The sequence below is a fragment of the Paraburkholderia sp. CNPSo 3076 genome, from assembly GCF_026343935.1.
In the GTDB taxonomy this organism is placed as follows: domain Bacteria; phylum Pseudomonadota; class Gammaproteobacteria; order Burkholderiales; family Burkholderiaceae; genus Paraburkholderia; species Paraburkholderia nodosa.
The window spans coordinates 112,931-223,780 of sequence record NZ_JAPMAL010000003.1 but is presented as its reverse complement, the minus strand read 5'-3'; the positions used below and the strand labels follow the sequence as shown (position 1 = coordinate 223,780).

At 65.4% G+C, this 110,850-nt stretch carries 108 protein-coding genes and 5 pseudogenes (2 of these 113 only partly in view); 57 read left to right on the top strand and 56 right to left on the bottom strand.

Annotation, left to right across the window (positions count from 1 at the left end):
• The 4 genes from gndA to M3A49_RS04825 all read left to right on the top strand — a co-directional run.
• On the top strand, positions 1–178 hold the 3' end of the coding sequence (gene gndA / locus M3A49_RS04840) for an NADP-dependent phosphogluconate dehydrogenase (protein ID WP_266227667.1). It extends 1,232 nt beyond the left edge of the window; the window shows 178 of its 1,410 coding nt (coding positions 1,233–1,410); the start codon falls outside the window, past its left edge; it ends in the stop codon at positions 176–178.
• Positions 179–385: 207 nt separating this feature from the next.
• The gene (locus tag M3A49_RS04835) at positions 386–712 is read left to right on the top strand and encodes a DUF4148 domain-containing protein (RefSeq protein ID WP_266227666.1); all 327 of its coding nucleotides are present in this window, start codon (positions 386–388) and stop codon (positions 710–712) included.
• 430 nt (positions 713–1,142) lie between these two features.
• A complete protein-coding gene (locus tag M3A49_RS04830) occupies positions 1,143–2,870 on the top strand; it encodes an IlvD/Edd family dehydratase (RefSeq protein ID WP_266227665.1) in 1,728 nt (575 codons plus the stop codon).
• 17 nt (positions 2,871–2,887) lie between these two features.
• A complete protein-coding gene (locus M3A49_RS04825; protein ID WP_266227664.1) occupies positions 2,888–3,811 on the top strand; it encodes a dihydrodipicolinate synthase family protein in 924 nt (307 codons plus the stop codon).
• Here M3A49_RS04825 and M3A49_RS04820 read toward each other — a convergent pair whose 3' ends face one another.
• A complete protein-coding gene (locus M3A49_RS04820; RefSeq protein ID WP_266227663.1) occupies positions 3,812–4,624 on the bottom strand; it encodes a DUF2968 domain-containing protein in 813 nt (270 codons plus the stop codon).
• A gap of 130 nt (positions 4,625–4,754) precedes the next feature.
• Complete coding sequence (locus M3A49_RS04815) at positions 4,755–5,075, bottom strand: hypothetical protein (RefSeq protein WP_254353643.1); 321 nt, start codon at positions 5,073–5,075, stop codon at positions 4,755–4,757.
• A 277-nt stretch (positions 5,076–5,352) separates the two neighbouring features.
• On the opposite strand from M3A49_RS04815, the gene M3A49_RS04810 reads away from it, so the two are divergent.
• Entirely contained in the window at positions 5,353–6,075 is a 723-nt protein-coding gene (locus M3A49_RS04810) for a peptidoglycan DD-metalloendopeptidase family protein (RefSeq protein WP_266227662.1), read from the top strand.
• A 153-nt stretch (positions 6,076–6,228) separates the two neighbouring features.
• A complete protein-coding gene (gene ltaE, locus M3A49_RS04805; protein WP_266227661.1) occupies positions 6,229–7,233 on the top strand; it encodes a low-specificity L-threonine aldolase in 1,005 nt (334 codons plus the stop codon).
• A 77-nt stretch (positions 7,234–7,310) separates the two neighbouring features.
• Here ltaE and M3A49_RS04800 read toward each other — a convergent pair whose 3' ends face one another.
• Positions 7,311–8,663 (bottom strand): MFS transporter, encoded by a 1,353-nt coding sequence (locus M3A49_RS04800; protein ID WP_266227835.1) that lies wholly within the window; start codon positions 8,661–8,663, stop codon positions 7,311–7,313.
• A gap of 655 nt (positions 8,664–9,318) precedes the next feature.
• On the opposite strand from M3A49_RS04800, the gene M3A49_RS04795 reads away from it, so the two are divergent.
• Complete coding sequence (locus tag M3A49_RS04795; RefSeq protein ID WP_254353646.1) at positions 9,319–11,772, top strand: glycogen/starch/alpha-glucan phosphorylase; 2,454 nt, start codon at positions 9,319–9,321, stop codon at positions 11,770–11,772.
• A 43-nt stretch (positions 11,773–11,815) separates the two neighbouring features.
• Here the strand turns inward: M3A49_RS04795 and M3A49_RS04790 are convergent, their stop codons facing one another.
• Positions 11,816–12,232, bottom strand: coding sequence for a DUF6232 family protein (locus M3A49_RS04790; RefSeq protein ID WP_266227660.1), 417 nt, complete (start codon positions 12,230–12,232; stop codon positions 11,816–11,818).
• A 167-nt stretch (positions 12,233–12,399) separates the two neighbouring features.
• On the opposite strand from M3A49_RS04790, the gene M3A49_RS04785 reads away from it, so the two are divergent.
• Positions 12,400–12,741 carry a zinc ribbon domain-containing protein YjdM gene (locus M3A49_RS04785; RefSeq protein WP_254337115.1) on the top strand — a complete coding sequence of 114 codons (342 nt, stop codon included), beginning with the start codon at positions 12,400–12,402 and terminating at the stop codon, positions 12,739–12,741.
• A gap of 160 nt (positions 12,742–12,901) precedes the next feature.
• On the opposite strand, the gene M3A49_RS04780 is transcribed toward M3A49_RS04785, so the two are convergent.
• From M3A49_RS04780 to phnG, 10 genes are all read right to left on the bottom strand, one after another.
• Positions 12,902–14,065, bottom strand: coding sequence for a porin (locus M3A49_RS04780; RefSeq protein ID WP_266227659.1), 1,164 nt, complete (start codon positions 14,063–14,065; stop codon positions 12,902–12,904).
• Between the two features lie 502 nt (positions 14,066–14,567).
• On the bottom strand, positions 14,568–15,683 hold the full coding sequence (locus M3A49_RS04775; RefSeq protein WP_254353649.1) for a succinylglutamate desuccinylase/aspartoacylase family protein: 1,116 nt from the start codon (positions 15,681–15,683) through the stop codon (positions 14,568–14,570).
• 244 nt (positions 15,684–15,927) lie between these two features.
• Positions 15,928–16,695, bottom strand: a complete 768-nt coding sequence (locus M3A49_RS04770; protein ID WP_254337121.1) for an ABC transporter substrate-binding protein — start codon at positions 16,693–16,695, stop codon at positions 15,928–15,930.
• Between the two features lie 479 nt (positions 16,696–17,174).
• A complete protein-coding gene (locus M3A49_RS04765) occupies positions 17,175–18,308 on the bottom strand; it encodes an alpha-D-ribose 1-methylphosphonate 5-triphosphate diphosphatase (RefSeq protein ID WP_266227658.1) in 1,134 nt (377 codons plus the stop codon).
• Positions 18,309–18,354: 46 nt separating this feature from the next.
• On the bottom strand, positions 18,355–19,125 hold the full coding sequence (gene phnL / locus M3A49_RS04760) for a phosphonate C-P lyase system protein PhnL (protein WP_266227657.1): 771 nt from the start codon (positions 19,123–19,125) through the stop codon (positions 18,355–18,357).
• Positions 19,126–19,135: 10 nt separating this feature from the next.
• Positions 19,136–19,906, bottom strand: a complete 771-nt coding sequence (gene phnK, locus M3A49_RS04755) for a phosphonate C-P lyase system protein PhnK (protein ID WP_266227656.1) — start codon at positions 19,904–19,906, stop codon at positions 19,136–19,138.
• Complete coding sequence (locus M3A49_RS04750) at positions 19,903–20,832, bottom strand: alpha-D-ribose 1-methylphosphonate 5-phosphate C-P-lyase PhnJ (protein ID WP_323183104.1); 930 nt, start codon at positions 20,830–20,832, stop codon at positions 19,903–19,905. Before M3A49_RS04750 ends, phnK begins: the two co-directional genes overlap by 4 nt.
• Positions 20,829–21,953 carry a carbon-phosphorus lyase complex subunit PhnI gene (locus M3A49_RS04745; protein WP_266227655.1) on the bottom strand — a complete coding sequence of 375 codons (1,125 nt, stop codon included), beginning with the start codon at positions 21,951–21,953 and terminating at the stop codon, positions 20,829–20,831. Before M3A49_RS04745 ends, M3A49_RS04750 begins: the two co-directional genes overlap by 4 nt.
• Positions 21,953–22,594 carry a phosphonate C-P lyase system protein PhnH gene (gene phnH, locus M3A49_RS04740; RefSeq protein ID WP_266227654.1) on the bottom strand — a complete coding sequence of 214 codons (642 nt, stop codon included), beginning with the start codon at positions 22,592–22,594 and terminating at the stop codon, positions 21,953–21,955. Before phnH ends, M3A49_RS04745 begins: the two co-directional genes overlap by 1 nt.
• The gene (gene phnG / locus M3A49_RS04735) at positions 22,591–23,100 is read right to left on the bottom strand and encodes a phosphonate C-P lyase system protein PhnG (RefSeq protein ID WP_254353655.1); all 510 of its coding nucleotides are present in this window, start codon (positions 23,098–23,100) and stop codon (positions 22,591–22,593) included. Before phnG ends, phnH begins: the two co-directional genes overlap by 4 nt.
• Before the next feature lie 220 nt (positions 23,101–23,320).
• On the opposite strand from phnG, the gene phnF reads away from it, so the two are divergent.
• From phnF to M3A49_RS04715, 4 genes are all read left to right on the top strand, one after another.
• Complete coding sequence (gene phnF / locus M3A49_RS04730; protein WP_028202677.1) at positions 23,321–24,076, top strand: phosphonate metabolism transcriptional regulator PhnF; 756 nt, start codon at positions 23,321–23,323, stop codon at positions 24,074–24,076.
• Entirely contained in the window at positions 24,073–24,801 is a 729-nt protein-coding gene (locus M3A49_RS04725) for a DUF1045 domain-containing protein (protein WP_266227653.1), read from the top strand. The genes phnF and M3A49_RS04725 overlap by 4 nt, the downstream gene beginning before the upstream one ends.
• Positions 24,798–25,349, top strand: a complete 552-nt coding sequence (gene phnN, locus M3A49_RS04720; protein WP_266227652.1) for a phosphonate metabolism protein/1,5-bisphosphokinase (PRPP-forming) PhnN — start codon at positions 24,798–24,800, stop codon at positions 25,347–25,349. The genes M3A49_RS04725 and phnN overlap by 4 nt, the downstream gene beginning before the upstream one ends.
• Positions 25,350–25,474: 125 nt before the next feature.
• Positions 25,475–26,395 (top strand): LysR family transcriptional regulator, encoded by a 921-nt coding sequence (locus M3A49_RS04715; protein WP_266227651.1) that lies wholly within the window; start codon positions 25,475–25,477, stop codon positions 26,393–26,395.
• 57 nt (positions 26,396–26,452) lie between these two features.
• On the opposite strand, the gene M3A49_RS04710 is transcribed toward M3A49_RS04715, so the two are convergent.
• Positions 26,453–27,277 (bottom strand): IclR family transcriptional regulator, encoded by an 825-nt coding sequence (locus tag M3A49_RS04710; RefSeq protein ID WP_254353659.1) that lies wholly within the window; start codon positions 27,275–27,277, stop codon positions 26,453–26,455.
• Here M3A49_RS04710 and M3A49_RS04705 point away from each other — a divergent pair.
• The 7 genes from M3A49_RS04705 to M3A49_RS04675 all read left to right on the top strand — a co-directional run bounded on the left by M3A49_RS04705 (position 27,276) and on the right by M3A49_RS04675 (position 34,265).
• The gene (locus tag M3A49_RS04705) at positions 27,276–27,488 is read left to right on the top strand and encodes a hypothetical protein (protein ID WP_266227650.1); all 213 of its coding nucleotides are present in this window, start codon (positions 27,276–27,278) and stop codon (positions 27,486–27,488) included. The genes M3A49_RS04710 and M3A49_RS04705 overlap by 2 nt on opposite strands.
• 434 nt (positions 27,489–27,922) lie before the next feature.
• Complete coding sequence (cyoA, locus tag M3A49_RS04700) at positions 27,923–28,816, top strand: ubiquinol oxidase subunit II (protein WP_266227649.1); 894 nt, start codon at positions 27,923–27,925, stop codon at positions 28,814–28,816.
• Positions 28,817–28,821: 5 nt separating this feature from the next.
• A complete protein-coding gene (gene cyoB, locus M3A49_RS04695) occupies positions 28,822–30,831 on the top strand; it encodes a cytochrome o ubiquinol oxidase subunit I (RefSeq protein WP_266227648.1) in 2,010 nt (669 codons plus the stop codon).
• A complete protein-coding gene (gene cyoC / locus M3A49_RS04690; protein ID WP_266227647.1) occupies positions 30,831–31,442 on the top strand; it encodes a cytochrome o ubiquinol oxidase subunit III in 612 nt (203 codons plus the stop codon). Before cyoB ends, cyoC begins: the two co-directional genes overlap by 1 nt.
• Positions 31,443–31,763: a cytochrome o ubiquinol oxidase subunit IV gene (gene cyoD / locus M3A49_RS04685; protein ID WP_254353663.1), complete on the top strand. Its 321-nt coding sequence runs from the start codon at positions 31,443–31,445 to the stop codon at positions 31,761–31,763.
• 294 nt (positions 31,764–32,057) lie between these two features.
• Positions 32,058–33,260 carry a 3-oxoadipyl-CoA thiolase gene (gene pcaF, locus M3A49_RS04680; RefSeq protein WP_266227646.1) on the top strand — a complete coding sequence of 401 codons (1,203 nt, stop codon included), beginning with the start codon at positions 32,058–32,060 and terminating at the stop codon, positions 33,258–33,260.
• A 387-nt stretch (positions 33,261–33,647) separates the two neighbouring features.
• Complete coding sequence (locus tag M3A49_RS04675) at positions 33,648–34,265, top strand: hypothetical protein (RefSeq protein ID WP_266227645.1); 618 nt, start codon at positions 33,648–33,650, stop codon at positions 34,263–34,265.
• Positions 34,266–34,354: 89 nt separating this feature from the next.
• Here the strand turns inward: M3A49_RS04675 and gabD are convergent, their stop codons facing one another.
• Both gabD and gabT read right to left on the bottom strand, forming a co-directional pair.
• Complete coding sequence (gene gabD, locus M3A49_RS04670) at positions 34,355–35,806, bottom strand: NADP-dependent succinate-semialdehyde dehydrogenase (protein ID WP_266227644.1); 1,452 nt, start codon at positions 35,804–35,806, stop codon at positions 34,355–34,357.
• Positions 35,807–35,921: 115 nt separating this feature from the next.
• Positions 35,922–37,214 carry a 4-aminobutyrate--2-oxoglutarate transaminase gene (gabT, locus tag M3A49_RS04665; RefSeq protein WP_266227643.1) on the bottom strand — a complete coding sequence of 431 codons (1,293 nt, stop codon included), beginning with the start codon at positions 37,212–37,214 and terminating at the stop codon, positions 35,922–35,924.
• A gap of 127 nt (positions 37,215–37,341) precedes the next feature.
• Here gabT and M3A49_RS04660 point away from each other — a divergent pair, with 127 nt between their 5' ends.
• From M3A49_RS04660 to M3A49_RS04640, 5 genes are all read left to right on the top strand, one after another.
• The gene (locus M3A49_RS04660) at positions 37,342–38,979 is read left to right on the top strand and encodes a PLP-dependent aminotransferase family protein (RefSeq protein WP_266227642.1); all 1,638 of its coding nucleotides are present in this window, start codon (positions 37,342–37,344) and stop codon (positions 38,977–38,979) included.
• Positions 38,980–39,744: 765 nt separating this feature from the next.
• The gene (locus M3A49_RS04655; RefSeq protein ID WP_266227641.1) at positions 39,745–40,260 is read left to right on the top strand and encodes a PAAR domain-containing protein; all 516 of its coding nucleotides are present in this window, start codon (positions 39,745–39,747) and stop codon (positions 40,258–40,260) included.
• A gap of 2 nt (positions 40,261–40,262) precedes the next feature.
• Positions 40,263–40,811 carry a hypothetical protein gene (locus tag M3A49_RS04650; RefSeq protein WP_266227640.1) on the top strand — a complete coding sequence of 183 codons (549 nt, stop codon included), beginning with the start codon at positions 40,263–40,265 and terminating at the stop codon, positions 40,809–40,811.
• Between the two features lie 95 nt (positions 40,812–40,906).
• Positions 40,907–41,203 carry a 3D domain-containing protein gene (locus tag M3A49_RS04645; RefSeq protein ID WP_266227639.1) on the top strand — a complete coding sequence of 99 codons (297 nt, stop codon included), beginning with the start codon at positions 40,907–40,909 and terminating at the stop codon, positions 41,201–41,203.
• A gap of 3 nt (positions 41,204–41,206) precedes the next feature.
• Positions 41,207–41,623, top strand: a complete 417-nt coding sequence (locus tag M3A49_RS04640) for a hypothetical protein (RefSeq protein ID WP_266227638.1) — start codon at positions 41,207–41,209, stop codon at positions 41,621–41,623.
• A gap of 232 nt (positions 41,624–41,855) precedes the next feature.
• On the opposite strand, the gene M3A49_RS04635 is transcribed toward M3A49_RS04640, so the two are convergent.
• From M3A49_RS04635 to phnC, 4 genes are all read right to left on the bottom strand, one after another.
• The gene (locus M3A49_RS04635; RefSeq protein WP_266227833.1) at positions 41,856–42,692 is read right to left on the bottom strand and encodes an EamA family transporter; all 837 of its coding nucleotides are present in this window, start codon (positions 42,690–42,692) and stop codon (positions 41,856–41,858) included.
• 134 nt (positions 42,693–42,826) lie between these two features.
• Positions 42,827–43,708: a phosphonate ABC transporter, permease protein PhnE gene (gene phnE, locus M3A49_RS04630; protein WP_416338919.1), complete on the bottom strand. Its 882-nt coding sequence runs from the start codon at positions 43,706–43,708 to the stop codon at positions 42,827–42,829.
• 8 nt (positions 43,709–43,716) lie between these two features.
• Positions 43,717–44,703, bottom strand: a complete 987-nt coding sequence (gene phnD, locus M3A49_RS04625; RefSeq protein ID WP_266227637.1) for a phosphonate ABC transporter substrate-binding protein — start codon at positions 44,701–44,703, stop codon at positions 43,717–43,719.
• A gap of 58 nt (positions 44,704–44,761) precedes the next feature.
• A complete protein-coding gene (gene phnC, locus M3A49_RS04620; RefSeq protein WP_266227636.1) occupies positions 44,762–45,589 on the bottom strand; it encodes a phosphonate ABC transporter ATP-binding protein in 828 nt (275 codons plus the stop codon).
• 375 nt (positions 45,590–45,964) lie between these two features.
• Between phnC and M3A49_RS04615 the strand changes: the two genes are divergently transcribed.
• The 4 genes from M3A49_RS04615 to M3A49_RS04600 all read left to right on the top strand — a co-directional run bounded on the left by M3A49_RS04615 (position 45,965) and on the right by M3A49_RS04600 (position 49,856).
• Positions 45,965–46,999 (top strand): M14 family zinc carboxypeptidase, encoded by a 1,035-nt coding sequence (locus tag M3A49_RS04615; RefSeq protein ID WP_266227635.1) that lies wholly within the window; start codon positions 45,965–45,967, stop codon positions 46,997–46,999.
• Positions 46,996–47,778 (top strand): alpha/beta fold hydrolase, encoded by a 783-nt coding sequence (locus M3A49_RS04610; RefSeq protein WP_266227634.1) that lies wholly within the window; start codon positions 46,996–46,998, stop codon positions 47,776–47,778. Before M3A49_RS04615 ends, M3A49_RS04610 begins: the two co-directional genes overlap by 4 nt.
• 97 nt (positions 47,779–47,875) lie before the next feature.
• The gene (gene selD / locus M3A49_RS04605; RefSeq protein ID WP_028202648.1) at positions 47,876–48,943 is read left to right on the top strand and encodes a selenide, water dikinase SelD; all 1,068 of its coding nucleotides are present in this window, start codon (positions 47,876–47,878) and stop codon (positions 48,941–48,943) included.
• Positions 48,944–48,950: 7 nt separating this feature from the next.
• Positions 48,951–49,856 (top strand): cation diffusion facilitator family transporter, encoded by a 906-nt coding sequence (locus M3A49_RS04600; protein ID WP_266227633.1) that lies wholly within the window; start codon positions 48,951–48,953, stop codon positions 49,854–49,856.
• A gap of 202 nt (positions 49,857–50,058) precedes the next feature.
• Here M3A49_RS04600 and M3A49_RS04595 read toward each other — a convergent pair whose 3' ends face one another.
• Both M3A49_RS04595 and M3A49_RS04590 read right to left on the bottom strand, forming a co-directional pair.
• A complete protein-coding gene (locus M3A49_RS04595) occupies positions 50,059–50,331 on the bottom strand; it encodes a DUF4148 domain-containing protein (RefSeq protein ID WP_266227632.1) in 273 nt (90 codons plus the stop codon).
• A 197-nt stretch (positions 50,332–50,528) separates the two neighbouring features.
• Positions 50,529–51,533, bottom strand: coding sequence for a LysR family transcriptional regulator (locus M3A49_RS04590; RefSeq protein ID WP_028202645.1), 1,005 nt, complete (start codon positions 51,531–51,533; stop codon positions 50,529–50,531).
• Between the two features lie 188 nt (positions 51,534–51,721).
• On the opposite strand from M3A49_RS04590, the gene M3A49_RS04585 reads away from it, so the two are divergent.
• The 9 genes from M3A49_RS04585 to M3A49_RS04545 all read left to right on the top strand — a co-directional run bounded on the left by M3A49_RS04585 (position 51,722) and on the right by M3A49_RS04545 (position 64,273).
• On the top strand, positions 51,722–52,615 hold the full coding sequence (locus tag M3A49_RS04585; RefSeq protein ID WP_266227631.1) for an alpha/beta hydrolase: 894 nt from the start codon (positions 51,722–51,724) through the stop codon (positions 52,613–52,615).
• Positions 52,616–52,684: 69 nt separating this feature from the next.
• Positions 52,685–53,902, top strand: a complete 1,218-nt coding sequence (locus M3A49_RS04580) for an efflux RND transporter periplasmic adaptor subunit (RefSeq protein WP_266227630.1) — start codon at positions 52,685–52,687, stop codon at positions 53,900–53,902.
• A gap of 103 nt (positions 53,903–54,005) precedes the next feature.
• Positions 54,006–57,191 (top strand): efflux RND transporter permease subunit, encoded by a 3,186-nt coding sequence (locus M3A49_RS04575; RefSeq protein ID WP_266227629.1) that lies wholly within the window; start codon positions 54,006–54,008, stop codon positions 57,189–57,191.
• Between the two features lie 23 nt (positions 57,192–57,214).
• Positions 57,215–58,774, top strand: a complete 1,560-nt coding sequence (locus M3A49_RS04570; protein WP_266227628.1) for an efflux transporter outer membrane subunit — start codon at positions 57,215–57,217, stop codon at positions 58,772–58,774.
• 215 nt (positions 58,775–58,989) lie between these two features.
• Complete coding sequence (locus M3A49_RS04565) at positions 58,990–59,826, top strand: MetQ/NlpA family ABC transporter substrate-binding protein (RefSeq protein WP_266227627.1); 837 nt, start codon at positions 58,990–58,992, stop codon at positions 59,824–59,826.
• 29 nt (positions 59,827–59,855) lie between these two features.
• Positions 59,856–60,971, top strand: a complete 1,116-nt coding sequence (locus M3A49_RS04560) for a methionine ABC transporter ATP-binding protein (RefSeq protein ID WP_266227626.1) — start codon at positions 59,856–59,858, stop codon at positions 60,969–60,971.
• Positions 60,964–61,620, top strand: coding sequence for a methionine ABC transporter permease (locus M3A49_RS04555; RefSeq protein ID WP_266227625.1), 657 nt, complete (start codon positions 60,964–60,966; stop codon positions 61,618–61,620). Before M3A49_RS04560 ends, M3A49_RS04555 begins: the two co-directional genes overlap by 8 nt.
• Before the next feature lie 84 nt (positions 61,621–61,704).
• Positions 61,705–62,895, top strand: coding sequence for an acyl-CoA dehydrogenase family protein (locus tag M3A49_RS04550; RefSeq protein WP_266227624.1), 1,191 nt, complete (start codon positions 61,705–61,707; stop codon positions 62,893–62,895).
• A gap of 52 nt (positions 62,896–62,947) precedes the next feature.
• Positions 62,948–64,273 (top strand): Nramp family divalent metal transporter, encoded by a 1,326-nt coding sequence (locus M3A49_RS04545; protein ID WP_266227623.1) that lies wholly within the window; start codon positions 62,948–62,950, stop codon positions 64,271–64,273.
• 162 nt (positions 64,274–64,435) lie between these two features.
• On the opposite strand, the gene flhC is transcribed toward M3A49_RS04545, so the two are convergent.
• Entirely contained in the window at positions 64,436–65,038 is a 603-nt protein-coding gene (gene flhC / locus M3A49_RS04540) for a flagellar transcriptional regulator FlhC (RefSeq protein WP_069261691.1), read from the bottom strand.
• An 11-nt stretch (positions 65,039–65,049) separates the two neighbouring features.
• A complete protein-coding gene (flhD, locus tag M3A49_RS04535) occupies positions 65,050–65,370 on the bottom strand; it encodes a flagellar transcriptional regulator FlhD (protein ID WP_028202636.1) in 321 nt (106 codons plus the stop codon).
• Positions 65,371–66,272: 902 nt separating this feature from the next.
• Between flhD and M3A49_RS04530 the strand changes: the two genes are divergently transcribed.
• Positions 66,273–66,734, top strand: a complete 462-nt coding sequence (locus tag M3A49_RS04530) for a universal stress protein (protein WP_035512381.1) — start codon at positions 66,273–66,275, stop codon at positions 66,732–66,734.
• Between the two features lie 30 nt (positions 66,735–66,764).
• Here M3A49_RS04530 and M3A49_RS04525 read toward each other — a convergent pair.
• The 6 genes and pseudogenes from M3A49_RS04525 to M3A49_RS04500 all read right to left on the bottom strand — a co-directional run bounded on the left by M3A49_RS04525 (position 66,765) and on the right by M3A49_RS04500 (position 71,413).
• Positions 66,765–67,855, bottom strand: a pseudogene (locus M3A49_RS04525) (MFS transporter).
• A gap of 33 nt (positions 67,856–67,888) precedes the next feature.
• A pseudogene (locus tag M3A49_RS04520) lies at positions 67,889–68,601 on the bottom strand (peptidylprolyl isomerase).
• 104 nt (positions 68,602–68,705) lie between these two features.
• Positions 68,706–68,792, bottom strand: a pseudogene (locus M3A49_RS04515) (respiratory nitrate reductase subunit gamma); the annotation flags it as partial.
• A gap of 35 nt (positions 68,793–68,827) precedes the next feature.
• Positions 68,828–69,541, bottom strand: coding sequence for a nitrate reductase molybdenum cofactor assembly chaperone (narJ, locus tag M3A49_RS04510; protein WP_266227621.1), 714 nt, complete (start codon positions 69,539–69,541; stop codon positions 68,828–68,830).
• Between the two features lie 2 nt (positions 69,542–69,543).
• Positions 69,544–70,578: pseudogene (gene narH / locus M3A49_RS04505) on the bottom strand (nitrate reductase subunit beta); the annotation flags it as partial.
• A 4-nt stretch (positions 70,579–70,582) separates the two neighbouring features.
• Positions 70,583–71,413 carry a helix-turn-helix domain-containing protein gene (locus tag M3A49_RS04500; RefSeq protein WP_266227620.1) on the bottom strand — a complete coding sequence of 277 codons (831 nt, stop codon included), beginning with the start codon at positions 71,411–71,413 and terminating at the stop codon, positions 70,583–70,585.
• Positions 71,414–71,601: 188 nt separating this feature from the next.
• Between M3A49_RS04500 and M3A49_RS04495 the strand changes: the two genes are divergently transcribed.
• The 3 genes from M3A49_RS04495 to M3A49_RS04485 all read left to right on the top strand — a co-directional run bounded on the left by M3A49_RS04495 (position 71,602) and on the right by M3A49_RS04485 (position 72,772).
• On the top strand, positions 71,602–71,763 hold the full coding sequence (locus M3A49_RS04495) for a hypothetical protein (protein WP_169739094.1): 162 nt from the start codon (positions 71,602–71,604) through the stop codon (positions 71,761–71,763).
• Between the two features lie 234 nt (positions 71,764–71,997).
• A complete protein-coding gene (locus tag M3A49_RS04490; RefSeq protein ID WP_028202628.1) occupies positions 71,998–72,432 on the top strand; it encodes a DoxX family protein in 435 nt (144 codons plus the stop codon).
• A 70-nt stretch (positions 72,433–72,502) separates the two neighbouring features.
• The gene (locus tag M3A49_RS04485) at positions 72,503–72,772 is read left to right on the top strand and encodes a hypothetical protein (RefSeq protein WP_254353692.1); all 270 of its coding nucleotides are present in this window, start codon (positions 72,503–72,505) and stop codon (positions 72,770–72,772) included.
• A gap of 25 nt (positions 72,773–72,797) precedes the next feature.
• On the opposite strand, the gene M3A49_RS04480 is transcribed toward M3A49_RS04485, so the two are convergent.
• Together M3A49_RS04480 and M3A49_RS04475 are read right to left on the bottom strand one after the other, a co-directional pair.
• Entirely contained in the window at positions 72,798–74,276 is a 1,479-nt protein-coding gene (locus M3A49_RS04480) for an MFS transporter (RefSeq protein WP_266227619.1), read from the bottom strand.
• Positions 74,277–74,403: 127 nt separating this feature from the next.
• Entirely contained in the window at positions 74,404–75,705 is a 1,302-nt protein-coding gene (locus tag M3A49_RS04475) for an MFS transporter (protein WP_266227618.1), read from the bottom strand.
• A 372-nt stretch (positions 75,706–76,077) separates the two neighbouring features.
• Between M3A49_RS04475 and M3A49_RS04470 the strand changes: the two genes are divergently transcribed.
• Positions 76,078–76,812 carry a response regulator transcription factor gene (locus M3A49_RS04470; RefSeq protein WP_266227617.1) on the top strand — a complete coding sequence of 245 codons (735 nt, stop codon included), beginning with the start codon at positions 76,078–76,080 and terminating at the stop codon, positions 76,810–76,812.
• Between the two features lie 107 nt (positions 76,813–76,919).
• Here M3A49_RS04470 and M3A49_RS04465 read toward each other — a convergent pair whose 3' ends face one another.
• On the bottom strand, positions 76,920–77,189 hold the full coding sequence (locus M3A49_RS04465) for a hypothetical protein (protein WP_266227831.1): 270 nt from the start codon (positions 77,187–77,189) through the stop codon (positions 76,920–76,922).
• 208 nt (positions 77,190–77,397) lie between these two features.
• Positions 77,398–77,730, bottom strand: a complete 333-nt coding sequence (locus M3A49_RS04460; RefSeq protein ID WP_254357470.1) for a hypothetical protein — start codon at positions 77,728–77,730, stop codon at positions 77,398–77,400.
• Between the two features lie 225 nt (positions 77,731–77,955).
• Here M3A49_RS04460 and M3A49_RS04455 point away from each other — a divergent pair, with 225 nt between their 5' ends.
• Entirely contained in the window at positions 77,956–81,126 is a 3,171-nt protein-coding gene (locus M3A49_RS04455) for a transglycosylase domain-containing protein (protein ID WP_266227616.1), read from the top strand.
• 94 nt (positions 81,127–81,220) lie between these two features.
• Here the strand turns inward: M3A49_RS04455 and M3A49_RS04450 are convergent, their stop codons facing one another.
• The 3 genes from M3A49_RS04450 to M3A49_RS04440 form a co-directional block, all read right to left on the bottom strand.
• Positions 81,221–81,769: a glycine zipper family protein gene (locus tag M3A49_RS04450; RefSeq protein ID WP_254357472.1), complete on the bottom strand. Its 549-nt coding sequence runs from the start codon at positions 81,767–81,769 to the stop codon at positions 81,221–81,223.
• Positions 81,770–81,794: 25 nt separating this feature from the next.
• Positions 81,795–82,190: a hypothetical protein gene (locus tag M3A49_RS04445; protein ID WP_254357473.1), complete on the bottom strand. Its 396-nt coding sequence runs from the start codon at positions 82,188–82,190 to the stop codon at positions 81,795–81,797.
• Between the two features lie 716 nt (positions 82,191–82,906).
• On the bottom strand, positions 82,907–83,632 hold the full coding sequence (locus M3A49_RS04440; protein ID WP_028202619.1) for a TetR/AcrR family transcriptional regulator: 726 nt from the start codon (positions 83,630–83,632) through the stop codon (positions 82,907–82,909).
• Between the two features lie 194 nt (positions 83,633–83,826).
• Between M3A49_RS04440 and M3A49_RS04435 the strand changes: the two genes are divergently transcribed.
• From M3A49_RS04435 to M3A49_RS04420, 4 genes are read left to right on the top strand one after another with little or no spacing between them, the layout of a single operon-like run.
• Positions 83,827–85,008 carry an isovaleryl-CoA dehydrogenase gene (locus M3A49_RS04435; protein WP_254316715.1) on the top strand — a complete coding sequence of 394 codons (1,182 nt, stop codon included), beginning with the start codon at positions 83,827–83,829 and terminating at the stop codon, positions 85,006–85,008.
• Between the two features lie 35 nt (positions 85,009–85,043).
• Positions 85,044–86,651, top strand: a complete 1,608-nt coding sequence (locus M3A49_RS04430) for a carboxyl transferase domain-containing protein (RefSeq protein ID WP_266227615.1) — start codon at positions 85,044–85,046, stop codon at positions 86,649–86,651.
• An 18-nt stretch (positions 86,652–86,669) separates the two neighbouring features.
• Positions 86,670–87,458 carry an enoyl-CoA hydratase/isomerase family protein gene (locus M3A49_RS04425; RefSeq protein WP_266227614.1) on the top strand — a complete coding sequence of 263 codons (789 nt, stop codon included), beginning with the start codon at positions 86,670–86,672 and terminating at the stop codon, positions 87,456–87,458.
• 33 nt (positions 87,459–87,491) lie between these two features.
• Complete coding sequence (locus tag M3A49_RS04420) at positions 87,492–89,501, top strand: acetyl/propionyl/methylcrotonyl-CoA carboxylase subunit alpha (RefSeq protein WP_266227613.1); 2,010 nt, start codon at positions 87,492–87,494, stop codon at positions 89,499–89,501.
• 139 nt (positions 89,502–89,640) lie between these two features.
• Here M3A49_RS04420 and M3A49_RS04415 read toward each other — a convergent pair whose 3' ends face one another.
• On the bottom strand, positions 89,641–90,486 hold the full coding sequence (locus M3A49_RS04415; RefSeq protein WP_266227612.1) for a helix-turn-helix domain-containing protein: 846 nt from the start codon (positions 90,484–90,486) through the stop codon (positions 89,641–89,643).
• A gap of 323 nt (positions 90,487–90,809) precedes the next feature.
• Here M3A49_RS04415 and galU point away from each other — a divergent pair, with 323 nt between their 5' ends.
• The 3 genes from galU to M3A49_RS04400 all read left to right on the top strand — a co-directional run bounded on the left by galU (position 90,810) and on the right by M3A49_RS04400 (position 93,996).
• A complete protein-coding gene (gene galU / locus M3A49_RS04410; protein WP_266227611.1) occupies positions 90,810–91,754 on the top strand; it encodes a UTP--glucose-1-phosphate uridylyltransferase GalU in 945 nt (314 codons plus the stop codon).
• A 179-nt stretch (positions 91,755–91,933) separates the two neighbouring features.
• Positions 91,934–92,671 (top strand): response regulator, encoded by a 738-nt coding sequence (locus tag M3A49_RS04405; protein WP_028202613.1) that lies wholly within the window; start codon positions 91,934–91,936, stop codon positions 92,669–92,671.
• A complete protein-coding gene (locus M3A49_RS04400; RefSeq protein WP_266227610.1) occupies positions 92,668–93,996 on the top strand; it encodes an ATP-binding protein in 1,329 nt (442 codons plus the stop codon). The genes M3A49_RS04405 and M3A49_RS04400 overlap by 4 nt, the downstream gene beginning before the upstream one ends.
• A 98-nt stretch (positions 93,997–94,094) precedes the next feature.
• Here M3A49_RS04400 and M3A49_RS04395 read toward each other — a convergent pair whose 3' ends face one another.
• Both M3A49_RS04395 and M3A49_RS04390 read right to left on the bottom strand, forming a co-directional pair.
• On the bottom strand, positions 94,095–94,688 hold the full coding sequence (locus tag M3A49_RS04395) for a hypothetical protein (RefSeq protein WP_266227609.1): 594 nt from the start codon (positions 94,686–94,688) through the stop codon (positions 94,095–94,097).
• Between the two features lie 100 nt (positions 94,689–94,788).
• A complete protein-coding gene (locus tag M3A49_RS04390) occupies positions 94,789–95,265 on the bottom strand; it encodes a carboxymuconolactone decarboxylase family protein (RefSeq protein WP_266227608.1) in 477 nt (158 codons plus the stop codon).
• 66 nt (positions 95,266–95,331) lie between these two features.
• Here M3A49_RS04390 and M3A49_RS04385 point away from each other — a divergent pair, with 66 nt between their 5' ends.
• Positions 95,332–95,838 carry a MarR family winged helix-turn-helix transcriptional regulator gene (locus tag M3A49_RS04385; protein ID WP_266227607.1) on the top strand — a complete coding sequence of 169 codons (507 nt, stop codon included), beginning with the start codon at positions 95,332–95,334 and terminating at the stop codon, positions 95,836–95,838.
• A 23-nt stretch (positions 95,839–95,861) separates the two neighbouring features.
• Here the strand turns inward: M3A49_RS04385 and M3A49_RS04380 are convergent, their stop codons facing one another.
• The 10 genes and pseudogenes from M3A49_RS04380 to M3A49_RS04335 all read right to left on the bottom strand — a co-directional run bounded on the left by M3A49_RS04380 (position 95,862) and on the right by M3A49_RS04335 (position 105,159).
• A complete protein-coding gene (locus M3A49_RS04380; RefSeq protein ID WP_266227606.1) occupies positions 95,862–96,629 on the bottom strand; it encodes a CDP-diacylglycerol diphosphatase in 768 nt (255 codons plus the stop codon).
• A gap of 153 nt (positions 96,630–96,782) precedes the next feature.
• Complete coding sequence (locus M3A49_RS04375; RefSeq protein WP_266227605.1) at positions 96,783–97,085, bottom strand: DUF6587 family protein; 303 nt, start codon at positions 97,083–97,085, stop codon at positions 96,783–96,785.
• Positions 97,082–98,944, bottom strand: a complete 1,863-nt coding sequence (feoB, locus tag M3A49_RS04370; RefSeq protein ID WP_266227604.1) for a ferrous iron transporter B — start codon at positions 98,942–98,944, stop codon at positions 97,082–97,084. The genes M3A49_RS04375 and feoB overlap by 4 nt, the downstream gene beginning before the upstream one ends.
• Positions 98,941–99,192 (bottom strand): FeoA family protein, encoded by a 252-nt coding sequence (locus M3A49_RS04365; protein ID WP_028202605.1) that lies wholly within the window; start codon positions 99,190–99,192, stop codon positions 98,941–98,943. Before M3A49_RS04365 ends, feoB begins: the two co-directional genes overlap by 4 nt.
• A 268-nt stretch (positions 99,193–99,460) precedes the next feature.
• Positions 99,461–100,915: an indoleacetamide hydrolase gene (gene iaaH / locus M3A49_RS04360; protein WP_266227603.1), complete on the bottom strand. Its 1,455-nt coding sequence runs from the start codon at positions 100,913–100,915 to the stop codon at positions 99,461–99,463.
• A gap of 87 nt (positions 100,916–101,002) precedes the next feature.
• Positions 101,003–101,553 (bottom strand): annotated as a pseudogene (locus tag M3A49_RS04355) (hypothetical protein).
• 63 nt (positions 101,554–101,616) lie between these two features.
• On the bottom strand, positions 101,617–101,832 hold the full coding sequence (locus M3A49_RS04350; RefSeq protein ID WP_028202602.1) for a hypothetical protein: 216 nt from the start codon (positions 101,830–101,832) through the stop codon (positions 101,617–101,619).
• Between the two features lie 355 nt (positions 101,833–102,187).
• On the bottom strand, positions 102,188–102,880 hold the full coding sequence (locus tag M3A49_RS04345; RefSeq protein ID WP_266227602.1) for an NADPH-dependent FMN reductase: 693 nt from the start codon (positions 102,878–102,880) through the stop codon (positions 102,188–102,190).
• 395 nt (positions 102,881–103,275) lie between these two features.
• Positions 103,276–103,608: a hypothetical protein gene (locus M3A49_RS04340; RefSeq protein WP_254357486.1), complete on the bottom strand. Its 333-nt coding sequence runs from the start codon at positions 103,606–103,608 to the stop codon at positions 103,276–103,278.
• A gap of 246 nt (positions 103,609–103,854) precedes the next feature.
• Positions 103,855–105,159, bottom strand: coding sequence for a cyanate transporter (locus M3A49_RS04335; protein WP_416338918.1), 1,305 nt, complete (start codon positions 105,157–105,159; stop codon positions 103,855–103,857).
• Positions 105,160–105,342: 183 nt separating this feature from the next.
• Between M3A49_RS04335 and M3A49_RS04330 the strand changes: the two genes are divergently transcribed.
• A complete protein-coding gene (locus tag M3A49_RS04330) occupies positions 105,343–106,068 on the top strand; it encodes a GntR family transcriptional regulator (RefSeq protein WP_028202601.1) in 726 nt (241 codons plus the stop codon).
• Positions 106,069–106,084: 16 nt separating this feature from the next.
• Here the strand turns inward: M3A49_RS04330 and M3A49_RS04325 are convergent, their stop codons facing one another.
• Together M3A49_RS04325 and M3A49_RS04320 are read right to left on the bottom strand one after the other, a co-directional pair.
• The gene (locus tag M3A49_RS04325; protein WP_028202600.1) at positions 106,085–106,297 is read right to left on the bottom strand and encodes a hypothetical protein; all 213 of its coding nucleotides are present in this window, start codon (positions 106,295–106,297) and stop codon (positions 106,085–106,087) included.
• 90 nt (positions 106,298–106,387) lie between these two features.
• Positions 106,388–107,011 carry a glutathione binding-like protein gene (locus M3A49_RS04320; RefSeq protein WP_266227601.1) on the bottom strand — a complete coding sequence of 208 codons (624 nt, stop codon included), beginning with the start codon at positions 107,009–107,011 and terminating at the stop codon, positions 106,388–106,390.
• Positions 107,012–107,089: 78 nt separating this feature from the next.
• On the opposite strand from M3A49_RS04320, the gene M3A49_RS04315 reads away from it, so the two are divergent.
• The 4 genes from M3A49_RS04315 (at position 107,090) to M3A49_RS04300 (ending at position 108,819) form a co-directional block, all read left to right on the top strand.
• Positions 107,090–107,758 carry a TetR/AcrR family transcriptional regulator gene (locus M3A49_RS04315; RefSeq protein ID WP_266227600.1) on the top strand — a complete coding sequence of 223 codons (669 nt, stop codon included), beginning with the start codon at positions 107,090–107,092 and terminating at the stop codon, positions 107,756–107,758.
• Positions 107,759–107,873: 115 nt separating this feature from the next.
• Positions 107,874–108,068, top strand: a complete 195-nt coding sequence (locus M3A49_RS04310; RefSeq protein ID WP_028202597.1) for a DUF1653 domain-containing protein — start codon at positions 107,874–107,876, stop codon at positions 108,066–108,068.
• A gap of 45 nt (positions 108,069–108,113) precedes the next feature.
• Positions 108,114–108,308, top strand: coding sequence for a YqaE/Pmp3 family membrane protein (locus M3A49_RS04305; protein WP_028202596.1), 195 nt, complete (start codon positions 108,114–108,116; stop codon positions 108,306–108,308).
• 127 nt (positions 108,309–108,435) lie between these two features.
• The gene (locus tag M3A49_RS04300; protein ID WP_266227599.1) at positions 108,436–108,819 is read left to right on the top strand and encodes a hypothetical protein; all 384 of its coding nucleotides are present in this window, start codon (positions 108,436–108,438) and stop codon (positions 108,817–108,819) included.
• A 159-nt stretch (positions 108,820–108,978) separates the two neighbouring features.
• On the opposite strand, the gene M3A49_RS04295 is transcribed toward M3A49_RS04300, so the two are convergent.
• Positions 108,979–109,242 carry a DUF4148 domain-containing protein gene (locus M3A49_RS04295; RefSeq protein WP_254357489.1) on the bottom strand — a complete coding sequence of 88 codons (264 nt, stop codon included), beginning with the start codon at positions 109,240–109,242 and terminating at the stop codon, positions 108,979–108,981.
• A 388-nt stretch (positions 109,243–109,630) separates the two neighbouring features.
• Between M3A49_RS04295 and M3A49_RS04290 the strand changes: the two genes are divergently transcribed.
• Positions 109,631–109,921 carry a DUF4148 domain-containing protein gene (locus tag M3A49_RS04290; protein WP_266227598.1) on the top strand — a complete coding sequence of 97 codons (291 nt, stop codon included), beginning with the start codon at positions 109,631–109,633 and terminating at the stop codon, positions 109,919–109,921.
• An 84-nt stretch (positions 109,922–110,005) separates the two neighbouring features.
• Here M3A49_RS04290 and M3A49_RS04285 read toward each other — a convergent pair whose 3' ends face one another.
• Positions 110,006–110,332: a 2Fe-2S iron-sulfur cluster-binding protein gene (locus M3A49_RS04285; protein ID WP_266227597.1), complete on the bottom strand. Its 327-nt coding sequence runs from the start codon at positions 110,330–110,332 to the stop codon at positions 110,006–110,008.
• On the bottom strand, positions 110,329–110,850 hold the 3' portion of the coding sequence (locus M3A49_RS04280) for a VIT1/CCC1 transporter family protein (protein ID WP_266227596.1). 615 nt of this gene lie beyond the right edge of the window; 522 of the gene's 1,137 nt are visible here — the last part of the coding sequence; the start codon falls outside the window, past its right edge — the gene reads right to left on this strand; it ends in the stop codon at positions 110,329–110,331. Before M3A49_RS04280 ends, M3A49_RS04285 begins: the two co-directional genes overlap by 4 nt.

Below are 110,850 nucleotides of genomic sequence, written 5' to 3'. Positions count from 1 at the left end.
CCAGGCGGTGAGCGCGGGCGTGCCGGTGCCGGCGTTCTCGTCGGCCGTCGCGTACTTCGACGGCTACCGCTCGGAGCGCGTGCCCGCCAACCTCGTGCAGGCGCAGCGCGACTTCTTCGGCGCGCACACGTTCGAGCGCATCGACAAGCCGGGCAGCTTCCACGCCGACTGGTCGTAAGGTCCCAAGACAAAAGGCCGCATTGTCGTTGCGGTCTTTGTTGGAATCGTAAGGTGAGTCCGAGGGCTCACCTTTTTTATTGCCGAAATTGCAATGGTGTTTTGATGAATTAGGGTTTTCCCTAGCGAGATGGGACGCCTACACTGTAATCAATCGCTGACGAACACGGTGTTCCGAAGCGGAAATAAAACAGATGGAGGTCCGATCATGAACAAGCTTATCCCCGCAGTTGTCGTTGCCGCCGCTCTTGCCGTCCCGGCTATCTCGTTCGCCCAGTCGAGCGAGCAAGGCCTGACCCGCGCCCAGGTGCGTGCGGAACTGGTTCAACTCGAGCACGCTGGCTACAACCCGTCGGCTGACCATGTGAACTATCCGGAAAACCTGCAGGCCGCCCAGGCGCGCGTGACCGAGGAAAAGCTCGCCGCCGGCGACACCAGCGGTTACGGCGCACCGGCAGTCGGCACGTCGCAGTCGGGTGCAGCGGTGCAACCTGCGCAAGTCGCGCCGAACCAGCGCATTTACTTCGGCCACTAAGCCCTGACCGAACGGAACCGCTTCAGGCGGTTCCGGCAAGCTACCCCCTGTAGTGAGTTGTCGCTGTACGTAGTCAGTAGTCGCAGCAGAAGTGAGCAGTGAGTTGCAGTAGAAGTTGCAGTTGCAATACGCAGTACGCAGTAGGTGAGTTGTTGCAGTCAGGAAGTTGCAGTACGCAGAGAGCAGAAGGTAGTTGAAGTTGGCTGGCGCAGTGAGAGGTGCAGCCGTGCAGTAGCAGTACGCAGTAGGTAGTACGTTGTTGCAACAGGCAGTCCAGCACGGGCCGGTTCTCCACCGGCCCGTACTTTTTTGTGGCGCGTTTTGTCCATATCTAAGGACGCCATATCAAATATTGACGGGTCCGAACGTCACTCCTATGATCGGGCGGCAGTTTCCCTGACAGTTGCCTCGCGACAGGAGACGCCCCGCCATGACCCGCTCCACCCGTAAGCCCTTGCGCAGCCAGGCCTGGTTCGGCAAAGCCGACAAGGACGGCTTCATTCACCGCTCGTGGATGAAGAATCAGGGCATCCCTCACGACGCGTTCGACGGCCGCCCCGTCATCGGCATCTGCAATACGTGGTCGGAACTCACGCCGTGCAACGCGCATTTTCGCGAACTCGCGGAGTATGTGAAAAAAGGCGTGTACGAAGCCGGCGGCCTGCCGCTCGAATTTCCCGTCATGTCGCTAGGCGAATCGAACCTGCGGCCCACCGCAATGCTGTTTCGCAACCTTGCCTCCATGGACGTGGAGGAGTCGATTCGCGGCAATCCGATCGACGGCACGATTCTGCTCGTCGGTTGCGACAAGACCACGCCTGCCTTGCTGATGGGCGCGGCGTCGTGCAACTTGCCCGCGCTCGCTGTCTCGGGCGGCCCGATGCTCAACGGGCGCTTCCGGGGCCATGAAATCGGCTCGGGCACAGGCGTGTGGCAAATGTCGGAGGAAGTGCGCGCGGGGACGATGTCGCAGGCCGAATTCGTCGAGGCGGAGTCGTGCATGAACCGCTCTCGCGGCCACTGCATGACCATGGGCACGGCTTCCACGATGGCCTCGATGGTCGAATCGCTGGGCATGGGGCTGCCGCACAACGCGGCCATTCCCGCGGTCGATGCGCGCCGCCAGGTGCTCGCGCAACTCGCCGGGCGGCGCATCGTCGAGATGGTGCGCGAGGACCTCACGATGTCGAAGATCCTTACGCGTGCCGCGTTCGAAAACGCGATCCGCACCAACGCGGCCATCGGCGGGTCGACCAACGCCGTCGTGCATCTGATCGCGCTCGCGCGGCGCATTGGCGTGCCGCTTTCGCTCGACGACTGGGAACTCGGCTCCGATGTCCCTTGCCTCGTGAATCTGCAGCCGTCCGGCCATTATCTGATGGAGGATTTTTACTACGCGGGCGGCCTGCCAGCGGTGCTGCGGCAACTGGGCGAGCAAGGGCTGCTGCATCGGGACGCGTTGACGGTCAACGGTAAAACCCTCTGGGAAAACGTGGCCGACGCGCCGAACTACAACGCCGAAGTCATTACCTCGTTTGCGCAGCCGTTCAAGCCCAAAGCCGGCATCGCCGTGCTCAAGGGCAACCTCGCGCCCGACGGCGCGGTCATCAAGCCTTCGGCCGCCACGCCGGCGCTGTTGCGTCATCGCGGCCGCGCGGTGGTGTTCGAGAACGTCGAGGAACTGCACGCGAAGGTCGATGACGCCTCGCTCGATATCGACGAGCATTGCATCATGGTCCTCAAAGGCGCGGGGCCCAGGGGCTATCCGGGCTTCGCCGAGGTCGGCAACATGCCGCTGCCGAAGAAAGTGCTGCAAAAGGGCATTACCGACATGGTGCGCATTTCGGACGGCCGCATGAGCGGCACGGCGTATGGTGCAGTCGTGCTGCACGTGTCGCCCGAAGCGGCGGCGGGCGGTCCGCTTGCGCTCGTGCGCACGGGCGACATGATCGAGCTGGACGTCGCGGCGCGGCGCCTGCATCTGGAAGTCTCCGACGCAGAACTCGCGCGCCGCAAGACGGAGTGGCAGGCGCCTGCGCTGCCCGAGCGCGGCTATTACCGGCTTTACGTCGAACACGTGCTGCAGGCCGACAAGGGCGCCGACCTGGACTTTCTTGTCGGCGCGAGCGGTGCGGACGTGCCGCGCGACTCCCACTGAGCGTGCCGGAGCACGCGATGAGCGCGCCAACCAGCGCCGCCGGTGCAATCGCGGGCATCTACCCGATCCTCTATGCGTTCTTCGATCGCGATAACCACCTCGACCGCGCGGCCATGCGGCGCCAGGTCGAAGCGGCCGTGCGTGGCGGCGCGCCGGGTATCGCCGTGCTCGGGCTCGCGACCGAGGTCAACAAGCTTTCGCGCGCCGAACGCGAGCAGGTGATCGACTGGGCGCAGGAGGACAGCGGCGGCGCACTGCCGCTCGCCGTCACGGTGAGCGGTCCCACGGTGCAGGCGCAGCGCGAATTCGCGCAACACGCCATCGAGCGCGGCGTGGCATGGCTGATCCTCCAGCCTCCCACGCGCGCTCAAGGCGAGCCTGCGCAACCCGAATCGTTCTATTTCGACTTCTTCGCGGGCGTGATGGCGGGGCTCGACGTGACGGTCGGCGTTCAGAACGCGCCCGAATATCTGGGCGTTGGGCTCACGCCGGGCAGTTTGCGCGCGCTTGCCGCGCAATGCCCGAACTTCCGTGTGCTCAAGGGCGAGGGCCCGGCGGTCACGATCGCCGAAACGATCGCGCAGATCGGCGACCCGATGCCCGTGCTCAACGGCCGCGGCGGGCTGGAATTGCTCGACAACCTGCGCGCCGGCTGCGCGGGCATGATCGTCGCGCCCGATTGCTTCGACTGGCAGCAGCAGGTTTACGCCGCGTTTTGCTCGGGCGATATCGAGCGCGCGCAAGCCCTGTACCAGCAGCTGCTGCCCGCCATCGTCTTCGTCATGCAGTCGCTCGATACGCTGATTTGCTACGGCAAGCGCATTGCGGCGTGGCGCATGGGCGTCGACGTCGACCATGAGCGCGACGTGAAGCTGGCGCCGAGCCGCTTCGGCCTCGAAGCCGCCCGGCGATTCGCGCGGCAACTGGGCCCGCTCGCGTGATCACCGCGCATGCAGATGGGGCACGCCCTCGCTCGTCGCGACCTTGAGCTGATGCAGCGCCCGGTGCGCCTTGTTCAACTGCGCCTGCGCGGCAATGCGCTGCGCCTCCAGCTGAGCGACGTCCTTGCGTATCTGGTGCTGGCGGCCCGTCACCGTCTGTTCCTGTTCCGCATGGCGCTGCAGGTCCACGCGCAGGCGTTCGGCCTGGGCTTCCGACTCCTCGATCTGCCGCGTGAGCTCCGCGTTTTGGGCGACGAGTTGCACGCGGCGCGTTTCGCCGTCGGCGAGGCGCGTGGCTTGCTCCTGCATCAGGTGAAACGCCGAGCCGGCCGCGTCGAGGTCGTTGGCTTTCAGCGCGCGCCACAGTACGCTTTCCTGATGCAGCGCGACGAAGTAGCCGAGTGTGGGCGGATGGAAAAAGAGGCTGACCGTATAGGCGAAGCAGCGAAAGACGCGGAAGGTCATCAACTCGTCGGCGGCGTGGAGCGCTTCGAACGCGGCGCCGTCGGCGATCTGCACCGGGCGGCCGTTCAGGTGCGCGGGCATGACCGGCACCGGATGGAGCGTGGAGACCGGTCGAGGCCCGCCGGCACTTTCGGGCAGCGCGGCCGCGCCCGCCGCCGGTTCCGCGCGAGACTCGATCTCGACGGGGGTCTCAGACGGCGTAATGGTGGGCTCGACCGCGGATTGCGGGACGCGGCTGGCGGCTTCGCTTGCGGCGGCGCGTTGCGTGGCGGCATCATGGGCCACGGCAAGGATTCGTGATGGCGCGCCAGAGAGCGCGGCGTTACGGCGGTTCAGAATGGATTTCACGGCGGTTCCCCCAGTTTGGCGCGCCGAAACCATGGCGCTCCGCGCGCGGCAGCGTGGCACACAGGCGCCGGCGCGCGGGCAAATGGGGCGGGCGATGCGGGTAGGGCGCCGTCCGCTCCGGATTCGCGTACTAGTGAAGCAGGCGAGGCCGGCGTGCAATATCGTCGAAGAGCGCACGGCCGGGTTCGAGCGCGAAAAGCCAGGTTTCGTCATAGCCGCTCAGCGTGTCGAGCGCATCGCGCAAGCGCTCGATGACCACGGCGGGAATTTCCACGGACGCCTGGGTGGCGCCGGAAAGCCGTGCGACGCTGGCGTGCTGGACCAGTTCGTCGGCGGCTTCGGCCACGTCGGCCGCAAAGATGAGATGGTTGTTCAACAATTCGACGAGGCCCGGCGACGACGTGACATCTTCGACGTTGAGCTGCAGCGAAAGAAAGGTGGCTTTGTTCATTCTCGGATCCCTCAGGGCCATGGGACTGCAGCGAGAGGCCTTTCATCTGATTATCGGGTGACGCGTGAATCAGTATAGGCGTTGACCCGCGCAAACGCAGGCCGGGCGAGCATGCCGGCGAAAAAAGGCGGCTGGAGCTTGAACGATATAATGGGGGACGTTCGCCATTTCCGGCTTCATTCGCGGAATGTGGCGCGCAAGCGAACGCCTGCGGCCCGCCGCGCATCCCATATGCGTATTTTTCGTCATACGCGAGGACCAAGCGAGGAACAGCAAGATGAATCGACAACGGCGAAATCCGGGCGCCTATGCGGCGCTGGCCGCCCTCACGCTCGTCTGCAGCGCCTGTAGCAGCACCTTCGCGCCCTGGGAGTCCCCAAGCGCGCCCCCCATGTCCACGAGCGGCGTGCCCGCGGGCTACTACCGCGTCAATCCGGGCGACACGCTCTCGCGCGTCGCCGGCGCGTTCGGCCAGCGTCCCCAGGACATCGCGAGCTGGAACCAGCTGCCTTCCGCCAACGCGCAGCTCCTGCCAGGCCAGGTGCTGCGCGTCGCTCCGCCGCCCAACTACGCAACGGCTGCGCCGCAGGCGCAGATGCCTGGCGGTGCACCCGCTGCCGCCGGCGTAGCCATGCCCGCGCCCGTGGCGCCCAGCATCGCGCTCGCGTGGCCGGCGCGCGGGCCGATCCTGCAGCGCTTCGTGCCGGGCAAGTCCACCGGCATCGTGATCGGCGGCACGCCCGGCGAGGAGGTCAAGGCCGCCGCCGCTGGCCGTGTGGTCTATGCGGGCACGGGTATCGAGGCCTACGGGCCACTCGTGATCATCAAGCACAACGACCAGGTCGTGACGGCTTATGGCCGCAACGGCAAGCTGCTCGTGAAGGAAGACGACGCCGTCTCGCAAGGCCAGCCGATCGCGGAAATGGGCAGCGGCGGTGTTCAGTTCGAAGTCCGTAGCGACGGCAAGCCCGTCGATCCGCTGCCGCTGCTCGCGCACTAGCCGGGGCGAAAGCGCGCCTTGCGCCCGGACCGGCATTGCGCTGGGCGGCCGTTTGAAAATACACTCGATGGTTCTCACGCCCTGCGGCGCGCGCCCGACAAGGCACGCGCCAGTGCGTCCCGCGCGTGCTTCAACCACGAGGATTTCATCGCAATGATCGACCTGCGCAGCGACACCGTCACCCGACCGAGCGAAGCCATGCTCGCCGCCATGACCCGCGCCGAAACCGGCGACGACGTTTGGGGCGACGACCCGACCGTGCTGCGCCTGCAGGCGCGCGTGGCACAGGAGGCGGGCAAGGAGGCGGGACTCTTCTTCCCGAGCGGCACGCAGAGCAACCTCGCCGCGCTGATGGCGCATTGCGCGCGCGGCGACGAGTACATTGTCGGCCAGGCGGCCCACACGTATAAGTACGAGGGCGGCGGTGCGGCCGTGCTGGGCAGCATTCAGCCGCAGCCGCTCGACAACGCCGAAGACGGCTCGATCCCGCTCGAGCGTATCGCCGCGGCGATCAAGCCGCTCGACGACCACTTCGCACGCACGCGTCTGCTCGCGCTCGAAAATACCATTGGCGGCAAGGTGCTGCCGGCGGATTACGTCGCGAAGGCCACGCAGCTCGCGCATGAGCGCGGGCTCGCCACGCACCTCGACGGTGCACGCGTGTACAACGCGGCGGTCGCCTCGGGCCAGCCGCTCGAGGCGCTCACGGCGGGCTTCGACTCGGTGTCGATCTGCTTTTCGAAAGGATTGGGCACGCCGGTGGGGTCGGTCCTGGTGGGCAGCCGCGCGCTCATCGACGCCGCGCATCGCTGGCGCAAGGTGCTGGGCGGCGGCATGCGCCAGTCGGGCGTGCTCGCGGCCGCGTGCCTTTACGCGCTCGATCACAACGTCGCGCGTCTCGCCGACGACCATGCGAACGCCGCGCGTCTCGCCGCCGGTCTTGCGCAGATCGATCAGGTGAAGGTGATGTCGCAGGCCACGAACATGGTGTTCGTGCAGTTCCGGCAGGAACACTGCGCGCCGCTGGAGGCGTATCTCAAGGAGCGCGGCATCCTCACGCAGATGCTGTACGCGTCGCGCTTCGTCACGCACCTCGACGTGACGGCCGCCGATATCGACACGTTCGTGGCGGCGGTGAAGGGCTACTTCGCGCGATAAGCCGGTAGCCGGGCTGGCCAAGGCGCGCTTTTCCCGCGCGCCTTGGCCTCAGACCTCATCCACTCGCACTGCCGGCATCAGCCGCGCTGCACCGCCCGGTGCGACGGCGCGAACAGCCGCAGCCCGCTTGCAATGGCCGCCGCGCCGGCAAATGCGCAGCCGAGGCCCAGGGCGAGCGTCGGGCCGTGCCGGCCCACGATCCCGAAGCACAGCGCCACCAGCGCCGCGCCCGTGGTCTGCCCGAGCAGACGCGAGACCGCGATGGTGCCACTCGCGCCGCCGCTGCGCTCGGGCGGCGCGCTCGCCATGATCGCCCGCAGGTTGGGCGACTGGAAAAAGCCGAAGCCCGCGCCGCAGATCGCCATGCGCACGACGATGTCCGTCACCGTGGGGTGCGCGGGCAGCAGCGCCAGCGACGCCATGCCCGCCGAGAGAATGGCGAGCCCGATTGCACCGAGCAGGCCCGGCGGATAGCGGTCGGAGAGGCGCCCCGCAATGGGCGCCGCGGCGGCCACGACCACGGGCCAGGGCGTCATCAGGAAGCCGGTCTCCACCTGGCTGCGCATCAGCACGGTTTCGAAATAGAACGGCAGTGAGACAAACGCGAGGCCCTGCGCCGCGAACGAGCAGATCGCGGTGACCGACGAAAGCGCGAAAACCGGCCGGCGAAACAGATCCACGGGCAGCATGGGTGCGGGATGCCCGGCCTCGCGGCGGATCAGCAGCGCGCCGAACACCAGCGCCACGACAGCCGCAATGCCCACTTCCATGCCTGGCGCGCGCTGCGCGGCCTCGCCGAGCGCGAAGATCAGCGCCGCGAACGTGATGACATTGAGCACCGCCGCGACGGGGTCGAAGGCGTGCTTGCCGCGCGCCGTCTGCGGCAGCGCGGGCAGCGCGAACACGAGCGCGAGCACGCCGAGCGGCACGTTGATCGCGAAGAGCCACGGCCAGGTGCCCGCGGAGAGGATCAGCGAGGCCACGGTCGGACCCACGGCGAACGAAACGCCCACGATCAGCGCGTTCGTGCCGAGCCCGCGCCCGAGCCGGTGCGGCGGGTAGAGAAAGCGGATCAGCGCCGTGTTCACGCTCATGATGGCGCTCGCGCCGAGCCCCTGCAGCACGCGTGCCCCGGCGAGCGCGGTGAGCGTGGGCGCGAGCGCGCAGGCGAGCGAAGCGACCGTGAAGATCGCGAGGCCGCTGATATAGATGCGCCGGTGGCCGATGATGTCGCCGAGCGCGGCGAGCGGCAGCAAGGTGGCGACCATTGCGAGCTGGTACGCGTTGATGATCCACACCGAGGCGGCCGGGGCCGCGTGCAGGTCGGTGGCGATGGCGGGCAGCGCGGTGTTGGCGATGGCGGTGTCGAGCGTCGCGAGCGCAACGGCGAGCATCACCGCGCCCATGGCGCGGCGGTTCTTCGCGGACATGGGCGCGTCGGGCGGCTCGGTATTGAGCGTATTGCGGGTTTCGCGCGCCGCGGAAAAGGTTTCGGACAAGACAGTCTCGGGCGGATGGACGATGAAGGCTGCGGCGCGGGCCGAGCGGACGAATTTCGCGATTGTTACAGAGCCCGCCCGGTTCTGCAGGAGACACTCCAGGGCGTGGGGTGACTGTAAGGGTTTGGGTGACGCACTCGATCGCGCATCATGCGCCGGCATATCGCAACTAACCGCCAAGCCCGTCATGCGCAGGCATGGCGTCGCGCTGCGCGCGCGCAACCGTCCGCATGGCAAGGGATCGAGGCGGCCGGCGGGTTCCGCGCGGCTGGCGGCCGCGCTCCGCGCCCGGTTGGCGCGCCGCCGCACGCCATTTGAAAATGCACTACTCTGCAAATTGATCTGCGCTCGCTGGCGAGCGGTGCCGGCCTTTTGCGCCGCTGCGCCGATGCGTCATCGTCTCGTTCCGCCGCGCGCGGCGCAGGCCCAGAACAACCGCGCGCCCTGCACCTTTTATGGGCGCGCCGCCATTTCCAGCGCTTTGCGTGGGACTGCACTAAGCGCTCTGCGTGGGGCCGGAGTAAGCGCTAAAGCACTAACTCCGGCCGACAGCTAAAGCGCCAAGTGCACTCGACAGGAGTCGTCGATGACAGCCATCGGTCTCGAGTTCGATCAGTTGCAAAGCAGCGTCGAAGCGCTGCGCCGTTCCCTCTCCAATCGCCTGATGTACGGTGTCGGTAAGGACGCCGTGACGGCCCGTCCGCAAGACTGGCTGCACGCCGCGGTGCTTGCCGTGCGCGACCGGCTCGTCGAGCGCTGGATGATCACCACCCGCCGCCAGTACGACCAGGACGTCAAACGCGTCTATTACCTGTCGATGGAATTTCTCATCGGCCGCACGTTCTCGAACGCGCTGATCGCGCTCGGCATACGCGACCAGATGAAAGAGGCGCTGGCGAGCGTGGGCGTCGACATGGACACGGTGCTCGACTACGAGCCCGACGCCGCGCTCGGCAACGGCGGTCTCGGCCGGCTCGCGGCGTGCTTCCTCGATTCGATGGCGACGCTCGGCATTCCGGGCTTCGGCTATGGCATTCGCTACGACTACGGCATGTTCCGCCAGCAGATTGTGAACGGCGAGCAGGTCGAGGCGCCCGACTACTGGCTGCGCTACGGCAATCCCTGGGAATTCCCGCGGCCCGAGGTCCAGTATCCGGTGCGCTTTGGCGGGCGCACCATGCAGAGCAACGGCCATGTCGAATGGGTCGACACGCAGCATGTCAACGCCATGGCCTACGACACGGTCATTCCCGGCTACGACACCAGCGCGACCAACACGCTGCGGCTGTGGTCCGCGCGCGCGGATGAGGAACTCGACCTCTCGGCGTTCAACCAGGGCGACTATCAGCGCGCGGTGGAAGCGCGCAACATCTCCGAGAACGTCTCGCGGCTGCTCTATCCCGACGACTCGACGATGGCCGGGCGCGAGTTGCGTCTGCGCCAGGAATACTTTTTCGTCTCCGCGACGATGCAGGACCTGATTCGCCGCTATCTGCGCACGCACAGCACGTTTGGGCGCTTCTCCGAAAAGGTCGCGGTGCACCTGAACGACACGCACCCGGTGCTGGCCATTCCCGAGCTGATTCGCCTGCTCGTGGACGTGCATCATCTGCCATGGGACGAGGCGATGGGCCACGTGCGCCGCGTGTTCTCGTACACCAACCACACGCTGATGCCCGAAGCGCTAGAAACCTGGGACATCGAACTATTGGCACGCCTCTTGCCGCGCCACCTCGAAATCATATTCGACATCAACGCGGCGTTCCTGCGCGAAGCGAGCGACCGCGGCGCGCACGACCTCGACCTGATCCGCCGCATCTCGCTCGTGGACGAATACGGCCAGCGCCGCGTGCGCATGGCCTATCTTGCGATCGTGGCGAGCCACAAGGTGAACGGCGTCTCGAAGTTGCATTCGCAACTGATGACGCGCGATATCTTCGCCGACTTTGCTCGCCTCTTTCCCGACCGCTTCACGAACGTGACCAACGGCATTACGCCGCGCCGCTGGCTCGCGCAGGCGAGCCCGCCGCTCGCGCGCCTCGTGGACGAAGCGATCGGGCCGCGCTGGCGCAGCGATCTCTTCGAGCTGGGCGCGCTGAGCAAGCTGCGCGGCGACGCTTCGTTCGAAGCCGCGTTCCGCGCGGCCAAGCGCAGCAACAAGGTGCGCCTCGCACATCGCGCCCTGGAGCGCACGGGCATCGTCTTCAATCCCGATGCGCTGTTCGACATGCAGGTCAAGCGTATTCACGAGTACAAGCGCCAGTTGCTCAACGTGCTGCACGTGATCACGCGCTACAACCGCATTGTCGAAGCGCCGGAGCGCGACTGGGCGCCGCGCGTCGTGCTGTTCGCGGGCAAGGCCGCGTCGGCGTACCGCATGGCGAAGATGATCATCCACCTCATCAACGACGTGGCCGCGAAGATCAACAACGATCCCGTGGTGGGGGATCGGCTCAAGGTGGTGTTCGTGCCGAACTACGGCGTGAGCGTGGCCGAGGTGCTGATTCCCGCGGCGGACCTTTCCGAGCAGATCTCGACAGCGGGCACCGAAGCGTCGGGCACTGGCAACATGAAGCTCGCGCTCAACGGCGCGCTCACCATCGGCACGCTCGACGGCGCGAACATCGAGATCGGCGAGGCCGTGGGGCAGGACAACATCTTCATCTTCGGGCACACGTCCGACCAGGTCGACCAGCTGCGTTGCGCGGGCTACCGGCCGCGCCAGGTCTACGAGGAAAACGCCGAGTTGCGCCGCGCGCTCGACCAGATCCGCACGGGCTTCTTCTCACCGCACGATTCGGCACGCTACACGGACATCTTCCACACGCTCGTGGACTGGGGCGACCACTACCTCGTGCTGGCCGACTACTCGGCCTTCATCGAGGCCCAGGACGCCGCCGACCAGCGCTTCATGGACGTGCCGGCATGGACCGCGAGCGCGATTGAAAACGTGGCGGGGATGGGGAAATTCTCTTCGGACCGTGCGATCGCGGAATACGCCCGCGATATCTGGCACGTGAAGTCGATCGAGATGGAGTGAGGGGCGAGCGTCCGCAGTGCTGCCGGCAGTGCTTCGCGCGGTATCAGGGCGCTGCGGGCCGCGTCGTGCCACCCTCGGCCTGCGCCGCTTGCGCGGCCTTGGCGGTGCGCACCGCTTCTTGCACGCGTTCGAGGAATGCCGGGTCGAGGCTCGTGACCGCCTCGCGCGATTCGCCGCCCGTCACGACATAGAGCCGGTGCACGGCTTCCTGCCAGAGCCACGCGAGCCAGCCCACCACGATCACCATCACGCCGCACGCGAGACCGGTCGCCGAGCCGAGCACGCCGCCCACGACAGCGCCGGCGGCGCCGACCAGGCTAATCGCGATGGGCACGACGCGGCTGCGCCGCCCGATGACGATGCGCACGTCCTCGATGTCGCGCATGGGGAACACCTGGCCGGCTGCGGAGAGCGCGTTGCGCGTGACCGAGACGGCGGCTTCGTTGAAAGGGAGTTCCATCGGTTCGATAGCGGCGGGGTGAGAGAGCGCAGCGTACCAGAAGCGGGGCCAGGGCGGGGCCGCGGCGGACATAACGCCGCAGGCCGGACGCATCGCAGGTTGGGCAACGTGCCGATGCCGCTATACTTGCGCGCTTTTATTGCCCCCGTCAGCACCAAGGATTCCCCATGAGCGCACTGCCACGCTGTCCGAAATGCAATTCCGAGTTCACCTACGAAGACGGGGGCGTCTACATCTGCCCGGAGTGTGCGCATGAATGGTCGGGGCAAGCCACCGCGCCGGCCGAAACAGCGGGCAAGGTGTATCGCGATTCGGCCGGCAATGTCCTTCAGGACGGGGATGCCGTCACGGTCATCAAGGACTTGAAACTCAAGGGTTCGGGTGGCGTGATCAAGATGGGCACCAAAGTGAAAAATATCCGGCTGGTGGACAGCGACCACGATATCGATTGCAAGATAGATGGCTTTGGCGCGATGAGTCTCAAATCGGAATTCGTCAAGAAGGCGTGACGAAGGGCGTCGTGCATCAACTGGGATGAACCAAAAAAAAGCGGGGCATCCCAAGGGATGCCCCGTCCGGTAAGGCGCGGCGTGCAGCCTGGGCTGCGGCGCGCCGAGCAGAGCCGGCGCTATGAGTCGCCGGCTGCCGCTGTTGCGCAAGTTACGCTGCTTAGAACTTGTGGCGGATACCGACGCGAACCGCGACTTGATCCTGCGAACCCGTGCCCGACGGCTGGTAGATGCTCGAGTTCGAGTCGCCGATCTGCGCCTGAACCTTCTGGCCGTTCGCGAGCGTGCCCGATGCGTCCTGGTACGACACGAGACCGTAGACGTCGGTGCGCTTGCTGAGCGCGTAGTCAACCGATGCGTTGACCTGGTTCCAGTGAGCCGTCTGGCTGCCCGAGGTGCGCGAGTACGTGTAGCCGAGGCCAGCCGTGAGAGCCGGCGTGAAGGCGTACTTGCCGCCTGCTTCGTACGCGTTGTAGAGCGTCGACGAACCGGCGATCGGCGAGAGCAACGTGTTGGTCCACAGGGCCCACAGCGTTGCCGGGCCGACGATGTAACGGCCACCAACGCCAAACGAGCGCAGGCCGTGCAGCGCGACGCTGGTCTGGGTCGCCGGCAGGTTGGCGATCGAGGTCGTCGACTGCGTGGTGTTGGCCGGGTACGTGATGTTCGTGTACGCGGCGCCGAGGCTGAACGGGCCGTAGCCGTAGTTCGCGCCGAAGCTGTAGGCACGCGACGAAGCCGTCGAAGCCGTTGTCGGTGCGCCGGCGAACGACGTCGAGTTCGAGAAGCCATACAGACCGCCGAACGTGAAGCCCGAGAAGTTCACGCTCTGGAACTTGACCGCGTTGTTGATGCGGCTCGACGTAAGCTGGTCGACGTCATTGAAGTGGTATGCCCAGTTACCCGAAACCGTGTTGCCACCGGTCGAGTACTGCGAGCCGAGAATGTCCGTGCTGAACGAGTATTGACGGCCGAACGTCAGCGAACCGATGTTCGACTGCGTCAGACCGACGAATGCTTGACGGCCGAACATCGCGCCGCCCTGGCCTGCCGTGCCGTTACCGCTGTTGAAGCCGTTTTCGAGCACGAAGATCGCCTTCAGGCCGCCGCCCAGGTCTTCCGTGCCGCGCAGGCCCCAACGGCTGCCTTGAGCTACGCCGTCACCGTACGAATATTGGTGCGAGCTGCCGCCCGTCGCATTCTTCACGTTGCTGATGTAGTTCACACCCGCGTCGATGATGCCGTACAGCGTCACGCTGCTTTGTGCGTGGGCAACGCCTGCGATCGAGGCCAGAATAGCGGTGGTCAGAATTTTCTTTTTCAACTGTTGCTCCGGGTAAAGGAAAGATGACGACTCCGGCCTCTTATGGGCCGGTCAATGTGACGGGCTGCAATTTAAGGGTCGATCACGAAAAGAATGTGACAGTAAGGTTTTGTAGGGTAAATGTCGCCATTCTGTTGTGTGGATGCGACATACGGGTTGCAGGCCGGGAGAACGGCGCCTGAAGCCCGCCGTTATTGGATTTGCGGGCGATTTTCCTGTCAATTTGAAAGGCCGGACTGCGACAATCGGCCATATAAGATTTTTTTCTAAGCTTTCTTCTATTTGCCCGGGTTAATCGATCTTTTGAATCTGGGTTCAAGCTGAGTGTGATTAATCCCAAGAACGCATTAACGGCCGATCAATGCGCGCTTTACATGGTTGATTGCCACCGATTCATGAAAGTGGAAAATTAGTTACCCGAAATAATCGAAATGGCGGGAAACGCCCATGAAAAAAGGGCTCGCACCCAGGAGGCGAGCCCTTTGACGGTAAGGCGTTGCCGTTACAGCGAGAGAAGCGAGCCGCTGCGAATGGGCTTTTCGCCGGCAATGCGTGCGACTTCCATGCCGGCCGTGGCGAAGCGCGCGCTATGGCGTGCGTACATCACGCCGCTCACGCCCGCGTGCAGCGTGGTCACGGTGTCGGCGAGCGGGTCGATGACATCGGCAATTGCCGCGCCGCGTTCCACCCACGTGCCGCAATCCACGCGAAACACGAGCACGCCGCTGGCAGGGGCCACGATCGGCTCCGTGCCCGCGAGCGGCGTGGCCGCATGGGCGAGTGGCGGCAGCGGCGCGGCCGTGCCTTCGATGACGCCGCGCCCGATCAGATAGTCGACGATGGCCTGGGCGTCGTGCTCGGCGAGTTCGTGCGAGACGTCGCGCTGGCCGCGCAGTTCGACCGTTACCGAAATCGAGCCGTACGGAATGGGGAAGCGTGTGCCGAAGTGCTCGCGCAGCTCCGACCAGCAGAAGCTGTGAATCTCGTCGAACGGATTACCGATCGAGTTGAGCGCGAGGAGCGACGCCTTGGCGTCGAGATAGCGCGCGAGCGGCTCGACTTCGGGCCACAGTTCGGGGTTCGTGTAGATGTGCATGGCGGCTTCCCAGTCGCAATGCAGGTCCAGCACGATGTCGGCGTCATACGAAAGGCGCTGCAGCGCGAGCCGCATCGAATCGAGTTCGGTTTTCGGCTTCTGCGCGGTCAGTGCTTCGCCCATGGCGGCGCGGATCGCGGTGCGGTTCGCGGCTTCGTCGAGCCCGAGACTCGCCTCGATGTTGGGCAGCACGAGCGCGGTGAGCTCGTGGAAATTGCGGTTGAAGTTCTGCGCCGTATTCGACTCGAAGCGGCCGATCATATGCCCGAGCCAGTGCTGATTCAGACCCACGGGGTTGGGCACCGGCACGATCACGATCTCGCCGCGAAGGCGGCCCGCAGCTTCCAGCTCCGCGAGCTTGCGGCGCAGCGCCCACGAGACGAGCATGCCCGGCAGTTCGTCGGCGTGCAGCGAGGACTGAATGTAGACCTTGGGACCGCCGGCGTTGCCGTAGTGGAAACTGGCAAGTTCCCGCGCGGTACCGAGGGCGGGCGCGATCAACGGGTGGTTTCGGGTTTGCATGATGGGTGCGCGAGGCGCGGCGGCCCGCAAAAGGTGTTGGAGTGAACGATGGCCCCGCAGGAACACGCAGGGGCCGCAGCCCGATCTTAGCCGATTCGACGCGCCGCCGGAACCAGCGCGCCCGCGCACGTCTGCGGCATCGTCAGAAAATAGGGAATCCGAAATAAAATCCCGGAAAAGAAAAAGCCCGGACGGTAAGCCCGGGCTTCGCGCGCCGTGAGGCAGCGCCGGCGCGATGCGGTGCTTAGCCGCCGTACACGTCGAAGTCGAAGTACTTGGCTTCGATCTTCTTGTACGTGCCGTCCTTGATCATGTCGGCGATAGCCTTGTCGATCTTGCCCTTCAGGTCGGCGTCTTCCTTGCGCAGGCCGATCGCGGCGGCGCCCGTCGGGATTTCCTTGCCGGCGAACTGGAAGCCAGCGCCGCGCGGCGTCTTCAGGAAGCCCAGATCCGCTTGCACTTCATCCTGCAGCGCGGCGTCCAGACGGCCCGAGATCAGGTCGGCGTAGACCTGGTCCTGGTTTTGGTAAGGAACGACGTTCACGCCCTTCGGCGCCCAGTTTTCCTTCGCGTAGGTTTCCTGGATCGTGCCTTGCTCCACGCCCACCGACTTGCCCTTGAGCGAGTCAGCCGTCGGGGCGAGGCTCGAGCCCTTCTTGGCGACGAGGCGCGTCGGCGTGTTGAACAGCTTCGCCGAGAAGGCGATCTGTTGCTCGCGCTGCGGGGTGATCGTCATCGACGAGAGCACGCCGTCGAACTTCTTGGCCTTCAGGCCCGGGATCATGCCGTCGAAGTCCTGCTCGACCCACACGCACTTGGCGTTCAGGCGCTTGCAGATTTCGTTGCCGAGGTCGATGTCGAAGCCGACCAGCTTGCCATCGGGTGCTTTGGATTCGAACGGTGCGTAGCTGGCGTCAACGCCGAAACGCATGGTGGACCAGTCCTTCGCATGGGCGACGCCAGCCGAGACGGCGAGCAGGGCAACCGTGAGGGTGGCAAGCAGTTTCTTCACTATGGGTACTCCTCGAGATGGTTCAGGGCGCGCCGCGTGCGGTTGTGCCGCCATGGCGCATTTTCCGGCGCGGCTCGCGCCGGATTATTGTTGGACCCGCCAGCCTGCGGCCAGCAAAGCGCGCGCAAGCTTACCAGGTCAAAATTGCTGCGTCGCTAGTGTAATACCGGATAGCGGGAACGGGACCCGCTAAGTGTACGCCCGTGCGCTTGTACGATTTAACGCAAAGCCTTGTCAGACAAGGCGCGCAGGTCAATGCGGAGGGGCCGTTGCGGGGTGCCTGGGATGGGCTGCGCGATGCTCTGCCGCAACAGTCGGAAGAATGCGGTGCCGCACGGTCGCGGCATCGTCAACGATATGAAGGGAAATTGAAATCGAATCGACGGCGCGCTGTTGGTTTTCGGCCCGAATGGGGTCATCCGGCGCGCCGTCTTTTGTCGCGGTGCAGCAGATGTATCGGCTGCACCGCGTGGATGACGTCAGACCACGCGCACGCCCGCGCGCCACGTCGCGCGCGGCACCGGCAGCGTATCGAGCATCGTCACCCGCACGAAGTCCGCGCGCAGGCCCGGCTCGATCGCGCCGCGGTCGTGCAGGCCCGACTTGCTGGCGGGTTCCCACGAGACCGTGGCGAGCGCGCGCGGCAACGTCCAGTCGGCCTTGGTCACGAGGTCGAACGCGGCGGTCAGGAGGCTCGACGGCACGTAGTCGGACGAGAGGATGTCGAGCAAACCGGCCTGCGCCAGCTCCAGCGCCGAGACGTTGCCCGAGTGCGAGCCGCCGCGCACCACATTCGGCGCGCCCATGATCGTTGCGATGCCGCGCTTTTTCGCTTCCTCGGCGGCCACGCGCGTGGTCGGAAATTCGGCGAGCACGATGCCTTCGGCGGCGGCCTGCTCGACGTGCTCCACGAGCGTGTCGTCGTGGCTCGCGAGCGGGATGCCGCGCGCCCGGCAACGCTGCACGATTTCGAGGCGGTGCGCATCGGCGTAGCGCTCCTGCTCGGTGGCCATTTCGGCGAGCATGGTGTTGGTCTGCTCGTCGCTCCACTTGCCGTGGCGCTCCTGGAAGCGGCGCCATTGCGCGCGGTCGTGCCACTGGCGCTGGCCCGGCGTGTGGTCCATCACCGAGGCGAGGCGCAGCAGCGGGTGGTCGCTGAGCGTGTCGAACAGTTCGATCACGTCTTCGGTGGCGATTTCGCAGCGCAAGTGCAGGAAGTGCTCGGCGCGCAGCAGGTTGCGCTCGGAAAAACGCTTGAGCGCATGGGCGCTAGCGAGCTGCACGTCGCGGCCGCGCACGCCCACGGCCAGGCGCGTGCCGATGGCCAGCGCGTCGAAGACCGTGGTGATGCCGGCGGCGGCGATCTGCGCGTCGTGAATGACGAATGCGGCGTCGGTGTTCCAGTGCACGCCGGGGCGCGGCGCGAGGTGCTTTTCCAGGTTGTCGGTGTGCAGTTCGACGAGACCGGGCAGCAGGAAGTCGCCTTCCCAGTCTTCGGCTTCGGGCGCGGCGGTCGAGCCGCGCGAGATGTCGCGGATCTTGCCGTCTTCCACGCTTAGCGTGCCGGTGAAAACGTCGTCTCGCGTCACGATGCGAGCGTTTTTGATCAACATCGTCAGGCTCCGTATCAGTTATCGGTTTGCGCCGTTCAGGCGGTATTCAGGCTGCGGCGCTGAGTGACGCTTGCGCGCGCGGCGCGGTGAGTTCGAGTAAGCGCGTGGCGACGCGCTCGCGCGTGTCCTCGTCGTGGAATACGCCGACGATCGCTGCGCCGCGCGCTCGCGCTTCGCCAATCAGGCTCGCGACGACTTCGCGGTTTTCCGCGTCGAGCGAGGCCGTGGGTTCGTCCAGCAAGAGCACGCGGTGCTGCGCGATCAAGCCCCGCGCGATGTTCACGCGCTGCTGCTCGCCGCCCGAAAACGTGGCTGGCGCGAGCGGCCAGAGGCGCTGTGGCACGTTCAGGCGTGCAAGCAGAGTTTGCGCGCGCTCGCGTGCTTCGTCTTCCTCTACGCCGCGCGAAACGAGCGGCGCGGCCACGATGTCGAGCGCGCTCACGCGCGGAATCACGCGCAGGAACTGGCTCACGTAGCCCACCACGTTGCGGCGCAGGCGCAGGATGTCGTGAGGCGCAGCGCCTGTGATCGCCAGATGCTCGAGCGGCGCGCCCTCGTCGCGGATCGCAATCGACCCGCCGCTTGCGAGATAGTTGCCGTACAGGCAGCGCAAGAAGGTGCTCTTGCCCGCGCCCGAGGGTCCGACCAGCACGATGCATTCGCCGCGCTCCACGTCGAGCGAAACGCCCGCGAGCGCTTCGATGCCGATGCCGCCCTGGCCGTGCAGCGTGAAGGTCTTGCGCACGTCTTCGGCGCGCAGCATGAGCGCCGGTCTTTCGAGGAACGCGCGCGTGCCCGGTGATGAGTTCAGAGTCATGTCTTTCATCCTAGACCGGCAGCACGGATGCCACCAGCGTCTGCGTATAGGGATGTTGCGGGTCGTCCAGCACCTGGTCGGTCAGGCCCGATTCGACCACCGTGCCGCCTTGCATCACCATCAAGCGATGCGCGAGCAGGCGCGCCACGCCAATGTCGTGCGTGACGATCAGCACCGAAAGATGCAGCGTGCCCGTGAGCGTGCGCAGCAGGTCGAGCAGGCGCGCCTGCACGGACACATCGAGACCCGCCGTGGGCTCGTCCATGAAGACGAGGCGCGGACCCGTGACGAGATTGCGCGCGATTTGCAGGCGCTGCTGCATGCCGCCCGAAAACGCCGACGGCAATTCGTCGATGCGCATGGCGTCCAGCTCCACGCGCTGCATCCACTGCTGCGCCGTGTTGCGGATTTGCCCGTAGTGGCGCGCGCCCACGGCCATCAGCGGCTCGCCGATATTGGCTCCGGCCGAGACGCCCACACGCAGTCCGTCGCGCGGATTCTGCTGCACGAAGCCCCATTCGGTGCGCGCGAGCAGGCGCCGGCGCGGCTCGGAAAGCGTGCGCAGGTCGAGCGTTTCGCCGTTCGCGCTCGTGTAGTGCAGCGCGCCCGAGTCGGATTCGGTGTGCAGCGCGAGCGTGTTGAGCAGCGTGGTCTTGCCCGAGCCCGATTCGCCGACGATACACAGCACCTCGCCGGGATACAGGTCGAAGCTCACGTCGCGGCAGCCGTTGCGGCCGCCGTACTGCTTCGTGAGCGATCTTGCGCTTAGCAGCGGCGTCATGCTTTCTCTCCTGCTTCATTCGTTGCGTGCGCATCGATCTGTTCGCGGCGGTCGTGGCAGTAGTCGCTGTCCGAGCAGACGAACATGCGTTTGCCCGCGTCGTCGACGATCATCTCGTCGAGGAAGCTCTCGCGCGAGCCGCACAGGGCGCACGCATGCTCCCAGCGCTGCACTTCGAACGGATGGTCGTCGAAGTCGAGGCTCTTCACCGGCGTGTACGGCGCAATCGCGTAGATGCGGCGCTCGCGGCCAGCGCCGAACAACTGCAGCGCGGCGTTCATATGCAGCTTGGGGTTGTCGAACTTCGGAATCGGCGAGGGCGACGTGAGATAACGGCCGTTCACGGTCACCGGGTAGTCGTACGTCGTGGCGATGCTGCCGTGCTGCACGATGTCCTCATAAAGCTTCACGCTGATCAGGCCATAGTCGGCCAGTGCATGGAGCTTCTTGCATTCGGCCACGCGCGGCTCGAGCCGGAACAGCGGCTCGGGCATCGGCACCTGGTACACGAGGATCTGTTTGTCCGTGAGCGGCGTTTCGGGAATGCGGTGCCGCGTCTGGACGATCGACGCCTCGCTCGTGCGGCGCGTAGTGGCCACACCCGTGGTGCGTGCGAAAAAACGGCGGATGTTGACGGCGTTCGTGGTGTCGTCCGAGCCCTGGTCGATCACCTTGAGCGTGTCCTTCGCGCCGATGATCGCCGCCGTCACCTGAATGCCGCCCGTGCCCCAGCCGTACGGCAGCGGCATTTCGCGCGAGGCGAACGGCACCTGGTAGCCCGGCACGGCCACGGCCTTGAGGAGCGCGCGGCGCAGCATGCGCTTGGTCTGCTCGTCGAGGTACGCGAAGTTATAGCCCGAGACGGCCTGCGTTTCGTGCGATGCGACTTCGGCTGCGGGGGATTGCAAGGTATCGGGCGCGTTCATGCGGCCTCCTTGTTTTGCGCATCGGCATTCGCGTCGGTGCCGTTTTCGTGCTGCGCGCGCAGCTTGCGCACGAGTTCCAGCTCGGCCTGGAAGTCCACGTAGTGCGGCAGCTTCAGGTGTTGAACGAAGCCCGAGGCTTCCACGTTGTCGCTGTGCGAGAGCATGAATTCGATGTCCTGAGTCGGCGAGGCGATCGTCTCTCCCAGCTCCTCGGCTCGCAGCGCGCGGTCCACCAGCGCCATCGCCATGGCCTTGCGCTCCGCGTGGCCGAACGCGAGGCCGTAGCCTTGCGTGAATTGCGGCGGCACGTCTTTCGCGCCCGCGAACTGGTTGATCATCTGGCACTCGGTCAAGTCGATCTCGCCGATTTCCACGGCTTCGTCGAGTTCGTCCAGCATCATTTCTACGCACACCGAACCAAAGCGGATCTCGCCCGCAAACGGATGCGAATGCGCGTAGCCGCGCTGCGTGGCATAGCCCATCGCGAGCAGAAAGCCTTCGTCTCCGCGTGCGAGATTTTGCAGGCGCACGGTGCGGTCGGCGGGGAACGCGAGCGGCTCGCGCGAGAGGTCGCCGGGCTCGCGCGCCTGCGGCGAGCGCGTTTCCTGCTCGATCAGGCCCTCCTTGTCGAGCAGGGAGACCACGCGCGGCATCGCTTCTACGGCCGGGGTGGCTCGCGGCGCCGGGGGCGTGGCGCTCGCGGCGTCGTCGCCTTCGGCCAGCAGCGCGAAGTCGAGCAGGCGCTGCGTGTAATCGTAGGTCGCGCCGAGCACCTGGCCGCCGGGCACGTCCTTGAAGGTGGCGGAAATGCGGCGCTCCACCACCATGTTTTCCGTTTCGACCGGCTGCGTATAGCCAAAACGCGGCAGCGTGGTGCGATACGCGCGCAGCAAAAAGATCGCCTCGACGAGATCGCCCGCGGCCTGCTTGATCGCGAGCGCGGCAAGTTCTTCGTCGTAGACCGAACCTTCGGCCATTACACGCGCCACGGCCAGACGCATCTGTTCGCGGATCTGCGCGACGCTCAGCTCGGGCACGCGCGTATCGCCGCGGCGCGCCTCGTCGAGCAACCGCCAGGACGCTTCGATCGCGCGCTCTCCACCTTTGACGGCGACGTACATCAGTGCATCTCCACGAGAGTCGTGCGCGGCAGGCCCATCAGGCGGTCGCCGCACACGAGATAGAAGTCGATGCCGCACGGGAAGTGCGGCGCGAGGTCGGTGCGTTCGCGCCAGAAGCGCTCGGGCAGGCCGGCGGGCGCGATGCTGCAGGTCGTTTCGATGCCGGGGCCGCGCAGCGTGAGCGGTGCGCCGCCGGCGAGTGAATCGACGCGCACGAACACCGTGGCCGACTGCTCCGGCGACTCGGGCGTGCCGCTCGCGAAGGCGTCGAGCGGCGGCAGGGCGGCGGCGTCGTGCACATAAGCGAACGCGGCTTCGCGCGCTTGCTGTGCAAGCGGCGCGCCTGCGTGAAAGCGCAGCGCGGCCGCGAGTGCGGCGTCGGGCTGGGCGAGCCATACCGGCGTGGCGTAGTCTGCGAGGGCGAGCAGCGAGGCGAAGGCGGCGAGGCCGGCGCGCGCGGGGGACGCATCCGCCGCCGTGGCCGCCGGCAGCGGCGTTTCGACCACACCGATCGTGCCGGGGCGCGCGAGCGCGTCGAGCAGCGTGCGAAACACCGTCTGCGTGTCGTGAACCGGATCGCCGAAGCCGGGCGCGAGCGCCGCGAGCAAATCGGGCGTCATGGCATTGCGTGGGTCGCTCATGCGTCACCTCGAACCATCGTGAAGAACTCGACCCGCGTGCTGGCGGCGTCGGCGCGGCGCGCGTCGCGCTGTGCGGCGAGACGCGCGGCAAGCGGCTCGATCAAGCGGGCGTGCAACTGGTCGTGGCGCGCGGGGAGTTGCAGCAACGCATCGGCGAGCGCGGCCAGCTCGGCGCGGCGTTTGTCGCGGCCCAGATGGCAGGCCACGCCGACCGGGCCGGGCTGGCCTGCATCGCCGCCTTCGGTGCCCGAGGCGCGCAGGCGCAGCGTGGCGCGCGTGACGGTGGCTTCGCCCAGGTTGAAGGCGTCGCCGGTGCCGCCAATTCGCCCGCGGACCATGGCCAGTCCGGTTTGTGGCAGACGCAGCCAGTCGAAAGCGGGCTCGGGCGCACCGGCGAGCGCGACGCTCAACGCCGCTTCAAGCTCGGCGCGTGGGGTGTGCGCGAGAACGGCCATCCATGCGCGCCGGGTCGCCGGCGTGGAGGATGGGGTGGAAGAAGCGTTCATCGGAGTTCCTGTGTCGTGAACGGGGGAGAACGGACATGGCAACTGCGCTTTTCGAACCGCCTTGTCTGGACCTCGATTGAACCATCTATTCATCTAAACGTCTAGACGTTTAGTGGTACAGTCGTCCAGTTCGGGCGCAATGAAGGTTTTCATATTTCCATCACGCCCTGCGCACTACAATGCACAAAACGCTATTGGAACCGAGAGGAATGACAGCACCATGACATCGAACGACGAGGCGCCGTCCAGCCTGCTTGAGCGCGGCGCGGGTGTGGCGGTGTGGCGGCAGATCGAGCAGATCCTCGCAGCGGAGATTGCGGCGAAGGGTTTCGGCGAAGACGGCCGGCTGCCTAGTGAGGGCGAGCTTGCGCGCCGCTTCGACGTGAACCGCCACACGGTGCGGCGCGCGATGCTGGGCCTCGCGGCGTTGGGGCTCGTGAGCGTGGAGCAGGGGCGCGGCACCTTCGTGCAGCCCGGCGCGATCGACTACACCATCGGCAAGCGCACGCGCTTTACCGAGAACCTGAAGCGCCATCAGCATTCGGCGGCGGGCAAGCTGCTCGCGTCGTCGCGTGGCAAGGCCGACCCCACGGTCGCCAAGGCGCTCGGCCTGCGCGCGGGCGCGCTCGTCTACCGGCTCGAAACGCTGCACGAGTCGGACGGCGTGCCGCTCACTTACGCGCGCAGCTGGTATCCCGCCGCGCGCTTCGCCGATCTGCCCGTGGTCATGGAGCGCGTCGACAGCACCTCGAAGGCCCTCGCCGAATACGGCGTGACCGACTATCTGCGCAAGTGGAGCCGTATCGGCAGCGTGCTGCCCGAGGCCGAGGTGGCGCGGCGCCTGAACATCAACCGGCAGCAGCCGGTGCTGTGGGTGGAGAACGTCGACGTCGATCTCGAAGGCGTGCCGATCAAGTACGGCATCACGCACTTCGCCGCCGACCGCGTGCAGCTGATGGTGGAGCACGACCTATGAGCGTGCTGCACGAAGACTGGAACGAAGCCACGCGCTTCGCGCTTTACTATGCGCCGCCGCGCGAATCGGTGTGGTGGCAGACGGGCTGCGCGTGGCTTGGCCAGGATCCGGAGACGGGCGACACCCTCGCGCCGCCGCCGTGGCTCGCAGGCCTGCCGCAGCCGCTGGAAACGCTCACAGTCGCACCACGCCGCTATGGCTGGCACGGCACCCTCGTGCCGCCGTTCCGTCTCGCGTCGGGCGTGACGCCCGTAGCGCTCCTGGCCGCCGCGCAGCAGTGGGCGCAGGGGCAGGCGCGCTTCGAAGCCAGTGTCGAGGCGGCGCTGCTCGGCCGCTTCGTGGCGCTGCGCCCCGTCGACGATGCCGGCGAAACCGCGCTGCGCGAACTGGCCGCCAACGCACTGCGCGCGCTCGGCTCGCTGCGCGCCCCGCAAACGCCCGCCGAACTCGCGAAGCGCCTGGACGCGCCGCTCACGCAGCGTCAGCGCGCTTACGTCGAAGCATGGGGCTATCCGTACGTGTTCGAAGAATTCCGCTTTCACATGACGCTATCCGATTCGCTGAACGACGCGCAAACATGCGCGCAACTCGTCGATGCCTGGAACACGCAGATGCACGACGCCAACCCGCTGCCGGTGGAAGGCGCAGCGCTCTTCGTCGAGCCCGGGCCGGGCACGCCGTTCGCGTTGTGGCGCCGCTTGCCGTTCGCGGGGGCTCGCGCATGAAGGGCGGCCTGATCTACGTGATGGGGCCTTCGGGCGCGGGCAAGGACACGCTGCTGCGTTACGCGCGCGAGCGCCTGTCCGGCGAAGACGTCGTCTTCGCGCATCGCTACATCACGCGCGAAGACAGCGGTGGCGAGAACCACATCGCGCTCACCGAGGCCGAATTCGAGGCGCGTTCGCAGCGCGGCCTCTTCGCATTGCAATGGCGCAGCCACGCGCTGCGCTACGGCGTGGGCGTGGAGATCGACCAATGGATGGCGCTTGGCTGCACCGTCGTGGTGAACGGTTCGCGCGCCTACGCTGGCGAGGCGTTCGAGCGCTACCCGCGCATGACGCTCGTGCACATCGAAGCGGCGCAGCACGTGCTGGCCGCGCGCCTCGCATCCCGGGCGCGCGAAACGCCCGAGCAGGTCGCGTTGCGTCTCGCGCGGCGCGCGCCGTTCGAGGTGCCGTCGGGCGCCGCGTTCGCGCGCATCGACAACTCGGGGCACCTGGAGGAGGCGGGCGGGGCATTGGTCAAGCTCGTGCGACAGGTGGCGGCCGGATAGTCGCGGCGCCGTCCTTGAGCGTTGCTTAACAGCCGCTTAAGGGCTCGAACGGGCCGGGGGATTTTTGGTTGGGCGCGGTTGCCATGAGAAGATGCAGGCGACCCGAGAACTCAACGAGAATGCCCTTGGACCGTTTCCAGGAGATGCAGATTTTCACGCGCATCGTCGACCGCCGCAGCTTCACGCAGGCGGCCGAGGATCTGAACCTGCCGCGCGCGACGGTCACCAACTCGATCAAGCGTCTCGAAGCGCGCCTCGGCGTGCGTCTGCTCGAACGCACCACGCGCCAGGTCAAGCCGACGCTCGACGGCGACGCCTACTACCAGCGCTGCATGCGCCTGCTCGCCGACCTCGAGGAAACCGAGGAGGCGTTTCGCGACACCGATCCGCAGGGGCGCTTGCGCGTGAACATGCAGGGCACGCTCACGCAGTATTTCGTGATGCCGCGTCTGCCCGACTTTCTCGCGCGCTATCCGCGCGTCGAGCTCTTCATCGGCTCGGGCGACCACTTCGTCGATCTCGTGCGCGAGGGCGTGGATTGCGTGCTGCGCGCGGGCGAGCTGGCCGACTCCTCGATGATCGCGCGGCGCGTGGCGCTGCTGGAGCAGGTGACCTGCGCGAGCCCCGCGTATCTGGAACGGCACGGCGACCCCGAGTCGATCGAGGCGCTCGCCGGTACGCACACGGACAATCCGGGCCGGCCCGGCCATCGGGCCGTGAACTATGTTTCGCCTGCCACGGGCCGCGCGCTTGCGCTCGAATTCACGACCGCTGACGGCATCGCCCGCGTGACGCTGCCGGGCCCGGTGGCCGTCAACGGCGCGGAACTCTACGCGGCCGGCGCGCTGGCGGGGCTCGGCATCGTACAGGTGCCGCGCTACCGCGTGCGCGCACAGCTCGCCAGCGGCGAGCTGTGCGTCGTGCTGCCGGCGCATCCGCCGCCGCCCTTGCTGGTCTCGGTGCTGTACCCGCAGAACCGCCAGTTGTCGCTGCGCGTGCGCGCTTTCGCCGACTGGCTCGTGCAGGTGTTTGCCGAGGTTGCCTGAAACGGCTCGAGCGCGCCGGGGTGGTTCGTCCAGTCGCGCCGGGTTGCGCTCGTGCCTTTACGTGCGCCGCGCGACCATGCCGGACACACGCGCCGCGGCTTGCTGAAGCGGATCGAGGAAGGTCTTCACCATCTGTTTGGCCGACGTGCGCTGCGCGTTTCCGCTGATGTTCATCGCGGCGATCACGCGGCCCTGCCGGTTGCGGATAGGCGCGGAGATCGAGATGAGGCCGCCTTCCAGTTCCTGATCGACGATGGCCCAGCCCTGCTGGCGCACCTGAGCGATGATCTTCTTGAGTTCGCCGACGTCGGTGACCGTGCGCCCCGTATGCGCATAGAGCGGCGAGGAGCCGAGCGTTTCGTCGAGCGCAGCGTCGTCGAGCGAGGCCAGCAGCACGCGCCCCATGGAGGTGCAGTACGCGGGCAGGCGGCTGCCGATCGAGAGGTTGATCGTCATGATCTTGTGCGTGGGCACGCGCAGCACATAGACGATCTCGGTGCGGTCGAGCACGGCCGCCGAGCAGCTCTCGTGCACTTCCTGCGACAGCTCTTCCATTACCGGCTCGGCGAGATTCCAGAACGGCATCGACGTGAGGTACGCGAAGCCCAGGTCGAGAATGCGCGGGGTGAGGCGAAAGAGCCGCCCCTCGGCTTCGACGTAGCCGAGCGTCTGCAGCGTGAGGAGAATGCGGCGCGCGCCGGCGCGCGTGAGGCCCGTGGCGGCGGCGACGTCGGTGAGGGTCTGCTCGGGATGCTCGGCGTTGAACGCGCGGATCACCGAAAGCCCGCGCGCGAACGACTGCACATAGGAGTCGCCCGGTTTTTCGGGAATCTCCTGCTGGTCGGCGGAGCGGTCTGGCGAGGCACTGGAAGCAGAATTCATGGGCGTGGCGTTCGATCTTGCTGCGGCGCTTGAAGAACCTATCAAGATAACCCAAGCGATCGGTTTCGCCAACAAGCGGCGAAGGCGAGGCGGGCGCAAACTTGCGGGGCGGCGCGCCCGCGTCAACATCGATAGTGCGGCGTGGCACGACATGCGTCAAATGCGCACGTCAGATCATTTGACATTCAGTTATTTGATTTCGGTCAATTAATTTCGGTGCGAAAAATGATTGACGCGCGAACGGATCATTTAGATCTGAATACCGGCTCGGCCTGAGATTAAAGCGAGATAAAAATAATGTCTAAATTCGAATGAATTGGCAAATTTTCTGACCATTCTTCGATTGGGACACGCGTGTCTTTGGTCCTCTTTCTCCCTTGAGCGTGTTGGCCTTTACGCTGAAACCTCCGCGCAATGCGCGTTTTCTTGATGAAAGCTATTGGAAAGATAATTGCGGCTTTCCGTCGCGCTTGCCTGGGCGAGCTTTATCCCGCTGGCTAATCCTTAGCAAAGATCAAATTTTGAGATTGGCGCTTTCCGTAGAATCGCGCTGAATACGATACGGGTGCATTTTGCGTGGCTAATTTGCGATGCAAATGTGTTGGGTGTTACGCGTTTTGGTGGACAACGGAAGAACAGGCAAACATGAAAGACAGAAAAGCCTTTAAAAGGTGGTTAATCCCCCTCGGCAGCGGGCTGCTCGTTTCTCTTGCGGGGTGCAGCGGCAATTTTGCCGTGCTGGACCCGAAGGGCAGCGTGGGCGCGGCCGAGAAGTCGCTCATCCTCACGGCCACATGGGCCATGCTGCTGGTCGTGGTGCCCGTCATCATCCTGACGCTCCTGTTCGCGTGGCGCTATCGCGCCTCGAACCGCAACGCGACCTACGCGCCGAAGTGGGCCCATTCCACGGCGATCGAAGTGGTGGTCTGGGCCATTCCGGCCGCGATCATCCTGTTCCTCGCCATCCTCACGTGGCGCACCTCGCACGAGCTCGACCCGTACAAGCCGCTGGAGTCGAGCGTGAAGCCCATCAACGTCGAGGTCGTCGCGCTCGACTGGAAGTGGCTCTTCATCTACCCCGACCTCGGCATTGCCTCGGTGAACCAGCTCGCGGTGCCCGTGGGCACACCGGTCAACTTCCGCATCACGTCGGACTCGGTGATGAATTCGTTCTTCATCCCGCAGCTGGGCACCCAGGTCTACGCCATGGCGGGCATGCAAACGCGTCTGCACCTGATCGCCGACGAAGCGGGCGATTTCGACGGTCTCTCGTCCAACTACAGCGGCAAGGGCTTCTCGGACATGAAGTTCCGCACGCTCGCCACGAGCCAGCAGGACTTCGACGCGTGGGTGCAGAAGGTGAAGACGTCGTCCACCCAGCTTTCGATGGACGAGTACGCCACGGTTGCGAAGCCGCAGGAGAAGGCGCCGGTGCAGTACTTCTCGAGCGTCGACCCGAAGCTCTTCAATAACATCATCGCGAAGTACAACAACGGGCACGTCACGATTTTCGACCCGTCTTGCGTGACCAAGGGGTAAGCAGCATGTTCGGAAAACTCACATTAGAGGCGATCCCGTTCGATCAGCCCATCATCATGGGCGCGGCGGCGTTCATGGCGCTGATCGTCGTCGGCGTGCTCGGTCTCGTCACCGTGACCGGCAAGTGGAAGTACATCTGGACCGAGTGGCTCACGAGCGTGGACCACAAACGCATCGGCGTGATGTACATGATCGTGGCCGTGCTCATGCTCGTGCGCGGCTTCGCCGACGCGGTCATGATGCGTATCCAGCAGGCCGTGGCGTTCGATTCGCCCGGCTATCTGCCGCCACATCACTTCGACCAGATCTTCACCGCGCACGGCGTCATCATGATCTTCTTCATGGCGATGGCGCTCATGGTCGGCTTCTTCAACCTCGTCGTGCCCCTGCAGATCGGCGCGCGCGACGTGGCGTTCCCGTTCCTGAACTCGCTCTCGTTCTGGATGACGGCGATCAGCGCGATCCTCATCAACCTCTCGCTCGTGATCGGCGAGTTTGCGAAGGTGGGCTGGCTCGCGTACCCGCCGCTCTCCGAGCTCCAGTTCAGTCCAGACGTGGGGGTGGACTACTACATCTGGGCAGTGCAGCTTTCCGGTGTCGGCACGCTCATCACGGCCGTGAACTTCTTCGTCACGATCGTCAAGATGCGCGCGCCCGGCATGACGCTCATGAAGATGCCCGTGTTTACGTGGACGGCGCTGTGCTCGAACGTGCTCATCATGGCCACGTTCCCGATCCTCGCGATCGCGGTGGCGCTGCTCGGCCTCGACCGCTACGTCGGCACGCACTTCTTCACGAACGAGCTGGGCGGCAATCCCATGCTGTATCTGAACCTGATCTGGGCGTGGGGCCACCCCGAGGTGTACATCCTCGTGCTACCCGCGTTCGGCATCTATTCGGAAGTGATGGCCACGTTCTGCAAGAAGCCGCTGTTCGGCTACAAGACGATGGTCTACGCCTCGTGCGCAATCATGGTGCTGGCGTTCCTCGTGTGGGCGCACCACTTCTTCACGATGGGTGCGGGCGCCGACGTCAACGCGTTCTTCGGTATCGCGACGATGATCATCGCCATTCCCACCGGCGTGAAGATCTTCAACTGGCTGTTCACGATGTATCGCGGCCGTGTGCACTTCACCGCGCCCGTGCTCTGGACCGTCGGCTTCATGGTGACGTTCTCGATCGCCGGCATGACCGGCGTGATGCTCGCGATTCCGGGCGCGGACTTCGTGCTCCACAACTCGCTCTTCCTGATCGCTCACTTCCACAACGCGATTATCGGAGGCGTGGTGTTCGGCTACCTCGCAGGCCTGCAGTACTGGTTCCCGAAGGTGTTCGGTCTCAAGCCCAGCGAAAAGCTTGGCAAGGCGTCGTTCTGGTGCTGGTTCGTCGGCTTCTACGTGGCCTTCGTGCCGCTCTACGTGCTCGGCTTCATGGGCGCAACGCGTCGTACCAACCACTACGACGTGCCCGAATGGCATCCGTACTTCGTCGTCGCCGCAATTGGCGCGGCGATCATCGCGGTCGGCATCGTGTTCCAGGTCCTGCTGTGGGTCATGGCCTTCGTGAACCGCAACAAGGCCGAATGCCAGGACGTGACTGGCGATCCGTGGGACGGCCGCACGCTCGAATGGGCAACGTCGTCGCCGCCGGCGGCCTACAACTTCGCGGTCATTCCGCACGTGGACGACATCGACGCTTTCGCGCACATGAAGGAAGCGGGCCGCGGTCCGGGCCTCGCCGCGAAATATAGCGACATCCACATGCCGTCGAATACGTCGGCGGGCTTCTTCATCGGCATGTTCAGCCTCGTGCTGGGTTTCGCTGCCGTGTGGCACATCACGTGGCTGGCGGTGCTCGGGTTCATTGGTGTCGCGCTGACAGTGATCCTCAAGAGCTTCGGCAACAACGACGGTTATTACATTCCGGCCGCGAAGGTCCGCGAGATCGAAGAACGGCGCTTTGGCACCGGCGCCGCCGTGGCCAAGCGTGAGCTGGTCGTCGAGGAGGCAGTCTGATGTCACAGAAAATCAATGCGGCAACCCTTGCCGAACTCGATCACCACGATCACCCGCAGTCGCACTCGGTATTCGGCTTCTGGGTCTACCTGATGACCGACTGCCTGCTGTTCGCGGCGCTGTTCGCCACCTTCGGCGTGCTGAGCCACCAGTTCGCGGGCGGCCCCACGGGCAAGGACCTGTTCGATATTCAGGGCGTGGCGCTCGAAACGGCCGTGCTGCTGCTTTCGAGCATCACGTACGGTTTCGCGATGCTCGGCGCGCACCAGCGCAAGAACGGCGTGGTGCTCGGCTGGCTCGCCGTCACCTTCATTCTGGGGGCGTCGTTCCTCGTGCTCGAACTGCGCGAGTTTTCGCACCTGATCGCAGAAGGCGCCGGCCCGCAGCGCAGCGCGTTCCTTTCGTCGTTCTTCACGCTGGTCGCCACGCACGGCCTGCACGTGTTCTTCGGCCTGCTGTGGATGCTCGTGATGATGATCCAGGTGGTTCGCACACGCGAACTGAGCGAGCAGGAAATCCGCCGCCTCACCTGCCTGAGCCTCTTCTGGCACTTTCTGGACGTGGTGTGGATCTGCGTGTTTACTTTTGTCTATCTGGGGAGCGTGCTCTAAATGGCTCAAACTCATGCAGAGTCCCACGGCAGCCTTGGCAGCTATGTGGCGGGCTTCATTCTTTCGGTGCTGCTTACCGCGGGCGCATTCGGCGTCGTTCTGCACGGCACGCTCGATGCCACCACGGCCTTGATCGTCATCGCGGTGCTCGCCTTCGTGCAGGTGGTCGTGCACCTCGTGTTCTTCCTGCATCTGAACACGTCACCGGGGCAGGGCTGGAACGTGCTGTCGCTCGCGTACACGGTGCTGGCCGCCGCGTTCCTGATCTTCGGCACCATCTGGGTCATGCACAACGTCGGCGCACTCATGATGTCGCGCTAAGCGTTTGCCTCACGGGCTGGCGCCTCGCGCCCGCCTGAACTCGCGAAGCCGCACAGGTACCCGTCCTGTGCGGCTTTTTCGTTTTTGGAGCCAGGTCCGCGTGCTTGACACCCGTCCCGGGACACGCCTATTATGGCCGTCAAATTGTTCGATTAACGATCATAGGTTCGACAGTCGAACAAATCGCACGAGGACGTGCGCGTTCGATCTCCCATTTTCGCCCGCGCAGTCCGTCAATCTCAATCATCTTTGCATGGGATCGCATCAAGTGCCTGCGATCGAAAGGAGACTCACATGACGGAAGCATTCATCTGCGACGCGGTTCGCACGCCTATTGGCCGCTACGCGGGCGCCCTGGCCCAGGTTCGTGCTGACGACCTCGGCGCCGTTCCGCTCAAGGCGCTCATGGAGCGCAACAAGGACGTGGACTGGACGGCGATCGACGACGTCATCTACGGCTGCGCGAACCAGGCGGGCGAGGACAACCGTAACGTCGCGCGCATGTCGTCGCTGCTGGCGGGCTTGCCGCAGGCCGTGCCGGGCTCGACGGTGAACCGCCTGTGCGGCTCCGGCATGGACGCCGTGGGCATTGCCGCGCGCGCGCTCAAGTCGGGCGAAACCGGGCTGATGATTGCGGGCGGCGTGGAAAGCATGAGCCGCGCGCCGTTCGTCATGGGCAAGTCGGCGAGCGCCTTCGCTCGCGACGCCGCGATTTACGACACAACGATTGGCTGGCGCTTCGTCAATCCGCTGATGAAGCAGCAGTACGGTGTGGATTCGATGCCGGAAACGGGCGAAAACGTCGCCGTCGATTACAACGTGAGCCGCGCCGATCAGGATGCGTTCGCGGTTCGCAGCCAGCAGAAGGCGGCTCGCGCACAGGCGGACGGCACGCTTGCGCAGGAGATCGTCGCGGTGACGATTGCGCAGAAGAAGGGCGATCCGATTGTTTTCTCGCGCGACGAGCATCCGCGTGAGACGAGCCTCGAGGCGCTGGCCAAGCTCAAGGGCGTCGTGCGCCCGGATGGCTCGGTGACGGCTGGCAATGCTTCGGGCGTGAACGATGGCGCTTGCGCGCTGCTCCTCGCCAACGAGGAAAACGCGAAGCGTTTCGGGCTCGTGCCGCGTGCGCGCGTGCTCGGTATCGCGACGGCCGGCGTCGCGCCGCGCGTGATGGGCATTGGTCCCGGGCCCGCTACGCAGAAGCTCCTCGCGCGTCTGAACATGACCATCGACCAGTTCGATGTTATCGAGTTGAACGAAGCTTTTGCATCGCAAGGGCTCGCCGTGCTGCGCATGCTCGGCGTCGCGGATGACGATCCTCGCGTCAACCCTAACGGCGGGGCGATTGCGCTTGGGCATCCGCTCGGGATGAGCGGCGCGCGGCTCGTGACGACCGCCACGTATCAGCTCCATCGCACGCAAGGGCGCTTCGCGCTGTGCACGATGTGTATCGGCGTGGGGCAGGGGATTGCGATCGCTATCGAGCGTGTCTGATTTTTGATCGCCCTGAATTGAAAAAGCCGCGGATCGATTTGGTCCGCGGCTTTTTTGTTTTGTCGCACGCTGTGGAGATGGCGTCGGCGTTGGCCACATGGACTGCGTGGTACAGAGCGCACGATGCACACAGCAAAGCCGTTCAAAAAAATAATTTCGCGCCACGAAACAATTGCATGATCCGTTTCAACGTGCAAATCACACAGGATCTTGAGCCTCTGCAAACTCCTCGGTAATTAGCCGTATTTGTTGGCGATAACTTGACCCGCTTCCGGTCAGGTAGCGTCCTCGTTTTAAGAGCCGCGCGTAGAATCGGCCGCACTTCGGCGCCACACGCCGATGCAAATACGGCAATCAATTCAAACCCGTTTGACGAGGAGAATGTGAATGACGAAGGCAGCGATTCTGGCGGCGGCGTGGGTGGTGGGCACTAGCCTTTCGCAGGGGGCGTTCGCGCAAAACGACGCGCCCGCTTCGGCGCCGCAGGGGCAAAGCGCGCTCTCGAGCGCGGCGCAGGACGTGATTGCCAACGCGGAGCCGGTGCATATCCAGGCGAAGATCGTCGGCATCGATCGCGCTGCGCGCGTCGTCACGCTGCGAGGGCCGCGCGGCAATGATGTCGATATCGCGCTCAGCCAGCAGGTCAACAACTTCGATCAACTCAAAGTGGGCGACACCGTCGACGTGCTCTACAAGAACGCGCTCCTCGTGACGGCCGAAAAGGTGACGGGCAAGGACAAGGGTATTCGCAAGCGTGTGGATACCAATGTTTATCTGCCCGCGTCGTCGGGCTACGACGCCGCGCGCCAGGTCGAAGTCCAGGCCACGGTGCAGCATATCAACGCGAAGAAGCGCGAAGTGACGCTGCGCGGCGCGTATCAGACCGTCACGCTGCAAGCCACGCCCGATATCGACCTCAAGACCTTGAAGGTCGGCGACACGGTCCACGCGGTGTTCGTTTCCGCTTATGCGTCGCAGGTGACGCCGGTCGCCGCCACGCAGTAAGCACGTAAAAAAGCCGGCGCAATATGGCGCCGGCTCCTTTTTACGATCCGAACGGGCGCCTCAGAAGGCGCCCGTTTTGCGTCTGGTCGTTACATGCCCGCCATGCACATGTACTTGATCACCACGTAGTCGTCCACGCCGTAGTGCGAGCCTTCGCGGCCCAGGCCAGACTGCTTCACGCCGCCGAACGGCGCGACTTCGTTCGAGATCAGGCCGGTGTTGATGCCCACCATGCCGTATTCGAGCGCTTCGGCAACGCGCCACACGCGGCCGATGTCGCGGCTGTAGAAGTAGGCGGCGAGGCCGAACTCGGTATCGTTCGCCATCCTGATCACTTCTTCATCGGACGAGAAGCGGAACAGCGGCGCGAGCGGCCCGAAGGTTTCGTCGCGCGCGACCTTCATCGCGGGCGTGACGCCGGTGAGGATGGTCGGCTCGAAAAAGCCATGGCCGAGCGCGTGGCGCTTGCCGCCCGTGGTCACCTGAGCGCCTTTCGCGAGCGCATCTTCGATATGCGATTCCACCTTCAGCACGGCCGCTTCGTTGATGAGCGGGCCTTGCGTCACGCCGGCCTCCGTGCCGAGGCCGACCTTGAGCTTTTCCACCGCGTCGCGCAGTTTGGCCGCGAACGCGTCGTACACGGCGTCGTGCACGTAGAAGCGGTTCGTGCACACGCAGGTCTGACCGCTGTTGCGGTACTTCGAGGCGATGGCGCCGGCGACGGCAGCATCGAGATCGGCGTCTTCGAACACGATGAACGGCGCGTTGCCGCCCAGTTCCAGCGAGACCTTCTTGACCGTCGAGGCGCACTGGCTCATGAGCAGGCGGCCCACCGGCGTCGAGCCCGTGAACGAGAGCTTGCGCACCGTGGGGTTGCTCGTGAGCTCGCCGCCGATCGCCTTCGGGTCGCCCGTCACGACGCTGAATACACCGCGCGGCACGCCCGCGCGCTCGGCCAGCACGGCCAGCGCGAGCGCCGAGAACGGTGTGGCTTCGGCGGGCTTGAGCACGATCGGGCAGCCTGCCGCGAGCGCGGGGCCGACCTTACGGGTAATCATCGCGGCAGGGAAATTCCACGGCGTGATCGCGGCGCACACGCCGACGGGTTCCTTCGTCACGACGATGCGCTTGTCGTTGGCGGGCGTGGGGATCGTGTCGCCATAAATACGCTTGCCTTCCTCCGCGAACCATTCGAGAAACGACGCGGCGTAGCCGATCTCGCCCTTCGCCTCGGCGAGCGGCTTGCCTTGTTCCGTGGTGAGGATGAGCGCCAGGTCGTCGGCGTTTTCCATCATCAGGTCGTGCCACTTGCGCAGGATGACGCTGCGCTCCTTCGCGGTCTTCGCGCGCCATGCGGGCCATGCGGCATTCGCTGCGGCGATCGCGCGGCGCGTTTCGGCGGCGCCCATGCGCGGCACCGTGCCAATGACCGCGCCGGTGGCGGGGTTCTTCACTTCGAACGTAGCGCCGTCTTCGGCGCCTTGCCATTCGCCGTTGATATAGGCGCTGGTTTGCAGCAGCGATGCGTCTTTCAGGTTCATGCTTGCACTCCGGACTGACTTCGATTCATTTAGAACGACGAACGGCACAGCGGCAAGCGCCGGTGTGCCGTTTCGCGACTGGCCCGCTGCTCGCGGGCCAGCATGTGGCGGAGGCTTACGCCGGCACGCCCACGGCTTCCTTGACCGACTCTTCGAGGATCGCGAGCGCTTCGTCGAACACGGTGTCCTGGATCGTCAGCGGGAACAGGAAGCGCACGACGTTCGAGTACACGCCGCACACGAGCAGCAGCAGGCCGCGGTTCAGTGCGGCGGTCTGCACGCGCTTCGTGAAGTCGGCGTCGGCTTCGCTCGTGCCCGGCTTGCAGAATTCAACGGCGTTCATCGCGCCGGGCCCACGCACGTCGGCGATCTGCGGCACGTCGGCCTTCATCGCATTGAGCTTGGCCTTGAGCTTGTCGCCGAGCTTCGTGGCGCGCTCGCAGAGCTTTTCTTCTTCGATGATCTCGATCACCGCGTGCGCCGAAGCCACGGCCAGCGGGTTGCCCGCATACGTGCCGCCGAGACCGCCGGGCGCTGCCGCGTCCATGACGTCCGCGCGGCCCACCACGCCCGAGAGCGGCATGCCGCCTGCCAGGCTCTTGGCGATCGTCATGAGGTCCGGCGTGACATCGTAGTGTTCCATTGCGAACAGCTTGCCGGTGCGCGCGAAGCCGGTTTGCACTTCGTCGGCGATCAGCAGGATGCCGTGCGTGTCGCAGATCTTGCGCAGGCCGCGCACGAAATCGGCCGGCGCCTGGTAGAAGCCACCTTCGCCCTGCACCGGCTCGAAGATGATCGCGGCGACGCGCTTCGGATCGATGTCGGCCTTGAACAGCATCTCGATGTGCTTGAGCGAGTCGGCCGTGCTGATGCCGTGGACCGAGTTCGGGTACGGGGCATGGTACACGTCGGCCGGGAACGGGCCGAACGCGAGCTTGTACGGGGCGACCTTGCCCGTGAGCGCCATGCCCATCATCGTGCGGCCGTGGAAGCCGCCCGCGAAGGCGATCACGCCCGGACGGCCCGTATGGGCGCGAGCGATCTTGACGGCGTTTTCGACGGCTTCGGCGCCGGTCGTGAAGAAGGCGGCCTTCTTGGCGAAGCTGCCCGGCGCGCGCTGGGCGACCTTCTCGGCCAGCGAGACGTACGACTCGTACGGCACGATCTGGTAGGCCGTGTGCGTGAACTGGTCGAGCTGCGCCTTGATGGCAGCGACGATCTTCGGATGGCGGTGGCCCGTGTTGCACACGGCGATACCGGCGGCGAAGTCGATGAAGCGGCGGCCTTCCACGTCCCACAGCTCCGCGTTTTCGGCGCGCTCGGCGTAGAAGTCGCACATCACGCCCACGCCGCGCGGGGTAATGGCGTTCTTGCGGCTTTGCAGATCGGCGTTCTTGCTCACGTTCATCTCCTGTGGAATCGGTGTCAGTTCTGAGGTTGGCTGGCGGACCGGCAAGCAGTCCATGTCGCGACTATACTCACGTTTGGCTCTAAATTTCAGAGCCATTCAGTGCAATCTTTAGGAGCCAATTTCGATGCGTGCGAGTGTTCTGTCCGATTGGCTGGCCCAACGGCTCGACCGCGGAAGCGCCCAGCCGGTGTACCGGCAACTGCACAAGCTGCTGCAGCAGGCGATCCTGTCGCGCGAGCTGCCGGCCGGGGCGCGGGTGCCGTCGTCGCGGCTGCTGGCGGCCGAACTGGGGATTGCGCGCAATACCGTGACGCAGGTCTACGAACAATTGGTGCTCGAAGGCTATGTCACGTCGGCGACGGGGCGCGGCACGTTCGTGGCGGACACATCGCCCGACGAGATCGTGGGGGCGACGGAAATTGGCCCTATGCAAACGCGCAAAAATAGCGGCGCGTCAGGAGCCGTGCAGCCTGTGGGAGAAGTCGCAACTAACCGCCAGAGCGCGCGAGGCGCGGAGACGCTTGCCGCGGCGGCACCCGGAGCCGCGGCGGCAAGCGGGCTGGAAGCCGCCACGCAGGCGCAGCGCCCCGCGGCGCGCGCACTCTCGGCGCGCGGCACGCGCCTGATTACCAGCGCAGGCGTGTCGAAGCGCCAGGGCGGCGCGTTCATGCCCGGCGTGCCCGACGTCTCCCGCTTCCCCGCGCGCGTGTGGACGCGTCTGCACAACAAGTACTGGCGCAGCCTGCGCCCGGACCTGCTGACCTACGCGCCCGGCGGCGGTCTCGCGCTGCTGCGCCACGTGCTGGCCGACTATCTGCGCACTTCGCGCTCGGTGCGCTGCTCGCCGGAGCAGATCATCATCACGACGGGGATTCATCAGTCCATCGACCTGGCCGTGCGTCTGCTTTCCGACCCCGGCGACACCATCTGGACCGAAGACCCGTGCTACTGGGGCGTGCGCAGCGTGCTGCATGTCTCGGGCCTCAACACGCGGCCGATCGCCGTGGACAGCGAGGGGCTCAACCCGTCGGCCGACGACTTCGCCGCGCCGGCGCCGCGGCTCATGCTCGTCACGCCTTCGCACCAGTACCCGCTCGGCATGGTGATGAGCCTCGCGCGCCGGCGCATGTTGCTCGAGTACGCGCGCCAGCATCAGTGCTGGATCATCGAGGACGACTACGACAGCGAGTTCCGTTACGGCAGCCGCCCGCTCGCGTCATTGCAGGGGCTCGATACGGCGGGGCAGGTGATCTACGTGGGGAGCTTCGGCAAGACGCTGTTTCCGGGCTTACGCGTGGGGTATCTGGTCGCGCCGGAAGCGCTGGCGGAAAGCTTCGCGACCGCGAGCGCCGAGTTGTACCGCGAGGGGCAATTGCTGCAGCAGGCCGTGCTCGCGGAGTTCATCGCCGAAGGGCATTTCACCTCGCATATCCGCAAGATGCGCGCGCTCTACGGCCAGCGCCGCCAGGTGCTGCTGGACGCCGTTGCGCGCCGCTACGGCGACGCGTTGCCCGCCATGGGTGGCGACGCTGGCCTGCACGTCGTGATGCAGCTGCCCGAAGGCAGCGACGACCGCGCCGTGGCCGAAGCCGCGCTCGCGCGCAATATCGTGGTGCGGCCGCTTTCGGGGTATTACTCGTCGCGCGAGCGCGCGAATCCGGGCTTGCTGATCGGCTATGCCTGCGTGCCCGACGAGGAGATCGCGCCGGCGTTCGACACGCTTGCCGAGGCGATCGATACGACGCTGCCGACAATGGCCTAGCGCCTTCTCTGGCGGTTATAGAGCCAGGCTGCGATTCCAGGCCTTGAATCAAGATGCCGCTTGCCGCTGTGCGGAGAGCGGGGCGGTTTGAGCGCAGAGTGTGCAGGGCACTCAGTTCAGTGCCCGCTCACCCTCCGCTTCATGCGCGGGCGCGTCACTTAATCTTTCCATCGAACTGTCCAACACGGTCCTGATTCGCGCATCGAGCGTGTCTATCTTCTCTCAGTCCATATGGGTCAGGGTCTCAATTGCGGTGACGTACTGAAGAACTCGCACTTTGGCGAGCTCTCAAATACGCGGAACAAGGTCAGATAATCCGAATTAATTGCCAAATTAGCTGTAGTTTGGCGAATGTCAAATCGCCGTCGCGGAGCGACGCGCTACGCATTGGTTACGCACCAATTCAGACGAGTCCGATTTCGCGCTCGCAGATACGGCGTGAATCTAGCATTTTCGGGTACTTTTTGCCCGCATAGCGCGCCCGTCGCATCGCCGGGCTGGTCGTAATGCCCAACGTTCGAGGAGATGTCCGCTTGTCTGCCGATACGCACCACGATTGTCCGTACAAGTTTCATTCTTCGCTGCACCTGTACGCGATGGTACACAAGCCGCTTGATACGCCATCGACACCGCCCGGCAGCAACTATTGCGGTGATATGCAATTGCACTGCTATCGCATAGAACACGGCCACGTCATTCGTACATACACGAGCCCACTTGATGCGGCTAACGCTTGAACTAGATACGCGCGAAGGAGCAACCTAAATGCGGATACCTGTTGTCAGGCACTGGGACCACACGACCACGGGCGGCCGGGTGATAGCGACAGTTGCCAAAATTCACGACAAAGGAAAAAAGATCGCGCTTCACCTTGAGCATGCGACATGCGGCAACTGTGAAGGCACGTTTCCTATGTTCGGCACGGGCGAAAAGATGCGCGATCGAGGGCGACACGTAGTCGTCGATGGCGATAGCGTCTTATGCTCGTGTGGAAAGAATCGCGTGATCGCCGGCCCAGACTCACGCGTATTCATTCACAAGACGGTTGAGCCCAAGCGTAACCACGACGGCGCAAGGATCGAGGCACGTTCCGCGCTGCGCGAAGTGTACGACGAACAATTCACGCTCAAAGGCGGTGACGGTCAACCGCTCGCGGGCGTGCGCTATCGAATCGTGACGAATCGCGGGCGCATATTCAGCGGCGTAACAAACGGACGCGGCGAAACAGAGCGGATCGCAACGGATGGAATGGAAACGCTAGCACTCCAACTGGAGAAATGAAAATGCCAGAAAGTATTGAATGGATAGTGGTTCACGACACAGCATGCACGAACACGACCCTTGGTTCGTGCGTCGAAGTCATAATTGCGGCGAACCTGCTTTCGTGGGAGATTCCCGATAACAAGTACGGCGATAAGTTGCCAATCATTCCGTCTCCCGCACGCGTTGAGAAAGGAAAAATTCTGTATCGTCTTTCGATCAAGGCGATCGTAAGACGGCTCAGCGGTGGCCCACTATCCGGCCGTACACTAGCAGTCAAAAGTGATCGATCACACGACACGATTCGCATCGCCGCACCTACAGATTCAGACGGTTGCACGATTATGACCCTTGAAACTAGAGAGGCTGGCGAAGTTTCCCTAACGATTTTAGACCATGACATAACGGGAGTACCTCTACGTGTCACGCTAAAGGAAGCGTGGTACGAAAATACGTTCCTGATAACGGGATATCATGTTTGCTTCGAAGACGAATTTTCCGGCGCGCCTGCACTTGCTAGAGGCATTGGTGACCATCATAAGAGCGATTTTTGTATGGTGCGCGCGGCGTAGTCATGCAAGGAACGGGTAAGGCATCGAACGGACGTTATATACGTCCGACACAGGTTAGTTCGACGTGGCACAGGAATAGCCGCGGCAACCGTGACGTGCTGGCTAATCCGGACGGGGTTGCATTCGCTTATACTGATTCCGTTCAGGGGGCCTATGGCCCAGTTAGGGAAAATCACTCGATTGCCGTTGACCCTAGCGTGATTCCGAAGCGTGCACAGGTTGAAATTGAAGCCGTTGGGCTGCGCTTTGCAGACGACACCGGGAGCGCGATTGTCGGGAACCATATTGATAACTTTGTGGGCGCCGGGGCGTTTGTACAAACTGCATGGGAACACGGGGCAGTCAATAATACGCAGCGAAAGGTCAAATTTATTGGTGATTCGAGGAATTGAACAATGACAAAGGGAATTATTCTCGCGCTCTCGATGGCAATTCCATTGGTATTTTTCAATTCGATTGCACATGCGGAAGGCTCCGTGAGCTATAGCGAACTAATCGTCCCAATGTTTAAGCAACGTCCGATATTCGGGGAGTTTATACAGCGCTCGTTCACTGTCACAGATACCGGCTGGGGGATAAGGATCAACAGCCCGACATTGCCGCACATGCGAGGGGCGCGGATGGGGCCGTACAGATTCCAGGCAACATGGCATAGCCCTAAAGGCGACGTTCCTGTGATGCTCATAGTTGATACGAAGATACAGTTTTTCGATAGCCACCACCATGAAATAGTTGGGAGCGATTTGCGAAAAACTACATCAATTACAGAAACGCTGGATTCGATAGAAATCGAGCCGCCACGAGCTCCATAAAGTCGCACGCGCAGAACGGATCGCCCCGCTTCGGCGGGGCTTTTCATTGAGGCGACAAGAAGCGATCTATCAGGATCGGCAGTACGAGTGCGCTGTGGCAACGCTGAAGCGGAAAGTCGCGGCGCTAACCGCAGAGATAAGCAAGAACAACGATGCGTGTGCGAAACCGGACGATGTGCATTTCAAAACGAGCGTGCCGACGTTCGCATAGTGCTACGCCGCCGACGTCCAATCACAGCCGGATCAGCACCGCCCCGCAAGTCACGAGCGCGCACGCGACCATGCGGCGCGCCGTGAGCTTCTCGTTCATGAAGAACCAGCCGATCAGTACGGCGAAGACCGACGAGAGTTCGCGTAGCGCGGAAACCATCGCGATAGGCAGATAACGGAACGCCTCGATCACGAGGCAATACGCCGTGAGCGCGAGCACGCCCGCGAGCACGCCGCGCGCGACCGCGGCCTTCGACGTGAACATCCGCGCCGCGCCGCCGCGCAGCTTGCAGACCACGAGAAACTGCGGGACGTTCCAGAGCAGATAGACCCACATGATGTAGCTGATGCCGTTACCGGCCAGGCGCGCGCCGAGTCCGTCGACGACCGAATACATCGCGATGAAAAGGCCCGTGAGCAGCGCATACGGTACGCTCTCGCCCGAAAAGCGCATGCCGCGCCTGAAAGCAAGCGACATGATGCCAAGCGAAACGAGCGCGACGCCCGTGGCCGCGAGCGCATGCAGGTCTTCGTGCGCGAACACCAGCGCGCCCCCGAATACGAGCAGCGGCGAAAGCCCGCGTGCGATGGGGTAGATCTGCCCGAAGTCGCCGCTGCGATAGGCGCGGATCAGCGTGAAGCAATACACGAACTCCAGCACCACCGAAGCACCGATATACGGCCAGCTCGCCGGCGCGGGCAGCGGCAGCACGCACACGGCGATCGCGCTCACGACGATGTACGGCACCGAGAACACGCCGAGCAGCCAGAGGCGGTCGCCCGAAACATGGAGGAAGGCGTTCCAGCTCGCGTGCATGAGTGCCGAGAGCAGGACCAGCAGAACGACGAAACTGGCCATCTTGGAGACGCGGACCGTTGCGGCCGCAATCATGTGATCATTCCAGCGAACGCGTGTGGCCGCCAGAAATAGGGAAAAGCCGCGCGAGCCGTCGTTGTGTTTCTATTCGGCTCGCGCGGCTTTTGGGGAACGCGTCAGATCACGCGCGCGCGCAGTCTTGCGGAGATGAGATCGATGGCCGTGACGACGACGATCACCATGATGAGAACGGCGCTGGTCTGCTGATAATCGAACGAGCGGATTTCTTCATACAGCACGACGCCGATGCCGCCCGCGCCCACCATGCCTACCACCATCGCCGAGCGCACATTCGACTCGAAGCGGTAGAGCGCATACGAGATCCACAGCGGCATGACCTGGGGCAGCACGCCGTAGATGATCTCGTCGAGCGGCGAGGCGCCCGTCGCGCGCACGCCTTCCACGGGGCGCGGGTCGATGGCTTCCACCGCTTCCGCAAAGAGCTTCGCGAGCACGCCTGTCGTGTGCACCCACAAGGCAAGCACACCGGCGAACGGCCCGAGGCCCACGGCCACGATGAAGAGCATCGCGAACACCATCTCGTTGATGGCGCGGCACGCGTCCATCAAACGACGCACGGGATGCAGCACCCAGGCAGGCGCGAGATTGTGCGCCGACATCAGCCCGAACGGCACCGCGCAGACGATGGCGAGCGCCGTGCCCCACAGCGCCACCGCGATCGTGACCCACATCTCCTGGGCATACGTGCGCCATTCCGTGAAGTCCGGCGGGAAGAAGCCGCGCGCGAACGTGCCCATGTTCGCGGAGTCGGAGAACAGGTCGAGCGGGCGCATGTCGGCGCCGCGCCACGCCACGCCGAGCAGCACGAACACGATGGCCCAGAGCGCCAGCGAGGACCAGCTGCGCTTGCCTGCGAGGCCGCTCGCCGCAAGGGCTGCCGCTTGCGGCGCGGCGGCGACGTTTGGCGTCGCCGCCGGCGTGGCAGCGGGCCTCGCGACTTCTGTCTGCGGCACGGCGCGTGAGCTGTCGAAATCCATTGCGCCCATTACTGCTTCGCAGGTGCGGCGAGCGCGCCGATCTTCGCGTCGATGGCCGCGATCTGGCTCTTGCGGTCGTCGTCGGAGAGATGCGTGTCGGCGGCGATCTTCTCTTTCTGCTGGAACAGCGCGACCTGGCGGATCGGCAGGAGCTGCGCGTCGCTGGCGGGCGCGAAGCCTGCATAGCCGGTGATATCGGCCATGATCTTCTTCTCGCGCGGATCGGTCTTGGCGTAGTGGTAGAAGAAGTCGCGCAGCTTCTGCTTGGTGGCTTCAGGCAGATCCTTGCGATACACGAGCGGGTCGGACGGAATGAGCGGCGAGGTCCACAGTACGCGCACCTGGGCAAAGCGGTCCGGGTGCTTTTTCTGGAGCGTGGAAAGCTCGATGGTGTTGTTGGTGGCGATATCCACCTTGTTGTTCACCACGGCAAGCAGGTTCGCTTCATGGCTCGACGGCAGCACGGTCTTGAAGTTCGTCGCGTTCACCGAAATGCCGCGCTTCGCGAAGAGGTAATAGCCCGGAATCAGCGTGCCCGAGGTCGAATTGGGGTCGCCCCAGCCGAGCGTGAGATCCTTAGTATTCTTGAACACATCGTCGATCGACTTCACGCGGCTGTTCACGTTGGTGATGAGAACCGACTTGTAGCCCGTGTCGCCGTTCGCGTAGAGCACCTTCGCGAAAATCTCGCCATTCGAGCGGTCCACGGCTTCCATCGCCGAAGCATTGCCGAAGTAGCCGATCTGCACCTTGTTGAAGCGCATGGCTTCGATGATGCCCGAGTAGTCGGTGGCGAAGAACGCATTCACATGCAGGCCGGTCTGCTTGTTCAGGTCGTCGATGAACGGTTGCCAGCGTTGCTTGAGCACCGCCGACGAGTCGGTCGAGATGATGCCGAAGCTGAGGTCTTCCGCGTGAGCGGCCGCACTGCCGAGCGAGGCAAACGCGACGGCGCCGGCGGCGCACCAGGAGAGCATGGAGCGGAACAGTTTCATTGGGGCGGTCCGTGGTGAGGGAAAACGTTGCGGGTTGAAAAAGGGTTGGGTTGCGCGATCAGGCCGCGCGAGGCTGCGCGCCGAAGCGCGTTGCCGCGGACGGCGCAGCATCGGGTTCGAGCAGCTCGCGCGCGGCGTTGCCATAAAGCTGTTGCAGCAGGGCGGGCGTGAGCGCCGCCGATGCGCCGTCGTACACCACGCGCCCGTCGCGCAACGCGATGGTGCGCGGGCAGTACTCCATGGCGATATCCACCTGATGCAGCGAGACGACCACCGTCAAGCCGTGATCGCGGTTGAGCATGCGCATCATGTCCATCACGCGGCGCGACGATGCGGGGTCGAGCGAAGCAATGGGTTCGTCGGCGAGAATGAGGCGCGCGCGCTGCACGAGCGCGCGGGCGAGCGCCGCGCGCTGCTGCTGGCCGCCCGAGAGATTCGAGGCGCGCTCGGCGGCCTTGTGCGCGATGCCGACTTCGCCGAGCGCGGCCAGCATCAACTCGCGCTCGGCGCGCGGAAAGCGGCCCGTGAGGCGTCGCCATAACGACAGCCGCGACAGGGCGCCGATGAGCACGTTCGTTTCGACCGTGAGGCGATGCACGAGATTGAACTGCTGAAATACGAAGCCGATGTCGCGGCGAATGCGGCGCACTTCGCGCACGATGCGGCCGTCCTGCTGAATAGGACGACCAAGAATCTCGATGCGCGAAGGCTGCGGGTCGGAAGCCGTGAAGCCCGCAATATGGCGTAGCAAGGTCGATTTGCCCGAGCCCGATGCGCCGATCAGCGCGACCATCTCGCCAACGCCTACGCGCAGGTTGATTTCGTCGAGTGCCTTGCGGCCGCTGTCGAAGCTTTTCGAGAGGCGTTCGATGCGTATGGCGTCCATAACAATCCGTCGCTGTGTAGTCGAGGGCTCATTCTAGGAAGCGACTGTGACGGTTGAGTGAAGGTGTCGCGACGTCTAGACGACTACATGTTTTGCGGCCTTCCCGCCGCGGAAAATTTCGCGAGAGATGTGACAGAGGCATGACGCCAAACATCTGTCACGCTCAATACCGCGGGAAGCGGCTATATTGATGGGCGACGTGTGTGCTGTCCCTGGTTTTCCTGACTTGTTGCTGACTCATTGTCGACAGGGGCGGCACTCGCAAGGCAGTTGTAGACAATGCGGCCGCACGCGGCGGCCCCGACCTGGGCGGCCCCACCTAGGCGGCCCCACCTAGGCGGCCCCATCCAAACGAGCGACGAAACCCGGCGCCATATGCAGGCACTGAGCTTCCTACCCGACAGCTTCGAGGAATACGAGGATCTCAAAATGATCCTCGATGCCGGCGCGCGCTGGCTCGACATTCGCAGCGAAGGCGAAGTCGTGGTGCGCGGCCGTACGTTTCCTCTCTATGTGGCGGCAATCGGCTCGCGCGATCCGGCCGCGCCCGGCATTGGTTTTTTCGGGGGCATTCATGGGCTCGAGCGCATTGGCTCGCAGCTCGTGCTCGACTACATGCGCGCACTGGTGGGGCGTCTTGCCTGGGACGAACTGCTCCTGCGCCAGCTCGAGTCCGTGCGCATCGTGTTCGCGCCGATCCTCAATCCCGGCGGCATGTGGCTCGCCACGCGCGCGAATCCGAACGGCGTGGACCTCATGCGCAACGCGCCGCAGGACGCCGACGAACGCGTGCCCTTTCTCGCGGGGGGGCAGCGTGTCGGCTCATGGCTGCCGTGGTATCGGGGGCGGCGCGGCGCGGCCATGGAGATCGAGGCGCAAGCGCTCCTGAAGATCGTCGACGAAGAACTCACGCGGCGCCCGCTTTCCTTCGCGCTCGACTGCCATTCGGGTTACGGCTGGACCGACAGCATCTGGTTTCCGTACGCGCGCACGCGCCGCCTCATACGCCATCTGCCCGAAATGTACGTGCTCAAGACGATGTTCGAGCGCGCGCATCCGCATCACGGCTACACCTTCGAGCCGCAGAGCCACCAATATTTGCTGCATGGCGACTTGTGGGATTGCGCGTACGATCGCGCGCCCGATAGCAACATCTTCCTGCCGCTCACACTCGAACTGGGCTCGTGGCTGTGGATCAAGAAGAACCCGCGCCAGATCTTTTCGCGCCAGGGCATGTTCAATCCGCTCTTGCAGCATCGCACCGCGCGGGTGCTGCGGCGTCACGCGAATCTGTTCGAGTTCCTCACGCGCGCCGCGTATTCCGCGCAGCGTTGGCTGCCCGAGGGCGTGATACGCGAGGAGGTGCTGAAAAGCGCGATCGGGCACTGGTATCGCAAGCCGGGCACATGAGCGAACCGTGGATCCTGCTGCGCGGCCTCACGCGCGAATCGCGCCACTGGGGCGCGTTCGCCGCGCGGCTTGCGGCGCGCGACGGCGTGCTGCCGATCGACCTGCCGGGCAACGGCACCGCGGCGCACGTACGCTCGCCGCTCGCGGTGGACGACTACGTGGACGCGCTGCGCGCCGAGGCGCAGCGGCACGGCGCACGCGCGCCATACCGCGTGCTGGCGATGTCGCTGGGCGGCATGGTGGCGACGGCGTGGGCGCTGCGTTACCCCGAAGAAATAGACCGGCTCGCGCTCGTAAATACGAGCATGCGGCCTTTTAGCCACATTCACGAGCGCTTGCGGCCCTCGGCGTGGCCCGCGCTCGTGCGCGTGGCGCGGCACTGGGATGGCGGCGATAGCGGCGACATTGCCGAGACGCTGATCCACGGGCTCACTTGCGCGCGCCGCGACACGCTCGCTGCCGACCTCGAAACGTGGCGGGCGATCCGCGCGAGCGCCCACGTGAGCCGCGCGAACGCGCTGCGCCAGCTAGCCGCCGCCGCGCGCTTCAAGGCGTGCGCCGCGCCGCGCTGTGCGGTGCTCGTGGTGTCGTCGCAAGGCGACCGGCTCGTGAACCCCGTTTGCTCGGCGCGGCTCGCGCGGGCCTGGGGCGCGCCGCACGTGGAGCATCCGTGGGCGGGGCACGATCTGCCGCACGACGATCCGCAATGGCTCGTCGATACGCTCCACGCGGGCGGCGTCGCCGCGAACGCCGCTGGCCAGGCCGCCGGGCGCGATTGAGCGGCGCCGCCGCGCGTGCGCGCCGCCCGCATCGCCTGTCCGGCGATTGCCCCATAATACGAAAACTCATCCGGCACTTTCAGGACGATTTCCAGACATGAACGATAAACCCGCCATTGGCGCCGCCGTACCGCGCCTCACGAGCCTCTCGCACGGCGGCGGCTGCGGCTGCAAGATCGCGCCGGGCGTGCTTTCCGCGCTGCTCGCCCGCAGCACGCCGCTCACCACCGTGTTTCCGAACCTGCTGGTCGGCACCGAGACCGCCGACGACGCCGCCGTCTACAAGCTCAACGACGAGCAGGCCATCGTCGCGACGACGGACTTCTTCATGCCGATCGTCGACGACCCGTACGACTTCGGCCGCATCGCCGCGACCAACGCGCTCTCGGACGTCTACGCCATGGGCGGCAAGCCGATCCTGGCGCTGGCGCTCGTGGGCATGCCCATCAACGTGCTGCCGCACGACGTGATCGCGCAGGTGCTGCGCGGCGGCGAGGACGTGTGCGCGGCCGCGGGCATTCCCGTGGCGGGCGGCCATTCGATCGACTCCGTGGAGCCCATTTACGGCCTGGCGGCGCTCGGCGTGGTGCATCCCGAACGCGTGAAGCGCAACGCGTCGGCAAAGGCCGGCGACGTGCTCGTGCTCGGCAAGCCGCTGGGGGTGGGCGTGCTTTCCGCCGCGCTCAAGAAGGAAATGCTCGGCGACGCAGGCTACAAGGCGATGGTGGCGGCCGCGACCCTGCTCAACAAGCCGGGCGCGACGCTGGCGGAGCTGCCGGGCGTGCACGCCATGACCGACGTGACGGGCTTCGGCCTGCTCGGCCACACACTCGAAATCGCGCGCGGCGCGAATCTCACCGCGCGCGTGCACTACGCCGACCTGCCGTGGCTGCCGGGCGTGCAGAAGTTCGTCGATGACGGCGTGTACACGGGCGCCTCGGGCCGCAACTGGGCCTCGTACGGCGACGCCGTCACGCTCGCGCCCAGCCTGCCCGAAAGCGCGCGCACGCTGCTCACCGACCCGCAGACTTCGGGCGGCCTGCTCGTGGCCTGCGCGCCGGAAAACGTGGACGACGTGCTGGCGATCTTCCGCGCGGAAGGCTTTGGCGACGCCCGTGTGATCGGCGAACTGGGCGCAGGCCCGGCGCGCGTGGACGTCGCATGAGGGCCGTATGAGCGGAGAGTCGCCGAAAGCCATCTTCTATGCGCTCGCTGCGAACTTCGGCATAGCGGTCTGCAAGTACGCTGCCGCGGCGTTCACTGGCTCGGGATCGATGTTCGCGGAGGCGATTCACTCCACGGCTGACTGCGGCAATCAACTGCTGCTGCTGTTCGGCCTGCGCCAGTCGCGCGAGCCGCCCACGCCGCTGCATCCCATGGGCACGGGCCGCGCGATCAACTTCTATTCGCTGCTCGTGGCGCTGCTGCTGTTTTTCGTGGGCGGCGCTTTCTCGGTCTACGAGGGCGTGCACCGGCTGATTGCGCGCGAGCCGTTGCGATTCGTGTATGTGGCGCTCGTCGTGCTCGGCATTTCCGTGGTGCTCGAAGCGTTTTCGCTTTACGGCGCGATGCGCGAGATTCGCAAGGGCGCGCCTACGAAGTCGCTGTGGCGCTGGGCGCGCGAAACGCGCGATTCCGACCTGCTCGTCGTTGCGGGCGAAGACATCGCCGCGCTGGCGGGTCTCGCCATCGCGTTCGCCGCCGTGCTGCTCACGGTCATCACGGGCAATCCGGTATGGGACGCGTGCGGCTCGATCGGCGTGGGCGTACTGCTCATGCTGATTGCGTGGTTTATCGCGCGCGAAGTGAAGTCGATGATCGTCGGCGAATCGGCCAGCCCGGAAATGCGGCGCGATATCGAATCGTTCCTGCGCACGCGGCCCGAGATTCGCAGCATCATCAGCCTCATTACCCTGCAATGGGGCAAGGAGGTGATGGTGGCGGTGCAGTGCGAAATGCTCGAGTACGACCACAGCCGCACCATGGTCGAGGCGATCAACGAGATCGAAGCCGATCTGCAGGCGCGCTTTCCCCTCGTGCGCTGGGTGTTTTTCGAGCCGGATTTCGTGAACCGGTAACGCCAGGGCCCGGCGGTTGCAAAACCGCCGGGCCCTTTCACACGTTTCACATCTTCACGCGCGCTTCACATTTCAATGCCGAAACGGCGTCCACACGGGCGTGGTGTTGTCCCACTGCTCGAGTTCGGAAGGTACGGTCTGGTTCATGTTGGACTCCTACGTTTTTCGTCTTGCAATCGAAATGCCGATGCGTCTTGCGGGCTTATTCGCCAGCCTGCGCAACATGCTGGGCGTTGTTCGCGCGGCTTTCCTGCAGCGCGATGCGTTGCGCTTGCGTGCGGCCGATCAGGCTTTGCTCGGGGTAGCTCGTCTTGTTCAGCGAAGGCAGCGTGCCGTCGCGATACGCGGCAGCGATTTCCGCCTTCACTTCGGCGCGGGTTTTCGGAGCGCTGTTGTCCTGGGCGAAGGCCGAAGCGCTGGCGGCGAGCGAGAGAACGAGCGTGGCGCCAATGGCGGCTGCGAGAGTGCGTTTCATGATCTGCTCCTTTTGTACTGGTGCCACGTGGGTCGCGGCGACAGGAGCAAATGTAGTTGCGCAGCCGTTTGCGATAAACGGCCGGAACGCGAAAGCAATTGTCGAAAATCTGGAACAATCGCTGCACCGCGCCCGCAAAGCCTTTGCGGGCGCGGCTCTGAGGGGGGGCGCAGCGCTACGGCGTTACGCCGCCCAGCCTATGCGGCCCATTCCGAAATAACGGGCGTTTCGAGCGCCGGCGCGTTTTCGCGCTCTTCGAGCGTGCGCATCGTGCAGGCCTTGTCGAGTGAGGCGCGGCCGCTCAGGAGCGGGCAGCGGTCGAACACCTCGGCGATCCAGTCCACGAACACGCGCACTTTGGGTGACAGATGGCGGCTGTGCGGATAGACGGCCGAAATCGGCATGGGCAACGGCTTGTAATCGGGCAGCACCTCGACGAGCGCGCCCGACTTCAGGTGCGGCAGCACCATGTAGCGCGGCCCCTGAATCAGGCCGAAGCCTTCGATGCCGCAGGTCACGTAAGCGTCCGCGTCGTTTACCGAGACCATGCTCTTGAGCTTGACCTCCACTTCCTTGCCGTCGACGAGAAACGCCCAGTCCATCACGCGTCCCGTGCGCGACGAGAAGTAGTTCACGGCGCGATGCTCGGCCAGTTCTTCGAGCGTCTGCGGCATGCCGTGGCGCTCCAGATACGACGGCGCCGCGCACGACACGCCTTCGAAAATGCCGATGCGCCGCGCGACCAGCGACGAGTCCTGTAGCGCACCCACGCGCACCACGCAATCCACGCCTTCCTGCAGCAAGTCCACGGGGCGATCGGATAGCCCGAGTTGCAGGTCGATGTCCGGATAGCGACCGTGGAATTCGCACAGCGACGGAATTATGATGAGCCGCCCGATCGAGCCGGGCATGTCGATGCGCAGTTTGCCGTGCGGCTTGCGGTTGCGATCCTGGAATGTGGTTTCCGTTTCCTCGACGTCCGCGAGAATGCGCACGCAGCGCTCGTAGTACGCCGCGCCATCGGGCGTGAGCGACAGACGGCGCGTGGTGCGATGCATGAGGCGCACGCCGAGAAACGCTTCGAGATTCTGAATGATCGTCGTGACTGAAGCACGCGGCATGTCGAGCGTTTCGGCAGCACGTGTGAAGCTGTTGGTATCGACGACGCGGGTGAACACCTGCATGGCCTGAAGGCGGTCCATTGCCACTCTCCAAAAAGCTTCGGTCGCACGGCGCGCGGCGTTCGAAAGAAACGCACGCGCAGAAAGAGGAGACAGATTGTTCAGGTGCGCCGAATTGTGTTGCCGGATTATAGGCATTTATTTGCAAGTCTGCCGAACCCACAATTCGTTCCATTCGAATCTACTCTCGCGCATTGCGCCGATTTGACATGGATGTCTTTAAACGCCCAACGTCTTGGACCTCCGCGGAGGAAGCGCCGCTGGCCGAAGTGCCCGCGGCCCTGCCTGTTACCGCGTCCGCCAAGCCTGGCAAGGTGCGCGCGCTGCTCACGACCGACGTGGTGATCGAAGGCTACGCCCAGCAGATTCCGCTGCGCCTGTACCGACCCGAAGCCGCGAATGGTTTGCCGGTGTTGCTCTATTTCCACGGCGGCGGCTTCGTGCGCGGGTCGATCGAGGAAGCGGATGCGGTGGGGCGCTTTCTCGCAGAACGCTTACCAGCGCTCGTGGTGAGCGTGGGGTATTCGCTCGCGCCCGGGCACCCGTTTCCCGCCGCACCCGAAGATGCGCATCGCGCGGCGCTGTGGGCGCTGACGCGGGCCCGCGCCTTCGGCGGCAATCCGAAGCGCGTGATCGCGGCGGGCCACGACGCGGGCGGCCAGATCGCCAACGTGCTCGCCTTCATGGGCCGCGATCGCGGCGACGTGAAGCTCGCGGCGCAGGCGCTGTTTGCGCCGATGCTCGACCCGAGCCTCACGCGTCTTGGCGACGAGGCGCGCCTTGGCTCGGATATCACCGCAAGCGAATGCGCGGCGTGTTATCGCGCGTATCTGCCCGATGCGACGCAGCGCATGCATCCCTACGCCGCGCCGCTCGAATCGCTGCGTCTTGGCGGCTTGCCGCCCACGCTCATCGTGACCGCACAGAACGACGTGCTGCACATCGAAGCGGAGAAGTATGCGAGCCGCCTGATCGACGCGGGCGTGCGCACCCAGGTGGTGCGCTACCCGAGCGTTTCGCACGCGAACCTCGCGGCGCATCCGGCCGCGCTCAGCGAGGCCGTACGGTTTTTCCAATGTTGCTTCGACGCGGGCGCGTCATAGACGAAGCACCCTTGCGGCGGTGCTGCCGAACCAGTGAAGAACAATCAACCATTATTTCTGGAGTCCGACATGTCACTTTTTTCGCAATCCCGAACCCGTATCGCGCTAGCGGTCATTGGCGTGCTCGTGGTCGCGGGCCTCGGCACCCTCGGGGCCATCCGCCTCGACTCGCACCCTGCCGTTGCCGCTGAAGCGCCGCCGGCACCCGAGGTCGATGTCGCAGCCGTGCTCAATCGCACCATCACCGACTGGCAGAGCTACTCGGGCCGTATGGCCGCCGTCGAGAAAGTGGAGATACGTCCGCAGGTTTCCGGCACGATCGTGTCCGTGAACTTCCGTGACGGCGCGCTCGTGAAGCAGGGCGAAACGCTGTTCGTGATCGACCCGCGCCCGTACCAGGCGGCCGTCGATCAAGCCGCTGCGCAGCTGGCCGCCGCCCAGGCGCGCACGGGCTACGCGCAAAGCGACTGGGAGCGCGCGCAGCGCCTGATTGGCGACAACGCCATCGCGAAGCGCGATTACGACGAGAAGCAAAACGCCTCGCGCGAAGCGAACGCGAATCTCAAGGCCGCGCAGGCCGCGCTCGAAGCCGCGCAGATCAACCTGGGCTACACGCGCATCGTCGCGCCGGTGGCGGGGCGTGTGTCGCGCGCCGAGATCACGGTGGGCAACGTCGTTTCGGCAGGCGCAAGCGCCGCGCCGCTGACTACGCTCGTTTCCGTTTCGCCCATCTACGCCGAATTCGACGCCGACGAGCAGACCTATCTCGACTACATCAGCCGCATGAAGGATGGCTCGAAGGTGCCGGTGGAACTGGGTCTGGCGAACGAATCGGGCTATTCGCGCACCGGTACGATCGAGTCGGTGGATAACCGTCTCGACACCACGTCAGGCACGATCCGCGTGCGCGCGCGCTTCGACAACGCCGACGGCGCGCTGGTGCCGGGGCTGTACGCACGCATCAAGGTGGGCGGCAGCGCCCCGCACCCGGCGCTGCTCGTGGACGACGCCGCCATCGGCACCGACCAGGACAAGAAGTTCGTGTACGTCGTGGATAACAGCGGCAAGATCGCGTACCGCACGGTGCAAACGGGCGGCCAGCAGGGCAACCTGCGCGTGATTCTGGGCGGCCTGAAGGCGGGCGACCACGTGGTGGTGAACGGCACGCAGCGCGTGCGCCCCGGTGAAGCCGTGCGCTCGCACATGGTGCCGATGAACGGCGACCCCGACGCCGATTCGACCAACACGGCAGCGAACCCCGGCGCCAAGGCAGCGAAAACGTCCTGACGAACGGCGGGCGTAGGCGATCGCAGCCTACGCCTGCCCGTCAGTCAGGATGCCTAAGCAGAAAGATTCGCGTCAAATTGAGCGTCATGAACAAGAGCAACCCATGAACATATCGAAATTCTTCATCGACCGGCCGATCTTCGCGGGCGTGCTGTCCGTGCTGATCCTGCTGGCCGGCGTGATCGCGCTGTTCCAGTTGCCGATCTCCGAGTATCCCGAGGTCGTGCCGCCTTCGGTGGTGGTCCACGCGCAGTATCCGGGGGCGAACCCGAAGGTGATCGCCGAAGCCGTCGCCGCGCCGCTCGAGGAGCAGATCAACGGCGTCGAGAACATGCTGTACATGCAGTCGCAAGCCAATAGCGACGGCAATCTCACGCTCACGGTCACGTTTCGCCTCGGCACCGACCCGGACAAGGCCACGCAGCTCGTACAGAACCGCGTGAACCAGGCGCTGCCGCGCCTGCCGGAAGACGTGCAGCGTCTCGGCATCACGACCATCAAGAGCTCGCCCACGCTCACGATGGTGGTGCACCTGATCTCGCCGGACAACCGGTACGACATGACCTACCTGCGCAACTACGCGCTGCTCAACGTGAAGGACCGCCTCTCGAACATCCAGGGCGTGGGCGAGGTGCAGCTGTGGGGCTCGGGCGACTATGCCATGCGCATCTGGCTCGACCCGCAGAAGGTGGCACAGCGCAATCTCACCGCGAACGACGTGGTCAACGCGATTCGCGAGCAGAACGTGCAGGTGGCGGCGGGCGTGATCGGCGCGTCGCCTAGCGTGCCTGGCACGCCGTTCCAGCTCAACGTGAATGCCCAGGGCCGTCTGCGCACGGAAAGCGAGTTCGGCAACATCATCGTCAAGACGAATCCCGATGGCGGCGTGACGTACCTGCGCGATATCGCGCGTATCGAGCTGGCGGCGTCCGAATATGGCCTGCGCTCGCTGCTCGATAACAAACCGGCCGTTGCGCTCGCCATCAACCAGGCGCCGGGCGCGAACTCGCTCGCGATTTCGGACCAGGTACGCGCGGCGATGAAGGAACTCAAGCAGGACATGCCGGCGGGCGTCGATTACCGCATCGTCTACGACCCCACGCAGTTCGTGCGCTCCAGTATCGAGGCCGTGGTGCATACGCTGCTCGAAGCGATCGCGCTCGTGGTGATCGTGGTGATCGTGTTCCTGCAAACGTGGCGCGCCTCGATCATTCCGTTGATCGCGGTGCCGGTGTCGATCGTCGGGACGTTCTCGCTGCTGCTTGCGTTCGGCTTCTCGATCAACGCGCTATCGCTGTTCGGGATGGTGCTCGCCATCGGCATCGTGGTCGACGACGCCATCGTGGTGGTGGAAAACGTGGAGCGCAATATTGCCAGCGGGTTATCCGCGCGCGATGCGACCTACAAGGCCATGCAGGAAGTGAGCGGGCCGATCATCGCCATTGCGCTCACGCTCGTGGCCGTGTTCGTGCCGCTCGCGTTCATGAGCGGTCTCACGGGCCAGTTCTACAAGCAGTTCGCGATGACCATCGCGATTTCCACGGTGATCTCGGCGTTCAACTCGCTCACGCTTTCGCCGGCACTTTCGGCGCTGCTGCTGCGCGGTCACGGCGAGAAGGAAGACTGGCTCACGCGTGGGATGAACCTCGTGCTGGGCGGCTTTTTCCGCCGCTTCAACCAGGTGTTCCATCGCGGCTCGGAAAGCTATGGACGCGGCGTGAACGGCGTGCTGCGCCACAAGGGCGCGATGCTCGCGGTCTATGTGGTGCTGATCGCCGCAACGGTGCTGATGGCGCGTGTGGTGCCGGGCGGCTTCGTGCCCGCGCAGGACAAGGAGTATCTGATCGCGTTCGCGCAATTGCCCAACGGCGCTGCGCTCGACCGCACTGAGAACGTGATTCGCGACATGAGCGCCATTGCGCTCAAGCAGCCCGGCGTGGAAAGCGCCGTGGCGTTCCCGGGCCTGTCGGTGAACGGCTTCACGAATAGTTCGAGCGCGGGCATTGTGTTCGTCACGCTCAAGCCGTTCAAGGAGCGCAAGGGCAAGGCGCTGTCGGCCGGCGCGATCGCGGGTGCGCTGAACCAGCAGTACGCCAGCATCAAGGATTCGTTCGTCGCCGTGTTCCCGCCGCCGCCGGTGCTCGGCCTCGGTACGCTGGGCGGCTTCAAGTTGCAGCTGGAGGATCATGGCGCGCTCGGCTATGAGGCGCTCAACCGCGCGACGCAGGACTTCGTCAAGCGCGCGGCGCAAACACCGGAGCTGGGCCCGACGTTCACGAACTATCAGATCAACGTGCCGCAGCTGAACGTAGATCTCGACCGCACGAAGGCGAAGCAGCTTGGCGTGCCGGTCACGGACGTGTTCGACACGATGCAGATCTATCTGGGTTCGCTCTATGTGAACGACTTCAACCGCTTCGGACGCGTGTATCAGGTGCGCGTGCAGGCCGATGCGCCGTTCCGCCAGCGCGCCGACGACATCCTGCAACTGAAGACGCGCAACGCCGCGGGCGAAATGGTGCCGCTCTCGTCGCTCGTCACGGTCACGCCCACGTATGGCCCCGAGATGGTGGTGCGCTACAACGGCTACACCGCTGCCGACATCAACGGCGGCCCGGCGCCCGGTTATTCGTCGGGCCAGGCGCAGGCGGCGGCGGAACGCATCGCGGCTGAGGTGCTGCCGCGCGGCGTCAAGTTCGAGTGGACCGACCTCACGTACCAGCAGGTGCTGGCGGGCAATGCGGGCATCTGGGTGTTCCCGATCAGCGTGCTGCTCGTGTTCCTCGTGCTGGCGGCGCTCTACGAGAGCTTGACGCTGCCGCTCGCCGTGATCCTGATCGTGCCGATGAGCGTGCTGTGTGCGCTCACGGGCGTGTGGCTCACGCAGGGCGACAACAACATCTTCACGCAGATCGGCTTGATGGTGCTGGTGGGGCTCGCTTCGAAGAACGCGATCCTGATCGTCGAGTTTGCGCGCGAGCTGGAGCACGACGGACATACGCCGCTTACCGCTGCCATCGAGGCGAGCCGCCTGCGTCTGCGCCCGATTCTGATGACGTCCATCGCGTTCATCATGGGCGTGGTGCCGCTCGTGCTCTCCAGCGGCGCGGGTTCGGAAATGCGTCATGCAATGGGCGTGGCCGTGTTCTTCGGCATGCTCGGCGTGACCGCATTCGGCCTGTTGCTGACGCCGGTGTTCTATGTGGTGCTGCGCACGCTCGCGGGCGGCAAGATTCACGTCGCGCAGAAGGACAATGCGCGCAAGCCGCAGTCGATGGTCGATGCGTAAGGCGACAAGGGAAAATGATCAACATGACTAACGAATCCAGCTTGCGCTATAGCGGAAATGCCACGCCGGGAGGCGGGCACTTCGCGCGTATCACACGAATCGCGGCGAGCGTCGCGCTCTTTGCCTGGCTCGCGGCCTGCTCGGTCGAGCCGACCTACAAGGTGCCCGACGCCGCTGTGCCCGCCGCCTACAAGGAAGCGCCGCAGCAAACGCAGAGCACGAATCCGCACGACGTGGGCACGTGGACGCCCGCGCAGCCCGCCGACGACACCCATCGCGGCGAATGGTGGACGGTGTTCGGCGACCCGACGCTAGACAAGCTCGAGCAGCAGGCGCTCGAAGCGAACCAGGACCTCAAGGCGGCCGCCGCGCGCGTGCAGCAGGCGCGTGCCCTGACGCAGGCCGCGCGCGCGTCGTGGTTCCCGTCGATCGATGCGGGCTTCGGCCCGACCTATGAGCGCGCCTCGCCGGCTTCGCAGTATCTGCCGCAGAACGCCAATGTGCCCGCGCAAACCCTGTGGCGTGCGCAGGCCACGGCGAGCTACGAGGTGGATCTGTTCGGCCGCGTGAGTTCGAACGTGCATGCCGCGCAGGCGGACGCCCAGCAAAGCGAAGCTTTGTTCCTCTCGGTGCAGCTCGCCTTGCAGGCCGACGTCGCGCAGAACTACTTCCAGTTGCGCCAGTTCGACTCCGATGTCGATCTGTACCGCCGCACGGTGGCGCTGCGAGAAGACGCGCTCAAGCTCGTCGAGCGCCGTTTCAAGGAAGGCGACATCAGTGCGCTTGACGTGGCACAGGCGCGCAACGAGCTCGCGAGCGCACGCGCCGACGCGGTGGGCGTCGCGCGTCAGCGCGCGGCCTCGGAGCACAGCCTCGCGATCCTGCTCGGCAAGGCGCCCGCGGACTTCACATTCCCCGAAACGCCGCTCGCGCCGGTGCTGGCGCAAGTGCCGCCGGGGCTGCCTTCCACGCTGCTGGAGCGCCGCCCCGACGTGGCCGCCGCCGAGCGCGCCATGGCAGCCGCGAACGCACGCGTGGGGCTCGCGAAGTCGGCGTTCTTCCCGCAGCTCAACATCACGGGTGCGGCGGGCTTCGAGTCGGCCACGCTCGGCGACCTGTTCATGTGGTCGAGCCGCGCGTTTCTGCTTGGGCCGCTCGCGGGTACGGCGCTCACGCTGCCGCTTTTCGACGGCGGCCGTCGCAAGGCGAATCTCGCCCAGTCGCGCGGGAAGTACGAGGAAGATGTTGCGCAGTACCGCCAGCAGGTGCTCGTGGCCTTCCGCGAGGTCGAGGACAATCTCTCCGACCTGCGCCTGCTCGACGATCAGATCCGCGAGCAGAACGACGCGGTAAGCGCTTCGCAGCAGTCGGCGCACCTTTCGCGCACGCAGTACGAGGAAGGCGAGGTCAGCTATCTGAACGTGATCGACAGCGAACGGACGGTGCTCGTGTCGCAATTGCAGGCCAGCCATCTGCAGGGCTCGCAGGCCGTGGCGACCGTCAACCTGATCCGCGCGCTCGGCGGCGGCTGGGGCGACGCGAAGCCCGGCGACGCTCCGCCGGCGCCGCTCGCGGCGCGCTAGACCGCGCGTTGAACCGCGCGTCAAACCCCGCGGAAAAAGCCGCAACGCTCGCCGCCTGTGCATATCGCAGGCGGCGATTTCCTTTGCGCAATCGCTTCGTAGACCCGGCCCCGCCGCGCCCCTATCATCGTTTGGACCCATCTGGAGCCAACGCGATGGGCCCTCATCGCGTCGCTCCTCATTGAACGAAGTCCAACTTCCATCCGGGGAACGCGATGATCCGTGCCGTGCGCGCCGTGGGGCGCCCTTCCTTTTTCCAGCGCTTCGGCCTGCTGACGGCAATCGCCGTGTCGCTCGCGGCGGCGGCGCTCGACGCGCATGCCGACACCGCTACGCTCAAGATCGGCATTGCCACTACGCCGCAAACGCCCGCGCTCCAGGAGGCGGCGCACGAGGCGAAGGCGCAGGGCGTGGACGTGAAGATCATCGAATTCACCGACTGGAATACGCCCAACGCCGCGCTCGCGAACAAGGATATCGACGCCAACTACTTCCAGCACACGCCGTTTCTGGAAAACGCCGAACAGCAGGGCGGCTACAAGTTCGTCGCCATCGCGCCGGGCACGATCATGAAGATCGGCCTGTATTCGAAGAAGGTGAAACGCTTCGAAGACCTGAAGGATGGCGCGACGGTCGCCATCGCGAACGATCCCGTGAACGGCGGCCGTGGCCTCCTGCTGCTGCAGCGCGCGGGCCTCATCAAGCTCAAGCCGGGCGTGGACTATCGCGCCACGACACTCGACATTGTTGGCAATCCAAAACACCTCAAGATCGTGCAGCTCGAAGCGTCGCAACTGGCGCGCTCGCTCGACGACGTCGATCTCGCGCAAGGCTACCCGAGCTTCATCAAGCTCGCGGGCACTACCGATCCGAACAGCGCGCTGCTCTTCGACGGCGTGGAGAACAAGGCGTTCGCGATCCAGTTCGTGGTGCGTCCCGAGAGCGTGAACGATCCGCGCATCCGCAAGTTCATCGACATCTACCAGCATTCGCCCGCCGTGCGCAAGGAACTCGACAAAGCCTTCGGCAACCTCTACGCGGTCGCCTGGTAACGCGCGCAATTCACACACGAGGAGCAGCGATGATGAAATGGTTCGGAACGGTGCGCTTTATTGAGGCGGGGCCGGCGGCGGGCGAGGCGCAGGGCGATGCCGATGCGTCGCAGCCTGCGGTGGTGTTCGAAAACGTCGGCAAGACTTACGCGCCGGGCGCGCATGCGGCGCTCGCGGGCGTTGACTTGCAGGTGGCGCGCGGCGAAGTGTTCGGCATCATCGGGCGCAGCGGCGCGGGCAAGTCCACGCTGCTGCGGCTCGTGAACGGGCTCGAAAAGCCCACGAGCGGCGGCGTGCGGGTGAACGGCGTGGACGTGGGCGCGCTCGACGAACGCGCCCTGGTGGCGCTGCGGCGGCGCACCGGCATGGTGTTCCAGCACTTCAACCTGCTATCTGCGAAAACGGTGCACGACAACATCGCACTGCCGCTGAAAATCGCGGGTGTGCCGAAGGCCGACATCGAGGCGCGCGTGAACGTGCTGCTCGATCTCGTCGGCTTGAGCGAACGACGCGACGCGTGGCCCGCGCGCCTTTCCGGCGGTCAGAAGCAGCGTGTGGGCATTGCACGTGCGCTCGTGCACGAGCCCGATATCCTGCTGTGCGATGAGGCGACGTCGGCGCTCGACCCGGAAACCACGCGCGCGATTCTCGCGCTGCTGCGCGATATCAACCGGCGGCTCGGCGTCACTATCGTGCTCATCACGCATGAGATGGAGGTGATACGCGACGTCTGCGACACGGTCGCGGTGATCGAGCGCGGCGAGGTGGTGGAGCAGGGGCCAGTGTGGCGCGTGTTCGGCGATCCCCAGCACGACGCGACGCGCGCGCTCTTGCACACGCCCGGCCACGAGTTGCCCGACGACCTGGGGGCGCGTATTCACGCTGCGCCGCAAGCGGGCGCGCACGCGCTGTTCGACGTGCGTTTTACCGGCAACGGGGCGCAAGAGCCCGACCTCGCCACGCTCGCGCAGGCGTTCGGCGCGCAGGGCGTGCGGTTCGTGCACGGCGGTATCGAGCGGATTCAAGGGCGCGCGCAAGGGCGGCTAGTCGTTTCCGCGCCGGTGCGAAACGCCGCCGAGGCCGCGTCGCTCGCCGAGCGTGCGCGTGGTCATGCGAGCCGCGTGGAGGTGCTGGGCTATGTCTGACGTGTGGGTCACCGAACTCCTCGGAGGCATACGCGACACGTTGCTGATGGTCGGCGTATCGGCGGTATTCGCACTCCTGATAGGTATTCCCATCGCGCTGCTGCTCGTCACGACCGCGCGCGGCGGCATTCTGGAGCGGCCCGCACTCAACACCACGCTGGGCGCGCTCGTCAATGCGTTCCGCTCCACGCCTTTCATCATCCTGCTGGTCGCGTTGTTGCCGCTCACGCGCTTCCTCGTTGGCACGACGATCGGCGTGTGGGCCGCCGTGGTGCCGCTTTCCATTGCGGCCATTCCGTTCTTCGCGCGCGTGGCCGAAGTGAGCTTGCGCGAAGTCGATCGCGGTTTGATCGAGGCGGCCCAGGCCATGGGCGCGCAGCGCCGCCATATCGTCTGGCATGTGCTGTTGCCCGAGGCGCTGCCCGGCATGCTCGGCGGCTTCACGATCACCGTGGTGGCGATGATCGGCTCCTCGGCCATGGCGGGCGCCGTCGGCGCGGGCGGTCTCGGCGATCTCGCGATACGCTACGGCTATCAACGCTTCGACACGACGGTCATGGTCACCGTGATCGTGCTGCTGATCGCGATCGTCGCGGCCGTTCAGTTCACGGGCGACGTGCTGGTGCGGCGTCTTTTGCGGCGAACCTGAGCGGCGCAAGCCGTTCGCCATGACGCGCGCAGCGCCGTTGCTGCGCGCTTCGCTTTTAGGGCATCACATTCGGGAAATATGGGTATGAACGAAGCACAGCGCCCACGCGGGCCGGAACAGGACGCGCGTTTCGCCGCGCTGCTCGAAGCGCTGCGCGCGAGCGCCGCGCAACGCGATCTCGCAGGCGGCCACGCGGGCGCGGAAAAGCAGCGCATTGCCGACGCCGGGCTGCTCACGCTCGCGGTGCCGCGCGAATTCGGCGGGCAGTTCGGCGAGGACGGCGTGCGCTGGAGCGACATCTATGCGACGATCCGCGCGCTCGCGCGCGTCGACAGCGCGCTTGCGCATCTGCTTGGCTTCCAGTGCCTGCAGGTGGCGAGCGTCGAATTGTGGGGCAGCGCCGCGCAGCGCACGAACTGGCTGCAAGGCACCGTCGAGCATCGCTGGTGGTGGGGCAATGCCGTGAACCCCATCGACACGCGGCTCGTCGCGCAGCCGGACAGGGAAGGCGGCTGGCGTCTGCATGGCAGGAAGGGATTCTGTTCGGGCACCTACGGTTCGCAGATGATGACCGTGAGCGCGCACGATCCCGCCACGGGTAGCCCCGTGTTCGCGGTCGTGCCCACCATGCGCGCCGGAATCACGGCGCACGACGACTGGGACCCGATAGGCCAGCGTCAGACCGATAGCGGCACGGTATCGTTCGAGAATGTGGAAGTGCGCGCCGACGAAGTCTTGCAGCGCCCCGATACGCCGCGCGCCACGCTGCGCACGCTGGTCTCGCAAGGCGTGCTGACGAATCTGTTCGTGGGGCTCGCTGAAGGCGCGCTCGAAGAGGCGCGCGCCTACGTGCTCGCGAACGGCCGCCCGTGGGTCAATTCGGGCGTGCAGCACGTAGCCGACGACCCGTTCCTGCAGCAGCGCTTCGGCGAGATGCGCGTGCAGTCGCTCGCGGCGGCGGTGCTGGCCGATCGTGCGGGCGCGCTGCTCGACGCCGCGTGGGACGAAGGCGAGGCGTTGAGCACGGCCACGCGCGCCGGAGTCTCGCTCGCGATTTCGGAAGCGAAGATCGTCGCGCATCGCGCCGCGCTCCAGGGCGGCGAGCAGCTTTTCGAGGCGTGCGGCGCGCGCGCCACGGGCGCGGCGCTCGCGCTCGACCGGTTCTGGCGCAATGCGCGCGTGCATACGCTGCACGATCCGCTCGACTACCGCCTGCGCGACGTGGGCCGCTATACGCTCTTGAGAGAAGTGCCGCAGCCGACGCTGTACACTTGAGGGCCCGATCGCGTCACGTGTCACGACGCGTCAACCCTTGAGGATCGAACCGTTGGATTTCCGACTACCGACCACGGCAACGGCGCCGTTCTGCCCGTCCGAAGTGCAGGGCAGCATCGAGGTTTCGCCGCGCGCGCCGTTCTGGAAGAAGTTCTGGCAATTCGCGGGCCCCGGCCTGCTGGTGTCGATCGGCTACATGGACCCGGGCAACTGGGCCACCGACATCGAGGCGGGCTCGCGCTTCGGTTACAGCCTGTTGTTCGTGGTCGTGCTCTCGAGCCTCGCGGCGATCGCGCTGCAATGCCTTTCCATGCGCCTTGGCATCGTCACGCAGCGCGATCTCGCGGAGCTTTCGCGCGAGCGCTATTCAAGGCCCGTGGCGCTCGGCCAGTGGGTGCTCGCCGAGCTTTCGATCATCGCCTGCGATCTAGCGGAGGTGCTGGGCGGCGCGCTCGCGTTCCACCTCCTGCTGGGCTGCTCGCTAATGGTGGGCGTGGCGCTTACGGCGTTCGACACGCTAATTGTGCTGGGCTTGAAGGGCAAGAACTTCCGCTCGCTCGAGGCGATCATGGCCGGGCTCATCGCCACGATCGGTCTCGGCTATGTGATCCAGCTCGCGCTCGTGAAGCCGCACTGGCCCTCAGTATTCGCGGGCGCGGTGCCGTCGTGGCACGCCATTTCCTCGGCGGAGCCGCTGTATCTGGCGATCGGGATTCTCGGCGCAACCATCATGCCGCACAACCTCTACCTGCATTCGTCGATCGTGCAGACGCGCGCGGTCAAGCGCGACCGTGCGAGCCTCGCGCAGGCCATCGGCCTGTCGCGCCTCGACACGATCGTCTCGCTGCTGATCGCGCTGCTCATCAACGCGGCCATCCTGATTCTGGCCGCGGCGGCCTTTCACGCCAACGGGCACACCCAGGTCACCGATATCGAACAGGCCTACAAGCTGCTCGCGCCGATCGTCGGCACGGGCGCGGCGGCAGTGCTGTTCGCGATCACGCTGCTTGCTTCCGGGCAAAGCTCGACGTTCACGGGCACCGTGGCGGGCCAGGTCATCATGGAAGGCTTCCTGCGGATGAAGATTCCGTGCTACCAGCGGCGGCTCATTACGCGCGTGCTCGCGCTGATCCCCGCTTTCGCGGGCGTCGCGCTGCTCGGCAACGGCGCGGTGGGCAAGCTGCTGGTGGCAAGCCAGGTGGTGCTGAGTCTGCAACTGCCGTTCGCGCTCTGGCCGCTCATTCGCATGACGAACGATCGTGCGCTGATGGGCGAGTTCGTGAACCGGCTCCCCACGCGGCTGCTGGCGTGGTTCCTGTTCGTCGTGATCTCGGCGGCGAATCTGTGGCTCGTCTGGCAGACGTTCAGCGGAAACTAGAAGCGGGAAAGGTGTAACAGGCGCGCGCCGGACAGGCGGCAAAAAAAAGGCGGCAAACAAAGGCGGCAATCAGAAAGCGCTTCGCCGTCCGGTGCGCTCAGGCACCGGACGGTTTCGCGTCTTGGTCTCTCGTCCGGTTTAGCCGGATCTGCTCTCCTACGCTTATGCAGCCTCGGCAATGCCATCCGACGTTACCACTGCCGGAAGGTCGCTCTCGGTCTGCTCGGCGCCCCGTCGCGCTGCAGCCGCCTTTTTCGTCTTGCCGGCTCGCGAAGGAGGCTGGCATGCGCCGCACACGACGTTGTGCTGAAGGTCGTGGCGATGCGCGACGAACTTACCGCCGCAACGGCAGCAAGGCGTCAACTGCAGAATATCGGCATCGAAAAACCGCACCAGGGTCCACGCACGCGTGAGGTCGAGCGCCGGCTCGGCCCCGCTGTGGCGGCAGTGTTCCAGATACAGCCGGAACCCCTTGGTGAGCGCGTCGAGATGCGAGCAACGCGCTTCGTTCTTGAGGAACAGGTACGTGTTATAGAACAGCGAGGCGTGGATGTTGGCCAGCCACGTCATGTACCAGTCCGCCGAGAACGGCAGCATACCTTTGGGCGGCGATACGCCACGGATCTCGCGATACAGGCGGATCATGCGGTCGCGCGAGAGCGTGAGTTCGCTTTCGAGCACCTGCATGCGCGCGCCCAGCTCGATCAGTGCGATCGCGCGGAATACTTCCTGAGCGTCTTCGGTGAGGCTGCGCCGCGTAGTCATGGACGTCACCCTCAGGCGAATTGACCAGCCGGCTGTCCCGCAAGCAGGATGGCCGCATGGGTAGCCGCCACGTCGGCATGCTTCGAAGTCTGCGTGAGCGCAGACAACATCGCATGGTCGTCGAAGCGGAAAAAACAGAGAAGTTGGTCGGAAGAGGCCAACCTGACGATCTGCGCGAGCGACAGAGCGCCAAGCAGATCGGCCAGTTCCGACGACAGTCCCAGTCGGAACATGCCGACCGGCTTGTCCTCGCGCAGCATGCGCTGTGCGAGCATCAGATACGACAAATTAATTTCGCGGATAGATTCCAGCGTCTCGCTGCTGCGGTCCATTTCTCTAGTTTCCGAAGCCCCGAATTTAACCCCCCGGCTTTTTCGCCGTTGTATCTTTTCTGCTCTTGTGGTCGATCTTCGCTCGTTGGCTCGATCTGACTCTTTGATACAGGTTGTTACATCTCGTAACAACCTTGGAGGGAATTGTATGAGGGCTTATCTCAGAAATCAATCCCTCGGATCAAAAATAATCGTACTGTTGTAAATTATTTTCGGTAAGTTTTGCTGCAAATTGATTCGTGGCATGCGGCAGGCTATCGCGGCGCTGTTCGAGCCGGCCAAACAGGCCGTATGGCCTTGGTTTATCAGGGTTTGCGCCAGATCGTCGATGCATGCGCAACGAATCGCCGCGAGACAGAAAACGTCGCCCGGTGGAATAAACGTTTAGAAAGAAAGTGGGTTGACAGGTAAAAAATACGGCTCTGCGGATTAATACCTATGACTATTGAGTTTGTAACAGATGTTTCGACCCTGGCGACCTGTAACAGGGCAATGTGTAACTGAGATGTTACGAGTGCAGACGGTGGGACACACCGTTGGTTTCTGGAAAATATGCAGACTGGATATTGCGCGAAGATCGCACTTGTGAAACGTTTGCGATCCGCTGTCGAGACGCAATCTGGGTCGGGCCGGATTTTTTGCGGCTTCAGGTCAGCAAGGGCACGGCTTCGATGAGGGCGGCGCCCACTAACAGACCGACCCGCGCGCCGACGATACGCGGGCGACGAGCAGTCAGGCGATTTCAAAGTCGTTGTCGATAACCGTCGCGCCTCCTATACCGTATACAGCGACTGCCGATGTGTCGGTTATATCATGACGTGATATAAATGGCATACTGAAAGCGGCAATGCGGGTACGGCGAGTTCGCCAGCCCGGCGCCGGGCATCATCGGGGGAGGGATCATGGGCTCGTTCAACAGGATTCTGCTGTGTTACGACGCAACGCGCGAAGGCCGCCGGGCTTTGCGTGAGGGCGCCGACCTTGCGCGCGAATGCCATGCGCAAACGCATTTGCTGGCCGTGCTCGACCAGGCGCCGCTGCAATGGGGGACGGACATCGCGTCCGCCGTGCCGTTCGAAGCCGCGGAAGAGGCGGCGCGCGAGATTCTGCGTGACGGGGTGGCGTGCCTGCAGGACAAGGGGCTCGTGGCAACAGGACACTTTGTGGTGGGCCGGCCGATCGACGTGATTGCGAGCTACTGCGCGGAACTCCAGCCCGATCTCATCGTGGTGGGCCACCACCGGCGCGGGCCGTTCAAGCGCTGGTGGGATGGGCGCGACGACCGCCTGCTGCTCGACCGCGTGTCGTGCAGCGTGCTGGTCGTCACCGCGCCGGATCCGGAGCCGGCGAAAGCGGCGGCCTGAGCCGCCGCCGCGACGCCCGAACTGCAGGGATCAGCGCTGTGCCGCTCTGGCGCTCGGTTCGCCAAGAATCGGCGTGCGCTTGACTTCGGAGATGCAGAGCAGGATCAGCGAGACCCACACGATGCCATAGAGCAGCATGAAGCAACTCGAACGGATCTTGAGCCAGTCGAGCAGGGTGCCGAACAGGATTGGCAGCAGAAACCCGCCCAGGCCGCCCGCCAACCCGACGATGCCGGTCACGATGCCCATATTGGTCGGGAAGTCGTCGGCCACGTACTTGAACGTCGAGGCCATGCCGAACGCGAACACCGCGCCCAGCACGAAAGCCACCGCCACGAAGCCGAACACCGGCATGCTGATATGCAGCGCCGCCTGGCCGTCGATCGTGTGGATCACGAAGTCGGTGGGCGGGTACGAGAGAATGAAGAGGCAGATCCACGCCACCCACAGGCCCCACCACGTGACGGTGTGCGCGCCGAGCTTGTCGGCGAGGACGCCGCCCACGGCGCGCAGGGGTCGCGCGCTGAACCGAGCCAGAAAATCACAGCGGTCACGATCAGCGCGACGGCGTAGACGCGCGGCACGAAGCGCCAGCCATAGAGGTTTTCCAGCTGCGGCGTGACGAACAGGTTGACGGCGGCGCCCACCGTGCCCGCGCCGAAGAAGCCCATGGCGAAGCCGCGCTGGCTGGGTGGGAAAAAGCGCGCCACATACGGCGTACCCACCGCGAACGAGGCGCCGACGCAGCCGAGAAAGAGGCCGATGAGCAGGAATTGCCACGGCTCGCTCGCGTAACTGACGATATACACGGGCACGGCGCAGATCACGAGCAGCGTGGTCATGACGATGCGCCTGCCAAAGCGGTCGGTCCATGCGCCGAGCGGCAAGCGCATGAGCGCGCCCGTCAGCACGGGCGTGGCGGTGAGCAGGCCGAACTCGGTGCTGTTGAGCTGGAGCTCCTCGCGCAACTGCACGCCCAGCACGCCGAACATCATCCACACCACGAATCAGACGAGAAACGCGAGCGTGCTGACGAGCAGGACGGACCATGCCTTCGCGCCGACTTTCTCCGGCTGGGCTGCGCTCGCTACGGGGCGCGCCGGTTCGCTACGCAGATTCATGTTGCCTCCATCGCATGGGGGTGCACATCGACTTCACTGGACGAGTGGGCTCGTCGCGGCTTCCAGCGCGGCATTTTCAATCGTCGCCTCGGAAGCCAGGATCGATAGGTACTGCTGGATGGGCCTTATGGCGTACGCGTTCGCTGAGAAAGCGCGATCTCGCCCGAGACTTCGTCGTAGGGCACCGGATTGCCCGGCATGCGCTGGTCCACGCGCACAAGATGAAAGCCGAAGCGCGTGCGCACGAGACGCGGCAGTACGCCGATGTCGGCGCAGTCGAACAGCGCCGCCTCGAATTCGGGCACCGTGTCGCCGCGCGTGAGCTGGCCGAGGCTGCCGCCCACACCCGCCGAAGGGCAGTTCGAGAACTGGCGCGTCAGCGCCTCGAAGGTGTCGGGCGCCTGCTGCAAATCGCGCAGCGTCTCTTCGGCCTTCTGGCGCAGCCGCGCGAGCGGCACGCGGTCGGTAATGGCGAAGAGGATGTGGCTCGCGTACACGAGTTCGTTGCGCCCGAAGCGCTTCGCGTGCTGCGTGTAGTAACGCTCACAGTCTTCGCGCGTGGGCTCGGGCACGCGCATTTCGCGTTCCAGCAGCGTATCCAGCGCGCTGTCGTCGAGTTCGGCGTCAGGGGCCAGCAGGTCCAGCGCCACGGCGCGCTGGCGCAACAGTTCGTGCACGACGAGCGTGCGCCGCGCGGCGAGCGCGGGGTCCGGGTCGTCGGCGTGATTGCCGCGCTCACCCTCGATTGCCGCCGATCTCGACGTCGTTCACGCGGGCGGGCAGGTCCTGCTGCTCTTCATAGGGGACCGCATTCAGCATCGATAGCGCTCCTGGTCCCGGTTGGTGCGATTTAGCGCTTGCGCACGAGCTGGTACGGGCGGATCAGATAGAACACCGAATCGATGCCGCTCCAGATATGGACCATGCGCGTGAAGGGGACGGCTCCTTGCTTGCGGTGTCCGAACAACGTGCTCAGCCGGCGGTGCGGGCTTCGCGTCGTGCTCGCCGCGGGTGGTACTCCACGGGCGCGATGGCCGGGCGCTCCGCGCCCATGAATTGCATGGGCCCGTCGGCCCAGGCCGCGTCGAGCGCTCGCAGGTGCTCCTTGTCGTGCGGCTTGCCCGCGTCGTCGTCGTGCGCGGCCTCGGGCAAATCGGTGCCGCCCGCGCCCGCGAGCGGCAGCAGCGCGCCGATCACGTACGCGTAGTGGCTGTTGCGCCGGCTCAGCTCCCCCGTGATCGACTGCAGGATCGCGACGGTTTCGCCCAGCAGCGCGCGCGCCTCGTTCACCTCCAGGATCGAGAGGTATTCGAGAAACACGGGCAGATAGTCCGGCAACTGGCCAGGCTGCAACAGCATGCCGTGTTTCTCGCAGGTCTGAACGAGGTCGATCATCGCCTGGCCGCGATCGCGTGACTCGCCGTGCACATGCTCGAACAGATGCAGCGACGTTGCGCGGCCGCGGTCGAACAACGCGACGTAGTTCTCCTGCAGCGCGAGCAGATCGCGAGAACCGAGATAGTCGAGGAAGCGTTCGAGCTTCTCGCGCGCTTCCGCGCCGAACGCGCGCTCGCTGCGCACCATCGCGCGCAGTTCGTGCACCGCCTCGATGAGCGGCGCATCGGGGTACTCGAGCAGCGACGCAACGAGCCGGTACGTCATGGGCTGGGGACGAGCAGCGAACATGGTCAGATCTCCTGAATGGGTATCTTGCGATGCCCACTCTTCGGCGCGAACAGGCTCGCCTCCGATTTGCCGTCCGAGCAGCCATTGCCGAACGTGAAGCCGCACGACGAACGCAGGTCGAAGGCGTCTTCCGCGTACTCACGGTGCGTGGTGGGAATCACGAAGCGGTCTTCGTCGTTCGCGATCGCGAGATAACGGTACATCTCCTCGACCTGAGCCAGCGAGAGTCCTGCTTGCGCGAGCACCTGCGGGGCGTCCACGCGGTCGACCTGGCGTGCGCGCATGAACGCGCGCATGGCGAGCAGACGCTCCAGCGCGACCTGCACCGGCTTTTCGTCGCCTGCGGTAAGGAGGTTCGCGAGGTAGCGCAGCGGAATGCGCAGCGAGTGCACGTCGGGCAGCCAGCCATTCATGCTGAGTTCGCCGCTATTGGCGGCCGCATTGATGGGCGAGAGTGGCGGCACGTACCAGACCATCGGCAGCGTGCGGTACTCGGGGTGCAGCGGGAAGGCGATGCGCTACTCGATCGCCATCTTGTACACGGGCGAGCGCTGCGCGCCGTCGATCCACGCCTGCGGAACGCCGTCGCGCGCGGCCTGCTCGATCACGGCCGGATCGAACGGGTCGAGGAAGACGTCGAGTTGCGCCTGGTAGAGATCCTTTTCGTCGGCGACGCTCGCGGCCTCTTGAATGCGATCGGCGTCGTAGAGCAGCACGCCCAGATAACGGATGCGCCCCACGCAGGTTTCCGAACACACGGTGGGCTGACCGACCTCGATACGCGGATAGCAGAAGATGCACTTCTCGGCTTTGCCGCTTTTCCAGTTGAAGTAGATCTTCTTGTACGGGCAGCCCGAAACGCACATGCGCCAGCCGCGGCACTTGTCCTGATCGATCAGCACGATGCCGTCTTCCTCGCGCTTGTAGATCGACCCGGAAGGGCACGCCGCCACGCACGCCGGGTTCAGGCAGTGCTCGCACAGGCGCGGCAGATACATCATGAAGGTGTTCTCGAACTGGCCGTAGATCTCCTTGCGCGCATCAAGGCGCGTGGTTGCGCAATGCCTGAGCGGTGTGCGGATCGGCGGGAAAGAACGCTTCGATTGCCAGTTCGGAAAGCGTGATGTCGACCGGTGTGCCGAATACGGTAGTCGTGCTGTAGAACGCCAGTTCGCCAAGCGCGGTGCGCACGCGCAGCGGCACGGCAATGTGATGGGCGATCGGTTCGGCGCTCGCATTCGCTACGCCGGGCGGCGTGGGATACGTCGCGAGTTCCTCGTGCAGCGCGGCGAGCGCGGGGTCGGCGCACGCGTCGATCTGACGTTGCAGGCGCGTGAGCAGATGCGCGCGCCACTCGTGCCAGTTGACGATGCGCGGCGCCATGCCCTCGGGATGCAGCGAAAGCCGCAGCGCATTGATGGGCGCGGCGAGCAGCGCAGGCGAAGCGTCGCCGATGAGCGGCGCGAGCGCGCCGTTCGTGGCGACGATATTCCAGTGGCGGTCCACGGCCACGGCGGGATACGGTTCGTGACCGCGCAGCACGAGATCGACCGCCTCGCGTGCGGCGGCGAGCTGCGGGTCGTCGAGCGCGCGCTCGCGATAGAGCGGCGCATAGCCCGCCGCCACGAGCAGCGCGTTGCGCTCGCGCAGCGGCACATCGAGTTGCTCGGCCAGATGCATGACCATCTCGCGGCTCGGCAGCGCGCGGCCCGATTCGACGAAGCTCAGGTGGCGCGTCGAAATCTCGGCTTCGGTTGCGAGCAGCAACTGGCTCATGCGCCGGCGCGTGCGCCAGTCGCGCAGCATCTCGCCGACGCTGCGGAGCCCGGCGCCGGACGGCGCGGCAGGAAGGATGGAAGCGAGCGTGTTCATGCCGCCGATTCTAGCGAAACGCGCGGGCAAGGCGATTACGTCTGAGGTAAAGAATTGGCCGGCAGCGGATATATGAAAACCTCGGGTTTATGTCCCTGCTGCATTCGTGGACGACGTTTACCGTGTGCCGCGCTATCGCCTAGAATGAAAAGTCTCACGGACGGTGGCGTCGCGCAGAGGAGACTGCCATGAGGGAAACCGTTGCTGCTTATCTGCTCGGACCAGGCGTCATGTTGCTGGTGTGTGCGGCCATGTGGGCCGTGTCGCGCCGCAGCAGAGGCGCGCTTGAGGCGCGCCTGACTCGCTGGCTCGACGCGCATCGGCCGCACGGCATGCATCACAAGCATTGAGCGTGCCAGCGCCGCGTTGGTTTGCGCGATGCCTTGAGCGCACCGCAAACGGATCGCGACACGGTTCGTCAGGCAAATTTCATAGCATTCCGAATCAACTCCCGAGTTAGTTAGTTTCGCTCCGGCGCATGGCGCGCCATTCTTCGTGTCGCCTCGCCTGTCACTGCCGGCTCACGTCGAGGGAACTGAGCGCGCGCCTCGCGGTCATTCCGATATTGCATACCGGAGCCCTCCATGACCCGTCCCGCCGATTCCTTCATCATCTTCATCGCCCGCATCGCGCTCGCCATTCTGTTTCTCTGGGGCGGTGCCATGAAGCTGCTGGGATACGCGGGGTTCGTCGGCTACCTGCACTCGAAGGGCGTGCCGTATGCCTCGTACGGCGCGATCGTGGCGACCGCCGTCGAACTGCTCGGCGGCATTGCGATCGTGCTGGGCGTGCGCACGCGCGCGGTTGCGTTCCTGCTGGCCGTGTACGCTATCGTCACGGCGATACTCGGTCATGACTTCTGGAACATGACCCAGGCCGCGGCTCAACAGGACGCGGTCATTCATTTCTGGAAGAACGTGGCGATCGCGGGCGGTTTCCTGCTGCTGGCCGTGACGGGCGCGGGACGTGCTTCCATTGATGGTCTGCGCGCGCCGCGCGGCGGCGGCCTGCGAGGCTGACGGCTTCGCGTGGCGAAGCGCGAGTGTCGAATTGCAACCACCGGGCAACCGGGTGTAAAGGGAGCAGGCCTTGATACAGAACTTCGACTTCAACGTGGCAGGCAAGACCGGGCAGTTCTGCGCGAGTCTTGCGGAAGACGGCACGCGGCGCGTGTTCATCAGCGAGGCGGATACCGCGAAGACGCTGGTGATCCTGGACGCCTCCGGGCTCATCGGCGCGCTCAAGGCAGAGCTCGAGGAGCCCGACCAGCTGATCGCTCACGCCATCCGCAAGGCGCAGAACGATGGCTTGATCGCCCGCGCAATCGACTCCGGCGCGATCCAGGAGGCGTCGCTGTAGGTCGGCACGCCAGTTCGCTGTTGCATCAGCGCGATTCCGGTTCGTTCACCCGCGCCGGCGCGGCGTGGCGCCCGCCCGCATGCGCCGGATCGGTCCTCACGAACCAGGCGAGCCCGGCCGCCGTGAGCAGGAGCGCCGTCGAGACCGTGGTTTCCGCACGCAGACCGGCCACCACCTGCGCCGCGCTCGCGGGCGGGGCGGGCGCGCCGAACGCCGCCACCCCTACCGCCCCGCCCGCCTGACGCGCCGTATTGAGCAGCGCAGAGGCCGTCCCCGCGCGCGCCGGCTCGACCGAGGAGAGCACGGCCGTGGTCATCGCCGGGACGGCCAGGCCCATGCCAGAGGGAATCAGCAGAAAGGCGAGCAGCACGAAGGCGAGCGGCGTCGAGGCGTCCACGCTGATCAGCAATGCGTAGCCGGCACCCGCAATCAGCGCGCCGATGATCATCGGCCGGCGCGTGCCGTAATGCGCCACGACATGGCCGCTCACGATGTTCGAGAGCAGGAAGCCGGCGGTGAGCGGAATGAACGCGAGGCCCGCCTGGAGTGGCGTCTCTCCCCGCGCATGCTGCAGATAGAGCGCGAGCACGAACACGGTGCCGTAATACGTGAGATTCACGCAGATGCCGAACAGCACCGCTGCGCTGAACGTGCGGTTGCGCAGCATGGCGAGCGGCAGCATGGGGTCGCGTGCGCGTGCCTCGAGTGAGACGAACGCAAAACCCGCGACCAGCGCGAGCGCAAAGCCGCCCGCCACGGCCCAGTGCGTGAAGCCGAGCGGCCGCCATTCGATCACGGCGCCCGTAAAGGCCGTGAGCGCCACGATGGCGAGCAATTGGCCGGGCACATCGAGGCTGCGCACGGCGGGCGCGCCGACGGCGCTGGAGGCGTGCGCATGGCGGCGCGGCGCGGGAATCCACGCGAGCGCGGCCCACAGGCCTGCTGCGCACAGCGGCAGGTTCACGAGGAAAATGCTGCGCCACCCGAACGCCGCGATCAGCAGACCGCCCGCCACCGGGCCGGCGGCGATCGAGATGGCGCCGGCGGCGGTCCAGAAACCCACTGCGCGCGCTCTGAGCGCCCGGTCGTGGCGGCACGCTTCGTTGAGCAGCGCGAGCGAATTGGGCAGCATGGCCGCGGCGCCTGCGCCCTGCAGCGCGCGGGCGGCGACCAGCATGACCGGATTGGCCGCGAGTCCGCAGGCCAGCGAGGCGAGCGCGAACACCACGAGCCCGATGGCGTAGAGGCGGCGCGCCCCGTAGCGGTCGCCGAGCACACCGCCCGAAAGCATCAGCACCGCGAAGGCGAGCGTATAGGCGTCGACGATCCATTGCAGGCCCGCGACGTTCGCATGGAGATCGGTTGCGATGCGCGCGAGCGCGATATTGACGATGGTGACGTCCAGCTGCGTGACGACGAACCCGACGCTGACGGTCGCGACGATACGCGTGAGCGCGGGCGTGAAATGGACGTGGGGGGCGGGGGTGGGGTGTGAGGTATTCATGCGCCCATGGTAGGGCGCTCGCCGGCTTCGACGTTTCAGCGCGAGGTGAATCGTCGAAGCCGTCGGAGAAATAGTGCCGGACCAGTGGCGGCCGTCCCGTGGGCATTCAATGCGCACCGCGGCGCACTTACGGCTCCCGATGGGCGTCCTTGAAGAACAGCGTCGTGATCGCACCGAGCACGCAGATCGCGGCCACATAGTAGGTCGGCGCGAGCGGCGCGGACTTCATCAGCAGCGCGACGACGATCGGCGTGAGGCCGCCGAACACGGCGTACGCCACGTTGTACGAGAACGAGATGCCCGAGAAGCGCACCACGGGCGGGAACGCGTTCACCATCACATAGGGCACCGCGCCGATCGTGCCGACCAGCAGCCCGCAGAGCGCATAAAGCGGCATGAGCATCGAGCTGTCCACGGCGATCTGGCGGAACAGCGTGTAGTACGCGATCGCGAGGGCAATGCCGCCAATGGCCAGCACGCGGCGCGCGCCGAAGCGGTCCGCGAGCGCGCCCGCGCTCACGCAGCCCACCGTGAGGAAGAGCGTCGCCACGCAGTTCGCGAGCAGCGACGTGGTGGCGTCGAGATGGAACTGCTTCTGCAGGAGCGGCGGCGTCATGAGGATCACGACGACGATGGCGGCCGAAAGCATCCACGTGAGCAGCATCGAGACGATCACGGCGCGGCCGTGGTCGCGCAGCACGGCCTTGAGCGGAATTTCGTCGGCGAGCGACTTGCGCGCCTGCATCTCCGCGAACACGGGCGTTTCGTGCAGCCACTGGCGCAGATACACCGAGAACAAGCCGAACAGCCCGCCAATCAGGAACGGAATGCGCCAGGCGTACGCGGCGATGTCGCTCGGGGCGTAGTGACGATTGACCGCCGCGGCGATCAGCGAGCCGAGCAGGATGCCGAACGTGAGGCCCGCCGTGAGCGTGCCGCATGCGTAGCCGATATGGCGGCGCGGCACGTGCTCGGAGACGAACACCCACGCGCCCGGCACCTCGCCGCCCACGGCCGCGCCTTGCAGCACGCGCAGCGCGAGCAGCAGCACGGGAGCGAGGATGCCGATCGTCGCATAGGTGGGCAGGCAACCCATGGCGAGCGTGGGCAGCGCCATCAGCAGCACGGAGAGCGTGAACATGCGCTTGCGGCCGAGCAGGTCGCCGAAGTGCGCCATGACGATGCCGCCGAGCGGCCGCGCGAGGTAGCCCGCCGCGAAGATGCCGAAAGTCTGCAGCTGGCGCAGCCAGTCGGGAATCGTTGCGGGGAAGAACAACTGGCCGATAGCCGGCGCGAAGAACACGAAGATGATGAAGTCGTAGAACTCGAGGGCGCCGCCGAGTGCGGCGAGCCCGAGCGTCTTGTAGTCGCTGCGGGTGAGCGCGCGCGCAGCGGCAGGCGTGCGCACGCCAATTTCTGTTGCTTGCATTTCCGAAAAACCAGGGTGTTGTTATGTACGACGTTGTATGTAGCGCGTGCGGAACGCGTGTGGACGTCCGTGATGGCCGAATTTGCCTGGTGCGCGCGTGGCGCGGGGGCGGCGATCGTCGGATAGGCGGGCGCAAGGGTGGGGCACGGCAACAGCGCGTCCGCGAGGGTGGGCGGACGTGCGACGACTTCAGGCCAGTGCGCGATTCTACAGGAAGCCTGCGAGCTGCCCGATGCGCGGCCCGGCAGGACGCTCACGCGCCGTTGTGGGAAAACGGTGAAGCGCTCTGGAATTCGGACTCGTCCGATGGGCAGATTTTGCACATATCCACAAAATTGCCCGGTTTCATCATCGAACCATCAGGGGCCCACCATGCGCATCGCGATTCTCCAGCGCGACGCTGACCATCGCCAGCAGCTCGAGCGCGTGCTGACGCAATGCGGTCACGCCTGCGTGCCGTCCAGCGACGCACTCCTGCTTGCCAGGACGCTGGCCGCATCGACTGTCGATATGCTGCTGCTCGACTGGCAGGGCTCGCGAATCGCCGGCTCGGAACTGCTGAGAACCTTGCGGGCCGTGAACGGCAGCCAGATTCCGGTGCTGTTCGTCTCCGAGGACGCCTCCGACGAGAGCGTAGTGCGAGCGTTTTCTATCGGCGCGGACGACTACGTGTGCCTGCCCGTCTGTCCTTCGGTGCTGCGTGCGCGCGTGGACGCGCTCCTGCGCCGCGCGTTTCCCGACCGGTACGAGAACCTGACGATCGACGCCGGCCCCTATCACTTCGACATGCGGCATCAGGCCGTCAGCATGCACGGCAAGCCCGTGCTGCTCTCGACCACGCAATACCGGTTGGCTGCGCTGTTCTTCTCGAATATCGGGCGCGTGCTCTCGCGCGATCACATTTACGCGATGGTGTGGGGGCGCGAGTTGCACACCTTGACCCGCACGATCGACAGCCACGTATCGCGGCTGCGTCTGTTGCTGGAGATCGACACGCCGAACGGCTTTCGGCTCCAGCCGGTGTACAAGAGCGGCTACCGGCTGTTGTGCCTGCAGGACGAAAATGAGGCGCTCGCCTCCGAAGGCGCGGAACTCGAGTCGGCTTGAGGCGAAGCGCTGCGATTCATTCTGTAGTTCGATAAAAAAAGACGGCGGCACGCCACGCGTGCCGCCGTCTTTATTGTTCGATGCGTTGCGCGCCGCGCGGGGCAACCTCAGCGCGCGAGGCCGAGTCCTTGCAGCACGGCGTTGCCTTCCGACGTGAGGCGGATGCGCGGGTCACCGGCGTCGTCCTGCACCTGCTCGACGAGGCCGGCTTCCTTGAGCATCGGAATCTCCGGTTTGGCGTGCGCGTCGATCGGCGCATGCAGCAGCAACAGGAGGGTCGCGAGCTCGTGGTGGCTCAGCAACCGGCGCAACAAGTTGCGGCGAGCGGGCTTCGCGCCGGGCGTCGCCTCGCTGTCGACCTGACTTGTCGGCTGGATTTGCGGGTCTTGCTGTTTCACGAAACCTCCTGCAGCGTTCGTTTCTTCTAAGTGAAGCGATGATGCGGACGAAGACTTAAGCGATTCTTAAAACGCCCGGCGAAAATGTGTCATCGCGCTACACGGCGCCCATCAATGTAAAAAGCTGTAATAGAAAGGGCACGAAGGGCCGCCAGCGACGGCCCGGCAAAAACGGCCCGTCAAATGTTCAAGGCGCGCAGGTTTTACTCGCACCCTCGATCCACAGGTTCGAGGCGTGGCGTTTGCCGGCGTAATAGCGGTAAGTCGTCGCGCCGTTGTCGGTGCGAACCTTGATGACGTTCGAGTCGCCGAACTCGAGCATCTGGCCTTGCGGCAGCGGCAAGGTGGTAAAGCTGGCGCCGTGACGCGAGGCTTCGACGGTCAGGCACGAGATCACGTCCTGGACCGACCGGTTGGTTGTGGAATCGATGACCGGCTGACCGGCGTCCGGGTTGCTCTGAAACCACGCGCACGCGCCGAGCGTGAGCGAAAGGGCAAGGGGCACGGCAAGCTTCTTCATATTTCCCGGTATCCAACGAAATAGTCAATCATTATATCGGGAGCATGTGCCGTGCCACGGCGCTGGCGCAAAATGCCGCAAAACTGTCACGCGCTGGGCATCGGTGTTGCGGCAGTGCGACGTGCGTGCGGAGCCCTACATACTGGCGCGCAAGAACCTACGGAGCGAGATAGACTGTTTAAGGGGTGCCGTCTGGAAATCTGACGTGACGTCAGGAGAATACGCATGAACCGCCCATCGGTACGCTTTCCTTTTCGCGCCGCTGGCGCCGGCTCACTCTTCAGGTGGGTCAAGTGGGGATTCGTCGTCGCGTTTCTGGCCGCCCTCGTCATCATCGCGCGCATCGTTCAGATCGAAATCGACACGTCGCGCCTGCAGGCGCGCTACCTCTCCGAACTCACGCGCGACATCGGCTTTACGGTCGAGAACGGGCCGAGCCACAACATCCGCTTTCCCACCACGAACGGGCCGTACGACGTGCGGCTCGGTTACGCGCAGCTGCCCACCTTCGAGAACCGGCTTGCGGAACGCGGTTTCGCAATCGCCGCGCAGGCGCGCGATTCAGATCGCATGATCGCCGTGGCCGACGAGGGGCTTTTCCTGCCATTCGAAGAAAAGGATCAAGCCGGGATCGTACTGCGCGACGCGTCGGGTGCGACGCTCTTCCATACGCGTTATCCGCAGCGCGCCTACGAGAATTTCGACGCGGTGCCGGCCGTGGTGCGCGACTCGCTGCTTTTCATCGAAGACAAATACTTGCTGGCCCAGGACCAGCCGAACCGCAACCCGGCTATCGACTGGGGGCGCTTTAGCCGGGCGCTCGTCGACCAGGGTGCGCGCCTCGTGAACCAGCATCAGCAAACGCCGGGCGGCAGCACGCTCGCCACGCAGATCGAGAAGTTCCGGCACTCGACGGGCGGCCGCACCTCCACGCCGCCGGAGAAGCTGCGCCAGATCGCGTCCGCTTCGCTGCGCGCCTATCTGGACGGCCCGCAGACCATGCCCGCGCGCCAGCAGATTCTCGTGCACTACCTGAATTCGGTGCCGCTCTCCGCCAAGCCGGGTGTGGGCGAAGTCAACGGTCTCGGCGACGGCCTCGCCGCCTGGTACGGGCGCGACTTCCGCGACGTCAATCGCATCCTGCGCGCGCCGCTTACGCCAGAGACGCTCGACGCGCAGGCGCTGGCGTTCCGCCAGGTGCTCTCGCTGCTGATCGCCCAGCGCGCGCCTTCGTACTTTCTGCAAAAGAACAACGACGCACTCGCGAAGCTGACCGACAGCTATATCCGCCTGCTCGGCGCCGGCGGCGTGATTACGCCGGCGCTGCGCGACGCCGCGCTCGCCACGCAACTCACGCTCGACCGCTCGAAGCCGTCGCAGCGTGCGCCGGTTTCATTCGTGGAGCGCAAGGCGGTGCTGACGCTGCGCACCCAGCTCATGCAGGCGCTGGGGCTGACGACGCTTTACGACCTCGACCGCCTCGATCTCACCGCCACGGCCACGCTCGTCGACAGCGTGCAGCAGGCCGTGAGCGACCGCCTTGCCGACGCCGCGACGAAGGACGGCGCGCGCCAGGCGGGTCTGGTCGGCTTCGAGATGCTGCGCCCCGCCGACGATCCTTCGAAGATCGCGTATAGCTTCACGCTGTTCGAGCGCAGCAGTGGCGAGAACCTCGTGCGCGTGCAAACGGACAGCGTGAACCAGCCGTTCGACATCAATTCGGGAGCGCGCCTGAATCTGGGGTCGACGGCGAAGCTGCGCACGCTCGTGACGTATTTGCAGATCGTGAGCGCGCTGCACGCGCGCTACGCGGCCGACGACGCGAAGTCGTTGCGCGCGATGCTGCCGCAAGTCGATCCGAGTGACGCGCTCACGCGCTGGGCGATCGACTATCTTTCGAAGACGTCCGACCGGTCGCTGCATTCCATGCTGGAAGCGGCCGTCGAGCGCAAGTACTCGGCCAACCCGGGCGAGACGTTCTACACCGGCGGCGGCGCGCAGAGCTTCAACAATTTCGAGTCGAGCGACAACGCGCAGATTCTGACCGTGCATCGCGCGTTCCAGCATTCGGTGAATCTGGTGTTCGTGCGGCTCATGCGCGACATCGTTCACTACGAGATGATCCAGACTTCGGGGCCACCCGCGCAATGGCTCGACGATCCTGTCGTACGCACGCGTTTTCTCACGCAGTTTGCCGATGGTGAGAGCCAGGTCTACATGAAGCGCTTCTACACGCGCTACGCGGGCAAGAGCAACGACGAAGCGCTGGCGATCTTGCTGCAGCACACGCGCAAGGGTCCGGCGCGCATTGCGACCGTGCTGCGCAGTGTGAAACCCGACGGCAAACTGCCGTGGTTCGACGCACAGATGCGCGCGCAACTAAAGAACACGAAGTTCCAGTGGCTCGACGACGAAGACCTCGCGCACTACTACGACAAGTACGCCATCGACAAATTCAACCTCAACGACCGCGGCTATATTGCGGGCATTCATCCGCTCGAGCTGTGGCTGCTGAATGACTTGCGTGTGCACCCGGATGCGACGCTCGCGCAGGTCCAGCAGGAGAGCCGCGACACGCGCCTTTACACCTACAGCTGGCTCTTCAAGACGAAGTATCACGCGACCCAGAACCGGCGCATTCGCCACATGATCGAGCTGCGCGCGTATGACGCGATCGGCAAGTCCTGGCGCGCGGTCGGTTATCCGTTCGACAGCATCACGCCTTCTTATGGCGCGGCGATCGGTGCGTCGGGCGACCGGCCCGCGGCGCTCGCGCAGCTGATCGGCCTGATTTCGAGCAATGGCGAAAAGCTGCCGACGCACAGCTTCGAGTCGCTCGACTTCGCGCGCGGCACGCCGTACGAGACGCACTTCGTTCATGCGTCCACGCCGCCGCAGGCGCTGATTTCGCCGGATATTTCGCACGTGGTGCGCGAGCTGCTGACGTCGGTGGTGGAAGGCGGCACGGCCAAGCGCCTCGCCGACGGCATGACGCTCCCCGACGGCAAGACGCTGCCCGTGTACGGCAAGACCGGCACCGGCGACCAGCGCTTCAACGTGTACGCCCCGGGCGCGCGGCTCATCGAATCGCGCAAGGTGAACCGGAGCGCGACCTTCGTGTTCGTGATCGGCAACCGCTTCTACGGCACGCTCACGGCATGGGTGCATGAGCCGTACGCGGCGCGCTATACGTTCACGAGTGCGCTGTCCGTGCAACTGCTCAAGTCGCTCGCGCCGGTGTTGCAACCGCTGCTCGAATCCAGGTCAGCGACGGACCGCGATGAGAAACCCGATCCTGTCCACGCCGCGCAGCAGATGACGCTCATCGACCCGCAATCGGGCGAAATGCGCCGTGTGGTGTGGAACGGCAAGGGGCTTGAATTCGACACGCACTGATTCAGGTTATTCGGAATCCAGAGCAAAACGCGAGGCTGGCGCAAATGCGCCAGGCCTCGCGTTCTTCTTTATGCGGTCTATATCCGCTTCAGCTTCAATATCCGCTCGGCGGCGGAGGCGGCGACCCCGGCGGGGGCGGCGGCAAATAGCGCGGTTGCGGCGCCGTCTGGAACTGCTGCTGCGGCGCCTGGAACTGCTGGGGCTGTGACATCGTCATGTTGCCCGGCGCCGGGATGCGGTTGCCGGTGGCGTACATGCACTGCAGATAGGCGTAGTCGTAACGGCGCTGCACGTCCCACGCGGAGCCCTGTGCGTTGCCCATGCCGACCGCGCTGCCCGCAAGCAGGCCCGCGCCAGCGCCGATGGCCGCGCCCTGACCGCCGCCAAATGCGGCGCCCGCGGCCGCGCCAAGGGCGGTACCGACCACGGCGCTGCCCACGCCGGCGCCGGTTGCCGCCTGGTTCGCGGTGACGCCCCCTACCTGCTGGAAGGCGAACTGGCGGCAGTTCGCGTCGTCGGCGCGGAACTGATCGAAGGTCTTGCCCGTGCCGGGCAGGGCCATCACGCTCGGCCCCGTGGGCGTCACGGCGCATGCGCTCAGCAGCCCCGCTGCGGCGAGTAGCGCGAGATACGTGTATTTCATGTGCGGCTCGATATTATCAAGGTGTTCAGTTCGACGGCGCCGGCTGGGCGGGAACCGCGCGCCAGCCCGACGAACACTGCTTTACATACGGATAGTAGGTTTTCGATTCGTCGCAGTAATACCAGGTGTCGGCGTTTGCCTGCTGGTCGCCCGCTGCATCGCCCGGCGCGGCGTTGACGGGGCCCTGCTGCGGATCCATGGCGGGGGCGCCGGCCTGCCCCTGCTCGATGTAGTCGGGCGCCTGCGGCGGCGGCGCGACGATGACGGGCGGCGGCGCGTAGTAGTAGGGCGCGGGCGCGACCGGGTAGTAGTACGGCACGCCGGCGCCGAAATACACGCCGACATGCGCCGCGTGTGCTACGCCGCACGCGCCGATAAGCGCGGCCGCGGCGGCCCCGAGAAACAGTTTCGACCTTCTCACACACGATCTCCAGAAACGGGCAGGCCGGAGCGACGGCGCGCGCCAGCCAATTATCGAACGCTATGACATTGCCGGATCCAATGCAATTACGCGAGTTGCACCGATTTTTCGAGTTGTTACAGAAGGTGCCGGGCAGATGGCGCGCAAAAGCAGCCCGGAGCGCGTACGGCGCGCATCGGCTCGCTTCGCGACCCATATTTCGCAGAAATGCGTGAAATGAGGTGCGAGCGTACGTCGCCCGGTTGTAATTATTGGACATCGATGCGCTTGCCGCCTGCGTCCGATACGAACATGGACGGCCCGCCTCGCCATCACAAATCGAAACGCCGTTTCGATCTTCTGGGCGCAGGCCCTTCCTCAGATTGAGTAGACTGCGCGCGCGCCTCACCGCTGTGGTGCGCCACGGCGTACTTTCATAGTTAATAAGGATTGCGACATGAATAAAGTCTTGCTTGTCTTGTCGCGATGTCGCTGCTGGCCTCGTCGCTGGACTGCGCGTGCCGCCGGTCCGAACGTCGAACTGTGCGGCTCGTTCCATCTGGCCCGTACCGGGTTCGCGCTGCCGGTGCGCCGCCGCATCCGCCCGGGCTTTTCAACCTGCCCGGCATGCCGATTCCCGTGGTCGATCTGCGGCAGTTGCTACCTGAATGGCGGCCGAAGATAGCGCGCGCGTGGCCGGGCAAGCGGCGGTCTGATTGCCGGCCAGGGCGCGCCGGCTAGCGCGCGGCGCGTTCGCGCTCGAGCCGGCGCACGGCTTCGCCCACGTCCTGACTGAACTGCGCGAGCGCGGCGAGTTCGAGGTTGGGCGGCTGCAGCGCCGACCAGAGGGCGTCCACGAGGCGCTCGGCCGTGGCGTCGATGTCCGTGCGGCGGTTGGCGAGCGTCGCGTCCCACAGCACATGCTCCATGGGCCCGAATACCAGCGAACGCAGTAGCCGCAGCGGCAGGTCGTTGCGGATCTGTCCGCTTTCCTGGCCGCGCGCGAGAACCCGCATGAGCGGCGCCGTGTAGCGGCGCTGCATTTCCGTGAGCGCTTCGCTCAGATCATGATGCCGCGTGCGGCCTTCCGAGAGCACCAGTTCGCAGATGCCGGTGCCGCTCTCCAGCATCAACTGCAGATGCATGCGCACGATGAATGCAAACTGCTGGCGCACGGTGCCGTCGCGCGGCAGGCCGCCTTCGATCGCGGCGATCGATTCGTCATACCAATCGCCGATCACGCGCGCGCACAACTCCCGTTTGCCCCGAAAGTAGCTGAACACTGTCGCCTCGGACACGCCCAGGCGCTGGGCGATCTCGGCCGTGGTGGCGCGTGCGTACCCTTTTTCCGAGAACACGTCGCGCCCCGCCTGCAGGATCTCGCGCACGCGCTGCTGCGACTTGCGGCCCGCCGGCTGGCGGCGCGATGCGGGCAGGACGGCTTTCTGGGCGACGGCTTCCATATTGAGCTTGATTCAATTTACATCAGGATGGAATTGATTATGCGCGAAAAAAACGCCGTCGGACAAGGAAGTTTCATCTTCATGAAAACTTGAGTGTCACTCAGAAACACCTATTGACGTTAACGTAAATCTGGCGTGAAATGTGCGTCCATGGGGCGAAGCTACGCCCGGTTCGAGATTCCCTGGAGACACACATGAGCAACGTACCCGGTTTGCAGTTCCCGCTCGGCGAAGAAGTCGAAATGCTGCGCGACAGCATCGCTGGCTTCGCGGCGAAGGAAATCGCGCCGCGCGCGGGCGAAATCGACCGCACCGACCAGTTCCCGATGGACCTCTGGCGCAAGTTCGGCGACCTGGGCGTGCTCGGCATGACGGTCTCGGAGGAGTACGGCGGCGCGAACATGGGCTACACGGCGCACATGGTCGCGATGGAGGAAATCTCGCGCGCGTCCGCATCGGTCGGCCTTTCGTATGGTGCGCATTCGAACCTGTGCGTGAACCAGATCCACCGCAACGGCAGCGAGGCGCAAAAGCGCAAGTACCTGCCGAAGCTCGTTTCCGGCGAGCACATCGGCGCGCTCGCCATGAGCGAGCCCAACGCCGGCTCGGATGTCGTGAGCATGAAGCTGCGCGCCGAAAAGAAGGGCGACCGCTACGTGCTCAACGGCACGAAGATGTGGATCACCAACGGCCCGGATTGCGACACGCTGGTCGTCTACGCGAAAACCGACCCTGAAGCGGGTTCGCGCGGCATTACGGCGTTCATCGTCGAGAAGGGCATGAAGGGCTTTTCGGTTGCGCAGAAGCTCGACAAGCTCGGCATGCGCGGCTCGCACACGGGCGAGCTGGTGTTCCAGGACGTGGAAGTGCCCGAAGAGAACATCCTCGGCCAGCTCAACGGCGGCGTGAAAGTGCTGATGAGCGGCCTCGACTACGAGCGCGCCGTGCTGGCGGGCGGGCCCACCGGCATCATGGCCGCGGTTATGGACGCGGTCGTGCCGTACATCCACGACCGCAAGCAGTTCGGTCAGGCCATCGGCGAGTTCCAGCTCATCCAGGGCAAGGTCGCGGACCTCTATACGACCTACCAGGCGTGCCGCGCCTATCTCTACGCTGTGGGCCGACAGCTCGACACGCTCGGCCGGGACCACGTGCGCCAGGTGCGCAAGGACTGCGCGGGCGTGATTCTCTACACCGCGGAAAAGGCCACGTGGATGGCGGGCGAAGCGATCCAGATCCTCGGCGGCAATGGCTATATCAACGAGTATCCGGTCGGGCGTCTCTGGCGCGACGCGAAGCTCTACGAAATCGGCGCGGGCACGAGCGAGATTCGCCGCATGTTGATCGGCCGCGAGCTGTTCGCGGAAACGATGTAATCCTAAGCAACTCACGGTAACGAAGGGAGGACGGGATGCCGGTCATCGAATCGAAGCTCAATCCGCGTTCGGAAGACTTCAAGGCCAATACATCGGCACTGGAAGCGCTCGTCGCGGACCTGCGCGAGAAGATCCAGAAGCTTTCGCTGGGCGGCGGCGAGGCCGCGCGCGACAAGCACCTCTCGCGCGGCAAGCTGCTGCCGCGCGATCGCATCGCGCAGCTGCTCGATCCGGGCACGCCGTTTCTGGAGCTCTCGCAGCTCGCGGCCTACGGCATGTACAACGACGACGCTCCGGGCGCGGGCGTCATCACGGGCATTGGCCGCATTGCGGGGCAAGAATGTGTGATCGTTTGCAATGACGCCACGGTGAAGGGCGGCACGTACTATCCGGTCACGGTGAAGAAGCACGTGCGCGCGCAGGAAATCGCCCAGGAAAACAACCTGCCCTGCGTATATCTCGTCGATTCGGGCGGCGCGAACCTGCCGAACCAGGACGAGGTGTTTCCGGACCGCGATCACTTCGGCCGCATCTTTTACAACCAGGCGAATCTCTCTTCGCAGGGTATTCCACAGATCGCGGTAGTGATGGGCTCGTGCACGGCGGGCGGCGCGTATGTGCCGGCCATGAGCGACGAGTCGATCATCGTGAAGAACCAGGGCACGATTTTCCTCGGCGGCCCGCCGCTCGTGAAAGCGGCGACGGGCGAGGAAGTGAGCGCCGAGGACCTGGGCGGGGGCGACGTCCACACGCGTCTTTCCGGCGTGGTCGACCATCTCGCGCAGAACGATGCGCATGCGCTGGCCATCGCGCGTTCGATCGTCGGCAATCTGAACCGCACGAAAACGCCGCCCGTGGTGCTGCGCGAGCCGCTGCCGCCGCGCTTCGACGCGAAAAGCCTCTACGGCGTGATTCCCGTGGATACGCGCAAGCCCTTCGACGTGCGCGAGGTGATCGCCCGCATCGTCGACGACTCGGCTTTCGATGAATTCAAGGCGCGCTACGGCACCACGCTCGTGACGGGCTTTGCGCACATCTGGGGCCACCCGGTCGGCATCATCGCGAACAACGGCATTCTGTTTTCCGAATCGGCGCTGAAGGGCACGCACTTCATCGAGCTGTGCTGCCAGCGCAAGATTCCGCTCGTGTTCCTGCAGAACATCACGGGCTTCATGGTGGGCCGCAAGTACGAGAACGAGGGCATTGCGCGCAACGGCGCGAAGATGGTGACGGCAGTGGCCACGGCCAAGGTGCCGAAATTCACGGTCATCATTGGCGGTTCGTTCGGGGCGGGCAACTACGGCATGTGCGGCCGCGCGTATTCGCCGCGTTTCCTGTGGATGTGGCCGAACGCGCGCATTTCGGTGATGGGCGGCGAGCAGGCCGCATCGGTGCTCGCCACGGTGCGCCGCGACGGCATCGAAGCGAAGGGCGGCACGTGGAGCGCCGAAGAGGAAAATGCGTTCAAGCAGCCGATTCGCGACCAGTACGAACTGCAGGGCCATCCGTATTACGCGAGCGCACGCCTGTGGGACGACGGCGTGATCGACCCGGCGCAAACGCGCGACGTGCTCGGCCTGGGCCTTTCCGCCACGATGAACGCGCCGATCGAAGAGACGCGCTTCGGCGTGTTCCGCATGTGATGCATTGAGGACCAGACAATGCAATACGAAACGCTCACCGTAGAATTCGCCGGACACGTGGCGACTGTCACACTCAATCGTCCTGAGGTGCGCAACGCGTTCAACGAAGCGATGATCGCAGACGTCACGGCTGCGTTCACCGCGCTCGGCGCGCGCGACGATGTGCGCGCGATCGTGCTCGCCGGCAACGGCAAGGCCTTTTGCGCAGGCGCGGACCTGAACTGGATGCGCAAGATGGCCGGCTACTCCGACGCAGAGAATCGCGCGGACGCCATGCGTCTCGCGAAGATGCTCTCGGCTGTCTACCGCTGCCCGAAGCCGGTCGTCGCACGCGTGCATGGCGACGCCTACGCGGGCGGCATGGGCCTCGTGTGTGCGGCGGACATCGTGGTGGCCGTGCAGACCGCGCACTTCTGCCTTTCCGAAGCGCGCCTCGGCCTCATACCCGCCACGATCGCGCCTTATGTGATCCGCGCGCTGGGCGAGCAGGCTTCGCGCCGCTACTTCGTCACGGCCGAAGCCTTCGACTGCGCCACCGCGCAGCGGCTTGGCCTCGTGAGCGAGGCCGTGAGCGCCGAAGCCCTCGACGCCACCGTGCAACGCATCACCGAAACGCTCTGCGCGAACAGCCCGAATGCCGTGCGCGAGTGCAAGCAGCTCGTGCAGGACATCGCCGGCCAGACGATCGACGACGCCTTGATCGAAGACACCGCCGTTCGCATCGCGCGTATTCGCGCGAGCGAGGAGGGGCGCGACGGCGTGTCGGCGTTCCTTGAAAAGCGCACGCCGCGCTGGCGCGATCAATAAGGCAAGAAGCAGGAAACGAAGCGAGGACAGCACATGTTCAACAAAATCCTGATCGCCAACCGCGGCGAAATTGCGTGCCGGGTCGCGGCGACGTGCACGCGGCTTGGCGTAAAGAGCGTGGCCGTGTACTCGGACGCCGACGCGAACGCCAAGCACGTCGCGGCCTGCGACGAAGCCGTGCATATCGGCGAGGCCGCCGCCGCGCAAAGCTATTTGCGCTATGAGCGCATCATCGAAGCCGCGCGCGCCACGGGTGCGCAAGCCATTCACCCCGGCTACGGGTTTCTTTCGGAGAACGAAGACTTTGCCCGCACGTGCGAAGCGGCCGGCATCGTCTTCATCGGGCCGCCGGTCGAGGCGATCGCCGCCATGGGCTCGAAAGCGGCCGCGAAGGCGCTGATGCATGCGGCGGCCGTGCCGCTCGTGCCGGGCTACCACGGCGACGACCAGGACCCCGCGCTCCTCCAGCGCGAAGCCGATGCAATGGGCTATCCCGTACTGCTTAAGGCGAGCGCGGGCGGCGGCGGCAAGGGCATGCGCGTGGTCGAGCGCAGCGAGGACTTCGCGGCGGCGCTCGCTTCGTGCAAGCGCGAGGCGGCCAGCAGCTTCGGCAACGACCGCGTGCTGATCGAGAAGTACCTCACGCGGCCGCGTCACGTCGAAGTCCAGGTGTTCGCCGACAAACATGGCGGCGCGGTTTACCTGTTCGACCGCGACTGCTCAGTGCAGCGCCGTCACCAGAAAGTGCTCGAAGAAGCGCCCGCGCCGGGCCTCGAAGACGGCGTGCGCCGCGCCATGGGCGAGGCGGCCGTGGCCGCGGCGCGCGCGGTGCACTATGAAGGCGCGGGCACCGTCGAATTCATCATGACGGGCACCGACTTCTACTTCATGGAGATGAACACGCGCCTGCAGGTCGAGCACCCCGTGACGGAGATGATCACGGGCCTCGATCTCGTCGAATGGCAGTTGCGCGTGGCGGCGGGCGAGCCGCTGCCGCTCGGGCAGTCGCAGTTGTCGATCACGGGCCATGCACTCGAGGCGCGCATTTACGCGGAAAATCCGGCGCGCGGCTTCCTGCCCTCCACGGGCACGCTCAAGCATCTGCGCATGCCGGAGGGCGTCGAGTTCCGGCTCGGCGACGCGGGCCAGCGCGCGAGCGTGCGCATCGACAGCGGCGTGCGCGAAGGCGACACCATCACGCCGTTCTACGATCCGATGATCGCGAAGCTGATCGTGCACGGCGCCACGCGCGAGGACGCGCTTGCGCGAATGAAGCGTGCGCTCGAAGCGTGCGAGGTGGTGGGGCCGCATACGAATGTCGAATTTCTGCAGCGGCTCGTGACCTGTGAGCCTTTCGCAAGCGCCGATCTCGACACGGGCCTGATCGAGCGTAACCATGACGCGTTGTTCTCTCCGCAGCAGAAGCCGGTTCGCGAAGCGCTCGCGCTCGCGTGTGCGGCGCTGCTTGGCCGTGAGGGCGGCGCGGCGCATGGTGCGTCGCCGTGGCAGTCGCTTTCGCATTGGCGCCTGAATAGCGGCTTCGCGCAATCACTCTCCTGGCGCGACATCGAAAGCGATACCGCGTTCACGGTGGCGCATACGCATGACGGCGGCGAGGAAACCCTGGCCTATGCGGCGCACGCGGCGCGCTACACGTGGTGGCGCGGCGAGGGCGTGGACGAATACGGCGCGACCATCGGCGACAAGCGCGTATCGGGCCGCGTATTCATCGACGGCGACGTGTTTCATGTGTTCTGCCTCGGCACGGCGATGGCGTTCGAGTGGCAGAACCTGCTCGCGCATGCGGCCGACACGGAGCACGGCGAGGGCCGTCTGACTGCGCCCATGCCGGGCAAGGTGATCGCCGTGCTGGTCGAGCCGGGCGCTGTGGTCGAGAAGGGCGCGCCGCTCATCGTCATGGAGGCGATGAAGATGGAGCACACCATTGGCGCGCCTGCGGCTGGCAAGGTCACCGAAGTCTTGTATGGCGTAGGCGACCAGGTGGCCGACGGCGCGCAATTGCTCGTGCTCGAAGCGGCTTGAGGCCGCTTGAAGCGGTCTGACTTGCTAGGCCGGCTCCTTCCGGCTTCCCCTGTAGCCGGAGAACGCCGTGAGAGTTTTGCCCTGGGGCGCTCTGCTAAAGCGGAGCGCCCTTTTTTTCGCGCTTGCGGATGAGAACCGCTCAGTGTTCCTTCGCATGCGCCGCGAGCAGTTCCCGATGTCGCGCTTCGGTGGCGTCGTCGGCGGGGAACATGCATTCGAGGCGTAATTCCTGGGCGGCGATGTTTTGCGGCGTTCCCACGCTCGTCACCATCGAGAAATAGCGAAGGACACTGCCGTCGTCGATGAAACTCAGCGGAATGACCGGCATGGTGGGCGTGCCGGCCGATCTATAACGCGCTTTCCAGTCGCCTGGCACGCCGGGGTACGCGAGCAATTCGTCGAGCAGCGTGCGTGTTTCTTCGTCGATTACACGGCCGACCGCTTCGCGATACACGCGTTGCAGCAAGCTACGCGAAACGTTCTCCCAGTCCGCGAGGAATGGACGCATGCCCTGAGGATCGAACATCACACGCAGCAAGTTGCGCGGGCTTGGGTGCGCCGCCATGTCGATGAAGTGGCCGAAGAAGCGCGGCGCGGCGTCGTTGGTCATCAGCACGTTCCAGTGCCGGTCCATGACGATGGCCGGAAACGGATCGTGCTGGCGAATGACCCGCTCGAGCGCGCGCACGACGTGCTGCATTTCCTGCGCGTTCCAGGGCGCTTCCGAATAGACGGGCGCGTAGCCGGCGGCGAGCAGCAGGGCGTTGCGCTCGCGCAGCGGCACGTCGAGCGTCTGTGCAAGGGTCAGCAGCGTGTCACGGCCCGGCACGCTGCGCCCGCTTTCAATAAAGCTGATTTGCCGCTGGGAAATCCCGGCGTCCAGCGACAAATCGAGCTGACTCACGCCACGCGCATCCCGCCAATAGCGCAGCAGGGCGCCAAGTTCGCTTTGCGGCGCGTTTGGGTCGGGGCGCGTGGAGTTCATCGGTTCTCCCAGGTTGGCTGCTGACTCGATCATGTGTTGAGGATAGGCGCAGATGCGCGGCTCTCCAATTACATGCGATGTAATCGGCGGGCGGCGCAGGAATCGCGCGCTTTGCTTGCGCCGCGTGCGGCCGGCATCACTCGCGCGCACGTCGCGCAAAAACAGTGCGATGATTGAGTTTGGCTTTTCGGCAGACCTTTCCGGCCGAACCCTGGGAACTTGTCGCCGAGCTGACTCGCCATGGGGGGATACGGGGTCGGAATGCAAAACCCGCGTCCTTCACCATGGTCGTATCGCCCCTCTACGAGACAGGTGAGGTCATCATGCTTGGTGTTCGTAAAGCTGTGTTCCCGGTGGCGGGAATCGATACGAGCTTTCTGCCGGCAACGAAGGCGAGCCCGAAGGAAATGCTGCCGGTCATCGACAAGCCGCTCATCCAATATGCCGTTGAAGAAGCCATCGGTGCAGGCATTACCGAACTGATCTTTGTGACGGGCCGCGGAAAGCGCGTCATCGAAGATCATTTCGACAGGTCCTACGAGGTCGAACACGTGCTGAGGGCGCGCGGCAGGCAGAATCTCGTCGAACTCGTGCAGAGCATCAAGCCGGCCAATGTCGAGTGCGTCTATGTCCGGCAAGCCGAACCGCTCGGTCTCGGGCACGCCGTGCTTTGCGCGGAAAAGCTGATAGGCGACGAACCGTTTGCGGTCGTGCTCGCCGACGATCTGCTCGACGGCAAGCCTCCGGTTCTCGCGCAGATGGTCCATATCTTCAGCCATTACGATTCCTCGGTTCTCGCCGTAGAAGAATTCGAGTCGTGCGAGTCGACGAGTCATGGCGTGATCGACGGCCGGCATTGGGACGAGCGCGTGATCAGCGTGAGCCGCATCATTGAAAAGCCTACGCCCGAACTGGCGCCGTCGAGCTTCGGTGTGGCCGGGCGTTACGTGCTCATGCCAAGCATCTTCGAACATTTGCGCGCGCTGAAACCCGATATGAACGGCGAGATTCAACTCACGCCCGCCATTCATTCAATGCGCGAAGAGGAGCAGGTGCTGGCCTACGAGTTCGTTGGCAAACGCTACGATTGCGGCACCAAGCTCGGCTATGTTCAGGCGACGGTCGACTTCGCCCTGCGGCATGCGGAATTGCAGGAAACCTTCGACGCGTGGCTGCGTGAGCGCATTGGCGCGGCGCAACTGGGTGCGTGGGCCGCGGGTTCGATGCTGAGCCAACCGGCACCGGTCGCGCCCGGGCTCGCGCATTGAAGCCATGCCAGTTGCATAGGAGAATTGAACGATACTCGCGAACGAGCAGCCTCGATAACATGACGTCGTTTTGGCCGCGTGGGATCTGACGATGCCGCCCTTTTTCAAGACGATGCGAAGAAAGGATTGGTAAGAAACGGTGCAAGGTTCCGCCCCCCGCACTGCTTTAAAATCGCGGCATGAACCCCAGCGTCCTCATTGTCGACGACGATCCCGTCGTGCGCGATCTGCTGAGCCGCTTCCTGCGCTCGCATAACTTCGATACGGCCGTGCTGCATGACGGCGTCCACCTCCAGCGCCGCCTCGAGCGCGAACGTCCGTCCATTGTGGTGCTGGACATCATGATGCCGGAGACCGACGGCCTCGAGGCCATTGCCGCCTTGCGCGCGGCCGGCGACGACATTCCCGTCATTTTCGTCACCGCGCGCGGCGCCGTGAGCGACCGCATTCGCGGGCTCTCGCTTGGCGCGGACGACTACTTGCCCAAGCCCTTCGATCCGCATGAACTGCTCGTGCGCATCCAGAACATCCTGCGGCGGCGCGGCCCCTCCACCGCCAGCGCACCCGAGGCACGCCGGCGCTACCGGTTCGGCGACTTCGAGCTCGACTTCACGATGCGCACGCTCTCCTGCGGCGACACGCAGATTCCGCTGAGGGAAAGCGAATTCGCGTTGCTGAAGGTATTCGCCACGCATCCCTACAAAGTGCTTTCGCGCACGCTGATCCACGATATCGTGCATCGCGACGAGCGCGAGTTCCACGAACGCAGCCTCGACGTGCCGATCTGGCGCCTGCGCCGCGTGATCGAGGCCGATCCGTCGAATCCGCGCCATATCCAGACCGTGCGCGGCAAGGGCTATGTATTCGTGCCGGACCCGGCGAATTATTCGGAGGCGCACGGCGCAGCAATTCAGTGAGAAGTCCGTTGAATACGCTGTTCGGGCGCATGGCATTGCTCTCGGCGGCGGTTTTGCTTTCCATGCAGCTCGGCTGGTTTTTGCTGCTTGCCCGCCAGCCGCCGCGCCATGAAGTCGATGGTTTCGCGCGTGGTGTCCTGCTCGCGCTGCGGGTGGCCAGCGAAGAGCACGTCGGCGGCGGCACGCTGCCGCCCCCGGTGCATCTCGGCGGTTCGCTCGAGCCGCCGAAGGGCGGCGACCTGAGCGACGTGTTGCGCGTGCACCGCGTGCCGGTGTGGAACGTGCCCAAGGACACGCACCTGCACGAACCGACGCGCAGGCCGCTGGTCGACTTGACGCGTCATCTGCGCGAACAATTGCCGCCCGGCACGCAGTTCGCCGTGGACGACGCGCGCCCGCCGCAACTGTGGGTGCGCTTTCCGGGCAGCACGAGCTGGGTCGTCGTGCCGGTCGATATTCCGCCGCCGCCGCGCTTTGTCATCGAAGGGATTTCGATGCTGCTGGCGGCGCTCACGCTGTCGTTCCTGGCTGCCTGGCAGATCCAGAAGCCGCTCGCGAGCCTCGCCCAGGCGGCGCGGCGGTTCGGCACCGGCGAGCGCATTGCGCCGCTCGAAGGCAAGGGGCCGCGCGAACTGCGCGACGTGAGCGCATCGTTCAACGACATGATGCGCTGCGTGAACGAGGCCGAAGATGACCGCGTGGTGATGCTGAGCGGCATCGCGCACGATCTGAAGACACCACTGACGCGGCTCAAGCTGCGCGCGACGCTGATGGCCGAGGAGGCGGAGCGCAACGGCATGCTGCGCGACGTCGATTCGCTCACCCACATCGTCCAGCAGTTTCTGGAGTTCGCGCAACAGTCGCCCGACGCGGGCAGGCTATTGGGCGTCGACGGTTTTCTGCAAAGCCAGTTTGGCAATCCTGACGAAATCGAGGGCGGTAACGGGCCGCTGTTCGTGCTCGATCTGCGTGCCGGTCCCCGGTTCAAGCTACCGCAGGTCACGCTGGACCGGCTCGTCACGAATCTGGTCGACAACGCGCTCGAGTATGGCGCCCCGCCGGTCGAAATCTCGACGGCGATCGAAGACGGGGCGTTCCTGATACGCGTACGCGATCACGGCGCGGGCATCGAACGCGAGCGCATTCCCGCCGCCATGAGGCCGTTCGTGCGCCTGAATGCGGCGCGTGGCGGCGAAGGTCACTGCGGCCTCGGGCTGGCCATCGTCGCACGGCTCGCGCGCGACAGCGGCGGCCAATGCGACGTCGAGAACCATCCCGACGGCGGCCTGCTCGTAAAGCTCAACTTTCCTGTCACCCACGGCTGATACGCCGCCACGAAAAAAAAAAGCGCGCCGAGCCCCTTGCGGACCGGCGCGCAAACGTGCCAACGCTTGAAAAAGCGGGCGCTCGTGGACGTCTTGGGTCAGGCCGTCGTGCTGACGAACAGGCCGCTCGCGGCGCCCGAGCCCTGCTGCTGCAGGTTGCTCGCGAGCGTCGTGAGGAATTGCTGAAGCTCGGACGTCGTGCCGCTCGACGAACTGCTCGACGAGGCGCCCATGGCCGTCAGGTTCTGGAAATCGGACGTCAATTCGCTGTCCGAACTGCTGCTGCTACTGCTCGACGAGCTGCTTGCCGTGCTCGAATCGGAGGACGTGCTGCTCGAAGCCGACGAAAGCGACTGCGCGAGGTTCGAGATCGCCGAAGCGAGATCGCTGCCGTAACCGCCTGCCGACGAGGGCGGCGGAGGCGGCGGCGGGGGCATCATCGCTGCCGCAGTGGTCGTATCGCTCGTATCGCTCGACGTGGACGACGTGCTGGAGCTGGATGCCGTAGTCGCCGACGTAGCGCTTGCCGACGACACCGCGCTGCTGTCGCTGCTGTCGTCCGAGGCCGTCGTGGTGACGCCGCTCTGTTGCGCGGCGGCCTGGAACAGCGCGCCGAGGAATTGCTGAAGCGCGGCGGCAAGCGCACCGGGTGACGTGGACGACGTGCTCGACGTCGAAGCGGTGCCCGACATCTGGCTGCTGCTCGTGGATTGCCCGTCTGCCTGGTAAGCGGCCCAGGTCGAATACAGTGAATTTGAGTTGGAATGCGTGCAATCCTTACCTTTCCTTTCCTCAGCCTGCTTTGTCGCGCACCGGCGGCGCAAAGCGCAGCGCCACGGCAATGCGGTTCCACGCATTGATATTCGCCACGGCGGCGGTCAAGAACGCCATCTGCTCGCCGGGAAAGTGGCGCGCCACGTCCGCGTAGAGCGCGTCGCTCACGCCGTCATGGAGCTTCGTGGTCAGCGCTTCCGTGTAAGCCAGCGCCGCGCGTTCACGCTCGCTGAAGTATTCCGGCGCCTCATGCCATGCGGCCACGAGATCGAGCTTGACGCGCGGCACGGCTTTCTCGCGTGCAATGTTGAGGTGGTACTGAATGCAGAACGCACAGCCGTTGATTTGCGAGGCGCGGATTTTCAGCAGCTCGGTGAGCGGCTTTTCGAGCCCGGACGCGTCGACAGCCTTGCTCATGGCGGAGAGCGCGGCGGCCACCGGGGCGGCGTCGCGCACGAAGGTTTCATAAGCAATGCGAGTAGAAGCGCTGGACATGACTGGACCTCGCGGAGTTTGGTCGTTAATATCAGAGCACGAACATCATATTCGAACTCTGACATCATGCGCAAGACAGCGAGGAAAGACCCGGCTTCGGCAAGGGGCGAGCACGCGAGCGCGATTCCGGCGGTCGGCGAGGGCAAGCGCGGCGAGGCGGGCTATTTCGGCTACCTGCTGCGCCAGGCGGGTGCGGCGCACCGTTTGCGCATGGAACGCGCGCTCGACGATCTCGGCATTACGCCGCCTCAATTCGTCGTGCTGACCTTGCTGGCCGCTTACCCCGGCATTTCGGGCGCCGATCTCGCGAGGCTCGCGGCGCTCACGCCGCAAACGGTGAGCGTGATCGTCGCGAATCTGGAGCGCGGCGGCGCGATCGTGCGTCGCCCACACGCGGTGCATGGGCGCATTCAGCAGATCGACGTGACCGACGAGGGCGAAACGCTGCTCAGGCAGTGCCGCGCACGCGTGAAGAAGCTGGAGGCGCACATGGCCGCGGGCTTCACGTCCGAAGAGGAGCAGGTGATACGACGCTGGCTGGTGAGCGTCGCGCGCGAGGACGACGCGGGCTGAATGCACCCTGGCGCGACTGCGCGCTACTGCGAAGCGCTCTTCGTTTGCGCGAGGCTGCACGAATGGTCGAGCAGGCCTTCCGCCGTGCCGGTTCCGCCGTCGACATCGAGCCCGCTGTTCACGACGAGCCAGCCGTTGCGCTTTGCATCGGGGCCGGCGCCCGTCACGAGTATCGTCTGCACGGCCATGGTCTGTTTCGGGCCGAGATCGCGCTCGACCACGCGGAACGGATTGTTGTTGTCCGAGAGGCTCGTCACGCGCGTGACGCGGTAGCGCGAGCCGTCGAGCATGGTCCAGCGCCACGTGCCCGGCGCCATGTCGCCATACGGTGCGAGTGCCTTCGTAATATCGGGTCGCATGCAATCGACGTGGATATGCAGTTGATTCTGCGTGCGGCGCTCCGAGGAGTTGATCTCGAGACCGAGCTGATCGCCTGCGAGCGGCATGCCGAGCTTCGCCTCCACGAAGCGTCCCGCGCCCCATGCGCCTACCCAGTATTCGGGCGCGCCGCCGTAGAGAATCTCGGGGCTCTCGATGCCGCCCACGCGGTCGGTGGGGATCACGAGATACTGCGCGCGCCCTGCGATGTCCTTGAGCACGGCATAGCGCTTCTGGAAGTCGACGGTGGTGCAGGGGCCGGGCTTGCCCTTGTCGCGCATGTTCGGCACGCACTGGCCGCCGACGACTTTCCAGAGACCGTCGGAGTCGACCGCGGAGAGGCGCACACAGGCGCCGGTGGCGGCGAGCGCCACGACTGCCGTCGTGGCGACGGCAAGCCTGGACATCCGCATGAAAGGGGTAACGCGCAAGGATCGCATCGGTACGAAGTCTGGGTTCATTCGATCGAACGCGCCGCGCTGCGAAACCTGCACGCGTCGCGGCGCGACGCAGCGCGCAGTGTAGCGCAATGGCTGTGACAGTCGCTTGTGCGCGGTTGGCGCGGCTTATTTGCGGCGCGGATGCAACGTGACCGGCTGCGTGCTCGATGTGTCCGTTGCCGCAGGCGTCGGTCCGCAGGTGCGGCAGGTGCCGCAGCCGTCGCCGCAATCGCCGGTCGCGCCCTTGGGCTGCACGAAGCGCCCGAGGCGCTGCGCGAATGCACCACGTTGCGGGCGCAACAGTATGGCGGCCACGGCGGCTTGCAGGCGCGTGGCCGTTTTCGGCGCGAGCTTGCGCAGCGTATAGACGAAGCTCGCGGCCACGAGCAGCGCGATCACCGCATATTGTGCGACGAGTCCGGCGTTCATACGAAGTGCCTCGCGATCTGATACGTGACGAACGAGGCCGCGTAGGCCACGACGAACATGTAGCCGAACGAAACCACGACGGCGCGCCACGAGCGCGTTTCGCGGCGAATCACGGCGAGCGTGGACATGCATTGCGGTGCGAACGCGAACCACACCATCAGCGAGAGGGCGCTGGCAAGCGAGAAGTTCTGCGCGAGCGTGTGGCCGAGCGCGGCGGTATCGGCGTCGCCGCCCGCCACCGAGTACACCGTGGCGAGCGCGGCCACCGCCGTTTCGCGCGCGGCGAACGCGGGGATCAGTGAGAGGCTCATTTGCCAGTTGAAGCCGAGCGGCGCAAACGGCCATTGCAGCGCGCGGCCGAGATAGCCGGCGATGGAGTAATCGATCGCGGGCAGCGTCGCGCCTGCGGGCGGCGAGGGGAACGTGGAGATGAACCACATCAGCACCGTGAGCGCGAGAATGATGCCCGTGAGGCGCTTGAGGAAGATCGCGCCGCGCTCCCACAGGCCGATGGCGACGTCGCGTGCGCGCGGCAGCCGGTACGAGGGCAGTTCCATGAGCAGCGCGTGTTCGCGGTGATCGCGGCGCAGGGTCTTCATGACCCAGCCCACCGCCATCGCGCCGACGATGCCGGCGGCGTAAAGCGCGAAGAGCACCAGGCCCTGCAGGTTGAACACGCCGAAGATCATGCGGTGCGGAATGAAGGCGCCGATCAGCAGCGCATAAACGGGCAAGCGCGCCGAGCACGTCATGAGCGGCGCGACGAGGATCGTGGCGAGCCGGTCGCGCGGGTCGGAGATGCTGCGCGTGCCCATCACGCCGGGAATCGCGCACGCGAAGCTCGACAGCAGCGGAATGAACGAGCGTCCGGTGAGACCCACGGCCACCATCATGCGGTCGAGCAGAAAGGCCGCGCGCGGCAGATAGCCCGACTCCTCCAGTACGAGGATAAAGAAGAACAGCACCAGAATTTGCGGCAGAAAGCCGAGCACGGTGCCGACGCCGCCGAACAGCGCGTCCGTCACGAGGCTGCGCAGCGGGCCGTCGGGCAGCGCCGCGCCGGCGGCCGCGCCGAGCCAGGTGAAGCCATCGCCGATTGCGTCGGTGAGCGGCTTGCCAAGCGAATACACCGCCTGGAACACGAGGAACATCACGAACGCGAGGATCAGCGGGCCGAGCACAGGGTGCAGCGCGAAGCGGTCGATGGCGTCGTCGCGCGCGTCGGTGGCGCGCGGCATCGTCACGGCACTCGCGAGGATCGCGCGCACCGTGACGTGCAGGTCGTCGTTGGCCGCTGCCGCCGTTGCGGTTCCTGCTGGCGTCTGGGGTTGTTCAGCCGTCGTTCGCTCGATCAGCTCGATGAGCGCTTGCGCGCCGCCGCGCCGCACGGCCACAGTTTCGACCACGGGCATGCCGAGCTGGCGCGCAAGCTCGGCAACGTTCACCTCGATGCCGCGGCGCTTCGCGGCGTCCATCATGTTCAGCGCGAGCACCATCGGACGCCCCATGCGCTGCACTTCGAGCACGAAGCGCAGATGCAGGCGCAGATTCGTCGCGTCGGCCACGCAGACGGTCAGATCCGGCGCGGCCTCGCCCGGGTAGCGGCCGAGCAGCACGTCGTGCGTCACGCGCTCGTCGGGGCTCGTCGAATCGAGGCTGTAGGCGCCCGGCAGATCGAGCAGTTGCACCTTGCGGCCCGAGGGCGTGGCAAAGCGTCCTTCCTTGCGCTCGACCGTCACGCCCGCGTAATTGGCGACCTTCTGGCGCGCGCCGGTCAGCAGATTGAAGAGCGCGGTCTTGCCGCAGTTGGGATTGCCGACCAGCGCCACGCGCAACGGCGTAACAGGAGCCAGGCTCATTGGGCGGTCTCCCCGTTCGTCGTCACGCTCACGCGCTGCGCTTCCGCGCGGCGCAATGCAAAGCGGGTCGAGCCGATCTGCACGAGCAGCGGGTCCGCGCCCCAGGGTGCGCGCGCAACCACGCGCACGGGCTCGCCCGCAACGAAGCCGAGGTCGCGCAGACGCTGCGCGATCGGGTCGGGGGCATCGATATCCTCGACACGCTCCACGAGGGCGGTCGCTCCTTTGGACAGATCGGTCAGACGCATAGGTGAGGGGCTTGCTTACAACGAATGAGAACTGTTCTCATTGTAGCGGCAGCGCCGTAGTTGTGGCGGCAAATGCGTCTTGAGTCCGTCGATGCGGGCGGGGAACCCACGCCCGAGGCGGGGTAGCGGTGGCGCGTGCGCTTATTTGCCGCAGGCTGCGCGCGCGGGTGCCCGGCGCCAAGGCCATTTAATCCGGATGGCTAATTGAATGATCGGCGCTGCAAGAATGCACCGCGCGGCTTGCTCGTTGCCAGGGTGGCCCGTGCGCTCAAATCTCCGGCGCAGGCAGTGTCCCGAGAATCGCTTCGAACGCGAGGCCGATCGCGAGCAGCCTGCGGTCGCCGCCGGCCGGACCGTCGAGTTCGAGCCCGACTGGCAAGCGCGCGTCGACAAGACCTGCCGGCAGCGCGAGGCCCGGAATGCCGGCGTTGCTCGCGGGATCGGTGTTGCGCAGATACGCCTCCATCTCGTCGATCGGCGCCGCGCCGTCGATCGAAACGCGAGACGAACCGTTCAGTTCGTCGATCGGCACGGCGGCAAGGCGCGTCGTGGGAAAGAGCAGCGCGTCGAGGCCGCTGGCCGCGAAAGTCTGCGCGTAAAGCTGCTGCAGGCGCGGCCGCCACACGGTCATCGCAGCGTGATAGTCGCCGCCGCGCGTGTCGGCGAGCACGGCATCGTAGGCCGCGCGCACGTCGGGGCTCGCAATGCGCGCGGCGACTTCGGCCACGGTTCGCGCCGGTGCGTGATTCGCAACGAGCCATGCGGCGAGATCGTCGATGGGCTCGTGCAGCGCGATCGCATAGCTCACGCGGTCGTTCAGCGCGAGCAGCTCGCTCATTTCGACTGGCACGAGCGTGACGCCCGCGGCTTCGAGCTTCGCGAGCGCGGCGCGCGCCACGCCTTCGAGCGCGGCTTCGAGACCTTCCCACAGCGGCGCGGGCAGGCCAATGCGCAGATTCGTCACGGCGGCCGGCGAGAGCGGGCCGTGTCCGGTGATCACGGCGTCGAGCAACGCGACGTCGGCTACCGTGCGCCCCATCGGCCCGACCGTGTCGCGCGTATGGCTGATCGGCACGACGGCCTGCGAGTCGTGATAGCGGCGTTGCGTGCCGCCGTCGCCCACGCTCGGGCGCAAGCCGACAATGCCGCACAGCGCGGCGGGAATGCGCGTGGAGCCGCCGGTGTCGGTGCCGAGTCCGGCGGGCACGATGCGCGCCGCAATGGCGGCCGCCGTGCCGCCGGAGGAGCCGCCGGGAATTCGTTCGGGATCCCAGGGGTTGCGCACGGGCCCCGCATGCGGTGCGAGATTCGTACTGGTAATGCCAAATGCGAGTTCGTGCATGTTGGCCTTGCCGAGCAGGATCGCGCCGGCATCGACGAGACGCTGGACCGAAGGCGCGTGACGTGCGGGCACGAAGCCTTCGAGCGCGGGCGTGCCGGCCGAGGTTTGCAGGCCACGCGTATTGATGTTGTCCTTCACGACCACGGGCAGTCCGGCGAGCGGCAGACGCGCGCGCTCGTTTGCGCCGAGCGCGTCGATGCGCTGCGCGGCGGCGAGTGCGCCTTCCACGTCGAGCACGGTTAGCGCGTTGAGGTTGGAGAGCGCCTGCGCGCGCGCGAGCAGCGTGGCGACGTAGTCGGCGGCCTTCAGTTGTCCCGCGTGGATAGCCTCGATGGCTTGCGTTGCGCTCAGTTCCAGTTGCTGGTCGACAGTCCAGGTCATGCAGCGTTCTCCTCGTGCGGCTATGCAGCCATGCTAACAACACGCGTGTCGCGTTGCTGCAGGCTACGCGTGTCCTACGTTGTGGCGCTACTTCTTCAAGCGGCGCAGCGCGAAGCGTGCAAGCGTGGGGACGAACGTTGGCCGCGACAGGCGCGCGTCGTAGCCGCTCATGCGCGCGCCGTTTTCTTCGAGGCAGAGTTCGATCATCTCGCGCGGTTCGAGCGAGTCGCCCAGCCCCTCACGGTTCGCGGGCAGGAAGTTCGAGTCGCGCGCGTTGCCTTGTGGCGCGCTTCCTCGGCCGCGTCCATTTTGATCGCTTCGCGCAGCAGCGGGTCGCTCAAAGTTTGCGCGTAAGGCAGCACGCGGATCGAGGCGCGGCCTTCGGCCTGCACCGCGATGTCCCAGGTCGGCGGCGACGTGAGGCGGCTGAGCGCGTCGGGCTCGAGCTTCGGCCAGTCGAGCACGGCGGGGCGGTACGGATCGTGGGTGTCGAGCAGCACCCGGCAGAACAGCTTGCGGTGTTCGTCCGATCCGATCCTGATGGGCCCTGGCGTGTCGTGAGTCCAGCGCCGCAGCGCGGCGTCCTTCTCGGAGATGAAGGCTGCGCCTTCGTCCGGATGCGTCAGGGTTTCGGACATGAGCATCTAACGTGAAGGGGCTATGACTCCTATTCTGTCACAACCGTAAGGAAGCATGCGCCCTCACGCGCAGCGACGCTGCTGGTCGATCCACATGCGCGCCCAGCGGCAGGCGTAGGCGAGCGCGTGCCTTTCTTCGAAGAAGTAATCGAGCTCGTCGAACGAATGCTGCGCGCCCGGCTGCGTGCCAATGGTGAGATTGGCGGCGAAAAGGCCGTTCGGGAGTTGCTGCGCGCTGGGGGCGACGACGTAGCCTTTGTAGCGTAATGGTGTGTTCATGGCCGCGCTTCCTGCTGATCTTCTGCTGATTTGCTCGGGTTCTCTTTCAGAGTGACGCGTGTATTTGCTGTTCACTCACGGTGCCGACACGGACCAGCGTACGGGCCGCCGTATGTCGATGGAACCAATCATTCGTCGCAAGCAAATCACGTGTGGCCTGGGACGGTCAGCAGAATGATCCGGATGAGGCGAGGGGGTGAATCTGGCTTCAATGTGGACCGCGCGGTAGGCGGCGTCTGTGGGATGGCGCACGCGATGCGCGCCGCGCGAGGCCGGCAATGTGGGTTAGGGAACATTTCCCGCCCCGCGCGTCGACGGCGTGCGGGTGGGCAAGCAGGAGAGGTCGGGCAGCGTGTCAGACGGCGAGGCTCAGGCGCTTTTCGGTGCGCGGCGCGTTGGCGGCCTGCGCGCCGCTGACGCTGTTCAAGGCGCTCGCCAGCGGCGCCGCGTAGTGTTCCTGGCCCTGGCCGCCGAACGCGAGCGCGAACTGCGCCGCCTGGCGGCCGACCGTGGCAAGCTGTTCGGCGACCTTGCCGTCGGAGCATTGCTGCGCGCTCTCGAAGCGAGTCTCCAGCGTGTTGATGCCCGCGCCGAACGGCGTTGGCCAGCCGCGCAGCGCGTGCACGATCGAGCGCAGCGAGGTCAGCACCGAGCCCGTGGCCTGCCAGCCATAGGCCGTGACGATGCAGCCCACCGCGCGGCCGTCGAGGTATGGGCGGTTGTCTGCACGCAGTTCTTCGAGCGTGTCGAGCGCGTTCTTCACGAGCCCGGAAATGCCGCCGTGATAGCCGGGCGTCGCGATGATGACAGCGTCGGCGGCGCGCACGGCTTCGATCAGTTCGAGCTGGGCGTCGGTGCGAACGGGGTCTTCGGGCGCATAGTGCGGCAGCATATGCAGGAACGTGCCGCCGAATAATTGCGTGCGCCCGCCGGCGTCTTCGGCGCCGCGCAGCGCGAAAGCGAGCGCGCGCTCGGTCGACGAGGCGGCGCGCGTCGTGCCGCCGATGCCCACCACGAGCGGGCGGCGATGCGAATCGGAAATGCTCAAGGGGGACTCCCGGAAATGCGATGAGACCTGGCTCGCGCGTGATCGGGCAACGCAGCCACGAAGCCTGGCAGGCTGGAAAGGGTCATCTTAGAGAGCCCGCTGCGCGGCGCGAAACGACTTTTTGTTCTATCCATATGCCGGCAGCGCCAGGTTGCGCTGCGCTATGCGGTCCGAAATGCATATGCGAAACCATTGGTTGGACACGCGGCGGGCCGTGGCTAAGATGAAGCCGTCTCCTCCATGACATCTCCTTGACATGGGATTCGGCCCCGCACTTCTCCGGTGACGGGGCTGTTTTTTTTCTGGAGACGGGAACGGGCGGCGCTTTGAGGTCTTCGAGGCCGTGATTGCGGCAGCTGCGTGCCGCGCTGTATGTCGTGCTTTGACGCGCTAGCTCACACCGTCAGCACGTTGCCATCGGGGCCGATTTGCGGCGGAATTTCCGGCAGGGTCCCGTTGCCCGGCGCGGTGCGCCCGGGGGCGCCCGGCGTGGCCGGCAGCGTGGGCGCCGGAGCGCGCACGGCCGGTTCGGCGATCTTGCGGGTGGTGAGCTTGTCGGCAGAGGCAAGCCTGTGCTTGGTGCCGTGATGCGCCTTCTTGCCGGCATTGCCCGCATGCGCCGAGGGCGTGCGCGCTTCCGGCGGATTCCAGATCTCGATGTAGTGTTCCCCGGCGACCGCGGTGGACGCGAGGACGCCCAGCAAGGTCCCCGTGATGAAGAATCGCACGTCGTGTTCTCCGTTTCGATATACAGGCCGGGGCCGCACCATGCACCGGGGCGCGATGGAGCGGCGTAACCCGGTACGGCGACCGGGCGGCACGGACGGCCGGCTGCACGCACTGTACATTCATACAGGCGCTTATGCAAACGTTTCACGACGTGCTGCGGGCGATGTGTTGCATGGGTGCGCCGCGGCCCGGCGGGGCGCCTTGCAGGGCTTGCGCCGACGCTCGATTTGAGTTGTGCGGGAGGCTCAGGCGTCGAGCGGCGCGCGGTTTTGCGCGATCGCGCCGTCCCCGGCCGGGCCGTGGGAGCCGAGCCAGCGCCCGTAGCTGCGCGGCGAGAACGCGAGCGTGAGCACGATCATCGCGCTGATCGATACAGCGAGCATGATCCACGCGCCCGTGAAACCGCCCGTGAGGTCGCGCACGCGGCCGGCCACGATGGGGGCGAGCGCGGCTATCATGAAGCCCAGACCCTGGACGAAGGCGACGAGCCGCGCGGCCAGGCGGTGGTCCGCGCAATGGTCGAGCGCGGTGACGAGCGTGACCGAGAACGTGCCGCCGAGCCCCGCGCCCGCCGCCGCGACCCACAGCAGCGGCGCGGCCTCGGGCCACGCGGCGAGGCCGATCACGCCGACGAGCTGGCCACACAGGCCCAGAACGAGCCAGGGACGCCGGTCCGTGAACGCCGCCGCGGCAAGCGGCAGGAGCAGCGCGCTGGCGGCCTGGAACACGGTCATCGCGGCGAGCAGCGAGCCGCTCGCTTCGACGCTCGCGCCATGCTGCTGATAGTAGGCGGGCAGCCACGCGACGAGACTCGTATAGCCGCCGTTGACGAGCCCGAAATGCAGACCGAGCATCCACGCCCGGCGCTTGCGCCAGACCGGCACCGTTGCCGTGTCGGCATGCTCCTGGGAGGGCGAGGTGGCGGCCTGCTTTGCGCGCCGGCCTGCTCCGAACCCGCCGTTCAACACCCCCCAGATCGCGAGTGCGACCAGCGCCGGCAATGCCCAGACGGCAAGCCCCGCATGCCACGAACCGCTGAGGCGCGCGACGAGTGGGCTCAGGCTCGCGCCGAGCCCGCCGCCGCCCATGATCGACGCCGAGAACAGCCCCATTGCGAGCGGCACCCGCGTGGCGAAACGCTGCTTCATGACGGCGGGCAGCAGCGCCTGGATGGCCGCGACGCCCGCACCGGCCGCGGCCGCCGTGAGCATGAGCCCGCCGCCGCTGGCGGCGAATGCGCGGGCCGCGCATGCCGCGGCAATCGCCACGAGCCCGAGCGCGACGCCGCGGGTCTCGCCGAGTCGGCGCGCGAGCAGGCCGGTGCCGAACGCGCCGAGCCCCATCGCGACGACGGGCAGGCTCGTGAGCAGCGATACGCCGTAGAAGCTCAGCCCGGTGTCGTTGCGAATGGTCGTCATGAGCGGGCTGATCGAGGTGAGCAGCGGCCGCAGATTCAGGCCGATCGCGACGATCGCGGCATACCACGCAAGCACGCTGGCCGAGTCGCCGGACGGCGTCTGGGAACGAATGGAGCGGTTTAGAGGGTTCAATGCGGTCAACCTTTTTACGGCTTTATGGTTGACCATTATACAAAATAATTGTTAACAATTAGCCCATGCCAGCTATGTCCGGCATGGGCGATCGAGTATGGGCGCGCGTCTATATCGCCTCGCCATGGGGCTCGCTACAATGCGACCTGACCCACCGACCCAACCCAGCTAGCGCGCCTGCCCATGGCCCAATCCTCCCGCCTCGCTCCGCCCCGCGATACCGACGAACCGTCCGATGTCGAAGCGCATGTCTATGCGTCGATTTCTTCCGCGCTGCTGGAAGGCAAGCTCGCGCCGGGCCAGCAACTGGTGGAGCGCGAACTCGCGGCGGCGTTCGGCTGCACGCGCGGCGCGTTGCGCAAGGTGCTGGCGCGCCTCGGCTTCGAAGGCAAACTCGTGCTCGAACCCAATCGCGGCGCGTTCGTGCCTTCGCCCTCCGAGGACGACATTCGCGCCGTGTACCGCGCGCGCCAGGTGGCCGAAGCGGGCGTCATGGTGAGCCTGTGCGGCACGCTCGACGCCGCGATGCGGCGCAAGCTCGCGGCCCACGTGCGCAGCGAGAAGAAGGCGTTGCGCGAGGCGCGCGTTGACGAAGCGGTGCGCCTCGCGGGGCAGTTCCATCTGCTGCTGACCGAGCAGGCGGGCGGCGCTGCGCTCGTGGAAGCGCTGGCGCAACTGGTCGCGAAAACGGAGCTTTACAAGGCCTTGTTCGATCCGTCGAAGGCGTCGATGTGCGCGCCCGACGAGCACGCGCAGATCATCGAGGCGCTCGAGGCGGGGGACCTGGCGGCGGCGCTCGCCACGATGCGTGCGCATCTAGGCGAGCTGGAGGAGCGGGTGGTGCAGCAGGCGCGTGCGCGCGCGGGCCGCGATCTTAAGACGGTGTTCGCGGATCTCGCGAACGGCTGAATGTGCAAGGCGCGCGTCAGCCCTGACCTACGCGCCGGCGCAGCTCCTTCGAAGCCGCGAGCGGAATGCGCGCATCGTCCCACGTGGCGAGCCATTCGATCTCTTTCGCGGCGAACACCTGGCCGTGATTGCGCAGCGCGTACTGCAATGAGTCGATGACGTGATTGCGGATGATTTCGGGCGTATGCGGGTCGTCGAGGACGATGCGCAAGGCTTCGAGCGTGGCCATTGTGCGGCTCCGACGAATGTGGCGACCGCAACGTTATCGCACGACAAAAAAGCGCTTGCCGGGCGAAAAAAATAGCCGGCAAAGCGCGCCTCAGTGCCGCGTGCGCCTGAAGATCTCGTACTCTTCGGCGAAGGCTCTCGCAACAGGGGGCCGCTCGCGCACGCGTTGCGCGTAGGTCGCGACGGCCTCCCATTGCGACACATCGATGCCCACGTACGGCGCCCAGTTCAGCACGGTCACGAGATAGGCGTCCGCCACACTGAACTCCTCAAGCAGGAAGGTGCGCGATTCGAGATGCTGCGCGAGCAAGCCGAAGCGGCGCGGGATCTTGCCGCGCGCATACTCCTTGACGGCTTCGTCCACGTCCTTGCCGAGCAGCGGCACGAACACGGCCTTGTGCAGCTCGGTGCCGATGAAGCCAAGCCATTGCTGCAGGCGCGCGCGCTCGCGTGTGCCCGCTGGCGGCGCGAGCCGTGCCTCGGGAAAACGGTCGGCCACCCACGGCAGCACCGCCGAGTTTTCGGTGAGCGTCCAGCCGTCGTCCTCGCGCAGCACGGGCACCTGGCCGAGTGCGTTGACGGCGAAGAAGTCGCCGCCTTCGGCGAGCTGCTTCGTGAGCGTATCGACCTGGATGTAGCGTGCCTGCGCGCCTGCCTCGTAGAGCGCGATGCGCGTGGCGAGCGAGCACGCCAGCGGGGCAAAATACAGATCCATCGTCATCCTCCGTTGCGGGTTTTCGGGCTTTTCGAATTTTGTACTATAGTGAACAAAAATCGCCGATCCAATATTTCTATGCAATCCAGTACAAAAAAGGATAGCCGCCCGCGTGGGCGGCCGCGCGCCTACGATCCGCAAGAGGCGCTCGCCCGCGCGCGCGATACGTTCTGGCGCAATGGCTATGCAGGCACGTCGCTCGACGACCTGAGCGAGGCGACCGGCATGAACCGGCCGAGCCTTTATGGCGCATTCGGCGACAAGCACGCGCTCTATCTGCAGACCATGGAGCGCTACGTGGAAGCGGGGCGCACGGCGATGGAGTCCGCGCTGGACAGCGCCGTGCCGCTGCGCGAGGCGCTGATGCGTGTATTCGACGGCGCGCTCGGCTGGTATCTGCCGGCGCACGACGCAGCGCGCGGCTGCCTGCTGATCGGCACGGCGGCGGTGGAAGCCGTCAGCGACGACGCGGTGCGCGAGCGTCTTGCCGCTGGATTGCGCACGTTCGACAAGGCGTTCGAGCGGCGCCTGCGCGCGGCGCTCGTGCAAGGCGAGCTGCCGCCCGATGCCAGCGCGCCGATGCTGGCGCGCCTCGCTTCCGCGCTATTGCACAGCATGGCGCTGCGCGCGCGGGCCGGCGATTCGCGGGCCTCGCTGCGCGCCATGGCGGTGGCCGGCGTCGCGCTGATCTGCGGCGCCGCGCCGGCTGCGTCCGATGCGCGTCCGGCGCGGCGCCGCGCGAAGTGATGTCACGCTGAAGCTTGCCTGCCGGCGTCTGCTACACGGGTCCGCATGCCGCTTTCCCTTGTTACACTGGCGCAGTCGCGCAGGGACGGCTTGCGCACTCGAAGAGGGGAACACGATGGTGCGCTACAGGCACTACAAGGGCGGCATTTACGAACTGGTTTGCGAGGCGACGCTCGAATCGGATCCTTCCGTCACGATGATCGTGTATCGCGCGGCGAACGGTACGATCTGGACGCGGCCCTCCAACGTGTTCTTCGAACTCGTCGAGTATGAAGGCGGACTCGTGCCGCGCTTCGCGCCCGTCAACTGATTCTTTTCACACTCGTCTTTTTCCACGCTTTAGAGGTTTCGCCGAATGCGTTTACTGATTGCGCTGATCCTGCCCTGGCTCCTGTTCTTCACCATTGGGCGTCCGATTGCGGGCATCGTCTGCCTGATCCTGCAAGTTACGCTGGTCGGGTGGATTCCGGCCGCGATCTGGGCCGTGTATTCGCTCAGCCAGTTCAAGACCGACCGGAAAATAGAGGACGCGCTCGGCCGTCGCGGCTAAATCCCGGAGCGGGCGTCTACGCGCCGCGTAGAGGCGCGTTCAGCGTTACAGCGGTAACCCGTGCTCACAATTCAATAAGAACTTAACGCTGATTCTTCTTTCTTACAAATAGAAAGGAGGGTTCGCTATGTTCAAGTTCGTTCTCACGGTGGGCGCCATCGCGCTCCTTGCCGGGTGTGCGGTGGCCCCGGGCTACGACTATGGTTACGGCGGCTATGGCCAGCCGTACTCCACCGGCTATTACAGCGGCTACGCGCCGGGCTATGCGCCGACATATGGCAGCGTGAACATCGGCGTCTGGGGCGGTGGCGGCGGTCGCGATTATCACGGCGGCGACTGGCACGGCGGCGGCGGTGGCTGGCACAGTGGAGGTCCGGGTGGTCACGGTGGCGGTCACGGCGGACCTTGGGGGCCGCCGGGCGGCGGTCATGGGGGCGGCCCCGGCGGCGGCCATGGCGGCGGAGGCCATGGCGGTGGCGGTCACGGTGGCGGCGGACCGGGCGGCCGTTGATGCGGGCTTGCCGCTCACACTGGCGCGGCTTCGTGGTGCGCCATGATCCGCGCCGAGCCGGAAATCCGTTTCAAAACGAATCAGGCCCGCCACTCTCACGAGGGCGGGCCTGATGCTTTGCACGAGAACCCGGCGTCACAGCCGGGGTTGTCGCGAAACTTACTGGCTCGATTGCGACGTTCCATTCGTCGACGGGCCATAAGCCGTAGCGCGCTGCGCTGCGATCTTGGCTTCGGCAGCCTGAATGTTTTCCGGGTAGTGCATCCAGTCGCTCGGATCGTAGCCGGCGGCGCGCAGTTGCGCGAGATCGGCCCGAACTTCGGCACGGGTCACAGGTTGTTGCTGGGGTTGTGCCTGCGCGAACGCAGCGGCGGGCACGGCGACGATGGCGGCGAGCACAGCTGCCTTCAGAATCGACTTCATGACTAACCTCCGATTTTTTGTGAGGAGCCATCGCATCGGCGTGGCCCATTCCGACAATGTATGCGGGCCGAGGGTCAGGGTAAATACTTAGAAAACGAATTCAGTGTTCTCTTTGCGACAACAATCGGGTTCGAAATCTCCTGAAGTATTGTGCCAGGCACGTGCAATAAGGTGTGAAGGCCGTGAAACACCCGGCCCTAAAATCTCGCCGGATTATTGCGAAATCCGTAATTCCAATTCGCCTGAAACAGTCTGTATCCGGCCGGGGCGCTTGCCTAGAATCCACTCACAGCCAGCCGATGCGGCGAGTCGCAGCGAGCCGGCGGAGCACGACAGGGTATGCACCGTCGTTGCGCATCGACGTCAAATAATTCCGGAGGTTGTCACCATGAAGTCGCTTCTCAAGGCTGTTGCCGTCACCGTTGCTCTGGCCGCCCCGCTGGCCGCTTTCGCCCAGGCCGATCAAGGTCTGACCCGCGAGCAAGTGCGCGAGCAACTCGTTGAATTCCAGCAAACGAGCCGCAATCAGGCTGCAGTCGCCACCCAGACGGCCGCGCCGGTCGCCCAGACCGATGGCTCGTTCGGCGGTGTGAGCAACTCGACGTCGGTTGCGGGCGCTCGCTATGTGTCGGAAGCGGCTCGCACCGGTCCGCGATCGGTGTACTTCGGCGGTCAGTAAGCCTGTCGGCAGCACGCAGATAAAAACGGCCCGCGAATTCGATTCGCGGGCCGTTTCGCATCCGGGCTCTGCGTTTTGCAGCCGCTACATGGCTTCCGCCTCTGGCACGTCGAGCACGAGATCCGTGCGCGCGACGGCCACGCAGGTCAGCACATAGCCCTCGGCTTTTTCCTCGCGGCTCAATCCGGGCCACTCGATCGTGAAGCTCACTTCGCCGCTCACCACGCGGCACAGGCAGGCGCGGCAGGTGCCGTTGCGGCACATGCGCGGCAGACGGATGCCCTCGAACGCCGCCGCTTCGAGCAAGGTCAGTTCGGGCGGCGCTTCGAAGCTGCGCCCGAGCGGTTCCACGCGGACGACGGGCACATGTGGCGGGCCGTCCTGCTCGCTTTCGTGGCTCATATCGCTCATGAAAGCGACACCCCGAGCAGCCGCCCCGCACCCGCCGTGAACGCAGCCGCGGCGAGCCCGATCACGATCTGCCGGAACGCCGAGAAGGTTGCACTGCGCCCGTTGAAGAGCGACGTGAACACGCCGACAAGGGCGAGCCCGCACGCGCTCAGCGCCACCGACTGCGCGATGGCCGTGACGCCGTGCGCCCACAGGAACGGGGCGGTCGGAAACGCCGCGCCGAGCGAGAAGAGGCAAAACGAGACGACGGCGGCCGACCACGGATTGCCGCCCAACTCTTTAGGGTCGATGCCAAGCTCCTCGCGCGCCAGCGTATTGAGCGCCTCGTCCTTGTTGCGCATGATCTGGGCGGCCACGCGGCGCGCTTCATCGGGATCGACGCCCTTCGCCTGATAGATCAGCGCGAGCTCGTGGCGCTCGGCGTCGGGCGTGTGCTCGAGTTCGTCGGCTTCCTTCGCGAGCTGCGTGCGCGCGAGCTCCCGCGCGTTGGTCACCGAGAGCCATTCGCCGAGCGCCAT

What these genes read in the sequence shown, in the direction of transcription:
- phnG (WP_254353655.1), bottom strand. Translation starts at nt 23,100, where the DNA reads ATGAACGCTTCTTCCACCCCATCCTCCACGCCGGCGACCCGGCGCGCA.
- M3A49_RS04450 (WP_254357472.1), bottom strand. Translation starts at nt 81,769, where the DNA reads ATGAAATACACGTATCTCGCGCTACTCGCCGCAGCGGGGCTGCTGAGC.
- M3A49_RS04550 (WP_266227624.1), top strand. Translation starts at nt 61,705, where the DNA reads ATGAACGAAGCACAGCGCCCACGCGGGCCGGAACAGGACGCGCGTTTC.
- phnE (WP_416338919.1), bottom strand. Translation starts at nt 43,708, where the DNA reads ATGGATTTCGACAGCTCACGCGCCGTGCCGCAGACAGAAGTCGCGAGG.
- phnN (WP_266227652.1), top strand. Translation starts at nt 24,798, where the DNA reads ATGAAGGGCGGCCTGATCTACGTGATGGGGCCTTCGGGCGCGGGCAAG.
- M3A49_RS04815 (WP_254353643.1), bottom strand. Translation starts at nt 5,075, where the DNA reads ATGAACAAAGCCACCTTTCTTTCGCTGCAGCTCAACGTCGAAGATGTC.
- M3A49_RS04800 (WP_266227835.1), bottom strand. Translation starts at nt 8,663, where the DNA reads ATGTCCGCGAAGAACCGCCGCGCCATGGGCGCGGTGATGCTCGCCGTT.
- phnK (WP_266227656.1), bottom strand. Translation starts at nt 19,906, where the DNA reads ATGACGCCGCTGCTAAGCGCAAGATCGCTCACGAAGCAGTACGGCGGC.
- M3A49_RS04830 (WP_266227665.1), top strand. Translation starts at nt 1,143, where the DNA reads ATGACCCGCTCCACCCGTAAGCCCTTGCGCAGCCAGGCCTGGTTCGGC.
- iaaH (WP_266227603.1), bottom strand. Translation starts at nt 100,915, where the DNA reads ATGACCTGGACTGTCGACCAGCAACTGGAACTGAGCGCAACGCAAGCC.
- M3A49_RS04420 (WP_266227613.1), top strand. Translation starts at nt 87,492, where the DNA reads ATGTTCAACAAAATCCTGATCGCCAACCGCGGCGAAATTGCGTGCCGG.
- M3A49_RS04610 (WP_266227634.1), top strand. Translation starts at nt 46,996, where the DNA reads ATGAGCGAACCGTGGATCCTGCTGCGCGGCCTCACGCGCGAATCGCGC.
- M3A49_RS04775 (WP_254353649.1), bottom strand. Translation starts at nt 15,683, where the DNA reads ATGCAAACCCGAAACCACCCGTTGATCGCGCCCGCCCTCGGTACCGCG.
- M3A49_RS04375 (WP_266227605.1), bottom strand. Translation starts at nt 97,085, where the DNA reads ATGAACGCCGGACTCGTCGCACAATATGCGGTGATCGCGCTGCTCGTG.
- M3A49_RS04810 (WP_266227662.1), top strand. Translation starts at nt 5,353, where the DNA reads ATGAATCGACAACGGCGAAATCCGGGCGCCTATGCGGCGCTGGCCGCC.
- M3A49_RS04530 (WP_035512381.1), top strand. Translation starts at nt 66,273, where the DNA reads ATGGGCTCGTTCAACAGGATTCTGCTGTGTTACGACGCAACGCGCGAA.
- M3A49_RS04385 (WP_266227607.1), top strand. Translation starts at nt 95,332, where the DNA reads ATGCGCAAGACAGCGAGGAAAGACCCGGCTTCGGCAAGGGGCGAGCAC.
- M3A49_RS04580 (WP_266227630.1), top strand. Translation starts at nt 52,685, where the DNA reads ATGTCACTTTTTTCGCAATCCCGAACCCGTATCGCGCTAGCGGTCATT.
- phnH (WP_266227654.1), bottom strand. Translation starts at nt 22,594, where the DNA reads ATGAGCGACCCACGCAATGCCATGACGCCCGATTTGCTCGCGGCGCTC.
- M3A49_RS04745 (WP_266227655.1), bottom strand. Translation starts at nt 21,953, where the DNA reads ATGTACGTCGCCGTCAAAGGTGGAGAGCGCGCGATCGAAGCGTCCTGG.
- M3A49_RS04710 (WP_254353659.1), bottom strand. Translation starts at nt 27,277, where the DNA reads ATGAATTCTGCTTCCAGTGCCTCGCCAGACCGCTCCGCCGACCAGCAG.
- M3A49_RS04300 (WP_266227599.1), top strand. Translation starts at nt 108,436, where the DNA reads ATGTTCAAGTTCGTTCTCACGGTGGGCGCCATCGCGCTCCTTGCCGGG.
- M3A49_RS04415 (WP_266227612.1), bottom strand. Translation starts at nt 90,486, where the DNA reads ATGAACTCCACGCGCCCCGACCCAAACGCGCCGCAAAGCGAACTTGGC.
- M3A49_RS04285 (WP_266227597.1), bottom strand. Translation starts at nt 110,332, where the DNA reads ATGAGCGATATGAGCCACGAAAGCGAGCAGGACGGCCCGCCACATGTG.
- M3A49_RS04825 (WP_266227664.1), top strand. Translation starts at nt 2,888, where the DNA reads ATGAGCGCGCCAACCAGCGCCGCCGGTGCAATCGCGGGCATCTACCCG.
- cyoC (WP_266227647.1), top strand. Translation starts at nt 30,831, where the DNA reads ATGTCACAGAAAATCAATGCGGCAACCCTTGCCGAACTCGATCACCAC.
- M3A49_RS04460 (WP_254357470.1), bottom strand. Translation starts at nt 77,730, where the DNA reads ATGAAGAAGCTTGCCGTGCCCCTTGCCCTTTCGCTCACGCTCGGCGCG.
- M3A49_RS04405 (WP_028202613.1), top strand. Translation starts at nt 91,934, where the DNA reads ATGAACCCCAGCGTCCTCATTGTCGACGACGATCCCGTCGTGCGCGAT.
- M3A49_RS04435 (WP_254316715.1), top strand. Translation starts at nt 83,827, where the DNA reads ATGAGCAACGTACCCGGTTTGCAGTTCCCGCTCGGCGAAGAAGTCGAA.
- narJ (WP_266227621.1), bottom strand. Translation starts at nt 69,541, where the DNA reads ATGTTCGCTGCTCGTCCCCAGCCCATGACGTACCGGCTCGTTGCGTCG.
- M3A49_RS04555 (WP_266227625.1), top strand. Translation starts at nt 60,964, where the DNA reads ATGTCTGACGTGTGGGTCACCGAACTCCTCGGAGGCATACGCGACACG.
- cyoA (WP_266227649.1), top strand. Translation starts at nt 27,923, where the DNA reads ATGAAAGACAGAAAAGCCTTTAAAAGGTGGTTAATCCCCCTCGGCAGC.
- M3A49_RS04330 (WP_028202601.1), top strand. Translation starts at nt 105,343, where the DNA reads ATGGCCCAATCCTCCCGCCTCGCTCCGCCCCGCGATACCGACGAACCG.
- M3A49_RS04495 (WP_169739094.1), top strand. Translation starts at nt 71,602, where the DNA reads ATGAGGGAAACCGTTGCTGCTTATCTGCTCGGACCAGGCGTCATGTTG.
- M3A49_RS04635 (WP_266227833.1), bottom strand. Translation starts at nt 42,692, where the DNA reads ATGGCCAGTTTCGTCGTTCTGCTGGTCCTGCTCTCGGCACTCATGCAC.
- M3A49_RS04750 (WP_323183104.1), bottom strand. Translation starts at nt 20,832, where the DNA reads ATGAACGCGCCCGATACCTTGCAATCCCCCGCAGCCGAAGTCGCATCG.
- M3A49_RS04350 (WP_028202602.1), bottom strand. Translation starts at nt 101,832, where the DNA reads ATGAACACACCATTACGCTACAAAGGCTACGTCGTCGCCCCCAGCGCG.
- M3A49_RS04660 (WP_266227642.1), top strand. Translation starts at nt 37,342, where the DNA reads ATGCGTGCGAGTGTTCTGTCCGATTGGCTGGCCCAACGGCTCGACCGC.
- phnD (WP_266227637.1), bottom strand. Translation starts at nt 44,703, where the DNA reads ATGAAACTGTTCCGCTCCATGCTCTCCTGGTGCGCCGCCGGCGCCGTC.
- M3A49_RS04290 (WP_266227598.1), top strand. Translation starts at nt 109,631, where the DNA reads ATGAAGTCGCTTCTCAAGGCTGTTGCCGTCACCGTTGCTCTGGCCGCC.
- M3A49_RS04650 (WP_266227640.1), top strand. Translation starts at nt 40,263, where the DNA reads ATGCCAGAAAGTATTGAATGGATAGTGGTTCACGACACAGCATGCACG.
- selD (WP_028202648.1), top strand. Translation starts at nt 47,876, where the DNA reads ATGAACGATAAACCCGCCATTGGCGCCGCCGTACCGCGCCTCACGAGC.
- M3A49_RS04655 (WP_266227641.1), top strand. Translation starts at nt 39,745, where the DNA reads ATGCGGATACCTGTTGTCAGGCACTGGGACCACACGACCACGGGCGGC.
- flhD (WP_028202636.1), bottom strand. Translation starts at nt 65,370, where the DNA reads ATGGACCGCAGCAGCGAGACGCTGGAATCTATCCGCGAAATTAATTTG.
- M3A49_RS04430 (WP_266227615.1), top strand. Translation starts at nt 85,044, where the DNA reads ATGCCGGTCATCGAATCGAAGCTCAATCCGCGTTCGGAAGACTTCAAG.
- M3A49_RS04295 (WP_254357489.1), bottom strand. Translation starts at nt 109,242, where the DNA reads ATGAAGTCGATTCTGAAGGCAGCTGTGCTCGCCGCCATCGTCGCCGTG.
- M3A49_RS04395 (WP_266227609.1), bottom strand. Translation starts at nt 94,688, where the DNA reads ATGTCGGGCACCGCTTCGACGTCGAGCACGTCGTCCACGTCACCCGGT.
- M3A49_RS04795 (WP_254353646.1), top strand. Translation starts at nt 9,319, where the DNA reads ATGACAGCCATCGGTCTCGAGTTCGATCAGTTGCAAAGCAGCGTCGAA.
- phnL (WP_266227657.1), bottom strand. Translation starts at nt 19,125, where the DNA reads ATGACTCTGAACTCATCACCGGGCACGCGCGCGTTCCTCGAAAGACCG.
- M3A49_RS04425 (WP_266227614.1), top strand. Translation starts at nt 86,670, where the DNA reads ATGCAATACGAAACGCTCACCGTAGAATTCGCCGGACACGTGGCGACT.
- M3A49_RS04785 (WP_254337115.1), top strand. Translation starts at nt 12,400, where the DNA reads ATGAGCGCACTGCCACGCTGTCCGAAATGCAATTCCGAGTTCACCTAC.
- M3A49_RS04470 (WP_266227617.1), top strand. Translation starts at nt 76,078, where the DNA reads ATGCGCATCGCGATTCTCCAGCGCGACGCTGACCATCGCCAGCAGCTC.
- phnC (WP_266227636.1), bottom strand. Translation starts at nt 45,589, where the DNA reads ATGGACGCCATACGCATCGAACGCCTCTCGAAAAGCTTCGACAGCGGC.
- M3A49_RS04320 (WP_266227601.1), bottom strand. Translation starts at nt 107,011, where the DNA reads ATGGATCTGTATTTTGCCCCGCTGGCGTGCTCGCTCGCCACGCGCATC.
- pcaF (WP_266227646.1), top strand. Translation starts at nt 32,058, where the DNA reads ATGACGGAAGCATTCATCTGCGACGCGGTTCGCACGCCTATTGGCCGC.
- M3A49_RS04315 (WP_266227600.1), top strand. Translation starts at nt 107,090, where the DNA reads ATGCAATCCAGTACAAAAAAGGATAGCCGCCCGCGTGGGCGGCCGCGC.
- ltaE (WP_266227661.1), top strand. Translation starts at nt 6,229, where the DNA reads ATGATCGACCTGCGCAGCGACACCGTCACCCGACCGAGCGAAGCCATG.
- flhC (WP_069261691.1), bottom strand. Translation starts at nt 65,038, where the DNA reads ATGACTACGCGGCGCAGCCTCACCGAAGACGCTCAGGAAGTATTCCGC.
- M3A49_RS04595 (WP_266227632.1), bottom strand. Translation starts at nt 50,331, where the DNA reads ATGAAACGCACTCTCGCAGCCGCCATTGGCGCCACGCTCGTTCTCTCG.
- M3A49_RS04490 (WP_028202628.1), top strand. Translation starts at nt 71,998, where the DNA reads ATGACCCGTCCCGCCGATTCCTTCATCATCTTCATCGCCCGCATCGCG.
- M3A49_RS04600 (WP_266227633.1), top strand. Translation starts at nt 48,951, where the DNA reads ATGAGCGGAGAGTCGCCGAAAGCCATCTTCTATGCGCTCGCTGCGAAC.
- M3A49_RS04310 (WP_028202597.1), top strand. Translation starts at nt 107,874, where the DNA reads ATGGTGCGCTACAGGCACTACAAGGGCGGCATTTACGAACTGGTTTGC.
- M3A49_RS04790 (WP_266227660.1), bottom strand. Translation starts at nt 12,232, where the DNA reads ATGGAACTCCCTTTCAACGAAGCCGCCGTCTCGGTCACGCGCAACGCG.
- M3A49_RS04565 (WP_266227627.1), top strand. Translation starts at nt 58,990, where the DNA reads ATGATCCGTGCCGTGCGCGCCGTGGGGCGCCCTTCCTTTTTCCAGCGC.
- M3A49_RS04570 (WP_266227628.1), top strand. Translation starts at nt 57,215, where the DNA reads ATGACTAACGAATCCAGCTTGCGCTATAGCGGAAATGCCACGCCGGGA.
- M3A49_RS04365 (WP_028202605.1), bottom strand. Translation starts at nt 99,192, where the DNA reads ATGCGTCTGACCGATCTGTCCAAAGGAGCGACCGCCCTCGTGGAGCGT.
- M3A49_RS04725 (WP_266227653.1), top strand. Translation starts at nt 24,073, where the DNA reads ATGAGCGTGCTGCACGAAGACTGGAACGAAGCCACGCGCTTCGCGCTT.
- M3A49_RS04590 (WP_028202645.1), bottom strand. Translation starts at nt 51,533, where the DNA reads ATGGACCGCCTTCAGGCCATGCAGGTGTTCACCCGCGTCGTCGATACC.
- M3A49_RS04475 (WP_266227618.1), bottom strand. Translation starts at nt 75,705, where the DNA reads ATGCAAGCAACAGAAATTGGCGTGCGCACGCCTGCCGCTGCGCGCGCG.
- M3A49_RS04640 (WP_266227638.1), top strand. Translation starts at nt 41,207, where the DNA reads ATGACAAAGGGAATTATTCTCGCGCTCTCGATGGCAATTCCATTGGTA.
- galU (WP_266227611.1), top strand. Translation starts at nt 90,810, where the DNA reads ATGCTTGGTGTTCGTAAAGCTGTGTTCCCGGTGGCGGGAATCGATACG.
- gabT (WP_266227643.1), bottom strand. Translation starts at nt 37,214, where the DNA reads ATGAACGTGAGCAAGAACGCCGATCTGCAAAGCCGCAAGAACGCCATT.
- M3A49_RS04560 (WP_266227626.1), top strand. Translation starts at nt 59,856, where the DNA reads ATGATGAAATGGTTCGGAACGGTGCGCTTTATTGAGGCGGGGCCGGCG.
- M3A49_RS04765 (WP_266227658.1), bottom strand. Translation starts at nt 18,308, where the DNA reads ATGTTGATCAAAAACGCTCGCATCGTGACGCGAGACGACGTTTTCACC.
- M3A49_RS04440 (WP_028202619.1), bottom strand. Translation starts at nt 83,632, where the DNA reads ATGGAAGCCGTCGCCCAGAAAGCCGTCCTGCCCGCATCGCGCCGCCAG.
- M3A49_RS04575 (WP_266227629.1), top strand. Translation starts at nt 54,006, where the DNA reads ATGAACATATCGAAATTCTTCATCGACCGGCCGATCTTCGCGGGCGTG.
- M3A49_RS04380 (WP_266227606.1), bottom strand. Translation starts at nt 96,629, where the DNA reads ATGCGGATGTCCAGGCTTGCCGTCGCCACGACGGCAGTCGTGGCGCTC.
- M3A49_RS04615 (WP_266227635.1), top strand. Translation starts at nt 45,965, where the DNA reads ATGCAGGCACTGAGCTTCCTACCCGACAGCTTCGAGGAATACGAGGAT.
- M3A49_RS04480 (WP_266227619.1), bottom strand. Translation starts at nt 74,276, where the DNA reads ATGAATACCTCACACCCCACCCCCGCCCCCCACGTCCATTTCACGCCC.
- M3A49_RS04835 (WP_266227666.1), top strand. Translation starts at nt 386, where the DNA reads ATGAACAAGCTTATCCCCGCAGTTGTCGTTGCCGCCGCTCTTGCCGTC.
- feoB (WP_266227604.1), bottom strand. Translation starts at nt 98,944, where the DNA reads ATGAGCCTGGCTCCTGTTACGCCGTTGCGCGTGGCGCTGGTCGGCAAT.
- cyoD (WP_254353663.1), top strand. Translation starts at nt 31,443, where the DNA reads ATGGCTCAAACTCATGCAGAGTCCCACGGCAGCCTTGGCAGCTATGTG.
- M3A49_RS04390 (WP_266227608.1), bottom strand. Translation starts at nt 95,265, where the DNA reads ATGTCCAGCGCTTCTACTCGCATTGCTTATGAAACCTTCGTGCGCGAC.
- M3A49_RS04325 (WP_028202600.1), bottom strand. Translation starts at nt 106,297, where the DNA reads ATGGCCACGCTCGAAGCCTTGCGCATCGTCCTCGACGACCCGCATACG.
- cyoB (WP_266227648.1), top strand. Translation starts at nt 28,822, where the DNA reads ATGTTCGGAAAACTCACATTAGAGGCGATCCCGTTCGATCAGCCCATC.
- M3A49_RS04455 (WP_266227616.1), top strand. Translation starts at nt 77,956, where the DNA reads ATGAACCGCCCATCGGTACGCTTTCCTTTTCGCGCCGCTGGCGCCGGC.
- phnF (WP_028202677.1), top strand. Translation starts at nt 23,321, where the DNA reads ATGACATCGAACGACGAGGCGCCGTCCAGCCTGCTTGAGCGCGGCGCG.
- M3A49_RS04585 (WP_266227631.1), top strand. Translation starts at nt 51,722, where the DNA reads ATGGATGTCTTTAAACGCCCAACGTCTTGGACCTCCGCGGAGGAAGCG.
- M3A49_RS04305 (WP_028202596.1), top strand. Translation starts at nt 108,114, where the DNA reads ATGCGTTTACTGATTGCGCTGATCCTGCCCTGGCTCCTGTTCTTCACC.
- M3A49_RS04675 (WP_266227645.1), top strand. Translation starts at nt 33,648, where the DNA reads ATGACGAAGGCAGCGATTCTGGCGGCGGCGTGGGTGGTGGGCACTAGC.
- M3A49_RS04500 (WP_266227620.1), bottom strand. Translation starts at nt 71,413, where the DNA reads ATGAACACGCTCGCTTCCATCCTTCCTGCCGCGCCGTCCGGCGCCGGG.
- gabD (WP_266227644.1), bottom strand. Translation starts at nt 35,806, where the DNA reads ATGAACCTGAAAGACGCATCGCTGCTGCAAACCAGCGCCTATATCAAC.
- M3A49_RS04705 (WP_266227650.1), top strand. Translation starts at nt 27,276, where the DNA reads ATGGGCGTGGCGTTCGATCTTGCTGCGGCGCTTGAAGAACCTATCAAG.